Source organism: Ruegeria sp. C9 (assembly GCF_056537585.1).
The window spans coordinates 1-115343 of record NZ_JBQFRU010000004.1; the positions used below are offsets into that span (position 1 = coordinate 1).

Genomic DNA, 115343 nt, shown 5'->3' on the forward strand with positions numbered 1-115343 from the left:
CCTGAAGGTCGCAGGTTCAAATCCTGCTCCCGCAACCAACTCTAGAAAATCCCAGAGCAGCCCGTGCAGACTACAAACAGTCCACCGGATCAATTGCTTAACGTCTTCAGCTCGTCAGGCTCATAACCTGAAACTCAGAGGTTCAATTCCTACTCCCGCAAACAAAAACACCGTGCAACATCAGATGTTTACGCACCGCCCTAGGGCGGTTTTGTTCATTCTGGGACGCCCCCAAAGTAAGCAAATCCGCAAGTTCCCCAACAAGTTTAATCGCATACTTCCGTTCTTCGGGGACCTACTGGGTCTCCGACAGAAGTCTGCGGATGATCGCCATCACCTCGGCTTTTGTGGATAGATCATTCAACGCTTCTTTTCAAAGTTAACTTGATGATTGGCGATGACTGGAGGCAGCTGTTGGGACGAAAGCGGTTAAGTGTCATTCATTAAACGCTATAGGTCAAAACCAGCCAATCCGGTGCGATGTCCGCTGCAGATACTGACGTTTACTGGAACTCCAGTCTGAGAATGGCAACCTTTCAAACTGCCTATTCGAAGCGGTCTAAGTACGCTTTCGATTTGTCAAATTTTGTGTTGAAGGAACCCTTATCAAAGGTCTGAGACGGTATTGGCGCAGGTGGTAAGCCGGCAGAGACTACACTTCACACGACCAAGTTACTCGCAGCGAGTCAATGCGTTACGGAAAAATCAAGAAAACGTAGTTGAAGTAACATAATGCTTGCTGCGAATCGATGAGAGGCTTATTAACCGACCTATCGGTCACTTAATGATGTGAATTCAAATTCGGAGTAATCGACCTATGGACGCCTTTATCTGCGACGCCCAGCGCACCCCGATCGGACGATATGGTGGTGGACTAAGCCAGGTGCGCACAGATGATCTTGCCGCCCTGCCAATCGCTTCGCTTGTAGCGCGTAACCCACAGGTGGATTGGTCCAGTCTGGACGACGTGATTTATGGCGATGCGAACCAAGCCGGTGAAAGCAACCGCAATGTGGCGCGGATGGCGGCGTTGCTGGCAGGGCTGCCTGTGGATGTACCGGGAACGACAATCAATCGGCTCTGCGCGTCTGGCATGGATGCGGTGGGCATGGCTGCGCGCGCCATCAAGGCTGGGGATTATGACATGGCGATCGCGGGTGGGGTCGAAAGCATGTCGCGTGCGCCATTTGTGATGCCCAAGGCAACATCCGCCTTTACTCGTGCCAATGCCGTTTACGACACCACGATCGGCTGGCGCTTTGTGAACCCGAAAATGGAAAAGGAATTTGGTATCGACTCGATGCCCGAAACAGCGGATAACGTAGCGGAAGCTTATGGTATCAGTCGCTCCGATCAGGACGCGTTTGCCGAACGCAGCCAGGCCCGCTGGGCCGCGGCGCACCAGACCGGGGTGTTTCAGGAGGAGATCACCCCGGTCACAATCCCCCAGCGCAAAGGTGACCCGGTGGTGGTCGATACGGACGAGCATCCGCGACCGGGGACTACAGCAGAGAAACTGTCTGGCCTAAAGGGCATCAACGGTCTGGACAAGACTGTGACCGCTGGAAACGCCTCGGGTGTTAACGACGGCGCGGCGGCGATCCTGATGGCAAATGAAACTGCTGCGGCAAAGAACGACCTGACCCCGATTGCCCGTGTGGTTGGCATGTCCGTTGCTGGAGTGGAGCCGCGCGTGATGGGCATCGGCCCGGTTCCAGCCAGCCGTAAGGTGCTTGCACGGGCTGGGCTCAGCATCGATCAGATGGATGTGATAGAATTGAACGAGGCGTTTGCCTCGCAGGGCCTAGCCACGCTGCGCGAACTCGGGGTGCCTGATGATGCGCCGCATGTGAACCCAAATGGCGGGGCAATCGCCATTGGCCACCCGCTTGGAATGAGCGGTGCGCGGCTAGTGATGACTGCTGCCTATCAACTGCGCCGCACCGGAGGCCGCTACGCGCTCTGTACCATGTGTGTCGGGGTAGGGCAGGGTGCCGCACTTATTCTTGAACGTGTGTAAGGGAGGAGACCTCACATGTACGCTCAGATGATCAAAACAGCCGGAACAGGCGTGAAATCCCGCGAGGAGATGACCGAGCAGGAGCGCGCGTTTCAGGACAAGATCGACGCCGATATCAAGATCGAGCCCAAGGATTGGATGCCCGACGACTATCGCGCGACACTGATCCGTCAAATTGGCCAGCACGCACATTCTGAAATCGTAGGCCAGCTGCCCGAAGGAAACTGGATCACCCGAGCGCCAACGCTGGAGCGCAAGGCGATCCTGCTGGCCAAGGTGCAGGATGAGGCCGGGCATGGGCTGTATCTCTATTGCGCGGCAGAAACGCTGGGTGTCAGCCGGGATGAGATCACCGAGATGCTGCTGGACGGGCGCATGAAATACTCGTCGATCTTTAACTATCCGACCCTGAACTGGGCTGATATCGGCGCGGTCGGATGGCTGGTCGATGGCGCTGCGATCATGAACCAGGTTCCGCTGCAGCGGACGTCTTTCGGGCCGTATTCGCGCGCGATGATCCGCATCTGCAAGGAAGAAAGCTTTCACCAGCGCCAGGGCTATGATGCGATCCGCAAGATGGCAGAGGGTACGCCAGAACAGCGTAAGATGGCGCAGGATGCAATAAATCGACTGTGGTACCCGTCGCTGATGATGTTCGGGCCGTCGGACAAGGAAAGCGTGCATTCGGCCCAATCCATGGCGTGGAAGATCAAGATCAACACCAATGACGAGCTGCGCCAGAAATTCGTGGATCAGACCGTGCCTCAGGCCGAATATCTGGGTCTGAGCATCCCTGACCCGGACCTGAAATGGAACGAAGAACGGGGCCATTATGATTACACCGACCCGGACTGGTCCGAGTTTTTCGATGTGATCAAGGGCAACGGCCCCTGCAATGTCGACCGGCTGGCCGCGCGTAACAAGGCGTGGGACGACGGTAAATGGGTTCGCGACGGGCTGCTGGCTCATGCCCGCAAGAAACGCGCCGCAAATCTGGCTGCAGAATAAGACTGCCCTGAGGAGGATACCAAATGAACAACGAATGGCCCCTGTGGGAAATCTTCATCCGCGGACAACATGGCATTAGCCACCGCCATGTTGGGTCGTTACACGCCCCGGACGCGGAAATGGCGATCAAGAACGCGCGCGATGTCTACACGCGCCGCAACGAAGGCGTTTCGATCTGGGTGGTTGAGGCCAACAACATCTCGGCCTCATCGCCCAGCGACAAAGGTCCGCTGTACGAGCCCAGCGAAAGCAAAGTGTACCGCCATCCAACCTTCTTCGATATTCCCGAAGAAGTGGGGGCGATGTAATGAGTGTTCCGGTTTCCAATGACGCTTTGCTGCAGTTTCTGCTTCGGATGGGGGACAATACCCTGATCCTCGGCCATCGCGTCAGCGAATGGTGCGGTCATGCGCCTGTGCTGGAGGAAGACATCGCGCTGGCCAATACCGCGCTGGACCTGATCGGTCAGACTCAGATGTGGCTAGGTCTTGCGGGTGAGATCGACGGCGGAAAATCCGCCGATGATCTGGCCTTTCTGCGAGATGCCTGGGATTTCCGCAATGCGCTGCTGGTCGAAGTGCCGAACGGCGACTTCGGCCGCACGCTGATGCGTCAGTTCCTGTTCGATGCGTGGCATTCGATCATGCTGGGGCGTCTGATGACATCCTCTGACGACCGGGTCGCTGCGATTGCCGCCAAGGCCAGCAAAGAGGTCACCTACCACCTCGAACGCTCGGGCGACACGGTTGTGGGCCTCGGCGACGGGACCGAGGAAAGTCATGCCCGCATGCAAGAGGCGCTGGACTATCTCTGGCCATATGTCGGCGAGATGTTTGCCAGTGACGATGTTGATGCAGAAATGGTTGCGGCGAGGATTGCCCCGAACCCGGCAGATCTGCGCGCAGAATATGACGCTCTGATCGAGCGTGTGCTGTCCGAGGCGACACTAACCATTCCCGAAAGCCGCTTTGCCCATAAGGGCGGGCGCGATGGTCGCATGCATACCGAGCATCTAGGACATCTTCTGACACAGATGCAGTGGCTGCAGCGCGCCTATCCCGGCGCGAAGTGGTAAGGATCAATGCGGGCTTCAACGGATCAGGTTTGGGAATGGCTGGACGCTGTACCAGACCCTGAGATTCCGGTGATCTCGGTCGTCGATCTGGGCATTGTACGCGATGTGCGATGGGATGAAGACACTCTGACGGTTACCGTCACGCCGACCTATTCGGGCTGCCCGGCGACCTCGGTCATCAGCATGGATATCGAAACTGCGCTGCGTGATCATGGAATCGACGATCTGCGGATCGAGACAAGTATCGCACCGGCTTGGACCACCGATTGGCTCAGCGACAAGGGCCGTGCTCGGCTCGAGGATTACGGCATCGCCCCGCCGCAGCCTGCAGGTGGACCTGAACGCTGCCCACATTGCGGTAGCAAGGCGGTTGAAAAGGTCAGCCAGTTTGGCTCGACCCCTTGCAAGGCCCATTGGCGCTGCACCGACTGCCTGGAACCTTTTGACTATTTCAAGTGCATCTGAGGGAGGATCACCGGATGGCACGCTTTCATGATCTGGAAGTTACCGATGTTCACAAAACCATCCGCGATGCGGTGGTCGTGACGTTGAAACCTGTAAACGGTTCAGCCGAAGAATTCGACTTTACCCAAGGCCAGTACCTGACCTTCCGCCGCGATTTCGACGGGGAAGAACTGCGCCGGTCCTATTCGATCTGCGCGGGCAAGGATGAGGGCATTCTGCAGGTGGGGATCAAGCGCGTGGATGGCGGCGCATTCTCGACCTGGGCCAACTCCGATCTAAAGGTGGGCGATACGGTGCAGGCGATGCCGCCGATGGGCAGCTTTTACACCGCAATCGATCCCTCCGCCGAAAAACATTATCTGGGCTTTGCGGGTGGGTCGGGCATCACGCCGGTTCTCTCGATCCTGAAGACGACGCTCGCCCGAGAACCACATTCGCGGTTCACATTGGTTTATGCCAACAAGGGCGTGAACACGATCATGTTCCGAGAGGAGCTTGAGGACCTCAAGAACCTCTATATGGGGCGTCTGAACGTGATCCATATTCTGGAAACAGACGCGCAGGAAATCGAGCTTTTTACAGGTCTGGTCACGCAAGACAAATGTGCCGAACTTTTTGAACACTGGATCGATATTCAGAACGTCGACACGGCTTTTATCTGCGGCCCCGAGCCGATGATGCTGGGCATTGCCTCAGCCCTGCGGGCGCATGGGCTGAACGACGGGCAGATCAAGTTTGAACTCTTCGCCAGCGCTCAACCCGGTCGGGTCAAGCGCAAAGTGAGCGGGGCGGACACGGCGTCTCAGGACAACCAGACCAAAACATCAATCACCATGGACGGGGCAACGCAAACGATCACCATGCCGAAGGATCAATCGATTCTCGATGCCGCGTTGGAGAATGCGATGGACGCGCCTTACGCCTGTAAGGCCGGGGTCTGTTCAACCTGCCGCTGCCGGGTGCTTGAGGGCGAGGTCGAGATGGTCGCCAATCACGCATTGGAAGACTACGAAGTCGAGAAAGGATACGTCCTGAGCTGTCAGGCCTATCCGATGACCGACACCGTTGTCGTGGACTACGATCAGTAGACGGAGGGAATGATGGCTGAAGACATGACAATCGAGAGCTATTTGGCAGCGGGTGGTGTCCTGAGTAATCCAACCAACGTGCCTCCGCGCTATCGTGCAGAGCTCATGAAACTGATGGCGACCTTCGTGGACAGCGAACTGGCCGGCGCAGCGGGCTTTGCCGACATCATAAATCTGGGCCCGGGCATCAAGGAACGCATCGCGGCGGCCAAGATTGTGCTGGAAAAGACCGACAACGCGGATCGTGTCCTGAAAATCATGGGCGAGTTCGGAGCCAACACTGACCGCTATGCAAATCACCATCCCTGGACCACACGTCTGGATCGTGATGCGGATATCGGGGCTACGCGGTCCGAACACGACATGCGCCTTGCTGTATTCAACTATCCGATCGAAGGATGGGAAGATGCCGTGGTTATGAACCTGCTGATGAGCCTGGCGGTTGACGTCCAACTGGCTCAGTTTTCGCAGATATCCTATCAGCCTCTGGCCGAGGCCTTCCGCGAGATTTCCCCGATCGAGGCGCGCCATGGGGAGCTTGCGCTAGAGGGTGCGGGCAAGCTGATCGAACAGGGGAAGGCTGCAGAAATGCAAGCGTCGGTCGACTATTGGTGGCCCCGGGTCGCGGCAAGTTTTGGGGCGGGCACAGCCGAGAAAACCGAAACGCTCCGCAAGCTGGGGCTGCGGCAATTAAACGGGATTGAGATGAAAGATCAGTGGACAGTAAAAGCGACCGAACAGATCGAAAAGCTGGGACTTAAAGTACCCTAGCTTTCAAAGTTGGCGTTTACGGCTCAGCAACCCATACTTCACGGCCAATCCGCGAAGCGTGCGACGCTTTCGCCGATCTTTCTTCAATGACTGCTGGGCTTTAGCACCACATTTCCGATTGAACTCAAAAACGTCAATCACCCGCTCGGCGCAGCCACAGGCTTCGCCCAGACCTACTTTGGCGAAATAGAATTTATCGAAACGATCAGGGCGTTGCATGGGTGACCTCCGCCCATATTGAACCTCATCCTGACCGCAGAGCCAAATCAACTCTGTGCCAACAAGGGTTCAAAGGCCATCAACACCTGATAATGTCAGATTGCTTACCAACGCGGCGTAATCGCTGCGCGCGTCGGCATCCGCCCCGGCATTCCACATGTAGAACCAGTTCAACATTCCGAAAACGGACATGGTCGTGGCCCGAAGCTTGGCCGCATCATCCTTGAAAGTTGCAGGCGAGATGCTGGCGATGATGTCACTGACGAACACCACCAGATCCCGCTGATAGCTACGCAGCAGATTCTGCTGCTCTTCGGGCAATGCGGACATGCCGCTGGTTTGCACGCGATGCTCATCATCCACGCCTTGATAGGCCAGTAGGATTTCCCGCACCACCCGTTTCAAGCGATCCGCGGGTTCCATCCCATCAAGGTCCAAGCCGCAAACCTGGTCACGCAATTGCAGCAGGTAACTGTCGAGAATATCGAACAGAATGGCGTCCTTGCTGTCGTAGTAGTGATAGATATTGGCCTTGGATATCCCGCACTCCCGCGCCAGCTGAGACATTGACGCCCGATCAAATCCTTCCTGCGCGAAGACGCGGGCGGCGCATTTTAGGATGCGAGTTCGTTTATGGTCGTGGTCTTTTGCTATCGTGCGCGCCAAATCCTGACCCTCCGTCTGTCGCTTAACTGTCCCGATTGTCAATCACACGCCGGGCCTTGCCCTGTGAGCGTTCGACCTCGCCCGGCTCGCCTATATCGATCTCGGTCGAGATGCCAACCACCTCTTTAATCCGGCGAGATAGCATCCGAGCAGCGGCGGTTTTGCTCAGCTCATCGGCTGCATCTGGCGTTGCTTCGACATGCACGCGCATCGCGTCCATCCGGCCAGCTTTATAAAGTTCGATCTGGTAGTAGGGCGCCAGACCGCCGGTTGCCAGAACCTGCTCCTCGATCTGACTGGGGAAGACGTTGACACCTCGCAGAATGATCATGTCATCCGAGCGGCCCGTGATCTTTTCCATCCGACGCATCGACCGCGCCGTGCCGGGCAAAAGCCGCGTCAGGTCACGGGTGCGATAGCGGATCATCGGAAGACCTTCTTTGGTCAGCGTGGTAAAGACCAGTTCACCAATCTCACCATCAGGCATGACCTCGCCGGTCTGCGGGTCGATGATTTCGGGGTAGAAGTGGTCTTCCCAGATCACGGGCCCGTCTTTGGTTTCGACGCACTCATTGGCGACGCCCGGTCCCATGATCTCGGACAGGCCGTAGATATCGACGGCATGCATATCGAATGCTTGTTCAACCTCGGAGCGCATCGAATCCGTCCATGGTTCAGCGCCAAAGACGCCGACAGCCAAGGAACTTTCGCGCGGATCGAGTCCAATCTTGTGATACTGCTCAAGAATGTTCAGCATATATGATGGTGTTACCATAATCCCGTCTGGTTTGAAGTCAGTGATCAGGTCGACCTGCTTGCCGGTCTGCCCACCGCTCATCGGGACGACCGTGGCCCCCAGACGTTCGATTCCATAATGCGCGCCCAGACCGCCGGTGAACAGGCCATAGCCATAGGCGTTGTGCACCATGTCGCCCCGGCGCAAACCGCTGGCACGCAATGACCGCGCCACCAGATCCGCCCAGTTGTCTATGTCGCCTTGCGTATACCCCACGACGGTTGGCTTACCCGTGGTTCCCGACGAGGCATGAACACGAATGATCTGCTCACGCGGGACTGCAAACAGACCAAAGGGATAGTTTTCCCTCAGATCGTTTTTGTAGGTAAACGGAAACCGTGCCAGATCACTGAGGGACTGAAGGTCGTCAGGATGCACACCGACCTCATCAAACCGCTGCCGGTACATAGGCACGTTGTCATAAGCATGGCGCAGCGACCATTTCAGCCGATCCAACTGTAGGTTGCGGATTTCATCAATCGAGGCGATCTCGATCGGATCAAGATCCGCCTTGTTCGGAGTAAGATCCTTCATGCCATCCCCCTCATCTCAGGTCTCGTCAAACACCGGGCCTTTGACCGCGCGGGAAAAGCCCCGAAATTCTGCGATCTTTTGTCCGGCTTGGTTGGTTATGGATACGTCATAGATGCCGCTGCGCCCTGTCAGGCTCAGTTCCGTTGCGCGGGCCGTCAGCAGATCACCGGATCGCGCGGGCGCGACGTAGCTGATCACATTGTGCTGGGCGACTGTGGACTGGTTGCGACTATTGCAGGCAAAGGCAAAGGCGCTGTCGGCCAACATGAATGTCACGCCGCCATGGCAGATCCCGTGCCCGTTGCAGTGATGGTCAGCCACCTGCAACGCCAGCGTCGCAGCGCCTTCATCCATCTCCACCAGTTCCATGCCTGCCCATTTCGAGGCATTGTCCCGCCCCCACATGGCAGCAGCGGCTTTCTGTGCGCGTTCCTTCGGCGTCATCTCATTCTCCCCGAAATACTGGCGCGCGCTTTTCCAGAAACGCAGTAACGCCCTCGGCATAGTCGACGCTTTCGCCGCAGGTTTTCATTGCGTCCGCCTCAATCTCGAGATGATCGGTCAGGGTATTCGTGGCAGCCGCCTGTATCGTCTGTTTCGTCATGCCAAGTCCCAGCGTCGGACCATTGGCGAACTGTTCCGTTAGTGCGCGCGCCTCGGTCAATAGTTCAGCGTCTGGAATTGCTTTCCAGATCAGCCCCCAATCCGCAGCCTGCTTTGCTGGCAGGGGTTGCCCAGTCAGGGCCAGCCCTTTGGCTCGGGCTTCACCCAGCAAACGTGGCAGATGCCAACTGCCGCCGGTATCAGGTATCAGGCCCACTTTGGAAAATGATTGGATAAACTTGGCGGAGTCAGCGGCAAGTACCACATCACAAGCCAGGGCTAGATTCGCACCCGCCCCGGCGGCAACGCCATTGACGGCGCAGACAACAGGTAATTCCAAGGACCTGATCAGGCGGACCAAAGGCGCGTAGAAGGTGCGAACCGTATAGCCCAAATCCGGCGGACCCTCCATCGTGGCAGGGTTTCGATCGCCCAAATCCTGCCCTGCGCAGAACCCGCGCCCCGCGCCGGTTAACAGCACCGCTCGTGCACCACCGTCACGCGCGGCCTCAAGTGCAGCGCGCAGGGCATAGTGCATCTCATCCGTGAAACTGTTCAGGCGATCAGGGCGATTGAGTGTAATTTCAACCCATTGACCCATATTCTGCGAAATAATCGTGTCGGACATGCCCGGTTCGCTTTTCATAAGTTACAACAAACTTCTTGCATAAACCGAACGGTTGGTCAATAAATTCTATAGCCGTTTGTGACTCGGCGATCGGAAATGCACTTTGGCCAGCGGGCGGAACAGCATTTCTCGTCGTTGATAGTTACAAAACGTACCATTAACACATTCACGACTTGCGATTTTGAGGAGGAGACCCGGTCATGAAATTCACCAAGCTCACCACATTGTTGGCGTCTGCAACCTTGGCGGTGTCCGGCACCATCGCTTTTGCGGCTGACTACACCCTGACAATTTCCAGCTGGGCCCCACCCACCCACGGCATCAACGCAAAGATGTGGCCCAAATTCGTCGAAATGGTAGAGGAGGCGACTGATGGGCAGGTCACCGCAGAGCTTAAGCTGGGTATCGCTCCACCGCCTGCGCAGATGGACCTGATTATGGATGGCGCGGCCGATGCCTCGATTATCTTTCACGGCTATCAACCGGGACGCTTCGTCACCACCAAGCTGATCGAACTGCCTGGTTATGAAGGCTCGGCCGAGGACGCTTCGGTTGCTTACTGGCGCGCCTACGACAAGTACTTGAAAGCTGCTGACGAGCATCGTGGTGTCAAAGTCATCGCCTTGCACACGCATGGACCCGCGCAGCTGCATTCCAGCGCGCCAGTAACCACTCTGGATGAGGTTTCGGGCCTGAAAGTACGTATCCCGGGTGGCGTTGGCGGAGACGTTGGTGCGGCGCTTGGCGCGACCGGCATTCAGGTGCCCGCTCCGAAAGTCTATGAAACACTGGCATCGAAAGCCGCCGACGGCGTGGTCATGCCACTGGAATCGCGCAAGGGTTTCAAGCTGACCGAGGTTGCGCAGAACGTCTATGAGATGCCCGGTGGCCTCTATCGTGGTTCGTTTGCATTCATCATGAACGAAGACACCTTCGCAGATCTGCCACCCGAGCTGCAGACGGCGCTGGAAGAAAACGTATTCGGTGAACCGCTGAGCCGTGAGATCGGTAAAATCTGGGATGAGATCGACGCCACTGGACGTGAGGCAACCGAGGCGGCAGAAGGCAATGCCATCAACGCTGCCACAGATGCGGATATGGAGAAGTTCTCGGCCATCGCCGAAGACATCCGCGGTAAGGTCATCGCCGAGGTTGACGCAACAGGAGTCGACGCACAGGCCGCATATGACATGATCAAATCGGAAATGTCCTCGAACTGATCCGACTGCAGGGCGGCTCTTGCGCCGCCCTGACTTACCCTGCGCGAGTTTCCCATGACCCCTATTATTCAGCTTGTGCGCCGTGCCAGCGCCCTTCCCGTGATCGTGGCCTGCATTGCACTGTTTATCCTGATGGTAATGACCTTTTGCGACGTGATCCTGCGTTCGGTCTTCAATGCGCCCATTGAGGCCGCCACCGAGCTGACGCGCATTCTGATGGCAATTCTGGTGTTTTCTGTCCTCCCGATCGTCTCCACCACCAATGGCCATATCGCGGTCGATCTGACAGACGGGTTCTTCCACCGTCTGCATCTGTCGCGTGCGCGGGACGTTGTGATCTATGTGGTCAGCGGCATCATGCTGTTCTGGCCGGTCCAGCGCGTTTGGGTCCTGGCCGAGCGAGCGCGGGATTATGGGGATGTAACCGAATATCTTTCAATCCCCACCTACCTGATCGGCTGGTTCATTACCCTGTCTGTTGCCATCACTGCACTGGTGATGATCGCCACTGGGCTGCTAAAGGCCTTCGCCCCAAATACACTGTCGGAGCCTATGTAATGACCGCAGCGCTAATCGGATTTGCGATTGTATTGATCTTGGTGCTGGTGCGCCTTCCTATCGTCTTTGCCATGGGTCTGGTCGGCACATTGGGCTTTGCCTATGAGCGTGGCGGCTCAATCTTTGATGAGCGCGGGATGAAGGCTGCCATGTCCATGGTGGGCCGACAGATCACCGACACTGCGCAGGACTATGGTCTGTCGGTTGTGCCGCTGTTCATCCTGATGGGCCTGTTCGTGAATAAGGGCGGCATGGCGCGCGAGCTTTATGCGGTGTCCAACGCCTTTCTTGGCCACATGCGCGGTGGTATTGCCATGGCAACGGTTGCGGCCTGTGGCGGATTTTCGGCTATCTGCGGATCGTCGCTGGCGACCGCCGCCACGATGTCAAAGGTCGCGATGCCGCAGATGCGGCGTTACGGCTATTCCGATGAACTCTCGACCGCCTCGATTGCCGCCGGTGGTACATTGGGCATTCTGATCCCACCATCGGTCATTCTGGTCATCTACGGGTTGCTGACCGAGACCTCGATCGGGAAACTGTTCATGGCGGGCATCATCCCTGGCATCCTCGGCATTCTGTTCTACCTCTTCGCCGTGCGCTGGACCGTCTGGCGCAACCCCGAGGCCGGCCCAGCCGGAGAGCGTGCCACATGGTCCGAACGCATCCGTGCGCTGGGTTCGGTTTGGGCGGTGCTGTTGTTGTTCTTCCTAGTGATTGGCGGGCTTTATGGAGCCTTCGATTTTGAGCCCCTAAACCTGACATTCTCACCCACCGAGGCCGCAGGTATGGGGGCCGCTGGGGCCTTTCTGATTGCACTCTTTCGTGGGGGTCTCACGGTTGGCTCGACATTCGAGGTGCTGAAAGAGACCTGCTTTACCGCGTCTGCCTTGTTCGCGGTGTTGATTGGTGCGCAGATATTCTCAAATTTCATCAATCTGGCCGGTTTGCCCGAAGCCCTGATCGCGATGGTGACCGCCTATGATGTGGCTCCGTTTGTCGTGATCCTGATGATCCTTGGTATCTACATCATTCTGGGTTGCGTCTTCGAATCTCTCTCGATGCTGTTGCTGACGGTTCCGATCTTCTTCCCGTTGGTCACGTCTCTGGGCTATGACCCAATCTGGTTTGGCATCGTCGTCGTGGTTGTCACCGAAATCTCGCTGATCACTCCACCCGTAGGCCTGAACGTCTTCATTCTGAAAGGCGTGGTGGGTGACGTCTCGACCGGCACCATATTTCGTGGCGTCACTCCGTTCTGGATCGCCGATATCTTCCGCCTCGCGCTGATCGTGCTGGTGCCCATCGTGGTGCTGTATCTGCCGCAGCAAATGGGCGCTTTGGGACACTAGTCCCACCGCATCAAACAGGAGAACACCATGTCCCTGCATCAGATTTCCAGCTTCGCCGCTGGTACTTGGGTCGCGCCTGGAGAAGGCGCACGCACCATCGCATCCGCCATCACCGGCGCACCATTTGCCAGCGCTGGCAATGCCGCGCTCGACGTACAGGCGATGCTTGACTATGCGCGCAATACCGGTGGCCCCGCGCTGCGCAAGTTAACGTTCCACGATCGTGCCCGGATGCTCAAGGCGCTGGCGCAAGAGCTTTCGGCGCATAAACAAACCCTTTACGACCTGAGTTTCGAAACCGGAGCCACGCAGAAGGACCACCTGATCGATATCGATGGTGGCATCGGCACGATGTTTGTCTTTGCCTCAAAAGGCCGGCGCGAGATGCCGGATGCGCAGGTTTATCTGGACGGCGAAATCGAGCAGTTGTCACGCAATGGCACCTTTTTGGGGCAGCATATCTGCACGCCCTTGCAAGGGGTCGCGGTTCATATCAACGCCTTCAACTTCCCGGTCTGGGGGATGCTGGAAAAGCTGGCCCCGACGCTGCTGGCTGGCGTGCCTGCAATCGTCAAGCCGGCTACCAACAGTTGCTACGTCACCGAACTGGCAGTGCGGATCATGCTGGATAGCGGCATCCTGCCTGCCGGTGCGCTACAGCTGGTCTCGGGCGGGTTGGGCGACATGCTCGATCACTTGGATTGTCAGGATGTGGTCAGCTTCACAGGCTCGGCGAACACCGCGTTGAAGCTGCGGCAGACGCCTGCGATCTTGCAGAACTCGGTCCGGTTTGTGGCCGAGCAGGACAGCTTGAACGCTTCCATCCTCGGGCCCGATGCCACGCCCGGCACGCCCGAATTTGACCTGTTCGTCAAGGAAGTCTCGCGCGAGATGACCACAAAGGCGGGCCAGAAATGCACTGCCATCCGACGCATCATCGCGCCCCAGCCGCAGGTCGACGCCATAATTGCCGCGCTGTCTGACCGATTGGCAAGGATCACCATCGGCGACCCCCGTTCCGACACCACTCGCATGGGCGCGCTGGTGTCGAACGGGCAGAAAGCCGACGTTCTGGAAAAGGCAGCTCTGATCGGGCAAGAGGCTGAACGGGTTTATGGCAACCCCGACGCGTTCGACCTGCACGGCCCTGAAACCGGCGCATTCGTTCCCCCGATGCTGTTTTACTGTGCTAACCCCGACAAAGCGCAGCGCGTGCACGATACCGAGGCCTTCGGCCCAGTTTCGACCCTCATGGGCTACCGCGATCTGGATCATGCGGTGGCACTTGCCAATCGCGGGCAGGGATCTCTGGTCACGTCGCTGATCACTCACGACACAAACGTCGCGCACAACGTAGTGATGGGGACCGCAGCCTATAACGGGCGGATTTACATCAACGACCGCGACTCGATGGCTGAATCGACCGGCCACGGATCTCCGCTGCCCCATATGGTGCATGGTGGGCCGGGCCGTGCGGGCGGCGGTGAGGAAATGGGCGGCGTGCGCGGAGTGAAACACTATATGCAGCGCACGGCCATTCAGGGCTCCCCGCGCATGCTTAGTGGTATCAGCACCAAATGGGTGCCAGGAGCGCCCGAAATCCAAGGTCCGGCACATCCGTTCACCCGTAAATTTGGTGAGTTGCAGGTCGGAGAGACGCTGCACACAGCCTCGCGAACCATCACGCTGGAGGATATCGAACACTTCGCCAATTTCACCGGCGATACCTTTTATGCGCATATGGACGAGGACGCGGCGGCGCGGAACCCGTTCTTCCCCGGTCGTGTGGCGCATGGTTATTTGTTGCTCAGCTTTGCGGCGGGCCTGTTTGTCGAGCCGAACGAGGGGCCGGTGCTGGCCAATACCGGGCTGGACGGGCTGCGGTTCATGAAGCCCGTTGTTGCTGGCGACAGCATCAAGGTGCGCCTGACGGTAAAGCAGAAAACCCCACGCAATGACGATTATGGCGAGGTTCGCTGGCACGTGTCCCTGACCAATCAAGATGACGAACCGGTCGCAGAATACGAGCTTCTGACCATGAACGCCCGCTGACCCGCTGTACTACCTGTTTTTCTTATTGGGCCTAATGGGTTAAACTGGGTCCATGACCGAAAAGACCTCGTGGTTCGAAACGGCTGTGGCCGAACTGGCGGACCCGCAAGACCAGCGGGTCTGGTCGATTATCGTCTCGCTGTTTGGTGACATGGCACAAGAGCCCGGCGCGCAAATCTCGGGCGGTGTTCTGACCCGGATAATTGAGCCGATGGGCATCAAACCCGAAGCGATCCGCGTCGCTCTGCACCGGCTGCGCAAGGACGGCTGGATTGAAAGTGACCGGATTGGACGCGTTTCGCGCCATGTCCTCTCGGAATTCGGCCGGACGCAATCCGCCGCCGTCACGCCGCGCATATATGCGCGCGGTCCTTCGCCCATTGAAAATTGGCATCTTCTGATCGCCGAGGATGGATCGGGCACACAAGTGCTTGAAGACGTGATGCTCAGCGACGACTATATCCCTATTGGGCGCAACGTAGCGATGGGTGCGGGGCCTGTGTCCGATCAGTCGGACGGTTTGCTGGCCTTGGACATCTCTCCGCACGCAGCTCCCAAATGGGTGCAGGATCGGTTGTGTCCACCCGAATTGCGCGCCTCTTGCAAGGCTCTTCTGGGCGCGGTCGAACGCGCCGCGAAGTCCCGTCCCGAAGGCTGGGCGCCAACCCCCTTGCAGAGCGCAACACTGCGCACCCTGCTGGTGCATCGGTGGCGGCGCGTCGTGCTACGCCAGCCGGACTTACCTTTGGCTTTTTATCCTGTTGATTGGGCTGGCCCTGCTTGTCGCGATAGCGTGTTCGGGCTGCTTGATTTGCTGCCACGACCGTCAGCCGATGTGTTGAGCGGAAGTGGTTGAACGCTGAGCGGTCTGTTCAACCATATTATCAGTGCGGCGCACATACCGGGTGCTGGGAGCTTTTCTGACCAAGTCATACCAATTTACACACCAATAATTAGGTTGCGGTTATCTGCCTGCCAATTCAGCCGTTCAGAAAACGCATGGTGCAATCGGGCCCCGGGCAATACCATCGCCTGAGCAAACCTACCGGAGATCCGTGATGTCGATTTTGCTAACGATTGTCTTGTTGCTGATGTCCCTTTTGCTGGGGATGCACATCTGGACTCGTCGCCTAACGCGGCAGGGCACCGAAATGGTGCCGCAACTGGGGCGGATCGTGCCCGTTCACGGTGGCAGCATTCACTATGTCGAAAAAGGCGACCCTTCCAACCCGACAATTGTCATGATCCATGGCCTATCAGGCCAATTGCAGCATTTTACGTATGCATTGGTGGATGATCTTGCTCAGGATTATCACGTTCTCGCGGTTGACCGTCCGGGCTGTGGCTATTCCACGCGCGATGCTGCCCAGTTGGCGGAATTGCCCGAACAAGCCCGCATGATCCACGAGTTTCTGGAAATAAAGAACGTCGATCAAGCCACACTGGTCGGTCATTCTCTAGGTGGCGCCGTGTCTCTTGCGATGGCACTGGATTATCCCGACAACACGGCGGCGTTGGCGCTTCTGGCCCCCTTGACGCAACAAATGCCGGAACCGCCCGCCGTTTTCAAACCACTTGAAATCCGTACCGAGTGGCTGCGCAACCTTATTGGCAATACAATCGCCGTCCCGATGGCCCGAAAAACCGCACCCCTCGTGCTGAAAGACGTCTTCGCACCCGAGCCCGCGCCCTCAGACTTCCTGAACCGTGCTGGGGGTGCCCTTGGTCTTCGCCCCTCGGCCTTTATCACCGCCTCACAGGATGTTGTTGGGGTAGAGGCCAGCATGGGTGCCCTGACTTCACGCTATAACGATCTGCGCGTGCCCGGAGGCATTCTGTTCGGGACAGAGGACCCGATCCTGTCCGCCGAGCTACACGGTGCCACAATGACGAAATTCGGCCTGACCTTTGAGGTCATGGAACACCGGGGTCACATGATACTCATCACAGAACCCGAAGTCTGCGCGCGTTTCATCCGCCAGATCGCCGAGAATTCCCGCACCCGGCTGGCAGAGCAGGACGCGCATTGAATAACGCAATAAAGAATCTCGGCAGGCACGCTTTTCCCTCTTGACCCTCCCCGGCCCCTCGCTTAAATCGCCTCTCACTCGTGGCGGAGTAGCTCAGTTGGTTAGAGCAGCGGAATCATAATCCGCGTGTCGGGGGTTCAAGTCCCTCCTCCGCTACCAAAATCCAGCATGAAATGCCTTAAAACTAAGGGGCTTTCATAAGCGACCGGGGCCAGAGCCCCATATAGACCCCCACATATTCCGCGTATGAATGGTATTCAAGGTTCCTCATAGCCGCTGTTGGTGATCTGACTTGCTTCCGAATTCGTTATCTCGTTGAGGAAGCGAGAGTTACGATGCAAATCGAACTGCGCACGTCCAAATTTGAGAAACAAGAATTGAGACTTGAGTGGGAGCATCCAAGGTGTATTGCATGTCTTGCAACTAAGGAATTGAGCGTTGCGCATCTGATACCAGATGGTCTTGGAGGAGTCCTCACGTCACGATTTCTTTGCGGGAATGTAACAGCCGATTTGATTTCTCGCTCGAAGCAGCGGCACGCCTCGCTCCAGAACTCCGTTACCTACGGGTAAAATCCCGAGACAGATGACAATAACGCAAAGTTAAGTTATTATGTCAGTATTATTGACGTAAAAATGACGGTAATCACGGTTCAATGACTCACGACGAGCCAAAGCCCAAACGCGGTCCAGACGGGAAGTTCCTGCCAGGGCACAAACCGCCAAAGTCGCCCGGTCGACCACGAGGGTCGAAGGGCATTCAGGCGCGGGCATCTAAATTGGCAGGCGAACGTCTTGAACAAATGCTTGGACGCGCCACCGAAGTTATTTCCGACGAACTGGAAGATGGTAATCCCACCATCGCGCAATGGCTCATCGACAGGGTTCGACCGCCAGGACGATCCGACTATGTGCAACTGACTGAAGACATCAGCTTTGCAACCATCGAAGACATCGTCGTTAGTTCAGAACGCATCGCCATGGCCGTTTCTCGAGGTGAAATCAGCTTGCAGGATTCCAAATGGTTGCAGGAAGCTCTGGGACGACACGTGCAGTTGAAAAGCATAGAGGAACTTTCTGTGCTTCGTGCTCAGGTTGAGAAGCTGCAACGAACCCGCAGCGGACCACAGGCTGTGAACAAAACTCTAGTGCCGAAATGGGGCCGCTTGCGTGAGACTGACAAGCATGACTAACCGAATTTGGATATGGTGTCAGATGAGTGTTCTGTCTCGCAAGCTTGAATACCAGGCGAACGAATGGAACGGAAAAATCCATGTCTGACTTTGCGGCAGTTATGGCCTCGCTGAAAGCCGCTCGAGATGCTGAAGCGAGACTGGCAGTCGCCATTCGGCATTCAGAGCAGATTGGTGCGCTTCCCCCCAAAATAATGTCCGCACTGCGAGAACTCTATGAAGCACGCCGATTGCTGTCTTCAGCCATAGCAAACTTTAAAGAACATGGCTATTAACAACGGCGACCAAAATTACTGCAGCCGACGACCATTAAGTTTATCAGTGGCTGCTTAACGCGACAAAGTCGCCATCTTTGAAGAATGCTCGAATGCCCGCTTCGAGCCCAATGCGGACTTTCGAAATGTCATCTTGCTTATGTCGAGAAGAAGGCAAAAGCAGTTTATAGGGCTACTTCTCGAACGAGCGTGCAATAGCGGCCCAGCCGAGTGCGATGTTTTCTTTTTCCGTGCACAGTATCAACGGCTGCTATCCAGCGGATTGAAGTGCTGGTTCGTCTCGTCCGCAGGGCAGTTGACCACTCAACCAGAGATCGCTTCTCATTATACCCATACAGCGACGTTCGCGGTTCGTTACCGTGCTATCAATCATCCAACGGCTGCGATATCTGGCGCTCGTTTTGTCGCTCTCCGTCGAATGCAAAGCGGACAACGCTGACCTGTTCAGCGCTTACTTCGATGCGAGGTTTCTGAAAATGATTGCACAACGCAATAACAGTGCCCGGACCTTGTACTTTACCAATCTGGAAAACGTGTCGTGACGTAGCTGGGGAGTCGGTCTGTAAACAGCCGTTTCAGCGTGGATCTTAAGACAATGCCCACTGTTGTTTTCGCGGGGCTTCCGTTCTTTGGAGAGTAGCCAATCGCTTGCCGCGTTTCGGTGATATCCCAGCGCATACCTGGGTTATCTGACATTAGGTTCAGGGCTGCGAAGGAAATATCCTTGGCATCTATTGCGGCGCGCATTCCGCCTAGAAAGTCCCGATCACTCAACCACATTTCCTGACCCCACCGGCCCATCGCCATGTGTGTGCCGGGTTGGTTGTCGTGAGTCCATTGCGTCCAGCCGATGCGCAAGCAGATGACCGAAAGTCCGTGATGCTCGGCGAAATAGGCCCCTGTCCGTTCACAGAATAACTTTGACATGCCGTAGGCGTTTACTGGCCCTGGTGGTGTCGCGCTGTTGAGCACCTCATGCGTGAACCTTTTGTCGCCGTGAACCCAGTTGGAGCTGGCAAGAACCACGCGGCTGACGCCCATGGCTGCCGCATGGTGATAGAGAGAAAGCGTTGCATCCATATTGTGTTTGATCGCGGAGGCCCAAGTGGCGGAGGGCTCTCGGTCACCAGCTAGATGCACGATAACGTCCACTCCCTTTAGCAAACTGACCCAACTGCTGTGGTCGGACAGGTCTGCGGTGTGAATGTCGGGATGATCAACGGGGCGAATGTCGATGCCAGAAACGGTGTAGTCGGGGTCGCTTTCTAGCGCGTCAAAAAGTTTGCGGCCGAGATGCCCACCAGCGCCTGTAATCAGGACATGCATGACAGGAACTCCTTGTTGTTTGTGAGCCCCAATGGCATTTGGGTTGCATCTTCATCCGTCAAGACGCGGAACGTCTGCCGAAAACTCAGCGTTTCATTTGGTGCAAGCTTGCGTGCCGGGGAGTGCCACTCCGCTTCGCAATAGGCGTAATCGGCTGAATTAAAGACCTCAAACGGATAGTCGTGTGCAAATTGATCGCCCTTTTGAGGTTCTGGTACCGAGCACATTAGCAACGGGGCATCAGCGCCGCACCGTATCAATGTACGACCGTTGGGGTTCGGTAGCCCGACCTTGAATTCCTGCTGTCTGTTGCAATCCACGACAATGCTATTGCCGTGCGTAGCTATCATCCCTTCGGAAGAGCCAAAAACAGGATAAAACGCGGGGTCTTCCAACTCGACACCGATCTTGGCAGTGGTGTTAAGCATCATGACTGACCAAATGCCGGTGAGGCGAGAGGAGGTCCCATGGTTGACCACGATGTGTTCTATTTCCCAGCTTTCCGCCGAGGTCAGCGTGATGCGGCGCGACACTGACAAGTGCGAGGTCGGGCATACTGCGCTGGTCATGTCGATACGAGTGCTGCTTCTTGAAGTGATCTGGTAAGAGCCGTTGTCCAACACGGGAAACGGAGCGCCGTTTACCCAGGATGCATCTGGGGCGATCCACGTCTTCTCTCCGCCCCAGAGCGGAAAACCAAATTGTGGAGAGCGTGTGGGCAGATCAGTAAGCCGTGTGTCATCGACATCCAAACCGTCGAGATCTGCGTTCTGAAATAGGAGGGAGCGACCTTGGAAGTTTATATCCCATAGGCGGCCCCCGATGCCGGGCAGGAGTGTCAGTTGCAGATCGTTTTGCTGCAGGTGAAGAACGCTCCATCTGTCCGACATGTACCCCCTCCTATCGGGTTCCCGGCGCGATCGAATGCGCCGGGACAATCGCTTAGGTGTGTTTGAACTGGACGACGTTTTCGGCCGTAATCGGCATAACCCCGGTCTCAACGCGCTCCGGCAAAGGGTTGATGCCAGCCGCCTTCCAATCGGGCAAGACCTTCAGCGCGTCTGTGTTCTGCCAATGCATCATGTGGAAGGCTAGAAAGATCTCAAGATAGGATTTCTGTGCCACAGCGCCGTGAATTGTGCCGTCTTCGATATAGGGAAGCATATCATCATTTCGGTCCATCGCGACGATCTTGATGTCCTTGCGTCCCGCCTCATTGACGGCAATTGCAGCGCCTTTGCCGCTGTCGCCGTCCGTGCCGCCAATTCCAACAATATCCGGGTTCGCCTGAATTGCCTGAAGGTAGGCTGTCGGCGCATAGGAAGGGTCGGCCTTATCGTTGACGACGTCGACCACTTCGATATCCGGGTATTTCTCAGCAAAGATTTGTTTGTACCCCTCGACCCGCTCCAATGTGGAGGGGGCAGGGAAAGTGCCGAGGATAACCTTGCCTTTCCCGCCAATCGCTTGCGCGAGCATTTCGCCGCCGACACGTCCTGCCTGAACGCCATTGATACCAAGGAATGTGGACCGGGGGCTGTCGGGAATATCGCCAATACAACATGTGACCGGAATGCCCGCCTCGACCGCACGTTCGACGCCGGGGGCCAGAGTGGCCGGATCACCGGGGAAGATAAGGATGCCTGCGGGACGTCTTGCGATCAGTTCATCCAATTGGCGTGCTTGTGCGGCCGTGTCGAAATCCAAGGGGCCCGTGAATGTGGCCTTGATGCCCATCAGTTCCTCAAGGTCTTCCATTGCATTTCGATAGTCCACCCAGAACGGCACCTGCGTGACGATGGACAGGAACACATACTCCTTGCCGGCCGCTTGCGCCATGGCTTCTTTGGACAGCATGGGCAGTCCGAACGCTGCGGCCAATCCAGCGGTGGTGCCCGCTGTCAGCAGCCTGCGCCGATTCACGTTCAATTCAGTCATCGTAGTCTCCCTGTTTTGGATCTTTGGTTGTTGTTGAGTTTTGGAAAGCTTCGGGATTAGCCCCGTTTGCTTCGGATCAGCATGTCCAAGGCGACCGCTGTAACGAGTACACCACCGATGACGATCATCTGCCAGTAGATCGATACAGCCAGCATCGTCATAGTGTTGTTGATCAACGCAACGAAAACGACGCCGAGGAAAGCACCAAGAATAGTACCTTCGCCGCCGCGTAGAGATGCGCCACCGATGACAGCCGCTGCCAGAACCTGAAGTTCGATACCGTTTCCTGCCGTGGGCGTGCCGCTCATCAGGCGGGAGGCCAGCAATACACCCGCCAAAGCAGCCAGAATACCGGTCAGTGCGTACAGAATGATACGTACGCGTGTGACATGGATGCCTGACAACATCGCGGCCTTTTCATTGGCGCCGATGAAATAGACCTGACGGAAAAAGCGCGTATGGCGGACGGCCAGGTCAAACAGAACGACGAGCAGAATGGTGAACAAGACGATTACCGGAAAGCCGCCTATGTCAGCTTTGCCGATCCAGGCAAATGATGCCGGCAGGCTTGAGACAGAAAAACCTTCGGTCAGGACAAGAGCGATGCCTCGCGCGATCGACATCGTGCCGAGGGTCGCGATAAGCGGATTGATCCCGAGGCCGGTCACGAGCAAACCGTTCACTACCCCGACAATTCCACCCAACACAAATCCGCATACCACAGCGAGCGGAATTGGCATGCCAGTCAAAAGCAGCATGGCTACGACGGTAGAAGACAAAGCCATAACCGATCCAACGGAAAGATCGAACCCGCCGGATGCAAGTAGGATCGCCATACCGATCACGATGATCGCGGTGGGGGCCATGCCCACGGCCACGGCTCGAAAGTTCGAGAAGCTGAGGAAATAGGGATTAACGTTGGACATCACGATGATGATGGCGGCGATCAGAACGATCAGCGTCAGTTCACGAATATCGACAAAAGCTTGTAGAACACGGCGCAGCAGCGGACGCTTCATGGGCAAGTTGGCTTGAGCGGTCATGGTCACGTCGCGACTCCTGATTGATTGGTTTGGGGTGCGTCCACAATTGGAACGGAATTTCCAGCGGCCATTTGAAGAAGCGTGGTTTCGGTTGCCTCAGCGGCTGCGATGTCTCCCATGAGGCGACCGTCGTGGACGACAAGGATGCGGGTCGAGAGAGAGACCAGTTCGGGAAAATCGGATGACACGACGAGGATGGCCATTCCCTCGGCTGCTCGACGCAAAAGTTCCGTGTGGATTTGGAATTTGGCTCCGACATCGACCCCTTTTGTGGGCTCCTCAATGATCAGAAGAGCTGGCGCGCGTTTGAGCCACTTGGCCAACATAATCTTTTGCTGATTGCCCCCTGAGAGATCACCAACAAGTTCGTTAATCCCGCTGGTTTTGACACTGAATGCGTCAATGGCTGTTTGGCTGGCTGCTTTGATCGAGCCCGAACGCATGAACCCAGCAGACGCATGATCGGAAAGACTGGCCGCGATCAGGTTGTCGCTGAGTGATTGTTCCAGAAAGAGGCCTTCAGTCTTGCGTTCCTCGGGAACAAACCCGACCCCAGCACGCATCGCCTGCCGCAAGGACGCAAAGTTAACAGGCTTGCCGTGCAGTCTGATCTCCCCGGTCGCGCCATGCATCAACCCGACAATCGATCGAACAATCTCGCTGCGGCGAGCGCCCATCAACCCTGCCATCCCTACAATCTCTCCGGTTTTAATGGAGAAAGAAATGTCTTCGAATTCATCTGGATGGGTTAATTCTTGGACATGCAAAACCTCTTCGCCGTTAACCTTACCTGACCGCGTGACATCACCGGGGTGAGCGCCGCCGATCATCTCGGCGACGACTTGTTCCTGAGAAGTTTCCGAAACCGGTAAAGTGCTGATGTGGCGCCCATCTCGCAAAACGGTAATGCGATCCGAGATCTGGAAAATCTCGGCCATATGGTGGCTGACATAGACGATGCCAATCCCTTTCTTTGTCAGGGACTTTAGGACTTCGAATAGTGCGTCTACTTCGTCGGGTGCCAATGCCGATGTCGGTTCATCCAGCAAAAGGACGCGGGAATTCAACGACAGAGCCTTGGCGATTTCAACAATCTGGCGGGAGCTGATCGGCAAGTTTTCCACGGGTGTTGAGACGTCGATATCCAGACCGAATTCCGCCAGCAACGCCTCCGCTCGGCGGCGCAGTTCGGGCCAGTCAACTACGCCGAACCGGGTGGGTACGCGGCCCGCGTAGATGTTTTCTGCAACAGAGAGCGCGCCAGCGAGGCTGAGCTCTTGGAAAACACAGCCGATGCCCAGGGATTGCGCATGCGACGGGCTTTCGACCCGCTGTTCCTTGCCGTCGCACAGGATACGCCCAGCAGAAGGTTGGTGAAGTCCATAAAACAGGCCGAGACAGGTGGATTTTCCGGCGCCGTTTTCCCCGCATAGCGCGTGAACTTCGCCGGGTCTCAATTCAAAGTCGACGCCATCCAAAACAATGTTCGTGCCGAAGCTTTTGCCAACCCGATCCAGCTGGATCAGTGGCTGTAGCCCCGGTGAGTCAGGTTTCATTGCTGGCGTCATACAAGCTTCCTCCCGCCTTTTGATTGGCATCTGATATCTCAGATGTCAACTGAAAAAGAAAAGACCGTGAGGTGCCCAAAAGAAAGGGGCGGCGCCGTTCTGGCCCGCCCCCGTCACAACGAAGCTACGTTTTTGCTAGGATGCGGTCGCTCCTTCGAGGACGATGGCGGCGCTTTTGTAGGCTTGTCTGGTGCGGTCAATATGCGCTGTGAGAAGAGATTTGATTTTGGCCATGTCACCTTCGCGAACGGCAATAGCGATTTTCGAATGCTCGTCGAAGGAGAGCTCAGTATGCTGTGGCAGCTTCGCCAAATGGGTTCGCAATGCGGCAATCTTACCGATGTAGCGTGTATAGCTGGCCGTCAGATAATCGTTACCGGCATGTTCAAAAATCAACTGATGAAATGTGGTATCCAGTGAAAGGTAGCCCTTTTCATTACCTCGCCTGCGTTCCTTTTCCATGTCCTTCACGACACGCTGCATGTCGCTGGCAAGACCTTCCGGGTTCCGCAACAACGCAAGTTCAAAGGCGGCAGTTTCGATAGCCTGTCTGAAATCGCAGATCTGAGTCACTTCCGGCTCAGACAGCGAAAAAACGCGTGCGCCTTTTTGAGGCTCGATACTGACCAACCCTTCGTCACGTAATTGAGCGAGTGCTTCGCGTACTGGCGATTTTGATACGCCCAGCTCTTCGGAGATTTTTCGCTCCGACAAAACCTGACCCATTTTCAGGGAGCCATCGATAATACTATTCCGCAAATGTTCCAGTGCGAGTTCACGCAAAGACTTGGGTCTCTCAAGCGCCATCTGAGGATATCTCCAAAAAAAGGTGTTGCCAGATGCAAGATATCTGATACACCAGATTAGGCAAGCTGGTATATCAGATATCAGAATGTATTTGGGAGATCAAAAAGTGCGCGCAGAGTTGGTCGTCGATTGTAAGAACCAGCACGGGGAAGGGATTTTCTGGAATCCCGCCGATGGTCTTGTCTGGTGGACCGATATTGAAGGCTGTGCGCTTTGGTCATTTGATCCTGCAACGTCAGACACCGCCTCTCATGAGATGCCGGAGCGCGTGTGTTGCTTCGCGCCGCGCGCGTCTGGCGGTCTGATTGTTGCTTATGCGGATCGAGTTGTCTTGTTCGATTCGCCGAATAGCGAGCAAACCCTCGTAGCACGATTCGAGCCGAACAACCCAGAAACACGGCTGAACGACGGGCGAACCGATCGCCAGGGGCGATTGATTGTCGGAGGCATGAATGAAGTTTCTGGTAACGCCGACTCGTCGGTCATCTGCGTGGATAAGGATTTGAGTGTACGGACGATTATCGAAGGAGTGTCTTGCGCCAATTCGACTTGCTTTACGTCCGACGGTGAGACGATGTTCTTCGCCGATACCCCGGATCGGGAAATCGTCGCATTTGATTACGACACCCGCAGTGGAACCGTTTCGAACCCTCGGCAGCACGCTTCTTTTAATGATGAACCTGGCTTGCCTGATGGGTCCTGTGTTGATGCCGAAGGGGGTGTCTGGAACGCCGAATGGGAAGGCCATCGCATTGTTCGAGTCGCACCTGACGGCACGATAGATCGCGTGATCGAGGTGCCTGTCTGGAAGCCCACCTGTTGCGCTTTTGGTGGCCCTGATCTCGACACGCTGTTCATCACGACCTCAAGGCTGATGAGTGACGAAGCAACTTTAACAAAAGAACCGGAATCCGGCGGCCTCTTTGCTGTGAAACCCGGCGTTCGTGGCGTGATCGACGCGCCATTCAAAGGATAACCAACGAAATTCTGGAGGAGAAAACTATGTTGAAAACGCTAATGACCACTACGCTTGCCGCAGGGTTCGCCACGCTGGCAACGGTCGCTCTGGCGGAAAATTATCCAGCGCCGGTTCCACTTGAGGACGGGGCACAAGCGCCGATCGATGCGATAGAACCCAAGAACGAAACGTTCCGGATCGCGTATATGCCGCCGGCGACCGAGTTCAACTACTACATCGCCATCGGTGAAGGCATCAAAGCGGTTGCTGCTGAGGCCGGGGTCGAAGTGTTCATGCTTGCGCCCCAGTCCGGTGCGGACATCAACGGCCAAATGGGCATGATCCAGGATGTGCTGACGCAGGACGTGGATGCGATAATCTTTGGAACACACGATGAATTTGCTGCGGCACCACTGCTGAAGCAGGCCGTCGACAAGGGCATGGCAGTTCTGATGATCAACTCGGACATTCCGAACTTCCCGACACCCATTCATGGCGTTGTCGGGTACTCTCAGCGCAACGGCACGCATGCTATCGCTGACTGGGCCATTGAGACTTATGGCGATAAACCGTTGAAGGTCGGCATTATCGAAGGGCAGCCTGGCTATCACTCAACCGAGCGTGTGGGTGGCTTCCTCGATGGTATCGAGGGCAACGAAAACTTCGACGTTGTGGTGTCTATCGACGGTAAATGGAACGTTGAGGGCGGCAACACTGCTGGTATGGACATCCTGCAGTCGAACCCCGATCTCGACATGATCTTCGCGGCGAACGACTACATGATCATCGGGGCGTCCTTTGCTGCGAAGGCACTTGGCCGCAATGACATCGTTCTTTTGGGTAACGATGGCGACACGTCCGGCCTTGAAGAAATTGCGGCTGGCAACATCACGGCAACCGTCAACACCTCACCGTTTTTGATGGGTAAGGCGGCTATGCACGCAACCATTGATGCGCTCAACGGGTCCTATCCCGGCGGCTGGATCGAAACGCCCACATCAATTGAAGACAAAGACGGTGCGATCAACGTGCTGCAAGAGCCAGAAAAGCTCTTCCCGCAGCCGTCCAAAGAGTACTGAGCTTTCTCCCCGCTTCCCGGTGGCGCGTGCGCGTGCTGCCGGGTCGCAAACCGACCGAGTTTCACTTTTGTCGAGGCAATCGCAATGACACCCGCAACGCCACTTTGGGAGTTTGTCGATATCACCAAGGCCTATCCTGGGGTACTGGCGAATGACAAGGTCAGTATCCGGCTTATGCCCGGTTCCATTCATGGGCTGCTGGGTGAAAACGGCTGTGGCAAGTCGACTATGATCAAGACACTGTCCGGCGTGCAGCAACCCGATAGCGGTCAAATCCTGCACAATGGCAAGCCGGTCACGATCAGCGACCCGCAGGCGGCACGTGAACTGGGCGTCGCAACAGTTTTTCAGGAATTCTCTATCGTGCCCACCTTGTCGGTTGGCGAAAACATCTTCCTTGGCAATATGCCTCGGTCCCGCTTTGGCGTGATCGACTGGGCCAAGGTCCACAACGAAGCCGCGCGCGTTTTGGCGGAAATGGATGTCGATGTTTCTCCCGAAACGATCACCGGCTCGCTTTCGGTAGGCGAGCAACAACTGGTCGAGATCGCGAAAGCCGTCGCGATGGACGCCCGCATGATCATCCTGGATGAGCCAACGGCGGCATTGGGTGAAGATGAAATTGAACGCCTGCACCAGTTACTGCGCAATATGCGTGAACGCGGAACCGCTATTCTCTATGTGTCGCACAGGCTGGATGAGGTTGAACGGATCGTTGATGAAGTGACGATCCTGCGCAACGGCTGTGTTGTGCGTGCAAGTGGCGAGACCAAGATCAACGTCTCTGAAATTGTCAGCGCAATGGTCGGTGAGGACATCGGTGAGCACTATCCCAAGGAGCAGAACGCGACCAAGGATGTTGTGCTGGAAGCGGCAGGTCTGGGCACCAATTCGGGCGTGAAAGATGTATCGTTCTCGTTGCACCGGGGTGAAGTTCTGGGCTTGGGTGGTGTATTGGGCAGTGGCCGCACAGAGATTGCCCGCGCCCTATTCGGGACAGATGAGCTAACCGCCGGGCAGATATCACTGAACGGCAAACCGGTTCGCTTTCGCCGGGAAATTGATGCGATCCGTGCGGGTTTGGCTCTTGTTCCAGAGAACCGAAAGTTTGACGGGTTGTTCTTCAATTTCCGCGCAAGCGGGAACGTAACCGCAGCCTCCCTCGGCGGGCTTAGTCGGTTCGGCGTGTTGAATCTCAAGGCGGAAGAGCAAGCCACCCATGACCTGATCCGCGATTTGGAAATCTCGACCCAGGCTGAGGAAAAGACGGTCAACTTCTTGTCTGGTGGTAATCAGCAGAAGATCGTGATTGCACGTTGGCTGTTCTCAGCTTCTGACATCCTGATCCTTGATGAACCGACACAAGGGATCGATATAGGCGCTAAGATCGCTGTTTACAAGCTGATTAACAGGCTCACGCGGGCGGGAAAATCGATCATTCTGATCAGTTCAGACCATGATGAGTTGCTTGCGATGAGCGATCGAATTGCCGTCGTGCAGCACGGAACGATAGTGCGCACGGTCGATGCATCCGACCTTACTCATGACGACCTTGTGCGCGCATCCGCCGACACTCCTCAATCCAAGCCTAAGGAGGCTTTCGCATGAAGCGGATCTTTGACACCCAGTTGATCGGACCATTTGCAGCAATGGTGATCGTCGCACTGATCGTGGCACTTACGACGGAACGCTTCCTGAACCCGGGTAACCTTTCAAACCTGTCCCTACAGGTAAGCATCGTGGCCTTGATCGCAATCGGGTCTACTATCGTGATCTTCGCTGCGGGCATCGATCTGAGTTCCGGGTCTATGGTGGCGTTGCTGACCATGATCCTTGCGCAGATGTTGAAATTTGTTGGCATTCCATTGGTACTGGCATTGCCACTCATTCTTCTCATGGGCGGATTGCTTGGTCTGTTCATTGGGCTGATAACAGCCTACGGGCGTATCCCGTCTTTCATCACAACATTGGCAGCGTTGATTGCCTTCAGGGGCCTTGCGCTGACCTTCAACAATGGATCGCCGATCTTTTCGCTGGATCCGGCGCTGGAGCCAATATTTTACGGCAAGCTGTTCGGCGTTCCGATGCCTTTCTTCTACCTCGTGTTCTTCTACGTCCTTGCCGCGTTCACTATGAACTTCACGAAACTCGGCCGTGAGATCTATGCCGTGGGTGGCAACCCAGCCGCTGCCGTTCTGACGGGCATCAACGTACGTAAAGTTCAGACGACGACATTTGTCATCGCAGGTTTCATGACTGCGGTTGGTGCGATCCTGATGTCAGCGCGCCTCAACTCTGGTTCACCCAACTATGGCCAGACGCTGGAACTGCAGGCCATTGCCGCTGCTGTAGTTGGCGGAGCCAGCCTTGCAGGCGGCCGCGGCAACATCCTCGCCACGCTGATGGGGGCGATGACAATCGTTATCGTCCAGAATGGTTTGAACCTGAACGCTGCGCCATCTTCGGTTCAGAACATCGTGCTGGGCCTGATCATTCTGTTGGCCGTCGGCATAGACATGTGGCGCGCGGAAATTTCGGGCTTGATGGGTCGAATGTACGGTCGCCCTTCATCGCAGCAGTCATCTAACGTTAAGAAGGAGGCCTGAGATGGATCTGGGGCTCAAAAATAAGCTGGTTCTGGTGACTGGCTCAGGTTCCGGCATCGGCAAAGCCACTGCCCGGGTCTACCTGGAAGAGGGCGCGCGGGTCATCGTGCATGGCCTGACCGAGGCGGAAGTGTCCGACTGCGTCGACGACCTATCATCTCTGGGCGACGTTGAGGGCATTGCGGCCGACCTAACCAAGACCTCAGATGCAGAATCACTAGCGGATTTTGCGCGAGCTCGCGGTGCCGTAGACGTTCTGGTGAATAATGTCGGCATCTTTTCGGTTAAGCCGTTTGAGGATCTCACGGATGACGACTGGATGCATTACTTCAACATCAATGTCCTGTCCGCCGTTCGGATGAGCCGAATTTTCCTGACTGACATGCTTGGCCGGGATAAGGGATCTATCATCAACATGGCCAGCGAAGCGGCAGTGAAACCACTACCTCAGATGGTGCACTATTCTGTCACTAAAACTGCCATGCTAGGTCTAACACGTGGCATGGCAGAATTGACAAAGGGGACAAAAGTCCGGGTTAACTCGATCCTGCCTGGTCCAACCTGGACCGAAGGTGTCGAAGCCTATTTTGACGGCCTCGCCGATCAAAAGGGTGAGCCGCTCGACGCGATCGTAGACAATTACTTCAAATCAGATGAGCCCACATCGCTCATACAACGCTTTGTCCAACCAGACGAAGTCGCCCGCATGATCGTCACGATCTCTGCAAGCACAGCCTCCAATGGTTCTGCGCATCGGATCGAAGGCGGCATCGTTCGCAATATTCTTTAACTGCTAACTGGAGGAGCCTGCTATGGCCGCTCTTACTTTCTCTCACATTGGCATCACAGTTCCCGACCTGGAAAAAGCCGTGGAGTTTTATTCCAAAGCATTCGGCCTGTACGTGCTGATGGAACCAACTGAAATCCTGCATGACGAAAGCGCCATCGGTCAGATGTGCGACGATGTGTTTGGGGAAGGTTGGGGAAGCTTCCGTATCGCGCACTTGTCAATGGGCGACGGTGTTGGCATCGAATTGTTTGAGTTCCCGAAGACCGTCGAAGAAGAACGCCCGTTTGAATATTGGCGGCGTGGCTTGTTTCATTTCTGCGTACAGGACGAGGATCTGGAAGGTCGCATCAAGGTTATCGAAGACCTGGGCGGACGCCAGCGCATGAGCCAAGTGCGCAAGTATTACCCAGGTGAAAAGCCTTATCGCATGGTCTATATGGAAGACCCGTTTGGCAACATCTTCGAGCTCTACAGCCACTCGTACGAATTGACCTATTCGGCGGGTGCTTATGACTGATCGCGCCGACTTTCCCCCCAGAACGGACAAACCCAAGGTTGTGATAACCGATTACGACTTTGGTGATGTTGCCGTTGAGACGGAAATCCTGGAAGCCGCAGGAGCCGAGGTGATCGCGCTTCAGGCCAAGCGCCAGGAAGACCTGTTTGATCTCGCGCCGCATTGCGTAGCGATGATGAACCAATATGCCCGGATCGGGAAGGAAACGATTACGCGGATGCGGAACTGCGAGGTCATCGCGCGTTATGGCGTAGGCGTAGATATCGTGGATGTCGGCACAGCAACGGAAAAAGGCATCCTCGTTACCAACGTGCAAAACTATTGCACCGAGGAAGTTGCCGATCACGCGATTGCCCTTTGGCTGACCTTGGCGCGCAAGTTGCCCGACTATGATCGGGCCACTCATGCAGGGGTCTGGCAGTGGCAAAGCGGGCAGCCGGTCTATCGGTTGCGTGGGCGGACGATGGGTGTCGTCTCGCTGGGAAAAATAGGGCAAGCCATCGTAGCGCGGGCGCAATCTTTCGGAGTTACGGTCATCGCCTACGATCCGTATTTGCCAAGAGAAGTCGCGGCAAAGATTGGGGTCGAGCTGGTGAGCAAGCCTGAATTGCTGGCAAGGTCCGACTATATCCTGATGCAGGCGCCGATGACTCCGAACACGCATCACTTTTTGTCTGATGCCGAATTCTCGGTCATGAAACCCGGTGCGATACTCGTGAACACTGGACGCGGACCAACGGTCGACAACAAAGCCCTGTTCCGGGCGCTGACCGAAGGCCATCTGGCTGCTGCAGGGCTCGACGACCCCGAAGAAGAGCCAGCCAAGCGCGCCAACTGGACGCCTGATGACAACCCGTTGTTCACACTGCCCAACGTCCTCGTAACACCACATGCCGCCTACTATTCCGAGGAATCAATACACGCAGCGCGGGTTACCGCGGCTACGCAAGTGGCCAAGGTCCTGACAGGACAAAAACCCGACTACACAGTCAATGCCGACGCATTGGCCGTATCTACCGCATAACAGGAGACAAGAATGCCAGACGTCAGCACGGACCTCAGGGTTTTCAATGATTTTGAAAGAAACCCGGAACTTCTCAAAGAATTCGACAAGGTGTTGGAGGCGTACTCTGCCGCTGCCATTTTTGCGGATGTGCAGTACCGAACAGGCGTGATGGACAGCGCCATCAAACCCGCCTTCCGCGCCAAGGTGACAGGCCAGGCCGTGACGGTTCAGCTTTCAAAAGGCGACCTGGTCGACCCATTGCGAGCGCTTGAAATGGGACAACCCGGGGACGTGATCGTTGTGGACGCGGGTGGAGATCGTCAAACGTCGGTCTGCGGCGGTTTGATGGGTGGTCTGGCCAAGAACCGTGGCATTCGCGGTATGATCGTCGATGGCACTGGGCGCGACACAGATGAGTTGGAAGACATCAACTGGCCAATCTGGACGCGCGCGATCACGCCGCGCGGAACGCACACGATGTTCTCGGAACGTAAAGAAGAACTTTCGATTAATGTGCCCATTGCCTGTGGGGGCGTCGTCGTAAACCCCGGAGATTTCATCGTAGCTGATCTTATGGGCGTCGTTGTGGTTCCACAGGAAATTGCCGAAGAAACCGTGCGCCTTGCTCAAGAGCAGGCTGACCGTGAAGAGGAAACCCGTAAATGGGTGGCCCAAGGCAAAACCGTTGAGGATCTGCTGAATGAATTCGGTCGCATCTGAGCCAGCGCTGATCGGCGTAGATTGGGGCACGTCATCGTTCCGTGCATTTCTAATCGGTGCGGAGGGCGAGGTGATCGATGGGGTCTCGTCGCCTGAAGGCATCATGCAGGTTGCGGGGCAAACCTTTGACGCGGTCCTTGATCGTCTCATCGGCCCTTGGGTCTCCAACACTAACCTGCCGATCCTGGCATCCGGCATGATAACCAGCCGCAATGGCTGGGTCGAAACGCAATATGCCGAAATGCCGCTGGGTGCTGGCGGTCTGGCGCGGGCGTTGGTCCCCCACGAAGCGGCCAACGGAGCGCGCATTCACTTTGTGACTGGTGCGTCGACAGAACATGCCGGAGGACCCGACGTAATGCGCGGCGAGGAGACCCAGATTATCGGGGCATCTTCGCTCGGTTTAAGCGAAGGTATGTTCGTGATGCCGGGAACGCACAGCAAATGGGTTCAAGTTGCGGATGGGAAGATCGTGGATTTCTCGACCTACATGACAGGTGAGATCTTTTCGGCGCTGAAAGAACACACGATCCTTGGCACCTTGATGAAAGAGGACGCCTTCAGCGAAGACGCCTTCGTGATGGGCGTCAAGGCGGGCCTCAGTGGTGAGTCGAACCTGCTGCACAGCCTGTTTCACGTTCGGACGCTTCCTCTCATGGGTAAAATCCCAAAGGTTGCCACGGCCGACTACTTGTCGGGCTTGTTGATCGGGACCGAGGTTGCTGCCGCGACCGGCGCATTAGAAGACGTCGGCACGATCACTGTTGTTGGACGAAGTGATTTGTCTGACCGATACGAAATAGCGCTTCGAACTGCTGGTTTCGACAGCCGTCGCGCGCCTGACGATATCGTTGCGAAAGGGCATTTTCTGATTGCTCGCGCTGCGGGGTTGGTTGGATGATTGACCTCACCGCAGCTCTTGCCGAGAACCCGCTAATTGCGATTTTGCGGGGGCTGGCACCAGAAAATGCGCGCCCGGTGTCTGATGTACTCTTCGATGCCGGGTTTCGGATAATCGAAGTGCCGCTCAACTCACCGGACCCGCTGGAATCGATAGGGCAGATCGCCGTGAAACATGGCGCTCAGACCATCGTCGGCGCTGGCACAGTGTTGACTGTGGATCAGGTCGCGGCGGTTGCTGATGCAGGCGGGCGTATCATCGTGTCGCCCAATATGAACCCGGACGTCGGGCGCGCGGCTGTCGCTCGGGATCTTTATTGGTGTCCAGGAGTCATGACCCCCTCCGAGGCCTTTACGGCGTTGGATATCGGAGCATCGGTCCTCAAATTCTTTCCGGCGGAAATGGTGTCGCCAGCTGCCATTTCTGCCATGCGCGCCGTATTGCCTGCAGACGCAGTCGTCGCTGCGGTAGGGGGCATAACGCCGGATACGATGGCGCCGTATCATGCCGCGGGTGTAGATGGATATGGGCTGGGATCCGCACTGTTCAAACCGAGCTATACATTGGATGATATCGGCAGGCGCGCGCGCGCCTTCAACAGTGTATTGGAGGAACTTGGATGAAACAGGCCTTTGTAACGGGCGGTACGCGAGGGATTGGTGCGGGTGTTGCACGGTCGTTGGCAGACGCAGGTTGGTCCGTCATTGCCGCATCCGCCTCCCAATCCGAATTGGATGCATTCGAGCCTCGGGACGGGTTAAAGGTGCAGCTCTTGGATGTCACCGACCAGACGTCCATCAATGATGTATTCGGCGAACTCACGGGTCTCGATGCCTTGGTGAACTGCGCAGGTATTCTTTTGCGTGGCGAAGAATATGACATCGACGTCTTCGCCAAGGTGCTCGATGTGAATCTGACTGGCACCATGCGCTGCTGTCTTGCCGCGCATCCATTGTTGGCTGAAGCGAGTGGGGCCATCGTCAACACCGCCTCTATGCTCAGTACCTTTGGTGGGCCTTTGGTTCCGGCGTATTCCGCTTCTAAGGGCGGCGTGGCACAGTTGACCAAGGCGCTCGCAGGTCGCTGGGCCGAAGACGGTATCCGGGTCAACGCCATCGCGCCGGGTTGGATTGAGACAGAGATGACCCAGGGCCTCCGGGAAGACCCTGAACGTACAGCGGGGATCATGGCGCGCACGCCAATGAAGCGCTGGGGGAAACCCGAAGAAGTCGGTGCGCTTGTGCAATGGCTTTTGAGTGAAAACGCCAGTTTTGTGACCGGATCGATCTATCCGGTCGACGGCGGCTATCTCGCTATGTGAGGAAAATCTATGAATGACGATGACACCGCCCGAATGCCATATCAATTGCCATTCCCCAAGGATGCGCAAGACGAGATCGTGATCCCGAATGCCATGAGTGAGGACGACAGACTGTGGGTTCCGCAGGCAGAGAACGTCTGGTTCCGACCGCTCTGCCTGAACCGCTCGCAAGGTTATTGGATGAACCTTCTCAAAGTACGCAAAGCTGGTGTTCTTTCGCGGCACCGCCATCCACAGCCAGTCCACGGCTTCGTCCTGAAAGGGCGCTGGCATTATCTGGAACATGATTGGGTTGCGGAAGAAGGGGGATATGTCTTTGAGCCGCCGGGTGAGACTCATACCTTGGTCGTTCCCGACGATGTCGAAGAGATGGTAACCTATTTCCAGGTCAATGGCGTGATGTGCTATGTTGATCCGTGGGGCGAGGTTACTGGCTACGAAGATGTCTTTACCAAGATTGATCTGTGCCGAAAACACTTCGCGGAAGTCGGTCTTGGAGAAGATTACGTTGAACAGTTCATCCGGTGATGCGCCGCGTTTCGCCCTCGTAGCCCATGATGCGCGAAAGGACGAAATCGTTGAATGGGTGGGTCTGCAATTGGCCCGCCTGTCCAGAGTACAAATCTTTTCGACAGGGACCACCGGCAGCCGCATTAAGCAAGCCTATCCACAACTGGATGTGTCCTGCCTGAAAAGCGGACCACTCGGAGGCGACCAACAGATCGGCGCTATGATCTGCGAAGAGAAACTGGATGCATTGATTTTCTTTGTCGACCCTCTCTCACCCATGCCACATGACGTCGACGTTAAGGCTCTGACCCGTCTCGCAACGGTATATGATCTGCCAATGGCATGTTCGCGCTCAACTGCGGATCTGATCGTCAAGGGGCTGATTGACGAGGATGAAAACGCGCCTGCGTGATACGCCACGCGCCGCAAGCGCCGATCAGCTGTTTCTCAGAAGGTGCTCTGCCAGACTGCCGAGGTTTTCGCTACCAAGCTGGCTCATGTTGGCCTCAATGTCAGCTTTCAGGATGTGAACGAGATGGTCGATCCCTCGTGCTCCGAACGCTGCAACAGCATATTGAAAGGCGCGCCCGACCATGACGAAATCTGCACCTTTCGCCAGGGCACGCATGATGTCCAATCCCCAGGCAACGCCAGAGTCGTAGATCAGTGGCACATCTATACCGACCGCCTCGCGGATGTTGGGGAGTTGGTCAATCACGGCGGGCCCGGCTTCGAATTGACGCCCGGAGTGGTTTGAGACCCAGATGCAATCCACGCCTTCGGCCACCATTTTTTGCGCGTCCTCCGGCCGCAGGACACCCTTGACGATCAGGTGGCCCTCCCATTCCTGCCGCAGTTCGCGCAGGTAGTCCCAATCTGGAATCCCACGGATCAGAGCGCCTGCATGAGTAAAGCTTTCTCGCCCACGCGCGGGGACGTAATCGTCAAAGAACCGCATACGTGGCATGATGCCCTCGCGCAGATGCGCAAGACACCAGGCGGGTCGTGACGCCATTTCTGTCAGCGTGCGCAGGTCAGCTTTTGGAGGCACGGTCAAGTTGGCGCGGCGTTGTCGTTCGCGCCGGCTTTCTTCTGGTACGTCCACCGTGATGATCAGCGTATGAAATCCCGCTGCCTTAATCCTCGGCAGCATGGCGCGACGCAGATCGCCGGAGTTCACCGGGTAATGCTGAAACCATCCGTTTTTTCCAATGTAAGGTGCCACATCCTCCGGTGAAGCAACCGCCACGCTGGACAACGAAAACGGAATATTGTGAGCAACCGCAGCCTTTGCAAGCATCCGCTCTGCTCCTGCCCACATCAGGCCGGACATACCTACCGGTGCTATCCCGAATGGCAGATCGTAAGTTCTACCCATCAATGTAGTCTGTAGGTCGGCCTTTGTTCGGCCGCATAGTACACGCGGCATAAATCCGATGGCGTCAAGTGCGTCCCGGTTGACCTTCAACCCCAGCTCCCGGCCGGTCGCGCTGTCGAGGTATTCGAAGGCAAACTTCGGAATGCGCTTTTGTGCGGTTTTCCGAAGGTCTTCTATCGACGGGTGGGAAAGGTCCAGATCCATCCGGGTCCTCTGTTCTTTGTCTAACGTTTGAAGCTCCTCAGTCGGTCACCAAAGGGATGGCAGGGCCAAGGAAATTGCGGGCACATAGGTGATGAACATCAACAAGATCAGCATGCCGACAAAGAATGGCAGGATCGCCCGGCTGAGGCTTTCGATGGAAACCTTCGAAATGGTACTGGCCACGAACAGGTTCACACCCAATGGCGGTGTGCAGAACCCAATGGCCAGGTTGACCGTCAAGATGACACCAAAAACGATCGGATCGACACCCAGCGCGGTTGCAACCGGCAGCAGGATCGGCGTCATGATGATGATCGACGAAATCGTCTCCATGAACATGCCGATCACCAACAACAGCAGATTGATCAGCAACAGGATGATGATTGGGTTGTCGGACAGGCTGGTGATCGTTGTTGCGAGCTCTGTCGGGATTCTTGCGAGCGTGATCAACCTGCCAAAGGCGGTCGCCATGATCACCAATATCAGAATGGTCCCGCTGGTCTTTGCACTGCCCGCCAAAACCTCTGGCAGGTCCTTGAGGGTGATGTCGCCATAGACGAATATGCCGATGAAAGCGGCATAGACTACGGCCACGGCACCGGCTTCGGTTGGGGTGAAGATACCGCTGTAGATGCCCCCAAGGATAATTACCGGCACCAATAGCGCCCAGATGGAAGACCGGAAGCTCTGCCAGACGCCCGGGCCAGAGAACGTAGTCGTCGATTGTTGAACAACCTCGTCCTTTCGCAGCAGAACACGAGCGACCAACATGAACATGAGGGCAAAAAGGATGCCAGGAACAACGCCTGCAAGAAACAGTTTGCCGATCGAAACCTCGGCAGTAACACCATAGATGATGAAGGGAATACTTGGCGGGATCATTACACCGATCATTCCTGAGGATGCTGTCAATGCGCCGCTGAATTTGCGCGTATAGCCGACCTTTTCCATCTCTGGGATCATGTTCGACCCGATGGCGGCTACGGTCGCAGGAGATGAGCCGGATATGGCTGCAAAAAACACACAGGCGAGCACGTTCACATAAGCCAGCCCACCCCGGATATGACCGATCAGCGCATTGGCAAATCCAACCAGTCGGCGAGACATTCCGCCGTGTTGCATCAGGTCGCCTGCCAATATGAACAGAGGGACAGCAATTAGAGGAAAGGAGTCCGCGCCTGTTACCACCGACCGTGCCAGAAGAACCATGGGTGGTGTGCCATCTACAAAGACCATCACGATCATAGTGGCCAAGCCCAGACAGATGCCAATAGGCACGCTGAAGAGCAACAGGGCAAAGAGCGTCAAGAAAAGCGTTGTTGCAAGCATGCAGGGTTCCTCACGCTTTGGTTCCTGCGATCAGACGCAGGGTTCGGAACAGATGTTGAGTGACGCGGATCGCGGACAGGCCCGCGCCAATCGGCGCCGAAGCATAAAGGATCGGAATCGGTAGCCCCAAAACGACCGAAGTCTGGCTGGCGACAAAAGGCTGTCGGATAAGCTTGATGCATTCAATTGTCAGGACGATCAGAAATCCAAGGACAAGAAGCGCGATCACAACATCCGCGTAAAGCCTTGCGCGCTCGCTTAGGACATCACGCAGGACCGTGATACGCACATGATCGCCTGTGTGGAATGCATAGCTGACACCAAGCCAGACAAACCATACAAACAGCCAAAGCGTTAGCTCTTCGCCCCATGAAAGAGAGGCATTCAGAATGTAGCGCATGAACACATTGCCAAAGATCAACAAGACAATCGCGGCCAAAAGTGCACTGGCTAAGACCTTTTCGGCATTCATATCGACCCATTTGATAACCGACACCGTTCACCTCCCCTTGAACGAAAGGGGCACCCGAACCTTAATGGCACGGGTGCCCGTATTGGCTGAGTAGTCCGAGGGTCAGCTTCCGCTCGCTGCGGAAACCGCTGCTACCCAGTCGTCATAGGCTTCGGCGCCAACCTCGTCGCGATACTGCAGACGGACGCTTTCGGTTTTGTCTGCAAAGGCTTGTCGCTGCTCGGCAGTCAGTTCCAGAATCTCGACACCAGCAGCACGGATCTGTTCCAGCTGTTCCGCATCTTCGCTTGCGACCAGTTCCGCCTGATAGTCACGTGCGGCGGCCATCGAGTCCCGCACCAGTTGCTGATGCTCCGCGGACAGCGAGTCAAAGAACGGTTTGGAGATGACGGGCATATAGACCGCAAAGACATGGCCCGTGGTCGAAAGGTATTTCTGCACCTCGTAGAAACGCTGTGATGTAATGATCGCCAGGGGGTTCTCCTGGCCGTCGATCACGCCTTGCTGGAGAGCAGAATAGACCTCACCAAAGTTCATTGGCGTCGGGTTGGCCCCGAGCGTCTCGAAAGTCGCCACATGCGCCGGAACCTTCATAGTACGCAGCTTAACACCCTCAAGATCTGCGGGGGTTGCAACCGGACGGACATTGTTGGTCACATTGCGTACACCCAATTCAAGCCAGCCAAGACCTACCAATCCCTGGTTTTCGACCCGTGCAAGCATGCCATCACCAGCATCACCATCAAGAACATCAAAGGCGATGTCCTTGGAGGAATACATGTAGGGCAGTTCAATTACTGCAAAAGCCGGATCCCAGCCCGCGAAGAAAGAGGAAGGAGGAATGGCCATTTCCAGAACGCCGGTTTGAACACCTTCGATCATTTCGCGATCAGGGCCCATCTGCGACGAAGGGAATATCTGTACGTCGATCTCACCATTCGAGCCAGCTTCGACCAGTTCTTCAAATTTCAGTAGCGCGCGATGCATATGAAACGCTTCTGCTGCGCCATGCCCAACCTTAATGACTGTTTCAGCGGATGCTGCAAAAGCAAGCCCGGCTGACATGACGACACCAAGCGCCAATGTTGATTTCTTGAACAAGGTTTCCTCCCATGGATTTATTTTTTCGATCTATTATCTGAGATATCAGATATAATATAGAAATCAAGCTTACTTGTGCTATTGTATTAGAGAGACGAAATAGGACGAAGTGAAAATGACCGAGATTTTGCAGATTAAGCGACCGGATTCTTTGAGTAAAACTGCTGAAGAGCATATACGAAAAGGCATTATCAATGGCACGTTTCAATTGGGTGAATCGTTGCCGGAAGTGAAGCTGTCAAATGCCATGGGCATCAGCAAAACTCCGATTCGCGAAGCGCTATCGGCTTTGAATCTTCAGGGGCTCGTTCAGATCTTTCCTCATCGAGGAGCGTTTGTATTCTCTCTTTCTCAAGAGGACGTGGTGCAGCTTTGCCAGTATCGGCTCATCCTAGAATCTGCAGCTTTGGAGCAGGCGCTTGAAAAGAACCCGTCGGTTCTGATCAATGAGCTGGCTACAATTGTTTCTAAGATGTCAGAAGCGCAGGAAGCGGATGAATTCGAGCAGTATTTGGAACTTGACGCCGAGTTTCACGACGCGTTTTTCAGGTCCTGCGGAAACAGTTATCTGCGGGATGGATATCAAAAAGTCAGTGATATCGTCCAAACTATGCGGACACATCTGTCCAAGCGTTCCAATCGAACGAAGAAATCTTACAAGGAACATCAAGCGATCACATCGCTATTGGGCGAGGGTAAAGTAAAAGCAGCAACGAACACCCTCAAACGTCAAATCACTCGCGGTGAGCGTTCTTATTCCGATTTGGTTGGTCTGAAGCAAGTATAGTTGTTCTGCCATCTGGGTCTTGTCAGAAGAACTTTGCTTGAGCGGGGCAGGGCGGTTGCGTAGCTTTTGCCCATGATCAGGCCTGCCTCTTTTAAGTACTTCAAAACCAGTCCCGAGATCATCCGCCTTGCGGTGATGCTGAACATCCGGTTCCCGCTCTCGCTTCGGAATGTGAATGCTCTAAAAGATGACTAGGTGGATGCCCTTGCCCAGTTCGCTGAATATATGCGTGGAAGCCAAGGAACATATCTCGATTCAGATCCTTACTCCGACCGCCGCCAAGGCAATTATCGACCCGAACGACCAAGAAGGGAAAATCGCATGCGGTTCTGACGCCGCGCGAGGGCGCTTTTGACCGAGCTGTGCGTGGGCATGAAATCTTCGACCTCAAACGTCTGCGATGAAGCGCAAAGCTGCCATTTTCGCTAATTGCAGCGAAGGTCTGCGCCGAGCCCAACCTGTACCCTGGATTTTATTGCTGCATGCGCTTGCAGCAGTAACGACACTGCAACTGCCGAATACCTTGTGCGGCCAAGCAGCAAAAAAACTGTCATTCATGCAAATAGCAGCGATGCTCGCGGCGGCGGCTCACAGTTCGCTCAACAAAACCGTCCTTCACTTCATCCGCAACAGCTATCGCCTAGCTGAATTGGTGGACACGGGACCGTGGCATATGAACAGTAAACACAACAGTCGCCTTCCAACGGCTTCAAAACTGTTTTGCACGACTTGCATTCATAGAACCACTGGCAAGCATCCGTTGGCATTTGCTCGGTTTCACTGTGGCCGCACTTCGGGCAAATCAGGGTGCTTTCTAGGACTACAGTTTGTTTTGTCATAGTCTCACATCTGCATGATCAGGTAATCGTTAATCCATGCCTCGTTGAACACAACGACCCAACCCACGCCGGTGATTAGAGTCGTTCCTGCAAGCCACCATTTCAACGTCGGCAAGGAACCGCGCCGATAAGATACCATCCATGATATCACGACGAGCGCCGTTGACATCGTCAGCACATAGTAACTCGCTGCGGCAACCTTCCCAAAGATTGCCAACCAACTGCCACCCAGCCCCAGTAACATCATCGTCATGGGCAAAACGCAGCAAGTCGCGACGCCAAGCGCTGATAGCGATCCCAAATAGCTGAGGCTAAGGTACTTCTGCATTCTGTTTCCCTGATGGACTACGTCGCGCGGAGTTGTAGAGACAACAACCTCTCGTTTAACTTCTGTAGCCACTACAGGATCAAGACAGGAAATCTCACATGTTTGCGATTGGGGAGGCATCCCGGCAAAGCGGTGTCGGAATTGATACTATCCGCTACTACGAACGCGAAGGGATCGTGCCGAAACCAGAAAGGGCATGGAATAATCGACGCATGTACTCCGCGCACGATGTTGGACGGCTTCGTTTTCTAAGGAAGTGCCGAGACATGGGTTTTTCGCTTGCCGATGCAAAGGTGCTTCTCAACCTATCCGAAGGTGATAGCGAGGATTGCCAATCCGTTAAGGAACTGGCCGAGCTTCATATCTCCAATGTGCGTATGAAGATAATCGAACTTAAGCGATTGGAGGCCGCCCTGAATGAACTTACGGCCAACTGTAACATCGGGAACGTTTCTTGCCCGATGCTTGCGCAGATACGGACCTACTAATGGCACTTTGAGGCTCGCAGTCGCCCTATGCCAACGCAGCATGACCCAAGATTCGGGCCGCGCAGAATCTACCGTTCGTTAGAGAGGTCAACTCGTTGATTTAGCAATGTTTCAATCACTCAATGAACATTTGTGCCTTGCCGCGGTGTTCTTGAAGCACGCGGCGATTTCGGACAGTGAGCCCTACCTGTCGTGCCTGAGCAATCAATTTGCTGCATACGCATTCGGCAGGTTTTATCGGAAGCCGACCTCTGATTTCCGAACCACAGAGCAATGGTTCTGCTTATCTTTGTCCCAAATTGGGCTGGGCAGACTTAGATCTTCTGTTGCTTTCCGTTGTATCAAGGCTTGTATCGTGTGTACTCGAAGTCCATGTACACAGGGCTTACGTTTTTCTTTTTCGACCTGCTGTCTCCCAAACTCGGCGTTCAGTCTTTCGATTCAGACCGACCACGCCGAGTCGCCGCAATAATGCGGGCGGCAAGTATTAGGAGACTTCCACCATGGCAAATGGCACAGTAAAATGGTTCAACTCGACCAAAGGTTTTGGCTTTATCGAACCTGAAGATGGCAAGCGCGATGTGTTCGTGCACATCTCAGCACTTGAGCGTTCCGGCATCAGCGAATTGAAGGACGGCCAGAAGGTCACTTTTGACGTCGAAGCTGGCCGTGACGGGCGCGACAGCGCCGCCAATCTGGCACTGGCCTGACCTTTTACGGGCACCCTTATGGGGTGCCCGTTTGCACAATGGGCTGCTAAAAGCCCTTGGAGAACAAGTCAGTTGCAACAGCAGGAATTGACCCGGGCGCTCGCGCAATACCGTGTGCCCGATACGAAGCGTAGCGTTATTGAACTGACAATCACTGTCATCCCCTTTTTCGCGCTATGGGGCGCAGCGTGGTTTGCGCTATCCCTTAGTATCTGGGTCACTGTTCTATTGGCCATCCTGAACGCCGCATTTCTGGTGCGTATCTTCATCATCATGCATGATTGTGGTCACGGATCTTTCTTTAGAAGCCGCACCGTTTGCAATTGGACCGGCCGGGTTCTGGGTGTTCTCGCCCTGACACCCTATGACGTCTGGCGGCAAAGCCATGCGATTCACCATGCCTCAACCGGTAACCTTGATCGGCGTGGTATGGGTGACATTCCTACATTGACCATTGAGGAATACCTGAAACGGAATTGGTTCGGGCGTGCCGCTTACAGGTTAATCCGGAACCCCTTCTTCCTGTTCTGTATAGTACCGGTCTACACGTTCTTTTTTCAAAATCGCTTGCCCTTTGGTTTCATGCGGTCAGGCTGGCTGAATTGGGCAAGTGCTATGGGAACAAACGCCGCGATTGCAGTGGTCCTGGCTCTGATTTTTTGGACCAGAGGCCTGGATGTACTGGTTTTTGTATTCCTTCCAACCATGATCGTCGCCGCATCGATTGGTATTTGGCTATTCTATATTCAACACCAGTTTGAACACACGACTTGGGAGCGGGAAGAAGTGTGGAATCTTCAGAACGCCGCATTCTATGGAAGTTCTCACTACGCCCTGCCAGGCATCCTGCGGTGGTTCTCTGCCAATATCGGTGTGCACCATGTTCACCACCTTGCCAGCCGCATACCGTTTTATCGGCTAAACGAGGTTTTGCGTGACCATTCCGAGTTGGAAAATTGCCAGCGTATTACTCTATATGAGAGCCTTCATTGCGCACGATTGCATCTTTGGGATGAAGAAAGTCAGCGCCTGCTGACGTTTTCTCAGGCTTTGTCGAACGCCAATCCCAACAAGAGTTTAGTGTAATCTGGCGCGCACCAAAAAGGCGTCGACAGTATCACCGCCGAGGGCGCGAATGGCCTCTAGTCGGTGAAGGCCTTCAATCAGCACGAACCTCTTGTTGTCCGCGCGTATCTGAATCGGGGTCTTCTGGCCGTTCTTCAGGATATCTTCGGCCAGCGTCAGGACTTTTTGCTGATCAAGTGTTTTTGCACGCTTCACAGGTACATAGATCAGGTCGAGCGGGTATGGTTTCTTCTCCAGCATAAGCTACGTGTGCAACCTTTCGTGCATTTGTTCCGGTTCAGAGTTCTCTACAAAAGCGGGGGCTGGAACGTACGTCATAGAACCGAACGAACAGCGTCGCGCAGTTCCTGATGCATAATCCAAGTTGCTGGCTCATCGTCACTTTCGATGTGAGAAAATGCCAGGACCTGAGCGGCGCCATCATTCTGTACCGATCCGGCTTCGGGTAGGTCCAGTTCCAGATATTCTGCGATCAATAGTCCGATTTTCTTGAAAACCTTGATGGAGGCCTCGCGCGATTTGTAACCGGCTGCCTGAGACAAGTGACCAATAGTCAGACCGTCCTTGCCCGCGATAGTAAGTGCTTTGAGCATTGTGACCTGCGCAGGGGTGAGCCTGATCTGGCGCAATGCCTCTGCATATTCTCTTTCACTGGGAACGAGCGTGCCGGAGTTTCCTTCCAAACGTCGTTGACCGCTACGTTTCCTGTCTCGTTCTTCGAGAATTCCTTTTAAGGCTTCAATGGCCAACTCTGGTGTTTCACCAACTGCATCGGCAATCATTGCCTGCGTTTTAGCTGGTGGCTTGGGGAATGCGCGCGCAACGCTGTTACCGCTCAGAATGCCGGCCTTAATCAAGTACTTGCCAAACTGTTCCTCAATCACACCGGCTACGTCAGCGTTCCGCGACTTACGAACACTGCGTTCCTGAAATGCTCTTTGTTCTAGGTCGCGAATTGCCGATTTTGGGTGTCGGAGGCTAACCTGAGGGGTGCTTTTACGCATCAGAGAAACACCACCACAATTATGGCCGCAACAATCATCGCCAATGCGACAAACATCTTTATGCTGTAGGACCAGCGTTGCGCCTTTTCGGCTTTGAGTATTTTACCCAGGTTTTCGTCAATCGAGTTATGGTTCACGGATTCGTCCTTCCGGATATGTCAGGAGGTATTGGTTCCCACCAACCTATTGTCGCGGCACATTTTCGGTGCACTTATCGTTCTGTCGTGTAAACGGCCGATTGCATTCCCAACCGTCACCTCTCCGATTCAAGTGAGCATTTGAAGGGACAAGGATCGCAATGCATCTGTCCCGGTTTGCGCGATAACCTCGTTTGCATTTCCATCCAGAAAAGGTTTCAGGCGCAAGATATGCATGCTGTGGAATTGCCACCGGTTCGCAACCGCTCTCCGTTTCTCTGAGACCTCTGAGGCACACCCAACCATCCGCGCTGTTTTTGTCAGTCAGGTGGCCGTTGCTGGGGACACTAATCGCAACACAATCCAGGTCTTCCTTACGAAATCCCCAGTCACAGTGTACTTCCTGTGCGCCAAACCGGGTTTCGACGTACCCATTTTGAGGTGAAATCACCTCTTCACATTCGTCCTCGACGCGCTGGAACAGCCGGTTGCACTCCCATCGGTCTCCGGTTGATGCAAGATAGGCGTTTTCAGGAACTCTTATCTCCTCGCAGAGTTCTCCGACAATCTGAAAACCATGATTGCATTCCCAGCCGCTGCCAAAGAAGCTACCCGTCAAATATGCGTTTTCCGGTAAGTCTATTCTTTGGCACGATCCGTTCTTGTTTTCGAAACCTTCGTCACAAATCGATCCATCGGCATTGCCTGCGACTTGGGCAGGAAGCTGCGTCCCTGAGAACAACACCAAGATTGTCGGGATCAAACAAAGAATGCAGCGCGCAAACAGGATGAATGACTGATTGAAACGGAGCCTGAGACCTGATCTATCGGGCATCAAGCACGCAATTTATGAGCCATGTGTTGTTCATACGGCGCCTTCTTTCATGGTTCACGCGATGACGGGGGCTTGTCAGGTGACAGTTGCGAATGCTTGCGAGGAACGAGCTCATAGCGAAGACCCCAGCGAAACCCGTTCCTATGCTGGGGCACATGCTACAGTTATTCTGAAGGCCATTGGATCATCGAAGCCGGCAGCATCGCGGCGACGAGTAACTTTCACCAATGCACTTTTGTGGTCCTTAGCCAGAATAGAGTCAAGGAAGTTTCCCTTGTCGCAATGCAAGTACCGCCAGGGCAGGTAGTTTTTGAAACTGCCGGTGACCAAGATCCTTGGTGAACTACCGAAAGAAATTGTCTGGCCTGAGTGCGGCGAAAGAGGAGTATGTGATCAAGGCTTCCCCGTGACTATGAATGACTGGCCTGATAACATTGGCTGCAACGCAGCGATTTTCGCGCCGCTTCTGCACAAGTACTCGCGGCGTGATCAAATGGCCGCTCGGTCCCGCACCCTGTAAATTGCGCCTGAGCCGAGAAAACTGTGCTGCGAGCGTACGCAACAAGATTTTGACACTTCCGCTCAGGGCACGCTACGTCCCACTCCTGCGTAAAAGAACTAGAACCACTATGGATTGGCGACCGACAGCGCCGCTCGCCAAACTGTCTCAGATGTCTATGCGCTCTGCATTGCTTAGCGCGTCTTCCAATTCAACGCCCAGGTATCGCACGGTGCTATCGACCTTTGTGTGCCCAAGCAGAAGTTGGACCGCGCGGAGATTTCCTGTCTTGCGGTAGATCTCAGCTACTTTGGTTCGGCGAAGCGAATGCGTGCCATATCCGCTCGGTTCCAATCCGATTGCGGTCACCCAGTCTCGAACCAGCCTGCCATACTGGCGCGTCGAGATGTGTGGTCGATCATGGAATCGGCTTGGAAACATGAACCGGCTAGCAAACATTTCCGGTGATTTTACCCATACCAATACAGTTTCTCGCGTGTTTTCCGTCAGTTCGAATTGAACAGATCGCTTGGTTTTGCTCTGGATCACCGAAACACGCTCACGGACGCGATCGTCTTTGACAAGATCGGTCACAGCGAGTTTGACCAGATCGCAGCCGCGTAGCTTGCTATCAATCGCGACGTTGAACATTGTGAGATCACGCAGATTTCCAGAAAGTTCGAGCCGGGCACGGATCGCCCAGACCTGTTTTGGGAGTAGCGGTCGTTTCTGACCGATGATCCGCCCCTTGTTCCAAGCTCTGGGTTTTGGGGTGACTGCAGGTAGTTGGACTCTTGGCATATTTTGCACTCCGATCCACCCTCCGCACCCAAGCAACAGCACCGCGCTGACCACCGAATAGTACAAGCGGCGTGAATGCCTGCTGTCCGATTATGAATACTGGCATGGTTTAAGTGTGTGCATTAGGCGGCTTGAGCCCATATCACTACGCATAAGAACGGTTCGAGTCCAAACCGCGCGTACGCTTCGTCTTCAGCACCGATTAACGATCGGGTTCCACGTTAAAAGGCCCGGGTCAGCACCAATAAGATAAAATGAGATATGATCAGAAAAGCTGGTAAGACCGGCGTCAGGTTATCAGCGACGCCGAGCTAACCCGGGGCTTACTGATACGCCATTTCGCCACGCGCTCAACCCCTTGCAGCATCGACAAATCCGCTCTCCGAACCCTTCGCTCCAGAATGGCGTTCTGCAACGAAGACACGGGCGTTCTTGCGGCACGTCATTGTGGGCGCGAGCCATGATCGTATCTGCGTCGTTGTCGAAGTCTTCCATCAGTTCTTAGCCTCGATTTCTGTTTTGGTTTATACAGCGTCTGGAAAAGAAAGTTCCGAGCCCTAAGCCTTGAGATTGAAGGAGCTGCCTGGTTCAGACTGTCCGATGGGACGGCCTGTAATCCGAGGGGTTTTAATAGGACGAACTGGCATTCCTTCGTTCTCAGCAGCTTGGACAGCGAAAGCATACCGAGAACCGCTTGCGCATCCTCGCGGTATGGCTCGTTGATCTGATGATCCGTCGTCTGCCTCAGAAATGAGCGACTCAGAGTAGAGGTGCCGAAGTTGAGTCTCAGACACACCATCCGCTTCCATAATCAATTGCACCATGGGATCGGCCAAAAGCTGGTCGAGCAAGAACTGCGACAACTGCTTTGAAGACAGTTTATCCTTCGCGCGGGCTCTCTCCAAATCAGTAAGAGAAACGGTCAAGGTACGCGCCAGACCGGGGTGAGATTTCCGTGGATGCAGACAGATTAACACCGATGCTTTCCAGGCTTCTGGATCCAAATAATCTGGTGGTGCGGAAAGCTCAGTTTCTATGTCGTATTCGCCCGCCGGGAGTAATTCGTCAAAGCCAGGGAAAGTAAACGGCCTGGAAAAGACTGCGATTGTCTTGCTGATTAGTTGGTTCATTTGTGTAGTTCTCCTTTGCTGATACCGCTCGCTCGGAGATGTAAACAAGAACAAGCCACCCGCTCCCGGCAGGGTATTATCAGTTTTGAGGTTTAGGCTTTGATTTTTCGGGGACGGCGTCCTGCCCTTTCGACGTCACTTCTTTTTTTGACGCGTCCGCATCGTTTTCCTTCAGTGCGGCAGCCGCTCTGGTCGTAAGGTCTTTGAAAGACATCATTTTGATCCTTTGATTGTCCGCAACACTCACGAGCCCAGATAGGGTGTGAAAAGTGAATGCGGGTACCACCAATATAGGTATTGGTGGCCCAATTTACTACGTAAAGCCGTAGAATAAGACGGGTGGATGAAGCAGAACCGAGGCGGCGGCAACCCTGGCGCGCTACTTTCGCTTCGAATATGGGCGATCAGTGTTCGCTGCGGTGCAGTCAACCAATGCGCCATCACCATGGAAGACTTTTGCTACATCGGGTGCAGCCATGCCGCGCGAGAGCGCGCTATAGTTCAATTTCAGCTTCACCTCGCCACCAGGGCGAAGCAGACAATTGGTGTTTTCAACAACGATATGATCACTGGTGGCTCCGACGAACGTGACGCCAGCAGGGAAAATTAGACCCGCCGCATCGGTGTCCTGGAGTCCAATGGCAAGGATCGACCGAGTGTTCGAAGGACTGTCTAAAGTCACACACTGCATTGAAGGTATGGGATAATTCAATTGCAAGGGATTTGGATTTGATTTGGTCTTCGTTTCGATCACTTCCGCCCAAAGCGTAAAAACATCTGTGTAAAGCCCGTCGATCGCGTATCCCGAAACGGGATCGGTACCTAACAGGATGGCCTCACCCAGACGCAGGTTGTTGATCTTTCCGGTCGCCCCCTTGCCAAGCGCCCATGGCAAACTGGCAGAACCGCCGCCTGACACTGTTTCCGGAGCGGGTCCACTTGCAAGTTCGGTATCGACGGCAAGCGACGAAAGCAATGCCATTGCTCCTGCAGAGGGTGCCACATGACCCAGACAGGCAAAATTTGCACCAATCCCCTTCAGAGAAATCCCTTCCATTCTAAGAATTTGAGACACAGTGCGCTCAAGGTGTTCAGGCAAGATGCCTTCTCGCATATCCCCCATTTCCATCATCAGGATAATATTGTGAGTAATGTTCTTTCCCAGCGCATTCATGGCCAGGCTTGCGATAATGTCCATCTCTGTGTTGAAGCTGACATTGCAGTTATCAACAACTTGCGCGACCTGGCTCAGCATGGGTGTTCGGATCAAGGATATGGAGCACGAGATTCCAGCATTGCGCATACGCATGACATTGCTGATCCGTGCGTCCGCCAGCCCTGTCGCACCACCTTCAAGCATAGCATTCGCAATCTCAGGATGACCGCACACGGCTTTTGTCACGCCTGTCACCGTAATTCCGCGGGGTCTAAGGTGGTCGACCAGGAACCGTGTGTTGTACCGAATTTTGTCCAGATCAACGTCAATACGCAGCTTGCTCATTCAATCGTCGTAGCACGTACGGTTTGCAAGCGCGGAAAGGCAGATAGAACAATATTCACCAAGTTTTTTGGAGGACGGTTCAATGCGTCAGTGACCGGGAGATACAATTTGCGGTTATAGTCTGTGATGGCCTTTGAAATCTCAATATCATTCATTCCTTCATGGTTGATCGTCATGCCAATTACCTCTGTGTTTGCAAAAGCCTCGATCAGGGTGATTTCATCGCAAGGGTCGGGCATAGTCATGTTGGGGAAATCACATCGACGTTTTCGTTTAGGCGCGTGTTGAAGAATAACTGCATGTGGTTGACTGCCTCGCAGAATGAAGGCTGATGTGCAAAAGGCCGGATGGCTTAGCGCGCCCTGGCCCTCGATCACTATGACATCGGGGCGCTCACCTTCAGATGCTGCAACAACAGCACGCTCAAGTTCGCCACAACAAAATTGCGGCGGCACCGAATCCATCGCAACGCCATACTTGGCGCCCTGCATCAAACCTGTCTGGCCGGTGCCAACTAAAACTGTTTTGATCCCATGCGTGTTAAGTGCGTTTGTCAGGATTGTCGCGGTCGTACGCTTTCCAATTGCACAATCGGTGCCGAACACCGCGATGCGGATCGCCTGGACGTCTCCAACACTGCCATCTAACAGGCGCAGGTCGCGATTAGGCCGCGGCTTGCGAATGTCGCGTATCGTGACATCGTGAATTTTGGCAAATCCGGCGAGCTCTTTGTCGTCGCAAAGAAATTCATGCAGCCCACTGACGATGTTCATTCCGAGCGTTATCGCATCCACAACAGCTTCGCGATCTTCAAGGGACATTCTGCCGCTGGCCGGCGCCATTCCGTAAATAAACGTGTCGGGGATCGTAGCTTCATTAGCGACGGCGGCATCAAGATCATCGAAGATGGGAACCTGATTTGCGACATTATCAAGCACTTTGCCACTGTCACAACCGCCATACGTGCTGTCGATCACCGAAAGAACGCGATAGGCCTGTGAATGTCGAACGAGACCATTAGCCGTCTTGCCATCGATCTTTGCGAAGTTTCCTTCGCAATACACAATTGCAGTCGGTGTATCTGTCACAAGTGTCTTGCGGTGAAGCTCTGGAAAAACTGCTTGTTCAGGCGGCAGCTTTTGCGCATTGCTGGCAATGAACTTCCTGTCATCCGACGCAATGGGTAGGGGTTTCATATCTGTTCCTTTTGGGAGTGTGAAACGCGCCGTCCTTGGTAAGAACGGGCACAAATTGTGAAGTTTGGAAAAATGGGCTCTCTGCCTGAAACCTCAATTGTTCAGAACACACTGACCTTCTGACTGATGATAGTTTCTGTGGCATTCCCACCTATTACCGGATCGGTCGATATGGGCATTTGCCGGTAGCTCGATTGCATTGCAGCGATCACCGGACGCCTCGTAACCACGTTCGCATTTCCATCCAACTCCATGGATCGCGTCATCGTAGAAAGCATTTTCAGGCACAAACACGGCATCGCACCGTCCGTCGCGCTCAAAATACCCACGCTCGCACGTCCAGGGACGCCCGCTGGTTGATGCGTTCAGAAAAGCGTTTTCCGGCACCGCTACTGCCACGCATGCTTCTCCGTCTTTTTCGTAGCCACGGTTGCAACGCCATGCAGATCCATAAGTGCTATTCGTCAGGTAAGCATTATCCGGCACCACGATTTTCTGGCAGCTATCGTCTACTCTTGTGTATCCACGCAGGCACCGCCACCTCTCACCTGATGGATCGAGATATCCACCCTCAGGCACAATCACTTCAGTGCATGAGGTGCCGCCAACTTCAACAAAGCCATGCATACATGCCCACCCTGAGCCATAGGTTCTGTTTGTGGGGTAGGCATTTCCCGGCACGACAATGGCCACGCATTCTTCGCCTTTCAACCGATAGGACAAATCGCATTCCCAACCGTCGCCATACTTTTTGGGATGCGCGTTATCCGGGATCGAATTTGTTTCGGCCGATGCGGGACTTGATGAGATAAAGGAGCCCGCCAAACTGCTGAAGACGCCAACAAACAACGCAGCCATTAAGTGAGCGCAAAACCGGTACTGATTTTTTCGATTTGCCCTGATGCAAACGGCGTTGTCCGAATGTTGAGTGATTGAGTTACGATCCATCCAGGTTCAGCCCCTCGATACAGGCCTGCGCCAGGTCTTTGTTAGGAGTTTGGGATCCCGGCACCGTTGCCCAGCCAGCCGCCATGACGGCATCCTTCTGCTTGAAAGAAGAAGCCTCTTTGATCGTCGTTATTTTTTCGGCGCGTTGGGCGTCAGTTCTCGCCATGTCGACGCAGACCGGAACCAACGCAGCGATTACATTATCGCGGGACATGGCGTTGGCCATCTTGTCCGCGCTACCGCCGGTCATCCATCCACCCCATGAAAATCCAACGACGCCTACGAAAACCCCGCCGATCAGAGCACCGTAGATTCCGGGTTTAAGCCATTCGGGCGTGTTCATAATCTATTCCTCCTGCGGGGAAAGCGCCGCATCGCTGTCATTGTTAGATGTGGCCAAGGTCTGGTCGTGCTTAAGCGCCAGTTCAAAATCTTCTGGGTCAATTGGGCGCATTTCCGTGCGGCCTGGCTTGCTGCCTTTGCCCTGAACTGTCAGGTAGGTTCCGGTTCTGCGATATGCTTCGAAACTCAGGCCCTGTAGTAGTTCTTCTTCAACAACTACTTCATACTCGCCTGCAGGAAGTTCATCCGGGTAGCCGGACAAAGAGAACGGATTTGAAAACGTCACCAAAGAACTGGACGATCTCGTGCTCACCTTGGTCCTCCATATAGTTTGTTGGATCTTCCCCGCGCAGTCTGCCGCGGTACACGCTCGTAAGCGCTGCGGTAGTACTGGCGTTGTAATTTAGAATAATGTGCAAATGGCAGACGCGCGCTGATCGATGTTAGTCTGCGGCCAATGACCTGAGATTTTATTGGAATTTCAAATGCATTTGGTGCCCGAGGATCAGGTACTGTAAAAAATTGACTAACCTGCGTCAGTGCAACGATGTTTGGATTCCGGCAACGTGATGTGTGTTGGCGGGATATTTGCTGGCGTGTTCTTAACGAGTAATTGAGAAGCGCAGGAAATCCAGTACCGCAATCGGACTGTATTTATCTTGCGCTTCTTTTTCAGTGAAATCCCAAATCTGCCGAAGCGAATTCCGTCTCTAACAGGCAACGATCATCAAAATCCCGGCATCGCTGTAGGGGTGAACTTATTGCTTCAACAGTGGCCCGGCCTGATCCAGATAAGTGGGGTCAAAACCGGCCAACGTCACCAGTCCGTCATAATCATCAAATACCACTTGCCCGGATTGAAAAGTAACCAGCCCCTTTTCCCGCAGTTGCCGTAGGACACGATTAACATGCACGGCACTCAGTCCCAGCGTATCGGCAAGATGGTATTGTGTCAGTGGGCAGGTATATCCCATCTTGGTTGCCATCCCGACCTGAGTCAGCCTCACACCAAGTTCCAAAAGAAAATGCGCCATGCGCTCACCCGCATCTCGCCGTCCTATGTTGACCAGGTGCTCAACCACCATCGCTTCATCTCTAGAGACCGCCCAAAGGATTGCTGTCGCCAGCCGGGGCGTTTGCGCAAATGCTTCCAGGAGATCATCCACTACTACTTCAATGGCTTGGATTTCCATGATTGGTTCTATGCTGTGATCCGAGGTGTGCAATAGAACGCTTCGCAAGCCCAGAAAGTCACCCGGTATTTGGAAATCGACGATCTGACGCGACCCGTCAGTCTGGGTTTTGTAGGAACAAACCCAGCCCGAGGCCAGAATGTAGGCCGCCTGCTCTGATTGCCCTTGATGCACAAGGTCACGTCCGGCTTCAAAGGTTCTGCGACGCTTGTGCAGGCGTGCCAATACCGCAAGTTCAACCTCAGTCAGAGCGACGAAGTTTGAAAGCTTTCGGGTGAGTGGACTATTTTTGATAGTGCGCAAGTGTTCTTCCTTCATCGATGAGCAGCCCGCGAAACTATCCGACGCCAAGACTGCTTTCGATCAGTTAAGTATACAGCAATCTATGCCAGTATGGTGCAATTCATCGTGGCGCTTCCATGCTTGGACGCCTGTTAGAAAAGGACGTCTACCATGGCTGACCGGCAAGACCATTCAGGAATGGCCGCACTCTCAATTTGTGAAGCGCTTTTGCTTGCAATTAAAGATCGTGAGCTTCTGCCCGAACATGAAATTGTGGGAGTTCTGCATGACGCAGCTGCTGTCCACGAAACAGCGGTCGGCAATAACGATGAAAAGGACATGCACCAGGCCGCCGCTGTTCTGATAAACAAGATCATTGCTTCCGGCTATCGCGTTCGGCAGTAACGTTAATTTCCTGTCAGAAAAACAAGATTACGCTCGTCAAAAAAGCATAACAACAAATAGAAGCACTATTGGTGCTTCGTTCCCGATCAATTCAAACACGAAGCAAGAACCAAAGATCCAATCTCTGCAATATCTCAACTTAATGAAAAATTCCACGACCGCGAATTACTCCCTCTTCCCCGCCACCTGCATGAGCCACAACGAGAATTTGCTTACTGGCTGAAGGCCCGCATGGCCTGTCCTGCTGCACTGCCTGCGACAACGCAAACGTTGGCTTTGTTCGGCGTCTAAGTTGCTGATCCTATGTGCAGCGAAACTACAGTTTGATAGTATCGCATCATCATAGCTTTGAATGACCGGTCTGGCGACAACAGCTGCAACGCAGCGATGAATGTGCTGCTACAGCAAATCAATGCTGCGTCAGCAATTGCCGCAATCGCACAAGTCCGGTTTGTCCGCTTTGCGGCCGCTCGCCAATTTTCGGTGGAGGTCCGATTCGAGCCCAAAGCGGACTACCAGATATCCGATCTCAGTAGTTGGCTGAAGAACCAAACTGTCGTTGATGAACTATGAGATGCAGATTTCAGATCGACAGCAAGTTCACCGTAAAAACATGAAAGTCTTCACCTGAAAATCTCTACCATTCGTTCTCTAGAGTGGTAATTGAACCAACCCAAAAAAATAACGTCTGACACTACGCTGGTATCGCAACAATCCTAGCGGCGTATCAGCTGCCCAGACATACTGATTTGACCTCTCGCAAATGCAATCCGAGCATCAGTAAGGTCGGCCAGAGGAGATAGGTTTGGATTTCGACGTTCTCTCCAAAAGTCAACAGGAGAACAGTGAGCAACAGCCCGAGCGGCAGCCTCCCGCGTTCCGACTTTATGGCGTCCAAGGTGACGATTGCGAAATGAACGAGGAAAGGGATGAGAAACGCGGCAAATCCGGTCAACCCTTTGACGAACAGCAACCCGTACCAGGTGTGATGGCTGCCGATCGGCATGTATTCAACAAGATGCGCTCCGGGTCTGACCGTGCCATGCCCGAAAACCATCGCATCCGATTGCCAGCGCTCATACGCAATGCGCTGCAGCGTTTCGCGTACGCGGGTACTATCGGCGCGTGCGGATTTGAAGCTGTATAGGGCTCGGTTGCCGAACTCGACAAAGGCGGCGCCCCAAACGGCCACGGCTGTGGTGGCAGTAGACAATAACACCCATCCCAAGCTTCGGGCGACAAGTGGCAAGAGGCGGGGTGACAGCGAGCAGACCACCAATCCGACCAAGCCCATGCGGGACTTCGACATCAGGATCATCAGAACTCCGGCAGTCAAACCGATGACCTTCCAGCTGCGGTGCTTTTCTTCGAGGGCAAACAAAACCATGCTGACGCCAAGCAAGGCCGCGAATGGCGACCATGGTGCAAAGAACTGCCAACGGGGTGTGCCGCTGGCAGGGTCGATTGTGTACAGGTAGACCGAGAAATACTCGGGCCCCGGGCCGCCAACTGCTTTCAAAGGGGACGTAAACAGCAGATGCGGCAGACCGGCATAGGGGGCGACCACTAGCAACGGCAGAAGGCACAAGGTCCAAAGGCCCAGTAAGCATTGTCCTCTGACCAGAATCTCGCGCCGAATGGGCAAGACCGCCCCGGCAAGGATGAGCAACGGGATCAGTGCCCAACCTTTGGCCCATCCGATGCTCGATTTGATTGTTTTAGTGGCGCCAAGTTTCCAATCCGCGTGGCCTGCCCAAAGTGAGACTAGCATCACAAGCATGCCAACGCTCCAGACCCAGACCACGGTGGGTACAGGGCCCGTTGCACGCATATCCAAGCGGATCGCCGGGCCGAGATAAAGCGACAACCCAGCCATCGCAGCCAACATCCAACCCAGCACCGGACCGACAACATAGAGCGCTCCAAGTGCGTAGAACGGCCATGTCCAGATCAGCGTGTACCAGACGATTTTTTCGGCCGGGGTTTGAGGCGCCATATGCATCAAACAACGGCCTCTTTCTGGTCTTTTAGTAGCTTTGAAATCAGCGGGTTTCGGATCCATGCCAGTACCAAACCCATCAATAGCATGAGGCTTGCAGCGATCCCGGCAGCGATCGAGATCTTCTTGTTCGGTGAAGAAGGGTGGGTCGGCAGAGACGGGTTTTCCAGCACTTGGATCAAAGGATAAGAGGCGTAGACATCGGTCTTTTTTGACTCGGATCGTGCGATGGCAGAGGCGAACACGGCTTCTGCCACAGCGAAATCTCTCTGCCGGTCCTCCAATTCAGCGGCGATGGGTGCGAGCTCTGACAAGTGCAGAGTTTCCAGTTGGACTTGCGCGCGCAGTGTCGCGACATGTTCTTCCAGTCCGGCACGCAAGGCATCTTCGCGTACCAACTCACTGAGCAACTGCGCCCGTTGTCCTTCCGGCGCACGATCCAGTCCACCGAGCTGCTCGACCGCGAGACCAGTCACCTGCGACGCGCGTTGTAACGCAACCGAACGCGCCGCTTCGTAGTCGATTTGGGCATTCACATAGATCGGGTGGCGCGATCCGTAGGTCGCGTCGGCTTGCGCCAGCTTTGCAGCCCCCACCGACACGTCCTCAAGCAACGATAGGTATTGCGCATCAGCATAGAGTTTCAGCGTTGCCGCCGCTGCGTCAGGGGGCAGATTCAACGCGACTTGAAGCGCGGCGACACGTTCCGATTGGCGTGCCAGCTCGCTCTCCTGCTTTCGCAGTTCCTGCTTTGCGCGGTCATTAGCGGCGACCTGTTCTTGGTATTGCGCAACTGATATCAGACCGCTTTGCGACTGCAGCTGTTTGATCTCGGCCCGCGTGGCCTGAATTGCGCGCGTGTAGTCTTCGATCGCGCCCGTATTGCTGGCCTCGCGGGTGGCAATTTCATCGGCGCGCAGGGCGTCAATTTCGGCGAAAAAAGCCGCCACTAGGGCGTCACCATATTGCTGAGCGTCAGCCGGAGAGGCCGCCTGAAGCTCGATATGTATAAGGCTGGTTTGATCGACCAGTTGTACCCGCGGCTTGCCAAACGCATCACGGTTAGTCTCTACCGCCTTGGCTGCCGCATCAAGGATGCGATCGGCCGACAACAAACGTTTATACGTCTCGGTCGGGCTTATCGACCCGTTGGCAAAGGCAGAATTCGCATATGAGGATGCCTGACCGATATTGGCCAGATTGACCGATGCGGAAGCGCCAGATCCTGGCAGGATCAATGATGCGTTAGAAGTGTATTTGACAGGCGCGGTCGCCAAATAGCCGCTGATGGGGGCCCAGATGCAACTCGCCCCAAGAAGGTATAATGCCATGTAACGGGGCAGGCGGCCTAGATCGCTAAGGCGCCCACCCTTTAAGATGCGCCGCCACCCCAGCGTTCTAAAATTGGATCGGGAAATGCGCACCCAATGCAGAAATTGCATGTCGCGCGTGGATTCAGTGGAGTTTGAAATCTGTTGCGGCATGGAATAACCCTTTCGTACAAGGGTGATACACCGCGTCTGACTTCTGATCATTCGCTCAGCAGGCTAGGAGTCGAGGGGATTGGGAGCGCCTCCTATCCGTTCGGATAAAGACGCCTAGAACAACCCAGCCTCGCGCGCGGCCAAGGCGGCCTGCGTTCGATTGCTGACACCAACTTTGCGGTACAAAGTCTTCATATGCAGTTTGATCGTCGGCTCTGATAGGTCCAGATCACGGGCGATTTCCTTGTTGGATTTGCCTTCAGTCAGTCCCTTGAGCACTTGCCGCTCTCGCTCTGTGAGTTTCTTAGCCATGGGATGGGAGTCTTCGGGCTGCTCTGCGTTCATGAAACCAGCAGGAAGGTATTGTTCTCCCATCGCCATAAAACGGATCGCGTTCACCAGGGATTTGGCCGGAAGAGTTTTGGGGACGAAACCGGCCGCGCCAAGTTCCAGCGCGCGTTGCGCCAGATCGCGCGAGGTGTCGCCGGTAAACAAGGCCACATGCTGGGCACCGTCCAAAGCGATGCAGGTTTCAAGTCCGGCCAACCCGTTCATGCCGGGCATGTTCAGGTCCAGAAGGACCAGATCAAAGGCTCCGTCGTTCTCAATCAGAGTTTTCGCGGCTGGGAAATCCGGCGCGGTCTCAACCTCGATCCCGCCTGCGGCATCTATAAAGGCAACGAGCGTGTCCAAAATAAGCTCGTGGTCGTCAGCAATAAGAACTTTCATCTCAAATCTCCGTCTGCCCCCAACCACACCCAAATGCGTTAATAAATCATTGAACCCATGGCATGAAGCCTTCCTGACGGACAGGTGAATATCCAATCGGATAGTTCAGCGAACCGTTTTCACCACGCTATGTGCTGCGGGGTCGTTTGAATAGACCTATTCTCCGATTGCTCTCCGGATGCTCGCCTATCGGTTGCAGGATCACATTGGCAGTCTGAAGCCACAGATTGTCATCGTTGATCGGAGAGTTCCATGCAGTTCCTTTCAGTCCAAGATATGTGCATAGGCGCGCAGCCAACACCCATACCACCTCTGAAAAAGACCGAGATTTTGGGCTTGCCAATTGTGAATGCCCAATCCGGACAGGTGATCTCAAAACTGCTAGATGGGACGCGCCGGACGGTATTTTTCCTGAACGCACATTGCGCAAACATACGGGCCCGTAACCATACCTATCGAGCAGCATTGGCCCGGGCAGATATGATCCTTCCGGACGGAATTGGGGTAGAGGTCGCGGCAAAGTTGCAAGGCGTCCAGTTGGCCGAGAACCTGAACGGTACGGACTTTGTGCCCAAACTGCTGAAACGCGCGGCGCGTCTTGGCCAGTCAGTCTACCTGTTGGGGGGACGTCCCGGAACAGCTCAGGCAGCGGCGGCCCGGTTGCAGCATATGATCCCCGATTTGGCCGTGGCTGGTACGCGCGATGGTTATGAAGGTGCCGCGCGGGTTGATGAGGTGATCGACGATATCAACCAGTCCGGCGCCGACATCCTGTTGGTCGCGATGGGTGTTCCGCTGCAGGAGTTGTGGATTACCCAGAACCGCCACCGGCTAGACCCTCGCATCGCGCTGGGCGTGGGTGCTTTGTTTGATTTCCTGGCTGGCAACGTGCGCCGGGCCCCGCGCATCGTTCGGCGCGCCCGGATGGAATGGGCATGGCGGCTGGCGATGGAGCCGCGTCGCATGGCCCGCAGATACCTATTGGGCAATTTCGAATTCCTCGGGCGTGCCGTGCACAATTCTGTTCCCAAGGTCTCAGCATGTCGCCTGCTGGACCTCACTTTGGCGGTGGTCGCGCTGTCTCTTCTGGCCCTGCCCATGGCCGCAATCGCCGCATTGGTGCGATTGGACAGTCGCGGCCCCGCCTTTTTTCGGCAGACACGTATCGGTCGAAACGGTGTGCCCTTCACGATGTACAAGTTCCGCTCGATGACGCAGTACGCCGAAGCCCAGCGTGCGGACCTGCTCGCCCATTCGGATCGTGAAGGCGTGTGCTTCAAAGCCAAAAATGACCCGCGTATCACCTGTGTCGGGAAAGTTCTGCGCCGGTGCTCGCTGGATGAACTGCCGCAAATCTTCAACGTGCTGAAAGGGGATATGTCGCTGGTCGGACCGCGCCCGGCTTTGCCCGAAGAGGTTGCCGCATATCCTGACCAAGCGCTGGAGCGCCTGCAGGTTCGTCCCGGTATCACTGGCCTGTGGCAGGTTTCTGGCCGCGCGGGCATCGGCTTCGACCGCATGATCGAACTGGATACGGCCTATGTCCGCTCCCGCTCGCCCTTTCTGAACCTCTTCCTCATCGCATTGACCGCACGTGCCGTCGTGTCGGGCAGAGGCGCTTACTGATCAATCCTAGGAGCATTGAAATGACACGTATTCGCAAAGCTGTTTTCCCGGTCGCAGGTCTGGGCACAAGGTTTCTGCCGGCCACCAAATCGGTGACCAAGGAAATGCTGCCGTTGATCGACCGCCCCTTGATCCAATATGCAGTGGACGAGGCCCGCGCCGCCGGGATTGTTGAATTCATCTTTATCACGTCAACCGGCCAATCCGCGCTGGAGACGTATTTTGGGCGGAACCCGGGGCTGGAGCGCAAACTGAAGGATGGCGGCAAAACCACCCTGCTGAACCGTTTGCGCCGCACGAATCTTGAGGATGAGGCATACAGTTTTATCCAACAAGACAGCCCACGCGGACTGGGCCACGCAGTCTCTCTGGCACGTGACATTGTCGGTGATGAACCCTTCGCGGTGATCCTGCCGGATGATGTGATCCACGCGCAGCGCCCGGTCCTGGCGCAAATGGTCCAGAACTTTGAAGGCAGACACATGATCGCGACCGAAGAGGTTCCATCCGACCGGATCAGTGCCTATGGCGTGGTCGATATCGAGCACAGGACAGGGCAGGTACAGTATCTGAAAGGGTTGGTCGAAAAACCCTCCGCCGATGAGGCGCCGTCCGAGTTTGGCATCGTCGGGCGATATCTGCTGCAACCTTCGATATTCGATCAACTGAACGGATTGGCACCCGGCGCGGGAAACGAAACCCAACTGACCGATGCGATCGCGGCGGATATCGAAAGGACTGGTTGCCACGGCTTCGCCTTTCAAGGAGAGCGCTTCGATTGCGGATCGGTCGCCGGATATCTTGAGGCAACCACGGTCTTTGCGTTGGAACGTGCCGAACTGCGTGACGGTTTCAAATCCATGTTGCGTCAGCGCATGAACCTGCTGACTGCAGCCGCATGAGACCTGCGCACCTATCCGTTCGGATAGGCGCGTATCCCCATGCCCATCTGTCGCTGTGGACCACTTTCTGGTTTCTTAAGGCCAAAGAAATGGAGACTAAGATGCGTCTGGTTTTTGCGATCCTCACAGCGGTGTTCACTTTTTGCCTGACGTCTGTGAAAGCCGAAGATTTGGCGACCCCGACAGGAGAGGTCGTGCTGACCATTTCGGGCAATAACGCACAGACCGGGCCCGACGGGGCGGCGCAGTTCGATATGGAAATGTTGAAGGCGATGCCGCAGCGAAGTTTTGAAACATCGACGATCTGGACTGAAGGCGAGACCAGCTTTCTTGGCGTGCCCTTGTATGCCTTGCTGGAACAGATCGGAGCAGAGGGCGCGACGATCCGGGCAACGGCGATCAATGACTACGCGGTTGAGATTCCAGTGGCGTCAATCTCGGCGCAGGACCCGATTGTCGCCTATGAGATGGACGGTGTGGCGATGTCCCGGCGACAGAAGGGTCCGCTTTGGATCGTATATCCCTATGACAGTGATACCAAGTACCAGACAGAGGTGATTTACTCTCGCAGTATTTGGCAACTCGACAGGTTGGAAATCGTTAAATAGCGTGGGGTTACAATTCGGTATGAAGTGGGCGATACGGGCCAGACATTGACAAGAAATTTCCAAAACCACTCGAGGCGCCGGTGGGCTTTCGGGCTCATCGGCATCGCCGTTCTGGGTGCCCTTGCTTTGGTCGTGTTGCTGTCCGTCAAGGTGATATCCGATCTGCGCGACCGGCAGTCAGCCCGGACAGACAACGTGCAATGGACGCTGACGCAGGTCGAGGTCGAGTTCCTGTTCTACCTCAACGCGCTAGAGGCGGGTGTATCGGATGCAGAGACAAGCACCGAAAACCTGGACCTTATCCGCCGCCGTTTCGATCTTTTTTACAGCCGTATCGACATTCTGGGCACCTCGCGTCTGTTTGAAACGCTGAGAAGTGACGCGAAATTCGCTGAACCTCTGAACGAAGTCGCCGCTTATCTGGAGGGCTCGGTGCCTTCAATCGACGCTGGGGATCCTGGGCTCATTGCGGGGCTGCCGGATCTCTATGACGGCGCGCAGGGGATCGCTCCAAAGGTGCGAGAGCTTTCGGTCTCGGCGATCTCGTACTTTGCAAGTCAGTCGGATCAGCGCCGTGAAGAAACCGCGCTCAGTCTGTTTCAACTTGCCGTTTTGTCCGGTGGCTTGTTTCTGACGCTGACTGCGGTCAGCGCGTATCTCTTGGTGGTGAACCGCAAAGCTGATCGGCGGGGGCAGGCGATTCAGCAGGCAAACCAACGCATGAATACGATCCTGTCGACCTCATTGGATGCCGTGATCGTGGTAAACGCCGCCGGCACAGTGCTGGAGTTCAACGCGGCTGCACAAGCGATTTTCGGGTATTCCGAGGCAGAGGCCAAAGGGCATTCGATCGGAGAATTGATTGTGCCTTCGCATCTACGCGCGGCGCACAATGAAGGCATGGAGCGGATGCAGAGCGGAGGCGACCGCCACGTCGTCGGCAAGGGCCGCGTCCAGCTTGAGGCGATGCGCAAGAATGGTGAGGTTTTTCCTGTCGAACTTGCGTTGCAATCCGCCCAAGCCGGGGACGAGGAAATCGTCATCGGTTTCGTCCGTGATATCTCACAAAGCGTTGCGGATCAGAAAGAGCTTGTCTCGGCCCGCGACCGTGCCCTTGCCGGGGAAAAGGCCAAGTCGGATTTTCTGACGGTTATGAGTCATGAGATCAGAACCCCGTTGAACGGGTTGCTGGGCAACCTCACCCTTCTCAAGAATACACGCACGACCAAACAGCAGTCTCAGTTTGTCCGCAACATGGAGATCTCGGGCCAGGTTCTGCAAAACCATGTGGATGCGGTGCTGGATATTGCTCGGTTCGAGGCCGGCAAGCTGTCAGTCGCGCACGAGCCAACCGACCTGAACGCGATGCTGCAGGACCTAGTGGATGGTCAAAGCGGCAATGCGGCCTCGCGCGGCAACTCAATCTCTTGGCAATGGGTGGGCGGAGCCTATCCGCATGTCGCGACTGATGCGCAAAGGTTGCGGCAAATTCTGCTGAACCTTGTGGGCAATGCGATCAAGTTTACCGAAAATGGCCGTGTGTCGATTGAGGTCGAAAGATGTGAACCGGCAGATCAGAGTAAGGCACATGTCTACGAAGTGCGTGTTATCGACACCGGGGTTGGCATCGCCGCGGATGAGATCGACGCCATTTTTGATGACTTCTACACCAGCGACCCCTCTATCGGCCGCACGGTCGGAGGGACGGGGCTTGGCCTGGGGATTGCCCGCCGGTTCGCACAGGCTATGGGGGGCGAGGTCGGGGCGGACAGCACATTGGGCGACGGCAGTGTTTTCTGGCTGAGGGTGCCGTTGCAGCCGTCAGCACGCGACGAACTGTTGGAAGCTGCCAAGATCAATACCGAGACCGTTCGCCCTCTGAACTTGTTGGTGGTCGAAGACAACGAGATCAACCTCGAGGTCATATGCAACATGTTGGCGCTGGACGGACATCGCGTCACGACAGCGGAAAATGGGCAGGTCGGCGTCGACAAGGCCAATAGTCAGAGGTTCGACGCGATCCTGATGGATATCAGCATGCCGGTGATGGATGGACCAACCGCTGCACGCCACATTCGCAATGGCCAGGGGCAGTCGACAGATGTGCCGATTATCGCGGTGTCGGCCAATGTCCTGTCAGACGCGGTCGAAACCTTTCGTGCCGCTGGCATGACAGCTTTCATTGGCAAACCAATCTCGATTGATGCCTTGCGCAAGGCGCTTTCGGTGGTCACCCGAGCCGAGGGACAGATTTCGGAGAATGCGCAGCCTGATCCGTTGGCTGAGTTAAGAGACAGCCTCGGGCCCGAAGTCTTTGGCCGTCTGCATGCCAAGTTCATTGTCGAAGGGGATGAGTTCATTGAACAGCTCGAAACCGGAGCCATTGACCAGACAGATTTGAACCGAATCGCTCAGGCCTGTCACAAACTGGCTGGGAGTGCAGCGACCTTCAGCGCGGATGAGTTTCGAGAGGCGTTAGTTGCGGTAGAGACTGCGGCCAAGGAACACAAAGACATCACTGACAAACTCGCTGCAGTCTCCGCCGCTTGGGAACGGGCGAAAGTATCGCCCGCTCGGGATTGATTCACGGGGCGAGCAGTGCCGCTGCGCCGACGATGCCAACCGCGCGCGCGACTTCGGTCAAGCCGGTTACCTTGCTGTCGTAGCAGGCGATCGCATCACCCGGCAAAACATAGGGGTCATAGTCATCCCGATCCCCACGACGCAGCAGCTTTTCTATATTGCGTTCAATGACGATCGAGTTCCCGGTCATCGGGTTGCGGGTGAACAGGACAGCGCTCCGATTGGCGTTGGTCGTCTTGGCCCCACCAACGCAATTGGTATCGACTACGGCCTGCAAGTAGCGCGTGCCATAAGGAACCTCACGCACGTCGCGTCCGATGGCCGACTCTGCGTTACCTGTGGCAGGTTGCGTAAGGTTGGACATATAAAGCGTCACGCCGGGCGGGCTGATCGGGCTGGGGCGCATCAGATCGTCTTGAAAACACCCTCGGCTGTTGACCACGATCTGATCCCCGGTCAGCAGCATGATGTCGGTCGGGTCCGAGCCTTCGAACACGCCGCGTAGGTCCATCCGGTAGATCGTGCCTTGCCGGTGCAGTTCGACCGCTGACAGATCCGCATCCGGGCGCACACCTCCGGCGGCGCGAATGGCGACTGACAGGTTGCGCGCCTCCGTCGAGGCACCCAGCACGCCTTGACGCCCTCGATCCAGCGCGTCGCCGGGGATGCCTCCGATCTCGACCGAATGGGGTTCAAACACTGCGCCTTTCACGCCGACAGTGACCGAGGCGAAATCGCTGATGCGCGCCGTGACGCGCGGGGTGTTGTCGTAGAACTGCGCTGCCACCAGAACGCGCGCGACATCCCGCTCCACCTGCTCGGTTGTTCTGCCCTGCGCGCGCACGGGCGGCAGGTAGGGCAGCTTCAGGTCGCCATCGCGGGACACAACATAGGTGTCGCTAAGAAGCTCATCCCCGTCGATGGTGATCTGCACCATGTCATTGCGCGAAAGCTTCTCGCCCAGCAATGGGCTAAGCGCGGGCTGTGACCATTTGGCAGAGGCGTTTGCGCCCTGATCCCCAGTTTGAGGCATGCAGGCGCGCCCATTCATATGCTCCGCTTGCAGCAAGGGCGCATTTGCCCGGCGCCGCGAGGGGGCACGGTACTGCGCCTGATAACTGTCGCCCTTTGCGACGGGTTCGATGTTGCGCGGGGTCTTCATGCTGCTGCAACCCGACAGGGCAATCGCACTGACGGCCCCTAATACCAAAACTTTGAAATGTCGTGTCATTTTGTACTCTCCTGAACTGCATCCACAGCTACAGCAGTGTCTTGATGTGCGTCAGACCGGCATCGGGATTGGCGTTCATCCCATTCGGATAGGTCGCTCGCCGGATGGTTCGTCTGGCTGTCCTCCCGCGTCTGGGACAGGGATGTCGCGGCCAATTAGAACTGATCCCAACACTGTTTTTGGACATTTGGCGACATGACCCAACGATTGGCACATTCCGGTTTCTTGCGGCACTTGCTGGCTTATGCGGCGTCCGAAGTGGCGGCCAAAGCCTCGCGTCTTGTGGTCGTCGTCGTCGTGGCCCGCAGCCTCAGCCCCGAGGCAATCGGTCTGGCTGCTGCTGCCCTAGCGGCGGGGGATATCCTCAAGGCGCTGACCGAAAACGGTGTGGGGCAGAGGATCATCCAAGCTCCGCAGGCCGAGTTGGAACAACGCTGCAACACCGCGCATCGTATTTTCTGGGTCTGGTGCGGGGCGCTGTTTGTGCTGCAACTGGCTATCGCTGCGTTTCTCTACTCGATGGGGCACGAGTCGTTGGCGCTGTTGCTGGCCATACTGGCAGGAGAGTACCTGTTCATGCCCGCTGGCCTGGTGCAGGCCGCGCTTGCGATGCGTGAGGGCAAGCTGCAACAGACCGCCGCCATTGCCGGAGGGCAGGTGGTTGGTGCGAATATCATGGCGGGGTTATTGGCGTTGCTCTGGGCCTCGCCGCTGGCTTTGGTGTTGCCCCGATTGCTGGCTGCTCCGATCTGGTTGGTCCTGATGCGCCACCTGCGTCCCTGGACATCTGACACCAAACAAGGGTTTACCGCCCTTCGCCCCTTTGTTGGGTTCGGCTGGGCCGTTCTGGGGGTCGAGATCGTCAAAGTTCTGCGTATGCAGGCCGACAAGCTTGTCGTCGGCGCGATGCTGGGGGCTGAGAGCCTTGGCATCTACTTCATGGCTTTCAACGCTGGGCTCGGCTTGGCGACATCGTTTACGCAGGCCTTTTCAGTCGTTCTTTTCCCACATCTCTGCGCAGCCCCGGACAAAACCAAGGCGTTGCGTCACGGGCTCGGCACGTCCCTCCTGGTGCTGAGCCCGCTGGTTTTGCTGCAAGCCGCCCTTGCACCGGTCTATGTGCCGCTGCTGCTGGGGGCCGAGTGGCAACAGATTTCACCGGTGGTTTCGGTCTTGTGCCTTGCCGCATTGCCCAGCGTCATCTGGTCCGCAGTGGCCGGCTGGCTGCGGTCCGAAAACCGCGCGATCACCGAACTGCGGGTCAGCGCGGTCTTGGCTTTCGCACTGATCCTCAACACCGCGATCATGGCCCCATTCGGGCTGATGCCAGTGGCGATCGGATACCTTCTGACCAGTGCTGCGCTGATGCTGACGGCCTCTTGGGTGCTGTTGCCTCGGGATCATAAAACAACAGAAAGGCTCGGCTTCCAATGACCCGCTTTACCATCATCGTACCGTTTCACACCGATGCGGATACAATTGCCGACACGCTGACCAGCATTCGCGCGCAAAGCTTCAAGGATTGGGAGGCGATCTGCGTTGGCGACCGTCCCTCAAGCGCCTGCTTGTCCATCGTACTAGATCACATCGCGCAAGACCCCCGTATCCGGGTCGCTAGCAGCCCCTTCGATGGCCCAAGTGCCGCCCGCAACTATGGGGCCGAGCTGGCCAAGGGAGACATACTAGCGTTCTGCGACGCGGATGATCTGTGGCACAAGGACAAGCTGGCGCAGCTAGACGAAGCCTTCCAACCCGCCTCGACGGATGCAGTTTTTGGGCAAATTCGGTTCTTCGCCGATCAGCCCGGAGATTCTCAGACACTCTCGACCGTTCCTGACGCACTCCTGACCATTCCGGACCTGTTGGCTGAGAACCCGGTCTGCACCATGTCCAACCTTTCGATCCGCCGTGAGGTCTTCAACGCGGTCGGCGGGTTGGACACGAGAACGGTACACAACGAAGACCTAGAACTGCTGATCCGCCTCGCAGGCGAAGGGTTCACCATCAAAGGGGTTGATCAGTTTCAGGTCTGGTATCGCACCAGCGCCGGGGGCTTGTCCGCGGACTTGAACGCAATGCGCGCTGGGCGGGCCTACGCGGTCAAATCAGCCGCATCATATGGCGTGTCCCCGTCGCGGTCGTCCGAGGCCGTCTATCTGCGCTATCTCGCCCGCCGGGCGTTGCGGTTGGGGCATCAGGGTCAGGCGCTGTCTTACACACGCAACGGCCTGGGCCTGCATGCGCGCAGTTTCCTGCTGCCCCTGCGCCGAGGACTGCCTACCGCCGCAGGGGCCGCGCTGGCCCCGATCCTGCCGCAAGCGATCAAACGCGCGTTGTTTTCATGAGAATTCTGAAGGAGATCACCATGCCCACAGCATCCATCGTCGTACCCGCCTACAACGCCGAAGCAACCTTGGCCGAAACGCTCGCCTCACTGCTGGCGCAAACCTATGAAGATTTCGAAATCATCATCGTCGACGATGGATCGCAAAACGCGACCGCCGAGATTGCCCGCGCGCACCAAGGCGACCCGCGCGTCCAACTTGTCCAGCAAGCCAACCGTGGGCTGGCGGGGGCCAGAAATACCGGCATCGCTGCCGCGCGTGGTGCATTCGTCGGCTTTTGCGACGCCGACGATCTGTGGATGCCCGAAAAGCTGGCGGCTCATATTCACCATCTCAAGGCCGAACCGGATGTGGGGGTTAGCTACTCCGGCAGTGCCTTGATCGACGAGGCGGGGTGCATGATGGGGATCAAACAAGTACCCCGCCTGAAGAATGTGACCGCAGCACATGTTCTGAACCGCAACCCGATCGGCAACGGATCGGCGGCCGTTATTCGAAAGACGGTGCTGGAGGCTTTGGCATACCGCCCGAGTTTTGAGACCGAGCGGGATTGGGTCTTTGATGAGACCTTCAGGCAGTCCGAAGATATCGAATGCTGGATGCGGCTGATGTTGAAGACCGATTGGCAGATCGAAGGTGTTCCGGGGCTGCTGACCCACTACCGGATCAATGCAGGCGGGCTTTCGGCGGCTTTGGATCGCCAGTTAGAGGCTTGGGAGCGGATGGTTGCGAAGCTGCGCCCGCTGAACCCTGAATTCTTCGCCCGGCACGAACCCTCGGCTCGCGCCTATCAGCTGCGCTATCTGGCGCGCCGAGCGATCACCAACCTCGACCGGGACACAGCTTGGGAGTTGTTTACGCGAAGCGTCCAGGAAAGCCTCCGCCCGGTGTTGGAGGAACCTATGAAATCGTTCAGCACTTACGCCGCAGCCCTTGCGTTGAAAACGTTTGGACCCGGCCCGATCACCCGGGTGGCACAAATGAAATCCAAACTGCAATCGATCTGAAAGAGGCGTCATCATGGAACAGAAAAAGATCCTCCACTTGGTAGACGACACCACAGCGGGCGGCGTGATGCGGATGCTCGACCATCTCTTGGCGCAATCAGATCTGTCCGGCGCGGTCGAGCAAAAAGTGTTGAAGGTCAAACGGACCGCGTTTTCTTGGGGCAAACTGAATGCGGATGTCATCATGTCCCACGTCGTACCAAGCTGGAGAAGCCTGCCCGCGTTCTCGGCCCTTCGCGCAATGCATCTGGACACTCGACTGGTCCATGTCGAACACAGCTACACCCGGGCATTCACCACTCTGAATGTCCCACAAAAACGTCGGTTTTTTGCGATGCTGCGAGTGATCTATTCCTTCTTTGATCAGGTGGTCGCGGTCAGCCACGCGCAGTCGGACTGGATGAAGGAACGACGCCTGGCTACTTCGGAAAAACTGGCTGTCATTCCTCCGACCGTTGATCTTGAGCAGTTGTCGCGCAACACTATGCCTCCCAAGTCAAAGACCACAATTGGTGCCATCGGGCGTTTGGAACAGCAGAAAGGGTTCGACATCCTGATCCAGGGTTTTCGGTCAACCCGAACGCCGGAGGCGCGCTTGTTGATCTTTGGCGAAGGCAGTCAGCGTTCATACCTTGAGGCGTTGGCAGAGGGTGACCCGCGCATTGAATTTAGGGGTCATGCCAAAGATCCAGCAGAGGCTTATCAAGCCGTCGATATCATTGCGATTCCCTCGCGTTGGGAAGCTTATGGACTTGTGCTGGACGAAGCGCTTGCCGCGAAGCGCAATGTGATCGCCAGTAAAGTTGATGGGTTACGTGACCGTGAAGGAGATACGAGAGTTTCATTCTGCAACCTTGACCCTTATGATTGGCGACTTGCGATCAATAATTTTCTGCTTTCCAACACTATTGAGAAAAGCAGCTGAATCAAAATTTGACACTGGATCTTTTGCGTTTTTGCCGAGCCATTCGCTGCAAAATCAATTGTGATTTCAAAGAAATTGCCTGAGTCCAGCTTCGCGTTTTGTGCGCGAGCCTACTTAGCGCAGTACATTTTGGTGCCCTCTTTGGACTGCGAGCGGTCATTGCCTTGTCCTAAGTGGATGGCAGCTATGTCCGCATTGCAGACATTGGGCGTTATTAACTGAATGTCCGCATCGAGCCCGTTTTGACCGATGCCGCGCGATGCTCCAAGGACAGCAATGCGCAGAAACCGGACTTTGCAAAGTTCGGCGGACAGGCCCAATGCGAGCAAGCGTGGTGTATAGATCCGAGACGTGAAAAATATCGTCGACGTAGCTGCCAGCTTCGTTTGCCGAAGGCCAGCGAATGAATGCGTCAATGCAATACTGCGACGCTATTTTGGTAGACCCGCTTTTAGCATTGCATCCGCCCAGAACTTACGCAGTTCTTCAGTCTGGTAGGCGGTATTGGCAGTGTAGTTTTGAACCGAAAATTGCGGATCGATTGAAAGAACCGAGTCTACTGCTTTTTTGGCATTTTCAGTGTCACCAAAATCCGCGTGAATAGCCGCCAAACGCACTTGGCACAACAAGCTGTCAGGCAGGCGGGTTTCCAGGTGCCGGTAAACTGTTCTTGCTTGCTCCAGCTGACCTAACCCGCGATAAGCATCCCCCAATTGGCTAAAATACCAGTCCGGGCTGTAGGGCGACAGCCGAATGGCTTTTCGCATGCTGTTCAGGCTTTCCTCAAATTCGCCACAACTATTATACGCAATTGCCAGCATAGCATGAGAAAGCGAGACACTGGGTTGCCGTTCGATAGCTTTTTTGCAGAAGGCTTTGGCTTCATCAAAACGAGATTGGTGTGTGAAAATATACCCTTTCAGCGCATAGACATCAGCCGGGGCATTTTTTATCGCTAACAATTCGTCGCAGATAGACTGGGCCTCGTCAGTTGACGCCTTCGGATCTTGATGAAACCCAAGGCGGGCACCGACTTGCAACGCCCAGCCGAGGCCAGTTCTGAAGGACGAATACCCAGGGTCAAGTTCGATTGCCTGCCGAAATAGTTGAATAGCGGCGAGGTTCCCTTCTCTTGTAAACTTGTATTGTTCACTGAGGCCTCGCATCATAACTTCCCACGCCTCAAGGTTGGGTGCTTGTTCTGCCCATAGTCTGAGTTCGTGCCCGTGCGTTAGACTAACTGCCAATGAGACGGATATTTCACGTGTGATTTCATCCTGAACTGCAAAAACATCTTCAATCTGACGGTCATAACGGTCGGCCCACAAATGTGAGCCGGTTTGGCATTCAATAAGTTGACCAGTGATGCGAACGCGCTGCCCGACCTTTCGAACACTACCTTCAAGGACGAAACGAACACCCAATTCCCTTCCGACCTGTCTTACGTCGACGGACATTCCTTTGTAGGTAAAGGACGAATTGCGCGCCATCACGATGAGGCCATTTACTTGCGATAAGGCGGTGATGATGTCTTCGGTAATCCCGTCCGCGAAGTATTCCTGTTCTGGATCGCCTGACATATTTTGAAATGGCAGGACAGCGATTGAAGGTTGGTCTGGCAACTCTAACCGCTCGCCTGTCAGAACTTCGTAAAACTCAGGTGATAGGCGCGCCGGATCGAGATCGATGCTGTAGGCGCCGGTCTTGTGTTCAATGTTTTTGAGGTCTTGCTCCCCCAGATCCTTGAAACTTCCGGAGACCTTTCCTTTGATTTGACGGTATACATCCTCGGAAACGCAGACGCCTCCAGGTTCCGCGATTGCTTCCAATCTTGCGGCCACGTTGACGCCTTCCCCAAAAATATCGGAGCCTTCGGAAATCACATCTCCCAAATGGATCCCGATCCGCAATTGAATGCGTTGTTCGTCTGGGACGTCCGATTCCCGTCCAATCATGGCGCGTTGAATGGCAACAGCACATTCTGCTGCATCGACCACACTGATGAATTCGGCCAACAGACCATCGCCCATTAGCTTGACTATTCGCCCCTTGAATTCGCGTATTTGGGGTTGAACCAAATCAGAAAGTAAAGTGTTTAGGCGTTGTAGCGTTTTTTCTTCATCGCGTCCCATTAGGCGTGAAAAGCCGACGACATCGGCTGCCAATATCGCCGCAAGTTTTCGCTTCACCGTCAGCCCTCCGCGAAAATCACGTTAGATGTAATACTCGTCGAGGTCTACATTCTTGCCCCATTGAGCGTTTGCTAACCAATCGCGAAGATCCTTGTCGAAATATCGCCACCAAGGCTTAGAGCTGCCTGAATTAAGCTGTCGTAACCTAAGATCAAAGTCTGCTTTGGGCTGACTGCGGTCGTTTGGAACAATTCTGCGGATGTCTGCAAAGTCCGCAAGGCAGACGTAGGTCCTGTTCAAACCAACGTCTGGTTCCAGCATAAGCAGTCAGTGGGACGTCAAACCAGACGTTCGAACGCTGAAGAATAGAGGTGCAGAAGTCGGCATAGAAACACTGCAGCCAATAAGTGGGCAATCTGTTATCAGCAATATCTCTGTGTAAGCAGATTGCATGGTTCACTGGCTGGAAACTCTTCATTTCCAATTCAATATCTTTTCGGCCAAAGCCTCATACGCCTCGGGATCGCCGTCCTCGCTTCGAGATAACTGGGCCATACGCAGGGACAACTGTTGTCGTCTTACGTGTCCTTCGGTCCCTCTTCCGCCTTGGCAAGCCCGGCGTGCGCAGTACACCTGATCAGCATCCTGCAACGCGGCAATCTCACTCGGTTTCACGGTCAAAACCCCTTGGTCCGGGATGTCCGCCTTGAACGTTTACCCTTATACATGCGCGTGTATTTATCCCCTTCACGCATTAGATTTTGGGACAACCCGGACAAGACGGACGAAATACCGCCTACGACTGCATCACCAGGCTGATTATCAACCCAAAGGCTAGTCATCGTCTCTATCCTCCTCGTCAGCGAACTCCCGATATTCGGCCAATTGGTCTTGCGTGGGGGCTTTCCCCTCCTTCCAAGAGATACCTGCGACGGCTCGTTCGCGCCGTTTATTGGTGCTTCCGTCTTTCATTTCACGTTCATGAACCGGCCTCGACTTGCGTGTGGCCCCCTCCAACATGTCGTGAACGGAGGAGATCATTCGGCTCTTTTCCCACTTCGAAATGCCTATGGCGTCGATCCAGTTCCGGAAGACATAGTAGAGATCGTCCACGGGGATATATCCGTTTGGATCCATCTCAATAAAGTCGTCCAGAAACGTCTTGATCGGTGCCATCTTGGCGCGTGACTTGCTTCGTAGGACGCGGTGCGTTTGGGTCAGTTTAAAGTGACCTCGGGCCTGCAGTTGCAGATATCCACGCGCGGCCCAAGCGAGCCATATGTCCGCCTCCAATTTCAGGTTCTTTTTCACGGATGGGTCTTCGCGCCCAAAGAACGAGCCGCTGGTCTTCAGGTAAATCATGCGATCCGCAAGGACGCCGTCATTATCCCGGAATCCCGCGAGCGAATTTGACAGGATGAAGAACCGGACCATCAGGTGCACGCCACGGAGAAATGTGCGCCCTTTCCTGTTGATGTCGCGCGGGTCTCCCCCGGAGATTGCCAGAAGGGTTTCTGCCAGTGCGCCAAAATTCGTGTGTCGGTCGATCCGCGCGTCGGTGAGAGTGGCCATGCGCATGTTGTTCAGGCCTTCCAGAGCAAAGTCACCTTCCAGCGACTTGGTGGAAGGCGCACACGCAGCTGAGCCGAGCAGGAACTTGAGCATGTTGTTAATGGAGCCTTTGCCACTGCGCTTAAGGCCAATGATCTGGAATATCTTTTCTTGCTCGTTGTCGCCGAACAGAATGTACCCGACAATTTCCTGCAGGAGGTCGGTTTGGTCAGGGTCTTCCTCGAACAATTGCGCAAAGAATGCGGCTGATTTGCTGTTGTTCCACGCTTCTTCCCAAACATCGTCATCATCCATCCAGTCCGGATTGAAGTTTGCGTTCAGTTGCCTGGTGTTGAAGAAGCGAGGCGTATTTTCGATGATCTCGTTGGTTTCGATGTTCACGAGGCCGTTGAGGCAGGCGTAGACGTCCTCTGGTCCGTCTTGGAATATCCACGCCATGTCGGTGCCGTGGTAGCGGACTAGCCCCGATAGGGCGCAGTAGATTTCATTGACCAGTGGTGTGTTGGGTTTGACGGATACGCGGGAAACAGACCCATCTCGGTTGCGGTTCACTCTTGTCGAGTTGCTGAGGAGCCGGTGGACCTCATGGAAGATTTCGTCCTTGCCTTTCTGCACCTCTTCAACTGCGGTCCATAGGCCGCTACGGTAGCGCCAGAACTCCCCCTGCCAGTGGCGCAAGATAGGGATGCCTCCCCGTTTATAGAACTCATCCAGTATGCGAATGGCGACCTCCCGGTACTCCTTGATGTCCTCGAACCGGAGACCGCGATTATCTTCTCGACCGCCATCGAGCGCGTGCAATTGTTGGTTCACTCCAACTCTCCTTTGATCCAGTCCCGTGCCTGTTCTTGCTCGGAGTTGGTGAGAGATATGAAGGAACGCTGGAACCGTGCCCATCGCTCATCGTCGGTCAGTGGCTTCTTTTCTGCCCGTTCATCCTGCCTTGCCTTGGCCCGATCCTGCTTGACCCGGATTGTGTCGATTTGGCCGAGAGCCCAGTTTGTAGTTTTGAGGATGTCCGGACCTTCCAACCCGGCATTGATCAGGAGGCGGATGATCTCTGCATCGCCCCAACCATCATCGCACAGCAGCCAGATGACCGAATTCAGATGCCCGGCCCGAACGTCTTTGCTGGTGGCCCCGCGCGCTGCCTTTACGTGCCGCATAAGGACCGGATCGGTCGCGCCTCTGGGGACGCCTTTGCGTGCGGCCTTGTTGGCCTCTTTACGCTCGCGTAGTGCCGCGTCATCCAGACACTCTACATCCGGCCCGCCGTTCTCTCTGACCCACTGCAGGAACACATTCGTGTTCCGCATGTACTCGACGCCTGAGCAGCGGTGGAAGCAATGGAACGAGCGGTAGGGGTCAGTGCTCATGGGTGGCCGGTAGCCAGTGCCCACGACAATCCCGTTCGTATGTTCGTGATGCCACGGGCAGATCATGTCGATCCAGCCGTCCTCGCCGCGGTCCCCCAGAATGAGCCCCTGATGGTCCAGCCATTCGAGGACAGGATCGTCGCCCATATTGAACGGGGCCGCATCGTCCTGTGTCAGTGGCGTATGACCTGTGTTTTTGGTCATCTCCTTCGCCGCCTTCAGGTCGAGCTTGAGGCCTATGATTAATTCATCGGGGGTGAAGTGCTTGCCGGTCCATTTGACCAGCATGGCATTGTGCTTCTTTCCAGGCGGGCAGGAGCCGGGGAGCCTGACAAGGCGGGCCGGGTTCTGACCGAAGGCGTCGTTGAATTTCACGAGCCGGGTGGCTGCCAATATCAATTGGGCTTTGCGGTAATCGCGCAAAGGTGCATCAAGGATATAGCCCCACTGCTGAGAACCAGGCTTGGTCTCGACAATGAAACTTGGCTCCAAATCGGGTACGCCGATCTTAATACCTTGCTTCTGCTCGCCAATATCGTCCAGGACCAGAGCCGCCATACCTTTCCATGTGTCCTTCGTCCGTTTGAATTTACTAAGGCCTGTTTTTTTGAACTCCTTAGGATCGCGCGGTTGGTGGAGGCCAACGCCGTAGTGAGTGTGGAAATCCTGCGCTGTGTACTTTGGCCACGCATAAGCCGGGAAGCTGATTGTTCCGTCAGCCTTGGTATGTACCGTTGCAATACACCCTGTTTCACCCTCTTGGGCGGCGTGGAAAATGGCGGATAGGAATCCGGCATGATTGGAAGGCCTACTCACTCCGCAGCCCCCCATTTTTTTGGCTCTGTGAAGTCGGCCCTGAGGAAGACCTGTTCCAAAAAACACAACGCTTCTCACAGTCTTGCGACAAGACGCCGTGCGATAAGACAATTGCGTTTCCAATGCCTTGCTGGCCCTCTTTCCGGGTCATGGTTCTGATCCGGTTGCGGCCATTGCCACCGCAGCTGCAATGGTTTTGGTGTCCGATTTCATAGGCGGCAGCCCCAAGTCCACTTCACGCCAATTCAGACCCGCAGCGACGGCACGAACATGCAGCGCGTGCCAGTGGTACTGGCGACCCAGCTTTACCGGCGGTGGCGCGGTTCCTTCATCCACCAGCTTCATCCACTTGTCCGGAGACATAGGAAAGAAGCCCTTCTGATCGTTGTGGCTGGATAGTTCGCGCAGCGACACCATGCCCGTATGTGGAAATTGATCTGGTGGGATGGGCATCACAGGGCGTTTGGTGCCATTGCGCAATGCCGCATCCTTAGTTGTCTTGGATTTGGTCTTCACGGACTGATCCCTCTCTTCCGGGGATCAAGGTCATAAAAAAACGGACCCCGACCCCTGATGGTCGAAGCCCGCTCCGCGCAGCGAACATGCTCTATAGCTTTGCCTTAAGCCGTATGCCCGTAGGCGGTCATAACAGACCCGTTCGATACAGCCCTAACCAGCGAGCGCGGTACATGATCAATACGCTAGACTGAGCCAGATTTCAGAGCAACAACATTTTCGTCTTGCATACGCAGACGATCAAGCCAGCCGCACCATGTCGCCATCATCTGGCGGCGCTCGTCCAACAGCTTGGTCCTGTCATAGCTCCTACCGTGTGCTTCCTTTGACCGATGGCTTAGTTGTGCTTCCACCCATTCGCTGCTGAATTTCAGGTCCTCAACACCCATCGTTCGGATGCAGGCCCGAAACCCATGGGCGCTCATAATGCCCTTATAGCCCAGCGTGTGGATCATCTTGGACGGCAACACGTTGGACATTGGCTTGTTGCCCTCGGAGGCAAACACGTAGTCGCGATTGCCGTTGATGATCCGCATCTCCTGCAGCAACATCGCCATCTGATCGGTGATCGGAACTGCTAGCACAGCACCGATCTTACTGACCGGGTTGAACCAGACACGCTTATCCATATCGAGATCAGACCAGCGCATGTGCCGCACCTCGATGGGTCGTTGCGCTGTCATAGACAACATCTTCAACAGAGGCACGGCCATACTGTCGTGCGGCCAAGCGTAGAGGTCACGCAGGAACTCGCCCATCCGGTGCGGATCGAGGATCGCATCGCGGTGTTTCGGAGCGGGCGTGTCCTCCATCACGCTGACCATTTTCTTAGTATCGATCAGATGGGGCGTCAGTTCATTAACAGCGGCAAAGGCCAAGACCTGACCGATCATGCCGACAACGCGCTTGGCCGTGTCGATACGGGCGCGATCATCCTCGGCGCTTTTGCGGTCCATTATGGCGTTGGCGACCTGCATAATGTCGAGGGGCTGGATATCCTTGGCCCGCATCGCACCCATCACCGGGTAGACGTCCTTTTCCATCCTATGAACGAACCGGTCGCGATGGCCGTCGCTCCACTTGGTGCGCTTGCTGATGAAAGCCTTTGCAATGGTCTCGAATAGATCATTGGCCACCAACTGCTCACGCACCTTTTCGCGAGCTTCCTCGCGGACCGGGTCCTTGCCGTCTTGAAGGATACTTCTCTGCTCCAAAGCGCGCTCACGTGCCTCTTTCAAGGTTGTCGCAGGGTACGTGCCCAGCGTCATTTCCTTGGCTTTGCCGTGTACGCGATAGCGCAGAACCCACGTCTTGCTTCCCTTCGGGTGGACGATCAGTGTCAGGCCGTTCCCGTCGGCCATCTTGATCTTCTTCGCGCCCGGTTTGGCTGCTTTTATCTTCGGGTCTGTCAATTTACTCATGTGCATACTCCATCATCACCGGCCCCACATTGACCCCCACAAATGGAGGTGATGCAGCACCCAAGTTTCCTTGGGGCTCCGGCAACCATGGATCAGAAAAACCCTGTAACAAAAAGCTGTTACGTATGCTTCAGGTCTTACACACGAGAAATCGGATAGGCTCCTCCGCTACCAGAACTTCCCAAACAAGTGCTAAGGCCCTGTTAGCTGCGTTTCCATTTGGATCGCGCCCTCGGGTTCCGTGCGAGTTCAGACCAAGCACTGCAGATCTTTACGCTTCGTTGGTCTGAGGTCGCGAAGCAAGTTCTACCGCAACGTAAAAGGTTGGTTCCGGGCATGAACCGCGTGATTATGGTACTAAATCCGAGAAAATCAAATAAACCGAACGATCGGTCGAAAATATAGTTGAATACGAACGCAGACCGGGCCAGTCTTTGATCGCGCCGTGTCCGGGGATTCCCCGATTTACTACTGGCATCGCATTTCGTCTGAGGAGGCACGATCATATGACCCAAGTCATCGGGTATGAGAAAGTGGGCGATATCGCCGTTTTGTCGGCTGAGAACCCACCCGTTAACGCGCTGGGCGTGGATGTGCGCCGGGGTTTGTTGTCGGCGATCGAACGCGCCGAAACAGAGGGCGCGCGCGCGGTTTTGATCTATGGTGAGGGGCGGACTTATTTCGCAGGCGCAGATATTCGCGAGTTTGGCAAGCCGCCACAGGATCCGTGGCTGCCCGCACTCTGTGATCGGATTGAGGCGTCGCCCTTGCTGGTGGTTTCTGCGTTGCATGGAACCGCGCTTGGTGGTGGGCTTGAGGTTGCTTTATCCTGTCATTATCGCGTTGCCGTGCCGTCTGCGAAGGTGGGGTTGCCCGAGGTTAATCTTGGTATCATTCCTGGCGCTGGCGGCACCCAGCGCTTGCCGCGTGTTGCCGGAGTCGAGGCTGCATTGGACATGATCACGACGGGGCGGCACGTCCGAGCTCCAGAAGCGCTTGAGATGGGTGTGCTGGACAGAGTTCAGGATGGTGATCCGCGCGAGATCGGCCTGGCCTATGTCAGAGAGCTGCTTGCAACTGATGCAGCTCGGCGCCCTGTTTGCGATATGGCCCGGCCCGCCCCAATCGATTTTGATGCGGCCTATAACGCGGTGCTGAAGAAGGCCCGGGGCCAATTGTCGCCTGCGATAGCAGTGCGGGCAATACAAGCCAGTTGCGAGGCCGAGGATTTTGCATCCGGTTTGGCTCGCGAACGGGAATTGTTCATGGACCTGATGGGCTCGGATCAGCGCAAAGGGTTAATCCACGCATTCTTTGCGGAACGTGCGGTTGCAAAATTGCCCGAGTTGAATGGGGTCGAGCCGCGGGACCTGCAACAGGTCGGCGTCATCGGCGGCGGCACGATGGGCGCTGGGATTGCCACCTCAGTTCTGCTGGCGGGGCTTCCTGTCGTGCTGCTTGAGATGTCACACGAGGCAGCGCGGTCCGCTAAAGATCGTATCGCGGCAAATCTGGCTGGCGCCGTGAGGCGTGGAAAGCTGAGCCAGGACAAACATGATGATATTCTGCAGAACCGGCTGACCCTGGCCACGGACTATGACGCACTGAGTGGCGTCGATCTGGTGATCGAAGCCGTGTTCGAGGACATGGCAGTGAAGAAAAAGGTTTTTGCGCAACTGGATGCGGTCTGCAAAAGCGGTGCGGTATTGGCGACCAATACCTCATACCTTGATATCAACGAAATTGCCGGATCGACCGAAAGGTCACGGGATGTCATCGGTCTGCATTTCTTCTCCCCAGCACATGTGATGAAACTGCTTGAGATCGTGGTGGCGGATCACACCGCGCCCGAAGTTGTGGCAACGGGTTTCGCGTTGGGCAAGAGGTTGGGCAAGGTGGCCGTTCGGGCAGGCGTGTGCGACGGGTTCATAGGTAATCGGATTTTGGGCACATATCGGAACTGTGCTGATCACATGGTGCTGGATGGGGCGAGCCCATTCCAGATCGATGCTGCGCTGACCGGGTTTGGATTTGCGATGGGCCCCTATGCAGTGTCAGACTTGGCCGGATTGGACATTAGCTGGGCGGCGCGCAAGCGGAAACGGGCGGCAGGCCAGGATCCACGCGTTCGCGACAGTTTCTATGCCGACAAGCTGTGCGAGGCCGGACATTTCGGCCAAAAAACCGGCAAGGGCTATTACATATATGAAAATGGCAAGCGGGGTGGAGAGCCGAACCCCGAGCTGACATCATTAATCGAAGCCGAGCGTGCGGCCCAGAACATAACTCCACGCGCGTTTACGGATGAGGAGATCATACGTCGCTATATGGTCGCGATGGTGAATGAGGCGGCGAAGGTGGTAGGCGACGGCATCGCGCGTAGACCGCTGGATGTGGACGTTACGCTGCTCTATGGCTACGGTTTTCCGCGCTACTGGGGTGGGCCGCTGAAATGGGCAGATTTGCAGGGTTTGCCGGGCGTATTCAACGATATTCGCAAGTGGGCTGAAGAAGATGCCTTTTTCTGGCAACCTGCACCCCTGCTTGAACAACTGGTGGCCGAGAACCGCTGCTTTGATGATCTCAACAAAGATGCCTGAAGTCTCGGGGCAAAGGCTCCCGCGCCTGCGCAACATTGGCTGCGCCAATATTGCTAGCCGCCTTGGGCCCGGCATCGCGCAAAGCGCGATGCCGGGCCCAACAGGAGGAGGCGTTTCGTAAGAAACGTCGACGACTGGCGGGAGGGTTTGTTGTTAACCCAGTGCACCTTCGGCAGCAGTCCGCACAGCGCGAATATTGTCGCCATAGACCGACAGGTTTGAAACTGACCCGCCTTTAAAAACTGCTGATCCGGCGACCAACACGTCAGCGCCTGCAGCGGCCACCAGAGGCGCTGTTTTAGGATCAACGCCGCCATCGATTTCGATATGCACAGGACGGTCACCGATCATCTCGCGCAGGCGCCTAACCTTTGCGGTCATGTCGATGAATTTTTGACCCCCGAAGCCGGGGTTGACGGTCATGACGCACACCAGATCAGTCAGGTCCAACAGATGTTCGACGGCCTCGGCAGGCGTCCCGGGATTCAACGCGATTCCTGCTTTCATTCCAGCAGCGCGTATCGCCTGCAGCGTGCGGTGCGAATGCGGCCCCGCCTCGACATGCGCGGTCAGCACATCAGCCCCGGCATCGGCATAGGCTTGAATATAAGGATCGACCGGAGTGATCATCAAATGCACATCCATGACGGTCTTAACATGTGGACGAAACGCTTTGACCGCTGGGGGACCAAAAGTGAGGTTTGGGACAAAGTGGCCGTCCATCACGTCTACATGAACCCAATCCGCCCCTTGCGCTTCGATGGCCTGAATCTCCTGTCCGAAATTTGCGAAATCGGCTGACAGGATCGAGGGAGCGATCTTGATGGAACGGTCAAAGCTCATGACTGGCCTCATGTGGGTGTGCTGTTGCGGTGGCGTATACCTTCGACTCGCGTCAATGCATAGGCCTGACTGCGGTGAATCTGATCGATAAATTCAACATATAAACCCGCCAGATCAAAGCCTGCTCAGGCGCGATAGAAAAGATATCGATCGGGCGCGATGGTCGTGGGGCCTTCAATCTGCGCAAAACCCGCCAACGGTTGCCCTGAAATCAACAACCCACCGGGTCGCATGACCTGTTTGATCAGAGGGCTGAGGCGTGCCGCTTCCGCAACATCTTCGGACTTGATCCCGCGGCCGAAATCGTAGTGCGCCAGCGCGATTGTTTGGCCTGCGTCCGCCAGTTTACGCAACATCGGCTCGGCCTCTCCCTGCAGGAAATCCTGTGCCGGTGGCGTGCAGTCGGGATGACACTGCAAGACGCGATCCATCACCCATATACGCCGAGAGGGCAGGATCTCACGCAGATGATCATAGGTACGTCCGTTACCTAGCCCCAGGTCCAGAACGTCCCCTTCCATGGTGCCGATCTGTGCGGCGGCCCAGTTCAGCCCATCGCGTTGCGCCGTCAGGCGGCGCAGCATGGAATCCAGTCGGCTCATTCGGGCTCTCCTTGCGGTTTAGTTGCGTGGTGCGGTCCAGGGTGTGCCCGGTCCATCAAGCAGCCTGTGCAACAGATCCTGTGTAAACGTCCAGATGTCCTGATCATGGACCAGATGATGCGTCAACACCCCAAATGCTTCGGCATTGTCTGCGCGACCGGTGCGTCGGTCATGCAGCAGCTCAACTGTCTGTGCGATCAGTCTGTCAGGGTCGATTAAACCGCGCGTCCCGCGCCAGTCGATTGGATCGAGATGTGTGTTTATCTGCGCGAGGCCAGGCGCCGCGAGCGGTATCTTCCGGGGGGTCGCCGTCGACAGTATCCGATAGCCCAGCCCGTGAAGCTGCATGGCGACTTTGGAGTCGATCCGATTCCACGGGGGCACAAACATCGGACGCAAGTTGTCACCGAACAAACCTCGCAGCCGGGACAATCCAGCCTCGGCATCTGCAACTACCGCTTCAAGGGGCCGGTGCAGGCGAAATTCGGCTTTCTTCTCGTCTGCAGGCGCGTGGTTCTGATGCGCCCAGCCATGCACAACCGGGATCAAAACAGACTGATCTGACACATACTCTGCAAGTACCGTCTGCGCCTCACGCGGGATTACCGCCAGATGGACTGGCAGGCCGAGCTCGTCTGACATGGCCGATAGCTTTTCTATCTGTGGTGTCACTGCAACTGCATCGTCATCACGCCACCACAAGGGCAGGGTCAATCCTGCATCCTGCCAGCGCCGCAACTCTGACTGCAAGGGGCGCCAATCAGGCCTCATCGGCTGGCCTCGTACAAGCTCACTGCAATATCCACTGACCGGCGCGCGCCATCAAACCCTTCGGTCATCGGGGGGCGTTCAACACTCGAAATGACATGCTCCAGCGCATTGGCCAGCGAGCCGGCGGTCAGGTCAGAACTGTTAAGCACCTCGATCCCGTTCAACTGAGACAGAGATCGCGCGCGCAAAGATTGCTCAACCTCTTTGCCATCATCGAAGGGGATCAGAACCGCCGGGGTACCGCTTTGCAGCAGGTCCATGGCGGTGTTGTAACCGCACATGCTGACCGAGGCGGCGGCAAGCGGCAGCATTTGGCGAAAATCAGGGCGGACGGTTTCAAGAAGAACCGATGAACCCTCGGCCATTTGCGAAAGCTCGGCGATCCGCGCATTGGCATCCTGCCCGCCCACCAACAGGCGCCAGTGCCTGTTGGGCATCTTTCGGGCGGCCTCGATGGCCGCTTGAAAGATCGGCTGGCCGACCGACCCGCCACCCGCGCTGACCAATATCTCGCCCTGGCCTATGCCATCCGGATGACTTGGCGCAGCACTTGGGGCCACGAAACCGGTGTAATGCAGGCGCGATGCCAGTTGATCCGAGACAGGCCAACTGACTTCAAGTTCGGTGATCTTGGGGTCGGAATGGACCAGAACGCCGTCGTAAAACTCTGCGATAACCTCATCCGTTTGGGTTACCTTTGCGGGCTTCGATGGCGGCGCAAGAATGTCACGGATCGAACCAAGGATGACGGGTGGCCGAGGTAGGTCTCGTGCGGCTTTCAATGCAGATTTGAACTCCGCGGCCAAAGAGCGCCGCCCGAACGGATAAAGCTCGGTGATCAGAACCTGCGGCCCGAAGCTGCTTACCGCCTGCGTCAGGGCGTTTGTGCGCGCAGCGAAGTAGACCAAGTCGGCCACAGCGCCATTCTGATCAAGCAGGCGGGTGAAATCGGTGCCATCAGACCGCAGCGGCGGTAAATTCAGTAATGATAATCCACGTATGCCAAGCTGAGGCGCAGGCATGCCACCCGAGACCACAAACACCTCGTGGTCCTGTTCGGCGAACGCGCGCCCCAATGTAAGGGCCCGGCTAAGGTGTCCGGTCCCTAACAGATGGGTAACAACGATCATCACCTTCATGGTCAAACCTCACGCGCAATCAATCGAACCGGTTCGGGTTCAGGCCGCATTTCGTCCAGGTTTACGATAAACAGTCTGTTGCGCTTGATCTTAAACGGCGCGGGGCCGGCAAAATTCCAGCCCCAGGCCTTGGCCAATATTACCCTCATGATTCCGATGTGGCAGACTGCAAGATTGTCTCCCTGCAACTCGGTCAACCATGGATTAAGCCTTGCCCATAATTCAGCCGGGCTTTCACCGCCCGGTGGTCGATAATCCCAGCCCCAGTCTTCGATGTGGCGATAACCGCTGTCGGGGATTTCGATCAGTTCGGCACCGCGCTGTCCCTCCCAATCGCCCCAATTCATCTCGGTCAGCGCCTGAGATGTTTTGGGCGCTTTATCCGATACCAACTGCGCTGTTTCAGACGCGCGGCTTAGCGGGCTGGACCAGATTGATGCTGCGTTCCACGGCGATGGCAGGCAATACCCCGCAAGTTCAGCCCGCGCGTCGGTATCCAACGGGATGTCGCTGCGCCCCTGAATGCGACCCGCGCGATTCCAATCCGTGTGTCCATGGCGCAGAAGGGCGAGACGGGTCATCAACTTTTCTCCAACAAGGGGCGCACAGTGGTCCAGAACCGCTCGGTGGCGGATGGCATCAGATGGCGGTGCGCGACATAGGCGCGGGCACGATTGCCCTCAGACTGGCTCAGGTCGGGATGGTCCAGAAACCTCTGTATACGCGCGGCCAACCCTTTGGCACCCGATCCGGTATCGGGATGATCGGAAGGTATCAGCACATCACGAACACCGGGGCGATCGTGTGCTGCGACGGGAACGCCGCAGGCCTGAGCCTCCAGATAGACCATTCCATAGGCTTCATTGACGCCGGGCCAAACGAACAAGGAGGCCTGGCGGTACCGGGCCTGCAACGCGTCCCGATCCAGCTGACCCAGAAACCGGACACGAGGTCCGAACCGCGCCATCAGCGCCTCGACTTCCAATCGGGCCGGGCCATCGCCTACCACGTCCAACGCCCAATCCCCTGTCAGATGTTCCAGCGTGTCGGCCAGAATGGTGTACGAGGCCAGCTTGTCCCCCGACCGCATCATTCCCACAGTCAGCATCGGCCCATCACGGGTCGAAACAGGGGGTAATTCCGTGATGGGAAGAAACGGAGGCAGCTCGACGAGCGCCTGCGTACCGAACCTTTCCCGTTCTAACGTAATCAGATCGTTGGCAGTGTGGTAAAAAATCACCTGCGCAGAATCGCACGCGTCGTGCGCCGCTTGCGCAAAATCAGCCCATGGGCCTGCAAGCCGGCTGGTAGCGCGGGTACTTTCCAGCTGCACATACGGGATGTCTCTTGCGCGGCTCACGGCCGGGCCGAGCAGGTCGGGGGCCTTGTAGTAGTTGTGATAAGTCACCCACAGGTTCGTGTCAGGTGGCAGTTCCTCAGCCAGTCGTGCAGCCTCGGCAGTTGCCTTGCGGTGTAATTCGTCCTGAAGCGCGCGGTCGCCTGCTTTGTCGTAAATCCGCAAATGCGAGGCCAAGTCGACAATGTCTCCCTCAGCGCCGAGGGCCTGCATCAGGTTGCGGGCCATTTCGCGATCACCCGAGGGCTTGGGACTGTCGGGGGACTTCATCGGTGCATAGAAAGCCACCCGCGCCATCAGGGTCCGTCCGCGCACAAGGCGCTGAGCCGCTCGGACAAGCGACGTATGCCCGGGTCCATCCGGAAGTCGGCGATCAACCGGTTATACGCGGCCTCAGCCATCTCGGCCGTTCTGGTCGGGTTCCTGGCGAGATCCGCAATAGCCGAGGCAAGAGAGGTCGGGTCATCTGCTGACAACTGACCGTGAACACCGGAATCAATGAACTCCGGGATGGCTGACACCGGCGTTGACAGGATCGGGAGGCGCTGGGACGCGGCTTCCATCAAAACATTGGGTAAACCATCGCGGTCGCCGTCGGCAGCAATTCTGCTGGGCAGGACAAACAGATCAGAGCGGCGCATCTCGGCAATGACTTCCGGTTGATCGCAAGCCCCCATCCACGTGATCTGATCGGAAATCCCTGCGGCATCGGCTTGTGCGCTCAACTCATCGCCCAGATTTCCGCCGCCGATATGGGTCCAATGCCAATTCAGCGATCTGGGGAGTAGCGCGAAAGCTTGGAGAAGCCGGTCAAAGCCCTTCTTTTCGACAAGACGCCCGACCGACAGCATGTGAAAGGGTGCATCCTCTGCACGCGAACACTGCTGGGGAGGTGCAGGAAACCGCGAAAGGTCCAGCCCATGATAAATCAGTTCTACCCGCGCAGGATCATCAGCCAGTTCGCGCAGATGTGCGGCACCAATGGCGGTACAGGTTGCCCCGAAGATGGCGCCGTGAGAGGCCAGTTGCAGCTTTTCCCGTTTTTCCCAGTCTGGTGAGGTCCAGATATCTTTGGCATGCGCCGAAAAACTCCAGGGCAGGCCGCGCATGATAGACGCATAGCGGGCGACCGAAGACGGAGTGTGCATGAAATGCGCATACAGCGCCTGCGTTTGATCGGGCAGCTCAGCGGCCAATACGCAGGCCTGACCAAACCGGCGAATTCGGTTGTGAGTCGGGTCTCGGCGAAGGTCTTGCCGCCAGACCTGGTAAGCTTGCGCGTATCCGGGCAGACGAGCTGCAATGTCTCGCGCAGTCGCCAGCCGCTCAGGCTCTTCATAAAGGTATTCCGGCAGGTAATGCACCTGCCCCTTGAAGCGATCGTGCAGAGGATGGCGCTTGGTATCGGTCGGGTGGCGCAACGACCAGATATCGAAGCTGTGCCCTGCCTCCTGCAAGGCCACCAATTCTTGCGCGATGAACGTCTCGGACAGGCGCGGCCAGCCTTTGACCAGCACCGCCAGCTTGGGGGGTTCGCGCGTCATCCGGTGGCGCGCTCTTGTTCCGCGCCTAGCAGCGCGTTTATGCGATGAGTGACGTAGCTTAGCCCGTCCAACAACCCTGCGCGAATGGCCTGCGAAGGCAGCGGCTGATGGGGCAAGGCGCGGATCGCGCGGATCATTGCATCCGCCGTCAGACCGTCACGGTTTTCATCCAGCATGCGTACCAGACCCAGATCCTCGGCGCGCGAGGCACGAATCCATTGCTCCAGCCGCGGCGTCGTGCGCGGAACAATGACGGCGCGTTTGTCGAAGGACAAAACCTCGCAGAAGGTATTGTACCCGCCCATGCAGACCACACCGGCAGCGCCCGCGAACAGCGTTTCGATCTGCGATTCAAAGCCAACGGCGGTCACACGGCCATTTAGGGCGGCGACACGGGTTTCAAAATCTTCGCGTAGTTCGCCTGACAGGAAGGGCCCATAGACCAGCACAGCGCGGGGTGACAGATCTGGGTCTTTTTCATATGCGGACAGCACCAAATTGACCATCGCCTTGCCATCCCCGCCACCACCAGGGGTGATCAGGATATACGGTTGTTCTGGTGGCTCACCAACCGGCCCAAGATCGCGACGTAGATACCCTGTCCAATGAATGCGCTGTTGCGTCGCCGGGCTGAGGGGAAGGCCTTGTGTAGGATCGTAGACCGATCGCAACCCATATACCCAGATCTCATCATAGAATCGTTCAGTCGCCGTGATCGCGTCCTTACGCTCCCATTCGGCGGCCAGTACTTCGGGCTCATCCAGAACGTCGCGCAGGCCCAGAACCAATTTGGTTGAGCAGGAGTTTTCAAGATACTCAAGCGTCGGCAGCAGCTCACCGCGAAAACCGGTAGGCTCTTTGTCGACGATCAGCACATCGGGGTCGAACTGTTCGACAGATGTCTGGATCAGGCTTGCGCGCAACTCGGTCACATCATCGATGCCCATGCCGATGGTCTGCGAAGCATACGAGCCGTCGGCGCGTTTGGTGACCCCGGGTAGACGGACATGGTCAACCCGACGCGGAAAAGTAAACCGTCCGGCAATGGGTGAACCGGTCAATATGAGGGCCGAAGCGCGTTGATCGGCTTGTGTTATGGCCGCAGCCAGCGCGCGTGACCGGCGCAGGTGACCCAGGCCGAACGTGTCGTGACTATATAGCAGGATGCGCGGTGCGCGGCCGTGATTTTCGTTTTTGATCCCTAGGCTCATGCCTTCGCCTGTTTCGGTTCCGGTGCAACTCCGCGCGTCTGCACCTGATTATCGTAATTCTGCCAGACCTTCTTGCCAAAGGCACAGATTCCGCCGTCCAAATGCGCCAAACATTGCGAATTGGCAACAGCATAATGCCACCGCCGGCAACAGGCGCACCTTGCGATATGCAGGCCGATGGTTCTTCATGCACAAGCCAATTCGGAGGCTGGACGCCTCAGGTGGTCATATTCAATTTTTGTTGTCTTGGAAACACTTTATCCCATCCATTGCGTCAGGAACACGGGCTCTCACGATGTTGACACCGCGTGTGCGGATGATTTGAACAGCCTTCTGAGGTTCTATAGTCTTGGACGCAGCTACGAATTGGATGCGATATACGATGAAAACGAATGTTCTGGCCGGGCTGATTTTGGTGATTTGGGCGGCAATGCTGGCCAGTGCAACCGACGCGGTTGCGCAAACTTCGCTTATTCCGGGATACCCAATAGGATCAAGCGAGGAAACCGGTTCTTCAAGCTCTGCCGCTGACAGCGATCTGGCGGCGGCCATTCGATCCGCTTCCGAGGCGGGCGCAAGCGTAATCGTAATCGACAGCGCCGGGCAGGTTGTATCGGCAGCGGGCAATAGCGCCGACGCGACGCCAGAGGCAGATAGCATTGATCACATGGCTGAGGGTTCTCAGCTGATGAAGGCGCAAGAGCGGTTCTCAAAGTTCCGGGATTCCGTACGCTCGCGGATGGAGGCGCTGCCCTATTCGGTCTTTGAGGTCCAATACATCCTCAGACAGACCAGTCCGGACGGGCGGATCCAGACCTATGTCGAGGTGTTGGTCCTGAACGTGTTGTTCCTTTTGCTGGGGCGATGGTTGTCGATCGAAATCTACGGCAAGCGCATCGCGAAGCGTTTGGTGGTTGCGCGCATCAAGGAAAACCCGGTTGGCTATCGTGAAAAGATGCCTTTCCTTGTGTATCGTTTCGTGATGGGCATTGGCGGAACGATCTTTGCCATGCTCATGGCGCTGATCGTTGGCTATCTGTTCTTTGGTGAAGCGGAAGACATATCAATCCAGTTTACCGTTACGGCAATCTTTACCGCATTTTTCCTTTCGCGCACTGTCTCGGACTTGTGGCGGATGGTTCTGTCGCCTTACCTCAGCCAGTATCGCTTGCCGCCTTTTTCAGACCGGGACGCCAAGCGCCTGTATGTTTGGGCGTCAGCACTGGCGACCTATGACATCTCGGTTGTTCTGTTCTCGACATGGGTCGCGGATTTTGGGCTGAACTATAACGTCTATGCCATGGTCTATGGTAGCCTGACGCTGATCGGGGCGCTGGGCAACATACTGATGATCCTGTTCAATGCACGCGCGATCTCGAACGCTATTCGTGGCGGGCGTGCTCCGGATCAGGTGTCTTGGATACTGAAGTTCATCTCTTTCGCCTGGGCGCCGGTTCTGGTGCTTTATATGGTGTTCAGCTGGTTCAAACTGGCCGTTGATCTGGTGCTCGAGGTTCAGGATTCGATCCCGATCGTGGCCAGCAGCTATGCCATCTTTATGTCCGTCGTAGTGGCCTACGGCGCGATGAACTATCTGCTTGAAAGGTATTTTGATCGCAATCGCAGAATTGAGGTGATGAATGCCGACGCAGAAGCGGCTGAGCAGATCGAGGATGAGCTGGTGGCTGATACGCCGCAGGCCGAAAAGCGCAAACACGCCATTCTGACGTACGAAGACCTTGCCCGTCGTGTGGCAGGCATTCTGGCCTTTGTGGTGGGTCTCTATGCGCTGGTAGTGATCTGGAACCCGCAGGCCAATTGGTCGGATGACTTGCCTATCGAGCGGGCGCTGGATGTGATGGTGATCCTGTTTATGGGTTACATTCTGTTTCACTTCTTCCGCGTCTGGATCGATAGCAAGATCGCGGAAGAGACGGATGACGGCGGTGCTGAAGCCGAGCTGGGCGACGAAGGAGGCGAAGGCGGGCAGAGCCGTCTTGCAACTTTGTTGCCTCTGTTCCGCGGGGCCATTCTGGCTGTGGTCGTTGTGACCATCGCGCTGATTGTATTGATGGAACTGGGGATCAATGTCAGCCCGCTGTTTGCCGGTGCAGGTGTTGTGGGTCTGGCCGTTGGTTTCGGGTCGCAAACCTTGGTCCGCGACATCTTCTCGGGTGCGTTCTTCCTGATGGATGATGCTTTCCGAAAGGGTGAATACATCGACATTGGTGATGTGAAAGGGACGGTCGAAAAGATATCGGTCCGGTCCTTCCAACTGCGCCACCACCTTGGCGCGCTCAACACGATCCCATTTGGAGAGATCAAGGTTCTGACAAACTATTCCCGCGACTGGGTAATCATGAAGCTGCCGTTGCGGGTGACCTATGACACCGATGTCGAAAAGGTGCGGAAGCTGATCAAGAAGCTGGGTCAGGAGCTGCTGAGCGATCCGGTGATTGGTGACAACTTCATCCAGCCGCTGAAATCGCAGGGTGTGATCGAAATGCAGGATTCTGCGATGATTATCCGGGTCAAGTTTATGACCAAGCCGGGCGATCAGTGGCTGGTGCGTAAGAAAGTCTATCAGGATATTCGTGAGCTGTTTGCCCGTGAAGGCATCCGGTTTGCGCATCGGGAAGTCACCGTGCGACTGGCGGATGACAAAGAGGCCGAGGACCTGACTCCCAAACAACGCGAGGCTGTCACAGGGGCCGTTCAGGCCGCGATTGACGAAGACTATCTGGACGATATCGGCCCCGGCGATGGTGATGATCGCTAGGAGGGCTCCCGCCCCTTTGGTTTGCGTCTCTGGCGAGACATCAACCAAAGCGTTGGGCCGGGCCGCGCGTCTCGCGCGGGGGCAGCTTTAAGCGGTAAGTGACGTCCAAGTGGGCTGCGAAGTTCCCAGTTTGGACGCAGGCAAAGCCCAGTGCATCTTTGCGGATCCAACGGTTAGCGCCGGCTTCAATCGATAGCCGGGCCCCCACCCGGAAGGTTCGAGCGCATCCGCATAATCGACAGGCAGCGCCTCGGTAATTTCGTCACCGGGCTCGCTCTTGGCGAGGGTGGCCAGCAATTCGGCGGTGCGCGCCAGCGAGAGCCTGGCATCCATAACAGCGTGTCCAGATGCGGCTTCGGCGAGCGCCGAGAGCAGGGCGGCTGCCATCAAGTAACCAGTTGCGTGATCCAGTGCCTGAACAGGCAACGGAGTTGGCTTGTCGGCCCCCGCCCAACCCATCCCTGCATGTGCGATTCCGGAACTCATCTGTACAAGGCTGTCAAAACCGCGGCGCGCTGCCCAAGGTCCTTGCCAGCCATAGGCGTCTAGCGTGACCTCAACCCTGTTGGGGGCGAGCTGATCCCGCGTGTTTTTACCCAGGCCGAGTGCGTCCAAAGCGCCGGGCCGATACCCGTGGACAAATATGTCCGCTTGGGCCAGCAGCTCTTGCAGTTTTCCTTTTCCATCGGGTGATTTTAGGTTCAGATAGGCGCAATGCTTGCCGAGAGAGATGTCAGGAATGACGCCAGGTTCATCCCAGCCGGGTGGATCGATCCTCAGGACCTCGGCGCCGAATCCCGCGAGTGTTCGTGTTGAGACGGGCCCGGCCAGAATGCGGGTCAGATCGAGCACACGCAGCCCAGCAAGAGGTCGCGCGGCAGTCGCCTGAGGCCGATCACGTAGCTGAATATTGCGTGGCCCCTGCCATCCGATCAACGGCTCGCGGGCCAATATGCGTCCTTGCGGATGGTCATGCCACTCAGAGCGGCTGCGCATTGCGGCAGCGACGCCGCCCTCGGCGACAATCGCGGCTTCCAGTTCAGAGATGCTCCAATCCCGAACCGCGCGCGATACCAGCGCACGGTCCGGCGCGACTTGCAAAACACTAAGGGCGGCGGCGCGATGACTGGGCAGGTTGGTGTGCAGCCTGATCCACCCATCAGAGGCCTGATAGTCATCAGCAATCGCGTCCCAAAGGCTGGGCATATCCCACCCTTCGGGTTTGAAGGAAAAGCCATACCACAAGGAGGCCAGTCGATGATCTACGGCCACCTCCAGAGGTGTAGGCGCCAGGTTCAAGGCTGTCACAAGGCGCGACAGCTCCTGCCCGACTGCCGCAAAACTGGCCGTCGCCAGTTCCGAGACCGCAAAGGCGCTGGGCCGCGCACCCGCCCCGTTGACTCTGTAGGTGTCAGTTGAGGGGAGGGCGGACAGCAAGCTCATTGCTGATAGGGGTCAAGACTGTCGCGCAACCCGTCGCCAAGGAAGTTGAAGGCCAGCACCACGACGATGATCGGTAGCATCGGGATCGCGGTCCATGGATAGATTTCGATTGAGGCGAGGTTCTGCGCGTCGTTCAACATCACGCCCCAACTGACCGCCGGGGCCCGCAGTCCAAGGCCAAGGAAGCTGAGGGCGGTTTCGCCCAGGATCATCGCAGGAATTGATAGCGTGGCCGAGGCAATCAAATGTGACATGAAATTGGGTAGCAGGTGCTTTCGGATCACACGACCGGAACTTGCGCCCATCATCTCGGCCGCACGTACGTATTCCTCTTCTCTGAGAGACAGGAATTTTGCGCGGACAGATCGGGCAAGGCCTGGCCAATCGAGAATACCGAGGATGATCGAGATGATGAAGAATACCGCAACCGGGCTCCAATTTGATGGCACCGCGGCGGATAAGGCCAGCCAAAGGGGAAGTTCCGGCAGCGAGCGCAGGATTTCGATCACACGGTTGATGGTCCAGTCGATGCGCCCTCCGAAATACCCGGCCATTGATCCGAACAGGATTCCAAGGAAGAAGGATACCGAAATGCCGATCAGGCCCACTGTCAGCGACAGTTGCGCGCCATATAGGATGCGGCTGAATACATCGCGGCCCAGACGGTCCGAGCCCCACAGAAACAGCGTGGCCCCTTCGGGCGCGCAAAACAGGTGCGTATCGGATTTTATCAGGCCTGCGAGTTTGTATTCTGAACCTTCGCAGAAGAACCGGATTGGGCGCGGGTCTTCCGTGTCAGCGACGAATTTCCACTGGAAAGTTTCAAGGTCCGCCTCTGCAACTATTGGATAAACGTAGGGGCCGATGAACTTCCCCTCATGAAACCAGTTGACCGACTGGGGTGGAGCATACAGGTGCTCTCCGTTCCGGTCATTGGGGCCGTAGGGGGCGATAAAGCCCGCAAAAGGCAGCATCAAGTAACAGAGCAGCAAGAAGAGGCCAGAAATCAGACCCAGCTTGTGGGTCCTGAACTTGCGCCAGACCAGCACCCAATTAGGGGCATCGAGATCTGCGCGCTCAAGCTGCTGAATAGAGGCCTGCGGGTCAAATGGTGCGTCGTCGACATAGCGACCATCGGGTTTGTCGGTCATGCTTCGCGCCCCTCGTAACGAATGCGCGGATCAAGCATGACCAGCAGGATATCGGAAATCATGGTGCCGATCAGCGTCAGCAGAGCCACGAACATAAGAATGAAGGCCGACAGGAACTGGTCCTGCGTTTTCAAGGCAGTCAGCAGGGTCGGGCCGATTGTTTGCAGACCCAGAACCACCGAGACCAAAACCGACCCGGAAACCATCGAGGGCAGCAGGTTTCCAATGTCGGCGACAAACGGGTTGAAGGCCACGCGCAATGGGTATTTCGTCAGCATCCGCGATGGGGACATGCCCTTGGCGATTGCTGTTTCGACATAAGGTTTCCCTAGTTCATCCAGCATATTGGCGCGCAGGCGCTGCATCATGGCCGAAGCACCCGAGGTTCCGATGACGAAGGTCGGAACGATCAGGTGGACAAGGATGGATTTCAACTTGTCCCAGCTCATCGGTTGTCCCTCAAAGGAAGGGTCCATTAGTCCGCCGATGGGCAGGTTGAAATAGCGATGGCCATAGTAGAACAGGATCAGCGCCAACAGGAAGTTCGGGGTCGCAAGACCCAGATAGCCTACAAAGGCCGAGGTATAGTCGATCCACGTCCGTGATCTGGCCGCAGCGATGACCCCCAATGGTAGAGCAACGGCATAGACGAATAGAATGGCAGCCAGATTGACCACAACCGTCAACCACAGCGTATCGCCCACGATCTCGCGCACGGGGCGGTCAAATTCGAAGGACCAGCCATAATTGCCCTGTAACAAGCCTTCGAACCCATGCGGTCCGGGCCAGAAGCCCATCCAGATCAGGTACTGCTCGGGCAACGACCGGTCCAATGAGTATTCCTTGCGCAGAAACTCGGCCTTGGCGACACCGGCGGACTGTCCCGAAGCCTGCAGTTCGGCGATCTGGTTGCTGAGATAATCGCCGGGGGGCAGGTTGATGATCACGAAAATCAGAACCGACACCACCAGCAATGTCAGCAGCATCGTGAAAAAGCGATACACCGCGTAGCGCAGCATGACCATTTAGCTGCTCCTGAATTAGTCGGCGAAGAAGAACTCGTCGGGACGGTGAATGCCGAAGTGTGCGCCGGGTTCCCATGCCCACATGGCCTGCTCAGGCACATTGCGCAGGCGGTTCGACACGACAATAGGCTGCGGTGCGCCGTTCAGGATGCCGATCGCATAAAGCTGGTCGGCGTGAATTTTCAGCATCTCAGACCAGACTGCGCCGCGTTCTTCATCCGTGGAGGCGATTTCCCAATCGTGGGCAAGCTTCATGAGAAGTTCGGCCTCGGGCATGTCTGGTGGTTCGCCCGACCCTCCATTTGTCTGATAGTATTGGCCCCATTTAGGCCATGCCAGAAAGACCTGATCGGTCGGGGCGAGATAAGCCGGCGATGTGTGGCTTTGCGGAATGCCGTCATCCCAGCCGAACCAGACCGACGCCATTGTATTGCCCGAGAAGACCCGGTTGCGCAGAATGTCTCGATCCAATGGTCGCATGACCAGTTCGACACCTATCTCACGCCAGGTATCCGTGACGATCTGCAGGGCGTTTTCAACCTCTTGCCGCTCACCGGCGGTTTCGATGATCAGCTCCATCGGACGCCCGTCGGGCAACAGTCGGATACCATCTTTGTCACGCTCGGTCAGCCCAGCCTCATCAAGCAGAGCATTCGCCTTGTCGACGTCATACTGTGCCCAAGCCTGCGCATTCGCTTCGTCGTAGAAGGGCGATGCGGGCAGAACCGACATAGCGCCGGGTTGGGCCAGCTTGAAATAGAGCGCCTGATTGATCGTCTTGCGATCAATGGCGAGCGACAGTGCCCTGCGTACACGTACATCGCGCAGAACCTCGCGCCACGCATCGTCAGTGTAATTCAAATTGGGATAAATCGCGATCTGCGACGCGACGCCTGTTTTCCACAAAAGCGTCTTGTATCCACCTTCAGCCTCGCCCTTTTTCAAGATCGAGGCATCGCGGAATGCCAATCCGCGACCTTGCAAGTCGGTTTCACCCGCATTTGCTTTGGCCGCGACCAAACCCGGTGCGACGATTTCCATTTCGACTACGTCGATATAGGGCAGCTGAACCCCATTTGAATCCACCCGATGGTAATAAGGGTTACGGACAAAGTTGTGCCGGATTTTCTTGCCCGAACTTGCGTTGAGCCATGGCTGCAACGTCGGCAGTTCATGATTGTCGTACTTATACAGATTGTCCAACTTGTTATGCAGCGCCGCCCAGCTTTTTACCCGCGCATCTTCGACCTTGAATGCCAGTTCTTCGGGGTCTGCAAACTTCTCGTGATACTGCTTAAGGAACTCAGACGGTCGATAGATAAAGGGCGGCCGCGCCTGAGCAAGTGATTGCAGGAAATTCGGGTTGGGGTCATCCCATTCGAATACAACTGTTGTTTCGTCGGGGAAGGTGACGGTGGGTGTTTTGCCTTCAACCAGCAGGAAATCTGGTGGGCCTGAAGGGCTGAGCAATTCGTTGTTGGCCACATCCTCCCACCAATACCGGAAGTCTTCGGATGTGAACGCGGATCCGTTTGACCATTTGTGGCCGGGTCGCAGGTTCAAAGTAAATTTGCGATTGTCTTCGTTTTCGAAAGAAGCCAGCAAATCCGGGACGATGTTGTAATCCTGATCGAAGCCCACAAGCCTTGCGTAGCCATAGACCACCATTTGCCGAATATCTTTGGACCGGGTGACCATCGTGCGCAGTGTACCGCCGGGTACGCCGAATTCGCGACCTTTGGCGGCTAAGTCTACGATCAGTGGATCTTGCGGAATACGTTCAGCAACCGGTGGCAGGTCACCGCTTTCAACCTCGGTTTGCCAGAACGCGTTTTCCTGAAGATTAGACGGAATTTCTGCCACAGCGGGCAGCATTCCTGCGATGGCCAGCGACGCGGCCAGAATCAATCGGTGAGTGGTCTTAAACATGGCAACGTACCTTATGGCCGGGCTCCAACTCTACCAAAGAAGGTATCACGGAGTCGGAAAATCGAAAGGCGTCATCCCAACTGTCGGGAGAACCGGCACCTAACGCAACCAGTTTCAGATCAATCGGGCGATTGATATCTGGTTCCGGCTGGGCGGCAATCAGTGCCTTGGTATAGGGATGACGTGGATTGTAGAACAGAGTTTCGGGTGGGGCTTGTTCCACCACAAGACCCCGGCGCATGACGGCGACCTCGTCGGCAATGCGTGCGACGACGGCCAGATCATGCGAGATGAAGAGATAAGACAGGTTCAGACTGTCCTGCAGTTCTTCGAGCAGGGTCAAAATTTGCTCTTGAACGGATACATCCAGCGCCGAGGTTGGCTCGTCACAAACAATCAACGCCGGGTCCAGCATCATCGCGCGGGCGATAGATAGGCGCTGTCGTTGTCCACCAGAAAACGCATGCGGATAGCGTTTGAGCATATCGGCATTCAGCCCGACCCGCTGCAACATCGCGGCCGCTTTGTCGCGCTGCTCTGCCACGGTGCCGAGGCGGTGTATCTCCAACGGCTCGGTCATGGCATCCTGAATGCGCATACGGGGGCTAAGAGAGCTATAGGGATCCTGAAACACCATTTGCGCCTTGCGCTGAAACGCGGTGCGTTCGGTCCGTGTCATACTGTGAACCGTTATCGGTTCGGAATCCCTTGTTGTTCTGAACAGAACTTCGCCGCCCGGGTCGGGCAGTTCAGCGCCCAGAGCGATTCTGGCGGCGGTTGTTTTGCCAGACCCGCTTTCGCCAACGATTGCAAGCGTCTTGCCGCGCGCCAGCTTCATATCTACGCCCCGGCAGGCATGGATCAGTTTGTCGGCTTTCCAACCTTTGCTCGATCGCATCGTGTAGGTCTTTGAGACCCCGGTCATCTGCAGAATTAGGTCCTCGTCGGGCATCGGTATGCCGACGGCATCCTGATCGGGTATCTCAGGCGCAGCGTCGAACAGCTGCTGCGTATAGGGGTGCGCCGGATCGTTCAGAATTGGTGCTGCCGGGCCAGCTTCCATCACGCGGCCTTTGTGCATGACGACCACCCGCTCGGCCATGTTAGCAACTACACCCAGGTCATGGGTGACAAGGATCAGCGCCATACCGGTCTCGCGCTGCAGCTCTTTGATCAGCCCAAGAACCTGCGCTTGGGTGGTAACATCCAGCGCTGTGGTTGGCTCGTCCGCGATGAGCAATTCAGGCTTGGACACCATCGCCATGGCAATCATGGCGCGCTGGCGCATGCCGCCGGACAGCTCGAACGGATAGCTGTCGTAGGCGCGGGCAGGGTCGGGGAAACCAACCCTCTCAAACTGGGTCAGAACTTCTTTGCGGGCCTGTGCATCGGATGCGCCGCGATGCAACCAAAGAACTTCGCTGACCTGATTTCCGATTTTATGAAGCGGTGACAGAGATCGCATCGGTTCCTGAAAAATCATAGAAACCCGATTGCCGCGAATACCACGCATCTGTCTTTCACTCAGTTCGATCAGATTAGCGGTGCCTTTGGAATCGTTCAGCGTGATCGTTCCGCTACGGATCTGGGCGGTACGCGGCAGAATACGCAGTGCAGCGCGACAGGAAATCGTTTTGCCCGAACCGGATTCTCCAACCAATGCAAGTGTCTGCCCGGGTTCGACCTCGAAGCTGACATCTTGGACAACGGATGGACCCGTGCCAAAGCCGATGCTGAGATCCCGAACGGACAACAACGCACTCATGCGGGTTTTCCACCCGTCTGGCCGCTAGAAAACATCGGCTTTGTGAACTCCCTGTCTTTTTTGAGCAGTTTCGCGCGGTTGGGGCGGCGTAGTCAAACACCTTCTTCACCCGAATTGTCGCGGAATCGTGAAACTCGGGCCGTATGGCTACACAAAGTCTTGAGTTTTTGCCATCAAAGGCGCAATCGCCCCCCGACTGGTGTCGAATGATTTTGAAAGAGGTGCCCCGTGTCCGAGCAACAAAGCCGATTGGATCTGTTCATTGACCGAATGGTCTCGCAACGTGCTTGTCTGGACTTTGCCATCGCGCAGACCACGGGGCAGCCTGGTCCGGTTTTTGAGCTGGGATTGGGAAATGGGCGCACATATCACCACATGATTAAGCACATTCTGGACCGTCCTGTTTATGTTTTTGAACGGGCCGTTGCGTCTCATCCCGATTCGACACCGCCCGATGATCTGGTGATTCTCGGTGATGTGCGCGAAACATTGCCTGCTTCGGTCACGCGATTTGGCGCGTCAGCCAGTCTGATCCATGCCGATCTTGGGGGACACAACCGGCAAAAGAATGATGCTTTTGCCCGCCTCGTCTCACCTTTGATCGAACCGCTTCTGGCGCGGGACGGACTGATGGTTTCCAGCGATCGTATGTATTTCGAAACACTGACCGAGGTGCCGCTGCCAGAAGGGGCGGTCGACGGGCGCTGTTTCATCTATCGGCGTTGATCTGCCGTAGGGTCACTGTGTGATCCGACTCGCGCTGTAGTACCGGGCCGGTCTAACGTCTGAGGCGTGAAGCTTTGGAGGGGACCGTCAAAAATGCTTTTCTACGATTGCTCGACCGCGCCAAGCCCGCGCCGTGCCCGGATGTTTATCGCGGAAAAGGGGCTGAAGATTGACACCCGCGATATCTCAATCGCCAAGGGTGAACAGCTTAGCGATGCTTTCCGGGCTGTGAACCCTGGTGCAACGATCCCTGTTCTTGTCACGGATGAAGGCACCACGCTGACCGAAAATCTTGGCATCGCCGCCTATCTCGAAGCGCGCTTTCCGGAACCTGCCTTGATGGGGCATACGCCGGATGAAAAAGGCGAAATTCTGATGTGGAATGCCATCGCCGAACAGCAATGTGGCGCACCAATCGCGGAAACTTTGCGCAACACCCATCCTTCGTTCAGAGACCGCGCGATTACCGGGCCTGCAAACCACGCCCAAATCCCTGAACTAGCGCAGCGGGGGGCTGAGCGGGTGCGCGCCTTCTTCGATTTGCTAGAAGCCCGTCTGCAAGTCAGCGGTTTCGTTGCGGGTGATATGTTCTCTCTGGCCGACATCACCACATTTGTGTTTGTCGATTTCGCACGTGTCATCAAGATGCGTATCCCAGAAGAGAACACGGCCACACGCGCCTGGTTTGATGCCGTTCAGACACGCCCGAGCGCCCGGCTTTAAGCTGATCCGGGTGCTGTCCCTCGAACTGTACAGAAATGTCTAGACAGAAGTGAACAGTGCCTCTAGCGTCCTCTGCGAGTCATGCAGGGGAGCGCAGGATGAAATCTCAGTATCGTGTCGTAGTCATCGGTGGCGGCGTTGTCGGCGCCTCGGTTCTGTACCATCTCGCCAAGTTTGGCTGGTCAGATGTGGTCATGCTGGAAAGGCGGCGTTTGGCCTCGGGGTCTTCGTGGCACGCGGCGGGCGGTATCCATGCGTTGAACGCCGATCCGAACATGGCATCACTTCAGGCCTACACGATCGATCTGCTGAGCGAGATCGAAAAAGAATCGGGCCAAAATATCGGCCTGCACATGACCGGTGGACTGACGCTGGCAGGCACACCCGAACGGTGGGAGTGGCTGCAGGCCAACTACCGCATTTTCCAGTCAATCGGCATCGACGACTGTGAGCTGTTGTCGCCAGAGGAGGCGCAGAAACGCTGCCCGATCATGTCCACCGACCGCGTGCTGGGCGCAATGTGGGCGGATCGCGAAGGTTACGTCGACACCACCGGTACGGTTCAGGCTTATGCAACAGCGGCCAAGAAACGCGGCGCGGAATACTACGAAGAAACCAAGGTCGAAAGCCTGACGCAGACTGCGGATGGTTGGGAAGTTGTGACCGACAAAGGCACTATCACTTGTGAACATGTGGTCAACGCCGCTGGCCTCTGGGCCAAACAGGTGGGGCGCATGGCCGGCGTGGAGCTGCCGGTTTCGCCGCTGAAACACCACTATCTGATCACCGATACGGTGCCTGAGGTGGCCGAGGCGGATTTCGAGATGCCGATGACGGTTGATCTTGAAGGCTTCACCTATATGCGACAGGACCAGAAGGGCGTTCTGGTGGGCATCTACGAGGTCGATCACGAGCACTGGGCTATGGACGGTGCGCCGTGGAATTACGGTGAAGAATTGTTCCAGGAGCAGCTCGACCGGATCGAGAACGAGCTGACGCTGGGCTTTGAACGGTACCCGTCGATCCAGAATGTTGGCATCAAAACATGGGTGAACGGAGCGTTTACCTTCTCGCCCGATGGCAACCCGCTGGTCGGTCCGGTCCCAGGCAAGCGCGGTTATTGGTCAGCTTGTGCGGTGATGGCCGGATTCCTTCAGGGTGGCGGCGTTGGTAAGACGCTGGCCGAATGGATGATCCATGGCGAGCCTGAGGCCGACGCATGGCCTATGGACGTGGCGCGCTATGGCGATTTCGCTCAGAACAAACGCTACATCCGCGAAACAACCGGTCAGTTCTATTCTCGTCGTTTCGTGATGACTTACCCGAACGAGCAACTGCCCGCAGGTCGCCCGCTGAAGATGGCCCCAGCCCATGATGCAATGACCGAGGCGGGGTGCAAATGGGGCGTCAGTTGGGATCTGGAAGTACCGCTTTACTTTGCGCCCAAGGGCTTTGAAGAGACGCCGACGCTGAAACGCTCGAATGCGCACGACATCGTGTCTGAGGAGTGCAAAACCATCCGCGAAGGCGTGGGACTACTGGATATCTCGGGCTTTTCGCGCTTCGAGGTCACTGGTCCAAATGCCGAGGCTTGGCTGGACAGGATCATGGCGTCGAAACTGCCTGCACCGGGGCTTGCCAAACTGGCTCCGATGCTGGGTGAAAACGGTCGCCTCAAGGGTGATCTGACCGTGCTGAACTGGGGCGACGGGACCTGGTGGATCATGGGCAGCTACTATCTGCGCGCATGGCATATGCGCTGGTTCGATGATCACATGATGGACGGTGTGAACATCCGCGATCTGGGCGAGGAATATTGCGGCTTTGCCGTGGTTGGGCCGAAATCGCAGGCTGTGGTCGAGAAACTGGCAGAACAAGATATCTCGGGCCTGAAATTCATGGGCTGCGGCGACTTTGATATCGGTCTGGTGCGTGCCCGTGTGGCGCGTATGTCTGTGACGGGCGAAAAAGGGTATGAGATAAACTGCCGCTATGGCGACCACATCAAACTGCGCCTGATGCTGCTTGAGGCCGGGGCCGGGGACGGTATCCGCGAATGCGGATTCAACGCGATGCTGTCGACGCGGCTTGAGAAGAGCTTTGGTATCTGGTCTGCAGAATTCACTCAGCTTTACACGCCAGGCATGACCGGAATGGACCGCTGGATCGACTGGAACAAGGATTTCGTTGGCAAAGAGGCTGCGCTGGCTGAACGCGATGGCAACGGTCCGGCGCAAGTTCAAGTGACGCTTGAGGTTGATGCGCTGGACGCAGATGCCAGTGGGTATGAACCGATCTGGGCTGGGGATGAGCGCGTTGGATTTGTGACTTCGGGTGGCTATGGCCACTACACGGGCAAGTCGCTGGCCATGGCTTTGGTCAACCGCGACAAGGCTGAACCGGGCACCGAGTTGTCGGTGCATGTGGTCGGTGTCGAACGCCCGGCCCGCGTGATTGCGCCGTCGCCCCATGATCCGCTGGGCAAAGCGATGCGAGGTTGAGCATGTCGGACTTGGGTCAAAGACGCCGACGGCGCGGGCGCGGGACCGATGCCGCCCCGCAATCTAGTCGCGAGGTGAATTATCGCCAGTTGCGCAATCCGTTTCCACAGATGGAAGTGTTCCCGACGGATCAGATTGCAGATATGCACGACACCGCATTGCGCACCCTGGAAGAGTTGGGCGTGAAAGTTCTGTTGCCCGAAGCGCGGCGGATCTACGCGCAGGGTGGTGCCCGCGTGGATGAAGACAACGAAATGGTCTTCATCGGGCGGGATATGGTTGAGGCTGCGGTGGCCTCAGCTCCGAAATCCATCGGCTGCCGGGCGGGCGCGCGGCACCGGGATTTCACTTTGGAGCTGGGCTCTTTGGTGTTCCAACCCGGCGCTGGCGCTCCAAACGCGACCGATCTGGAACGCGGTCGGCGGCCAGCGAGTGGGCAGGATTATCTGGAGTTCCTAAAGCTCACTCATCACTTTGATGTCTTCCAGATGATCTCGCCGCAGGTCGAACCGCAGGACGTGCCAACCAATGTGCGGCACTATTTCACCACACAAGCGCAGATGGAATTGACGGATAAGTTCCCGTTCTTCTTCTCGCGGGGCACGCCGCAAGTGATGGACTGCTTCGAGATGCTCTCGACGGCGCGAGGTCTGTCTGACAAGGAGTTCCGCGCTAACGCCCATTGTTACACGATTATCAACACCAACAGTCCGCGGACGCTGGATATTCCGATGGCGCAGGGGCTGATCGATTTTGCGCGCCATGGGCAGATGTCGATCATCACACCCTTTACCCTGATGGGCGCAATGGCTCCGATCACGGTGGCTGGGGCCATCACGCTGTCCCATGCCGAGGCACTTGCGGCCTTGACGCTGACCCAGCTTACCAACCCCGGTGCGCCGGTGTGCTATGGGACCTTTACCAGCAATGTCGACATGAAATCAGGGGCGCCTGCATTCGGGACACCCTCGCATTTTCAGGCGTCTTTGGCGGCGGGCCAGTTGGCCCGGTATCTGGGCCTGCCCTGGCGGTCTGCGGCGGGGTCTGCGGCAAATATCAACGACGTTCAGGCCGCCAATGAAAACCAGTTCGGCCTGTGGGGCTGCCTGATGGCCGGGGCTACGGTGATCATTCATTCGGCCGGATGGCTCGAAGGTGGCCTGACCGTATCTTTCGAGAAGATGATCTGCGATGCCGAAGTGTTGAACATGGTGGCCGAGCTTTGTGCAGGGGCACAGGCCAATGGTGCAGAGATCGGGTTTGATACTGCGCTGAGCGAGGTTGAACCCAGCGGACATTTCTTCGCCACGAGCCAGACAATGGAGCGCTATAATACCGCATTTTATGAGCCGCACCTGCATGATTACGCAAATTTTGGCACCTGGACCGAGCGTGGCGCGATCGACGCCAACCATCGCGCGACCGGTGTATGGAAGGAAATCCTGGCAAATTTCAAAGCACCGGCATCAGATACGGATCGCCTTGGTGCGTTGAAGGATTTCATAGCGCGCCGTACAGAAGAGGGCGGCGCACCGCCGGAGAGTTGAATGAGCACCAAACCCATCCTGCACAGGGACGATCCCGAAGCTGAGCCACTGATTGGTAACGTCAAGGTCACGCGCGATGATTGGCTGAACGTGGCCATGGACGTCCTGATTTCGGACGGGGTCGAGCAGGTGAAAGTCATGAACCTTGCCGAGCGGATGGCGGTTTCGCGCTCATCATTCTACTGGTACTTCAAGTCGCGGCAGGAATTACTAGATGCGCTGCTGGCGCGGTGGCAGGCGACAAATACCGCGGCCTTGATCGCTCAATCCGAATTGCCTGCTGAAACGATCACGGCTGCGGTGTGCAATGTTCAGCGCTGCGTTGTGAATACCGAACTATTTGATACGGCGCTTGATTTTGCTGTGCGGGATTGGGCACGAAGATCGGGAAAGGTGCGGCGTATGCTGGACCAGTCCGATGCCCGTCGCCTGGCCGCGCTGCGCGCGATGTTCATCCGGTTCAACTATGATGAGACCGAGGCAGAGACGCGGGCGCGGGTGCTATATTATATGCAGATCGGATATGATCTGGCGCAGTTAAACGAACCATTGGCGATCAGGCTGTCGATGGTTCCACACTACCTTTATGTTTTTACAGGGGTCGAACCGCGACCCGAGGAAATCACCGAATTCAGCGCATATGCGAAACGTTTCTGGGAAGGGGCAGGACATGAACCAACCTGACGCAATCATCATTGGCACCGGTGTGATCGGAGCCGCCATCGCGTTCGAGATGTCCAAGGCCGGTTGGAAAACTCTGTCGTTGGATCGCAATGCGCAGGTTGGGCATGGCTCGACCGCAGGCTCTTGCGCGATAATTCGGATGCATTATTCGACCCTCGATGGAACCGCGTTCGCTTGGGAAGGCTATCACTATTGGCGTGATTGGGCGAACTATCTGGGCTTGCCCGACACAGCCGATTTGGCGCAGTTTCGTGAGACCGGTTGTTTGGTCGTCAAGAGCGAGGCCAATGGGTTTCTTGAGAAACATAAGAAGTACAGCGCCGAACTGGATTGTCCGTTTGAAGAATGGACACCTGAGCGGATTACCGAACGTCTGCCGATCTATTTTCTGGACAGCTTTGCCCCGGCGCGGCGCATGGATGATCCGGAGTTCGGCCAACCGAACGGAGATCGGATTCAGGGCGCAGTGTTCTGGCCGAAAGCAGGTTATGTGACCGATCCGGCGTTGTCGGCGCAAAACCTGATGGATGCCGCCAAGCTGCATGGTGCCGAAGTGCGAACGGGCGCAGACGTGGGCGAAATCCTGTCGCAGCAGGGGCGCGTCGCAGGTGTCAGACTTGCCTCTGGTGAAGAAATCCACGCCAAAGTGGTGGTGAATGTTGCCGGTCCCGGGTCAGCGCTTGTCAACGAAATGGCCGGGGTTCTGGGCGACATGACAATTCGGACCCGCCCGCTGCGGCAGGAGGTGGTGCATGTACCCGCGCCCGAAGGATTTGATTTCGAAACGCAAGGAACAATTGTCTCGGATAGTGATATCGCGCTGTATTGCCGTCCAGAACATGGCAATCATATTCTGATCGGTTCCGAGGATCCGGCATGTGATCCGCATCAATGGTGCGAAGATGATGTAAGCTATAACCACGATTTTACGGATCAATGGACCACGCAGGCCATGCGTTATGCCCAGCGGGTCCCGAGCTTGGGGATACCCTCCAGAACCCGTGGGGTGGTGGATTTGTATGATGCCTCGACTGACTGGATTCCGATCTATGACAAGTCCAGCCTGCCGGGGTTTTACATGGCCTGCGGCACCAGCGGTAACCAATACAAGAACGCGCCGATTGCGGGCAAAATGATGGCTGCGCTGATCGACTACGTCGAAGGCGGTGCGGATCATGACGACAAGCCGATGCAGTTTGAACTGCCTTACATTGGACGCACAATCGACACCGGTTTTTATTCCCGCAAGCGACCGGTCAATACCGATAGCAGTTTCTCGGTGCTTGGTTAACGCGCCATCGCGCGCGCGTTCTCATAGCTTTCTTCCCGTACTGGACCGAAACCGCGTATCTGGTCCGCAGCTGACAGCACGTCCAGCCACTCGGCCTCGGAATGGGCGGAGGGGTTTGTCAGATACATGTCCAACAGCGATTGGTACCAGTTTAGGATATCTCGATGCAGTCGCGCTTCGGAGTGATAGCCGAAGGGGTTCAGGACCGAGCCGCGCAAACCACGTAGATGGGACAGTCCCCGCAGAACCGGGCGCATCCATGGGCCCAGTGCAAACTTGATGGGGCGGCCCCGTTCGTCCTTGCGCCAGCTCAGCATTGGCGGGGCGAAATGGTAACTGGTTTTGAAATCTCCCTCGAATTGTTGCTTCAGTTCGTTGTCGAAGTTTTGGGACGTTTGCAGCCGGGCTACTTCGAACTCGTCCTTATAGGCCATGAAGCGGAACAGGTTACGGGCTACGGATTCTAGAATATCGTCGGATATTTTCGGGTTCGACGCGCGGATTGCTTCAATCTGTTGCGCATAGCGATCCGCATATGCGGCATCCTGATAATCTGTCAAAAACGCCACCCGACGCGCAATCACCTGATCCAAGGTGCCGTTTGCCTCTTCGGGTAGTGCCAGCCCGTGAATGCGGTCGGGGTCAGCCGCCAGACAACGCCCAAGAGCAAAGGCCAGCCGGTTTTTTTCGACGGCAACACCGTTCAGCAAGATGGCCAGAGCCAATGCAAGATGCGACACCGGAACCAGCTCGTTTTGCCATGCATAACCCAGCAAAATGACGTTGGCGAAGACGGAATCCCCCAGTAGCGCCTCAGCTATTGCATTTGCGTCAAGGCTGGCGAGATTGTCCACCCCAACCACATCTGCGATCGCCTGTTCCCGCTTATCGACCCGCAATTGGGCATCGCGACGCAGGACAAGATCGCCGGTGGGCATCTCAGCCCTGTTCAGCACAACGCGTGTCCCGCGGGCATAATGAGCTGAGGCTTTGGGGGCCGAACTCACCACCACATCACAGCCAATCACCGCATCCGCAGCGCCTTGATCTATGCGTACTTGGTTAAGCGCATCCGGAGCTGCGCCAAGGCGGATGTAACTGAGTACCGTGCCGAATTTCTGCGCAAATCCGGTGAAATCCAGGACCGAGGCACCTTTGCCTTCCAGGTGCGCGGCCATAGTGATCAGGGCCCCAACCGTGACAACCCCAGTGCCACCCACGCCTGTCACAAGCAGATCAAACGGTGTGTCCAAAGACGGAAGCTTTGGGTCTGGCAGGTCTGCCTCAAGCGCGTCGAGGTCCAGATCTATGGCCCGCTTTCGCCGGGTTGCGCCTGCAACGGTCACGAAACTTGGGCAGAATCCGTTCAGGCACGAAAAATCCTTGTTGCACGAACTTAAGTTGATCTTGCGCTTGCGCCCCAGCGGGGTTTCTCGCGGCTCAACGCTCAGGCAATTCGATGCGACCGAACAATCGCCGCAACCTTCGCAGACAAGATCATTGATCCAGACGAACGTTGAGGGGTCCTCCATTGTCCCACGCTTGCGGCGGCGGCGTTTCTCGGTGGCGCAGGTCTGTTCATAGATCAGGACCGTAACACCGGGAATGTCGCGCAGTTCGCGTTGCAGGCTGTCCATCTTTGCCCGGTCGTGGAATGTGGTGCCAGCCGGGAAATCGGATCGGTGAAACTTGGCAATGTTGTCCGAGACCAGCGCGATCCGCGCAACGCCTTCAGCCCGGCAGGTTTGGGCAATGCCTGCAACGCTGACAGGTCCATCCACTGGTTGCCCTCCGGTCATTGCGACCGCATCATTGTAGAGTATTTTATACGTGATATTTGTCCCGGCCGCGACCGCCTGACGGATTGCGAGCGAACCCGAATGGTACCACGTTCCTTCGCCAAGGTTCTGGAAGATATGCTTGCCGCCATTGAATTGTGAGGCCACCACATGGGGTACGCCTTCGCCTCCCATCTGTGCATAGCCGACCGTCTCGCGATCCATCCAAGATGCCATTACATGACAACCAATGCCGCTGGCAGCGGTAGAGCCTTCTGGAACTTTGGTTGATGTATTGTGCGGGCAGCCCGAGCAGAAATAGGGTGTCCGTGTTGCGCCCGGGACGTTGATCACGGGCGGTTCTGTCTCAGTCAGTGCACGCGCTTTGGCAGGCAGGTTTTCTTCAGGGAAGAACGTGTTAAGTCGGGCGGCAACAATAGGGGCCAGCATCAAAGGGCTGAGTTCCCCGGTCCATGGGATCAGCGGTTCGCCATGGCTGTCATATTTACCTACCATCTTATGGGGTTTGTCGCCGGGCCAGTCATAGAAGTATTCTTTGAACTGGCTTTCGATGATGCCGCGCTTTTCCTCGACGACCAGAACCTCGGCCTTGCCTTTCACAAAGCGCAACGCGTTGCGACGGGCCAGCGGCCAGACCATGCCAACCTTGTAGATGTCGATCCCCAAGCGGCGGCAAGCGGCTTCATCAAGGTCCAGCAAACGCAGCGCCTCCATCAGATCGAGGTGCCCCTTGCCGGTGGTCACGAAGCCGAACTTCGCGTTGTCGATGTCATAAATACGCTGGTCGATGGGGTTTTCTTCGGCAAAGGCCCGAACGGCGCGCAACTTGTGTTGGATGCGGGTCTCGATCTCGGGCGAGGGCAAATCGGCGGTGCGGACGTGCAAGCCGCGTTCGGGCAAGTCGATCTGCGGCAGGGAAAAGCTGCGATCCGGGTGCAGATCGACGGACCGTGCGCTTTCGACCGTTTCCGAGACCGCCTTGAACCCGACCCAGGTGCCTGAGAAACGGGACAGAGCGAACCCGTACTCGCCGAATTCCAAATATTCCTCGACCGAGGCTGGGTTCAATGTCGGCATGAACCACGACATGAAGGCCACATCCGACTGATGCGGCATCGAAGAACTGACGCAACCATGATCATCGCCTGCCACGACTAGCACGCCACCTTTTGGCGCAGACCCATATGCGTTTCCATGTTTCAATGCATCGCCTGATCGGTCGACACCGGGGCCTTTACCGTACCACATCGAAAAGATGCCCTCGACCTCGCAATGCGGGTCCAAAATGGCCTGTTGCGCTCCAAGAACCGCCGTTGCGCCGAGGTCTTCGTTCACGGCGGGCATGAACGTGATGCGATCCGTCTTCAGCCGGTCCTTTGCGCGCCATAGCTCAAGATCCAGCCCGCCCAGTGGCGATCCGCGATAGCCCGAGACAAACCCCGCCGTGTTCAGCCCGGCCTGACGGTCGCGTCGGGCCTGGTCCATCATAATCCGCGCCAAGGCTTGCGTGCCTGTTAGAAAAACCCGGCCCTGCGTCAGGGTATAGCGGTCTTCAAGCCGATAGGTGCGGGGGGAGGGTTCGTGGTGGCTCATTGCTGCGCGTCCATGGGTTTTTGTCTTTGGTGTTCGGTTATTTTAACCCCCCGCAGGTGAATTTCTGTTTCAGAGTTTGTGCGAGTTCTGCAAATTATGATAGAATTCACCAGATTTAGTTAAAATTACGGATTAATCTTCCTAAGATGGCCATACTTGATGATCGGGACCGCCGCATTCTGACGCTGCTTCAATATGACAGCCGGGTTTCAAACGCCGAATTGGCAGATGCTGTCGGCATGTCAGCCTCAGCCCTGTGGCGCAGGGTGCGCGCGCTGGAAGAGGCTGGGGTGATCGAACGGTACGGCGCTTTGGTGAACCCTGCCGAGATGGGGTTGACGTTCGAAGCAATCGTGCATGTTCACCTGACTCGGCATGACCCGGACAAGATTGTCGACTTCATCCGGGCCGTCGAGATCAGCCCCGAAGTGCAGGAATGCTACGCCACGACTGGTCAGGCCGATTATCATCTGCGTGTCTTGTGCAGGAATCTGTCTGCTTACAACACGTTTCTGGAAGATTTCTTGTTTCGATTGCCCGCCGTCGCCAGCGCGCAAACGAATGTCGTGCTGCGGACGATCAAGCGGAACCGACCGGTGGTACCCTGAAGCTTAAGCCGCGAAAGCCACCCAAGCCCAGGCCATGCCAATATAAGTAAGGTTGTGAAACAACTGATCCAGACCAGCGGCACGCCAAAAAGCGGCCTGATTGGGTTGCAACTGTTTGCGGTCAGAATAGTTGGCTTTGGCAAAGTCGATGTGAAAATGCACGATCCATTCCAACGCAGCGATGATCAGTATGAATTCAATCGGGGCGCGAAAGAGCGCGAAAATCACGACCGAACCCACAACATGCACAGCAGCATGTTGCGCGCGCCCCATGTGGAAATACGTGCCTCGCCCGGAAAGCATCTTGGGCGTCTGTAAATAATAGTCGGCGAACATGTGTTTGATCTGAAGCAGGCACAGCAACAGAAACACAGCGCCAAAGCTGGCAGGCAAATGAATCCTCCCGATATCGTCCTGAATCAGGAGATTAGGGGGTAAACGCGAAACGCGCAAATGAACTTGTTCACACAACGCAAATTAGGCGCAAATCGGAAATTCATTTGCTTCCGAGGATACGATTGCGGTAAATTCGGCCCGTTGTATTCACGCCAAAATCAGTGATTTGAGCGGCGGATCGTTAGTAGGGGCGGGTTCAATAGAACGATCGATCTTTCAGTTCATCTGGAAATACTCGAAGCGCGACCAGTTGATTTTGCTGGCCGTGACGTCGACCTTGTTTCCTTTGCTTTACCTGACGTTGGAGCTGCCCAAGCGCATCATCAATGACGCAATCGGCGCGACAAGTCAGATTGTCGATGTCTGGGGTTATAGCCTGACGCAGACCACTTTTCTGATGATCCTGTGCTTTGCCTTTCTGGCTGCGGTGCTGGCGCACGGGCTCATGAAGATGCGTATCAACACCATGAAGGGTGTACTGAGCGAGCGTATGCTGCGTCGCTTTCGCTATCAGTTGATCAACCGCGCGCTTCGCTTCCCACAACCATATTTTGAGCGGGTCAGTCAGGGCGAAATGGTCTCGATGATAACCGCTGAAAGCGAACCGATGGGTGGGCTGATGGGGGATGCGATCAGTCAGCCCGTGCTGCAAGCCGGACAAATGATCACGATCCTGTCCTTTCTGTTCCTCCAAAGCGTTTGGTTCGGACTGGCTGCGGTGGCGTTGATCCCGCTGCAGGCCTGGCTGATCCCGCGATTGCAACGCCAGATCAATCTTCTGAACAAGAAGCGCATTCAAGAGGTCCGCGTTTTGGCTGCCCAGATCGGCGAGAACGCCGCTGGGGCCTCGACCCTGCGGGCCAATGGCGGTTGGCGATATCGAAGGGCGATGATCTCGGACCAACTGGGACGGCTGTTCGCCATCCGCTTTGAGATCTATCAGAAGAAATTCTTTATGAAGTTCATCAACAACTTCATATCGCAGCTGACGCCATTCATGTTCTACCTTGTCGGTGGCCTGCTGGTATTGCAGGGATCTGTTTCGCTGGGTGCTCTGGTGGCTGCGCTGGCGGCTTACAAAGACTTGAGCTCACCCTGGAAAGAACTGCTGACCTATTATAATCAAACGCAGGACATGTCGCTGCGATGGGATGTTGTGATTGATCGTTTCGCACCGGATGGAATGATTGATGAGGCCCTGTTTGACGGAGAGCCAGCGGATCGTCCGCATCTGAATGGCGATATAGTACTGAATCAGGTCTCGGTTCGTGATATCGACGGCAATCAGGTTTTGGATGATCTGGACCTGACGTTCCCAGCAGGTAGAACGGTCGGCATTTCGGCCACTAGCGAGGAAGATCGCCATGCGCTGACCGAGTTGCTGACCCGCGAGATACTGCCAACCTCTGGCCGTATTGAAATCGGTGGCATCAATATGGCTGGCCTGCATCAAAGCGTTGTTGCCCAACGAATAGGTCTAGCAACCTCGCGCCCCATAATGTTTCAGGGCACGTTGGGTGAAAATGTGATGATGCCGATGCGGTCACATCCATTGTCCAAGTCCACCGAGGATCCGGATTTCCCCGAGACGCTGAGGGCAGGTAACAGTGCTGATCCATTCCATGTCGAATGGCTAGACCCAGGATCGGCAGGCTTTGACGATACAGCACGGCTGCGCGATTGGTGGCTGAAACTAATCGATGGCATGGGCTCGGGCGCGGCGTTGTTTCAGCGCGGTGCCGAGCAGGTGTTTGATGCAAATGAGCGCCCGGAACTGGCAGCAAAGCTGGTCGAATTGCGCCCTCGGGTTCAGAAGGCGGTGCGCGAGGCCGGGCTTGACCAGCAGGCGCTGATTTTCGATCGGTGCGCTTATAACTCTGCGCTGCCCGTTGCTGAAAACCTGTTGTTTGCCACCCCCTGCGTTCCAGTGACGCGACAATTGCTGGCACAGCAGACCGTGTTTCTGGGCCAGTTGCGCGAGTTGGGGTTGGATGAAACCCTGATCAGCCTGACACGCGACGTAATTGAGATGCTGCGTCAGATCTTTGGGCTGGATGGAACCGATCATCCTTTGTTTCGCAAGCTGGGGCTTGAGGCCCAGACCTACGAGGCCGCGGTTGAATTGGTCGAGCAAACCCGGAAGGAAGGCGCAAACGGGCTGGATGACGAACAATTGGCTAGCTTGCTTTCGGTGCCATTTGTGATCTCGGCCGAGCAGATTGGCCCGGCGTTTTCGGATGAGCTGAAGAACCGCATTCTTGAGCTTCGCCACAGCCACTCGGCCAAATTGCTGGAACCGTTGCACGATGTATTCGTCCCGTTGGATGAGGATGCCTTTGCACCCGGTTTGACGGTCATGGAAAACGCACTGTTTGGCAAGGTCAGCCAGATCGGCGGTGCGCGGACCGACGAGGCGCGCAAACTGATCGTCGATGTTCTGGCCGAGAACGGGGCGCGACCGATGGTGGTGGAACTGATCTATGATGTTCCGGTCTCGATTGGCGGCCAGAACTTGCCTGCGGTATTTGCCGAACCGCTGGCCTTTACCCGCGCTGCGATCAAAAAGCCAGATATTCTGATCTTGGAAACCGCGCTTGCCAGCTATGATATGGAGACACAGGTCGCAGTTTATAAAAATCTGCGTGAATTGCTGCCCGAAACTACTGTAATCTATCTAAATGATGCGTTCGAAAATCCAGATGTTTTCGACATGTATGTTGAAATCCGTCAGGGCCGGGCCGTGACGGGTGAAGGCCCAACCGACGTCGACGGCGACGGTGCGGCTTCTGCCGATCTGGTACGCAAATTGCGTGCGCTTGAGCAGACCCCGTTGTTCTCTGGGCTCGACCGTCGCCAGCTTCGACTGCTGGCCTTTGGTGCGCGCTGGTTCGAAGCGAAACCTGGCCAGGTGGTGTTTCTGAAGGATGATCAGCCAACCGATGGCGCCTATGTCATCCTTGAGGGCGAGGCAGGATTGTACCTGCCGCGTTCGGGCGAGGCCGATCAACTGATCACAACGGTTGGTGCGGGCGCGTTGGTGGGAGAGCTGGGGTTGATCCGAAAAGAGCCTCGGGCGTTGAGCATGGTGGCTGAAACGGAACTGTCCTGCCTACGGATCGGTGAGGAGGAATTTCTGGCGGTCGTCGAGAACGATGCAGCCACAGCCTTTAAACTGTTGCAGGTCATCGCGGGGTATGTCTCGAACTGATCGGCTTGCTCGCCTGTCGATTTTTACCCTTCGGTTGCGGGTGCACCGCCTTGAAACGCATTCCCATTTGCATAGTCACATGGGGTTTCCTGCATCTGTAGGTGCAGCCCGTCACCTTTGTAGGGATGGGCTCGGGCAAGGCCTTCATCGACCTCGATACCAAGGCCGGGCTCGGTCGGAGGAGTGACGAACCCCTTCTCGACGCGGATGCTTCCCTTTATCAGTTGATCGTGGAATGGGGTCTCGATGCTTTCAAGCAGCAGCAGGTTCGGGATCGACGCCGCCAGATGAATATTCGCCGCCCACTCGATCGGTCCCGCATACAGATGGGGTGCCATCTGGGCGTTGAAAACCTCGGCCATCGCGGCGACTTTCTTCATCTCCCAGATACCACCAGCGCGTCCCAACGCAGGCTGAAGGATTTCGGCGGCCTCGGCGCGCAGGACCGCGCCAAATTCCGCTTTGGTTGTCATCCGTTCACCGGTCGCGACAGGGATACGGACAGTGCGCGCCACACGGGCCATATCCTCGATCATGTCGGGGGGTGTGGGTTCTTCGAACCACAGTGGCGAAAAGGGTTCCAGCGCTTGGCCCAGACGTATAGCTCCGGCTGTGTTGAACTGACCATGAGTGCCGAACAGCAGATCGGCCTTGTCTCCAACTGCCTCACGGATCGCTTTGCAAAACGCTATCGACATTGAGATATCGGACATAGCGGGCATGTGCCCACCGCGGATCGTATAAGGCCCGGCGGGATCAAACTTGACGGCGGTATAGCCGCGCCGGACCATTTCAGCAGCACTTTCTCCGGCCTGCTCAGGTGAAGTCCAGAAGTCCGTCAGGTTATGCTGAGGAAGTGGGTAGAGATAGGTGTACGCCCGGATACGGTCGTTCATCCGCCCACCCAGTAGCGCATAGACTGGACGATCACGATCCTTGCCCAAAATGTCCCAGCAGGCAATTTCGAGCCCTGAGAACGCACCCATGACGGTCAGGTCTGGTCGCTGAGTGAAGCCGCTGGAATAGGCGCGGCGGAACATCAACTCGATATTCTCGGGGTTTTCGCCCTGCATGTGCCGTTCGAATACATCGCGAATGACATGGGTCATGGCTTCGGGACCAACCGAGGACGCGTAGCATTCCCCCCAACCGATCACGCCCGTATCCGTGGTGACCTTGACCAAAATCCAATAGCGCCCACCCCAACCCGGTGCCGGAGGCGCGGTGACAATGACATCGAGATCTTGCAGTTTCATCGGGTGTTCCTTTTGCGGGGTTCAGTCGCGATCAAACAAGATTACATTGCGTTTGGCCGCACCGGACTTGGTGTCTTCGATGGCCTCATTGATCTGTGACAGTGTCCAGCGACCCGAGATCAACTCGTCCAGTTTCAGCCGCCCCTGTTCATACAGATCGATCATCCAGGGGATGTCTCGCTGGATCACTACATCGCCCATTTTTGAGCCCACCATGCCCTGGCCAAGCGCGGCCAGCACGACGGGTTCGTAACTGGACATGTCACCAGAATGGGGCATCCCGATCATGATCGCCTTACCGCCCCGACCAAGATAACGCGGGGCCTGATCATAGGCGGGGATTGCACCAACAGTAATCAAGACGGCGTCTGCGCCACGTCCGCCCAGCGCCTTGTAGGCGGCTTTCCACGGCTCTTTCTGGCTGGCCAAAACACCATGGGTCGCGCCGAACTCCATTGCGATATCCAGCTTATCCTGTGTCATATCGACCGCAACGATACGGCGAGCTCCGGCAATACGTGCGCCTTGGATTGCGTTCAAGCCGACGCCCCCGGCGCCGATGACAACCACGTCCTGCCCGGGGCGAAGCTGGGCGGCGTTGACTGCTGCACCAACACCGGTGATCACCCCGCAGGACAGCAGGCTGGCAAGGTCCTTGGGCAGCGTTTCGGGAATGCGGACGATTTGTCGGTGGCTGACAACTACCTTTTCGGCAAAGGCCCCGCATGCCATGGCCTGTTCCAGCGCATCACCGTCGGCAGTCTGCAGCGGACCTTTCACCGTGTCATAAGGTGTTTCACAAATGGTGGGCATGCCACCGGCACAGGACGGGCAGGACCCGCAGGCGCGGATCAAGGTTACCACAACGGGATCACCAAGTTTGAAATCCCCTGCGCCTTCGCCAACAGCAGAAACGATGCCAGCCGCTTCGTGCCCGTAAACC

Annotated in this window: 107 protein-coding genes, 1 tRNA gene and 1 pseudogene (1 of these 109 running past the window's edge); 53 read left to right on the forward strand and 56 right to left on the reverse strand. The window is 56.1% G+C overall.

Annotated features, from left to right (window positions below; translation table 11 throughout):
• The first annotated feature begins 817 nt into the window (after nucleotides 1-817).
• From pcaF to ACR0NE_RS11180, 7 genes are read left to right on the forward strand one after another with little or no spacing between them, the layout of a single operon-like run.
• The gene (pcaF, locus tag ACR0NE_RS11150) at nucleotides 818-2020 is read left to right on the forward strand and encodes a 3-oxoadipyl-CoA thiolase (protein ID WP_170596866.1); all 1203 of its coding nucleotides are present in this window, start codon (nucleotides 818-820) and stop codon (nucleotides 2018-2020) included.
• A 15-nt stretch (nucleotides 2021-2035) separates the two neighbouring features.
• Nucleotides 2036-3028: a 1,2-phenylacetyl-CoA epoxidase subunit PaaA gene (gene paaA, locus ACR0NE_RS11155; protein WP_170404695.1), complete on the forward strand. Its 993-nt coding sequence runs from the start codon at nucleotides 2036-2038 to the stop codon at nucleotides 3026-3028.
• A gap of 23 nt (nucleotides 3029-3051) precedes the next feature.
• Nucleotides 3052-3336, forward strand: a complete 285-nt coding sequence (gene paaB, locus ACR0NE_RS11160; RefSeq protein ID WP_170596867.1) for a 1,2-phenylacetyl-CoA epoxidase subunit PaaB — start codon at nucleotides 3052-3054, stop codon at nucleotides 3334-3336.
• Complete coding sequence (gene paaC, locus ACR0NE_RS11165) at nucleotides 3336-4103, forward strand: 1,2-phenylacetyl-CoA epoxidase subunit PaaC (protein ID WP_170596868.1); 768 nt, start codon at nucleotides 3336-3338, stop codon at nucleotides 4101-4103. Before paaB ends, paaC begins: the two co-directional genes overlap by 1 nt.
• 6 nt (nucleotides 4104-4109) lie before the next feature.
• The gene (paaD, locus tag ACR0NE_RS11170; RefSeq protein ID WP_170404686.1) at nucleotides 4110-4568 is read left to right on the forward strand and encodes a 1,2-phenylacetyl-CoA epoxidase subunit PaaD; all 459 of its coding nucleotides are present in this window, start codon (nucleotides 4110-4112) and stop codon (nucleotides 4566-4568) included.
• 14 nt (nucleotides 4569-4582) lie between these two features.
• Complete coding sequence (locus ACR0NE_RS11175) at nucleotides 4583-5656, forward strand: 2Fe-2S iron-sulfur cluster-binding protein (RefSeq protein ID WP_170596869.1); 1074 nt, start codon at nucleotides 4583-4585, stop codon at nucleotides 5654-5656.
• A gap of 12 nt (nucleotides 5657-5668) precedes the next feature.
• Nucleotides 5669-6427 (forward strand): Phenylacetic acid catabolic protein, encoded by a 759-nt coding sequence (locus ACR0NE_RS11180; RefSeq protein ID WP_170596870.1) that lies wholly within the window; start codon nucleotides 5669-5671, stop codon nucleotides 6425-6427.
• Between the two features lie 3 nt (nucleotides 6428-6430).
• On the opposite strand, the gene ACR0NE_RS11185 is transcribed toward ACR0NE_RS11180, so the two are convergent.
• The 5 genes from ACR0NE_RS11185 to paaG form a co-directional block, all read right to left on the reverse strand.
• The gene (locus tag ACR0NE_RS11185) at nucleotides 6431-6646 is read right to left on the reverse strand and encodes a hypothetical protein (RefSeq protein WP_170596871.1); all 216 of its coding nucleotides are present in this window, start codon (nucleotides 6644-6646) and stop codon (nucleotides 6431-6433) included.
• Nucleotides 6647-6715: 69 nt separating this feature from the next.
• Nucleotides 6716-7312, reverse strand: coding sequence for a TetR/AcrR family transcriptional regulator (locus ACR0NE_RS11190; RefSeq protein ID WP_170596872.1), 597 nt, complete (start codon nucleotides 7310-7312; stop codon nucleotides 6716-6718).
• Between the two features lie 22 nt (nucleotides 7313-7334).
• Nucleotides 7335-8642: a phenylacetate--CoA ligase PaaK gene (gene paaK / locus ACR0NE_RS11195; protein ID WP_170596873.1), complete on the reverse strand. Its 1308-nt coding sequence runs from the start codon at nucleotides 8640-8642 to the stop codon at nucleotides 7335-7337.
• A 15-nt stretch (nucleotides 8643-8657) separates the two neighbouring features.
• Nucleotides 8658-9086: a hydroxyphenylacetyl-CoA thioesterase PaaI gene (gene paaI, locus ACR0NE_RS11200; RefSeq protein WP_170397710.1), complete on the reverse strand. Its 429-nt coding sequence runs from the start codon at nucleotides 9084-9086 to the stop codon at nucleotides 8658-8660.
• A 1-nt stretch (nucleotide 9087) separates the two neighbouring features.
• A complete protein-coding gene (gene paaG, locus ACR0NE_RS11205) occupies nucleotides 9088-9873 on the reverse strand; it encodes a 2-(1,2-epoxy-1,2-dihydrophenyl)acetyl-CoA isomerase PaaG (protein ID WP_170597112.1) in 786 nt (261 codons plus the stop codon).
• 200 nt (nucleotides 9874-10073) lie between these two features.
• Here paaG and ACR0NE_RS11210 point away from each other — a divergent pair, with 200 nt between their 5' ends.
• The 9 genes from ACR0NE_RS11210 to ACR0NE_RS11250 all read left to right on the forward strand — a co-directional run bounded on the left by ACR0NE_RS11210 (nucleotide 10074) and on the right by ACR0NE_RS11250 (nucleotide 18552).
• Nucleotides 10074-11093 (forward strand): TRAP transporter substrate-binding protein, encoded by a 1020-nt coding sequence (locus ACR0NE_RS11210; protein WP_170397704.1) that lies wholly within the window; start codon nucleotides 10074-10076, stop codon nucleotides 11091-11093.
• A 54-nt stretch (nucleotides 11094-11147) separates the two neighbouring features.
• Nucleotides 11148-11651: a TRAP transporter small permease gene (locus ACR0NE_RS11215; RefSeq protein ID WP_170397701.1), complete on the forward strand. Its 504-nt coding sequence runs from the start codon at nucleotides 11148-11150 to the stop codon at nucleotides 11649-11651.
• Nucleotides 11651-13003, forward strand: coding sequence for a TRAP transporter large permease (locus ACR0NE_RS11220; protein ID WP_170397698.1), 1353 nt, complete (start codon nucleotides 11651-11653; stop codon nucleotides 13001-13003). The genes ACR0NE_RS11215 and ACR0NE_RS11220 overlap by 1 nt, the downstream gene beginning before the upstream one ends.
• 27 nt (nucleotides 13004-13030) lie before the next feature.
• A complete protein-coding gene (paaZ, locus tag ACR0NE_RS11225) occupies nucleotides 13031-15055 on the forward strand; it encodes a phenylacetic acid degradation bifunctional protein PaaZ (protein WP_170511532.1) in 2025 nt (674 codons plus the stop codon).
• Between the two features lie 52 nt (nucleotides 15056-15107).
• A complete protein-coding gene (locus ACR0NE_RS11230; protein ID WP_170511240.1) occupies nucleotides 15108-15911 on the forward strand; it encodes a PaaX family transcriptional regulator C-terminal domain-containing protein in 804 nt (267 codons plus the stop codon).
• Between the two features lie 202 nt (nucleotides 15912-16113).
• Nucleotides 16114-17085, forward strand: coding sequence for an alpha/beta fold hydrolase (locus ACR0NE_RS11235; protein ID WP_170596874.1), 972 nt, complete (start codon nucleotides 16114-16116; stop codon nucleotides 17083-17085).
• An 82-nt stretch (nucleotides 17086-17167) separates the two neighbouring features.
• Nucleotides 17168-17244 (forward strand) — tRNA-Met (locus ACR0NE_RS11240).
• A 619-nt stretch (nucleotides 17245-17863) separates the two neighbouring features.
• Nucleotides 17864-18277, forward strand: coding sequence for a hypothetical protein (locus ACR0NE_RS11245; protein ID WP_170596875.1), 414 nt, complete (start codon nucleotides 17864-17866; stop codon nucleotides 18275-18277).
• An 80-nt stretch (nucleotides 18278-18357) separates the two neighbouring features.
• Nucleotides 18358-18552 carry a hypothetical protein gene (locus ACR0NE_RS11250; RefSeq protein WP_170596876.1) on the forward strand — a complete coding sequence of 65 codons (195 nt, stop codon included), beginning with the start codon at nucleotides 18358-18360 and terminating at the stop codon, nucleotides 18550-18552.
• Nucleotides 18553-19068: 516 nt separating this feature from the next.
• Here the strand turns inward: ACR0NE_RS11250 and ACR0NE_RS11255 are convergent.
• The 6 genes from ACR0NE_RS11255 to ACR0NE_RS11280 all read right to left on the reverse strand — a co-directional run bounded on the left by ACR0NE_RS11255 (nucleotide 19069) and on the right by ACR0NE_RS11280 (nucleotide 25210).
• Entirely contained in the window at nucleotides 19069-19878 is an 810-nt protein-coding gene (locus ACR0NE_RS11255) for an NAD-dependent epimerase/dehydratase family protein (protein ID WP_170596877.1), read from the reverse strand.
• A complete protein-coding gene (locus tag ACR0NE_RS11260) occupies nucleotides 19866-20768 on the reverse strand; it encodes a hypothetical protein (RefSeq protein WP_170596878.1) in 903 nt (300 codons plus the stop codon). The genes ACR0NE_RS11255 and ACR0NE_RS11260 overlap by 13 nt, the downstream gene beginning before the upstream one ends.
• A 52-nt stretch (nucleotides 20769-20820) precedes the next feature.
• A complete protein-coding gene (locus ACR0NE_RS11265; protein WP_010437236.1) occupies nucleotides 20821-21816 on the reverse strand; it encodes a substrate-binding domain-containing protein in 996 nt (331 codons plus the stop codon).
• A 56-nt stretch (nucleotides 21817-21872) separates the two neighbouring features.
• On the reverse strand, nucleotides 21873-22859 hold the full coding sequence (locus ACR0NE_RS11270; protein WP_480459716.1) for an ABC transporter permease: 987 nt from the start codon (nucleotides 22857-22859) through the stop codon (nucleotides 21873-21875).
• Nucleotides 22860-22861: 2 nt separating this feature from the next.
• Nucleotides 22862-24415 carry a sugar ABC transporter ATP-binding protein gene (locus ACR0NE_RS11275; protein WP_480459660.1) on the reverse strand — a complete coding sequence of 518 codons (1554 nt, stop codon included), beginning with the start codon at nucleotides 24413-24415 and terminating at the stop codon, nucleotides 22862-22864.
• A gap of 147 nt (nucleotides 24416-24562) precedes the next feature.
• Nucleotides 24563-25210, reverse strand: a complete 648-nt coding sequence (locus ACR0NE_RS11280; protein ID WP_480459661.1) for a GntR family transcriptional regulator — start codon at nucleotides 25208-25210, stop codon at nucleotides 24563-24565.
• Nucleotides 25211-25340: 130 nt separating this feature from the next.
• Between ACR0NE_RS11280 and ACR0NE_RS11285 the strand changes: the two genes are divergently transcribed.
• The 13 genes from ACR0NE_RS11285 to ACR0NE_RS11345 all read left to right on the forward strand — a co-directional run bounded on the left by ACR0NE_RS11285 (nucleotide 25341) and on the right by ACR0NE_RS11345 (nucleotide 36054).
• A complete protein-coding gene (locus ACR0NE_RS11285) occupies nucleotides 25341-26210 on the forward strand; it encodes an SMP-30/gluconolactonase/LRE family protein (protein WP_170596881.1) in 870 nt (289 codons plus the stop codon).
• 26 nt (nucleotides 26211-26236) lie between these two features.
• Nucleotides 26237-27271: a sugar ABC transporter substrate-binding protein gene (locus tag ACR0NE_RS11290; protein WP_117868122.1), complete on the forward strand. Its 1035-nt coding sequence runs from the start codon at nucleotides 26237-26239 to the stop codon at nucleotides 27269-27271.
• An 84-nt stretch (nucleotides 27272-27355) separates the two neighbouring features.
• Entirely contained in the window at nucleotides 27356-28879 is a 1524-nt protein-coding gene (locus ACR0NE_RS11295) for a sugar ABC transporter ATP-binding protein (RefSeq protein ID WP_117868124.1), read from the forward strand.
• The gene (locus ACR0NE_RS11300) at nucleotides 28876-29877 is read left to right on the forward strand and encodes an ABC transporter permease (RefSeq protein WP_170596882.1); all 1002 of its coding nucleotides are present in this window, start codon (nucleotides 28876-28878) and stop codon (nucleotides 29875-29877) included. The genes ACR0NE_RS11295 and ACR0NE_RS11300 overlap by 4 nt, the downstream gene beginning before the upstream one ends.
• Before the next feature lies 1 nt (nucleotide 29878).
• Complete coding sequence (locus tag ACR0NE_RS11305) at nucleotides 29879-30667, forward strand: SDR family oxidoreductase (RefSeq protein ID WP_170596883.1); 789 nt, start codon at nucleotides 29879-29881, stop codon at nucleotides 30665-30667.
• Between the two features lie 22 nt (nucleotides 30668-30689).
• A complete protein-coding gene (locus ACR0NE_RS11310) occupies nucleotides 30690-31184 on the forward strand; it encodes a lactoylglutathione lyase family protein (protein WP_108861949.1) in 495 nt (164 codons plus the stop codon).
• Complete coding sequence (locus ACR0NE_RS11315; RefSeq protein WP_170596884.1) at nucleotides 31177-32208, forward strand: C-terminal binding protein; 1032 nt, start codon at nucleotides 31177-31179, stop codon at nucleotides 32206-32208. Before ACR0NE_RS11310 ends, ACR0NE_RS11315 begins: the two co-directional genes overlap by 8 nt.
• Before the next feature lie 12 nt (nucleotides 32209-32220).
• Nucleotides 32221-32910, forward strand: coding sequence for an RraA family protein (locus ACR0NE_RS11320; RefSeq protein WP_170596885.1), 690 nt, complete (start codon nucleotides 32221-32223; stop codon nucleotides 32908-32910).
• Nucleotides 32891-33811, forward strand: a complete 921-nt coding sequence (locus tag ACR0NE_RS11325; RefSeq protein ID WP_170596886.1) for a 2-dehydro-3-deoxygalactonokinase — start codon at nucleotides 32891-32893, stop codon at nucleotides 33809-33811. The genes ACR0NE_RS11320 and ACR0NE_RS11325 overlap by 20 nt, the downstream gene beginning before the upstream one ends.
• Nucleotides 33808-34434: a 2-dehydro-3-deoxy-6-phosphogalactonate aldolase gene (locus ACR0NE_RS11330; protein ID WP_170596887.1), complete on the forward strand. Its 627-nt coding sequence runs from the start codon at nucleotides 33808-33810 to the stop codon at nucleotides 34432-34434. Before ACR0NE_RS11325 ends, ACR0NE_RS11330 begins: the two co-directional genes overlap by 4 nt.
• The gene (locus tag ACR0NE_RS11335; RefSeq protein WP_117868134.1) at nucleotides 34431-35132 is read left to right on the forward strand and encodes an SDR family NAD(P)-dependent oxidoreductase; all 702 of its coding nucleotides are present in this window, start codon (nucleotides 34431-34433) and stop codon (nucleotides 35130-35132) included. Before ACR0NE_RS11330 ends, ACR0NE_RS11335 begins: the two co-directional genes overlap by 4 nt.
• A gap of 9 nt (nucleotides 35133-35141) precedes the next feature.
• On the forward strand, nucleotides 35142-35660 hold the full coding sequence (locus tag ACR0NE_RS11340; RefSeq protein ID WP_170596888.1) for a 2,4'-dihydroxyacetophenone dioxygenase family protein: 519 nt from the start codon (nucleotides 35142-35144) through the stop codon (nucleotides 35658-35660).
• Complete coding sequence (locus ACR0NE_RS11345) at nucleotides 35641-36054, forward strand: methylglyoxal synthase (RefSeq protein ID WP_170596889.1); 414 nt, start codon at nucleotides 35641-35643, stop codon at nucleotides 36052-36054. The genes ACR0NE_RS11340 and ACR0NE_RS11345 overlap by 20 nt, the downstream gene beginning before the upstream one ends.
• A gap of 24 nt (nucleotides 36055-36078) precedes the next feature.
• Here the strand turns inward: ACR0NE_RS11345 and ACR0NE_RS11350 are convergent, their stop codons facing one another.
• The 4 genes from ACR0NE_RS11350 to ACR0NE_RS11365 all read right to left on the reverse strand — a co-directional run bounded on the left by ACR0NE_RS11350 (nucleotide 36079) and on the right by ACR0NE_RS11365 (nucleotide 40126).
• On the reverse strand, nucleotides 36079-37224 hold the full coding sequence (locus ACR0NE_RS11350; RefSeq protein WP_170596890.1) for an alpha-hydroxy acid oxidase: 1146 nt from the start codon (nucleotides 37222-37224) through the stop codon (nucleotides 36079-36081).
• Nucleotides 37225-37269: 45 nt separating this feature from the next.
• Nucleotides 37270-38532, reverse strand: coding sequence for a TRAP transporter large permease (locus tag ACR0NE_RS11355; protein ID WP_480459664.1), 1263 nt, complete (start codon nucleotides 38530-38532; stop codon nucleotides 37270-37272).
• A 31-nt stretch (nucleotides 38533-38563) separates the two neighbouring features.
• Nucleotides 38564-39049: a TRAP transporter small permease gene (locus ACR0NE_RS11360; RefSeq protein ID WP_170596892.1), complete on the reverse strand. Its 486-nt coding sequence runs from the start codon at nucleotides 39047-39049 to the stop codon at nucleotides 38564-38566.
• A 78-nt stretch (nucleotides 39050-39127) separates the two neighbouring features.
• Complete coding sequence (locus tag ACR0NE_RS11365) at nucleotides 39128-40126, reverse strand: TRAP transporter substrate-binding protein (RefSeq protein ID WP_170546565.1); 999 nt, start codon at nucleotides 40124-40126, stop codon at nucleotides 39128-39130.
• 115 nt (nucleotides 40127-40241) lie between these two features.
• Here ACR0NE_RS11365 and ACR0NE_RS11370 point away from each other — a divergent pair, with 115 nt between their 5' ends.
• Both ACR0NE_RS11370 and ACR0NE_RS11375 read left to right on the forward strand, forming a co-directional pair.
• Complete coding sequence (locus ACR0NE_RS11370; protein WP_170596893.1) at nucleotides 40242-40913, forward strand: GntR family transcriptional regulator; 672 nt, start codon at nucleotides 40242-40244, stop codon at nucleotides 40911-40913.
• Nucleotides 40914-40985: 72 nt separating this feature from the next.
• Nucleotides 40986-41096: pseudogene (locus ACR0NE_RS11375) on the forward strand (IS6 family transposase); the annotation flags it as partial.
• A 437-nt stretch (nucleotides 41097-41533) separates the two neighbouring features.
• Here ACR0NE_RS11375 and ACR0NE_RS11380 read toward each other — a convergent pair.
• The gene (locus ACR0NE_RS11380) at nucleotides 41534-41752 is read right to left on the reverse strand and encodes a GDCCVxC domain-containing (seleno)protein (protein WP_237217120.1); all 219 of its coding nucleotides are present in this window, start codon (nucleotides 41750-41752) and stop codon (nucleotides 41534-41536) included.
• A 4-nt stretch (nucleotides 41753-41756) separates the two neighbouring features.
• Complete coding sequence (locus ACR0NE_RS11385) at nucleotides 41757-42080, reverse strand: hypothetical protein (protein ID WP_170447553.1); 324 nt, start codon at nucleotides 42078-42080, stop codon at nucleotides 41757-41759.
• 98 nt (nucleotides 42081-42178) lie between these two features.
• Between ACR0NE_RS11385 and ACR0NE_RS11390 the strand changes: the two genes are divergently transcribed.
• The 3 genes from ACR0NE_RS11390 (at nucleotide 42179) to ACR0NE_RS11400 (ending at nucleotide 44364) form a co-directional block, all read left to right on the forward strand.
• Nucleotides 42179-42568, forward strand: coding sequence for a MerR family transcriptional regulator (locus tag ACR0NE_RS11390; RefSeq protein ID WP_170596895.1), 390 nt, complete (start codon nucleotides 42179-42181; stop codon nucleotides 42566-42568).
• Nucleotides 42569-43071: 503 nt separating this feature from the next.
• On the forward strand, nucleotides 43072-43278 hold the full coding sequence (locus ACR0NE_RS11395; protein ID WP_170430361.1) for a cold-shock protein: 207 nt from the start codon (nucleotides 43072-43074) through the stop codon (nucleotides 43276-43278).
• An 87-nt stretch (nucleotides 43279-43365) separates the two neighbouring features.
• Nucleotides 43366-44364, forward strand: coding sequence for a fatty acid desaturase (locus ACR0NE_RS11400; protein ID WP_480459667.1), 999 nt, complete (start codon nucleotides 43366-43368; stop codon nucleotides 44362-44364).
• Here the strand turns inward: ACR0NE_RS11400 and ACR0NE_RS11405 are convergent.
• The 13 genes from ACR0NE_RS11405 to ACR0NE_RS11465 form a co-directional block, all read right to left on the reverse strand.
• The gene (locus ACR0NE_RS11405) at nucleotides 44356-44604 is read right to left on the reverse strand and encodes a ParB N-terminal domain-containing protein (protein ID WP_170447556.1); all 249 of its coding nucleotides are present in this window, start codon (nucleotides 44602-44604) and stop codon (nucleotides 44356-44358) included. The two genes, ACR0NE_RS11400 and ACR0NE_RS11405, sit on opposite strands and share 9 nt — an antisense overlap.
• A gap of 74 nt (nucleotides 44605-44678) precedes the next feature.
• Nucleotides 44679-45368 carry a hypothetical protein gene (locus ACR0NE_RS11410; protein ID WP_170596897.1) on the reverse strand — a complete coding sequence of 230 codons (690 nt, stop codon included), beginning with the start codon at nucleotides 45366-45368 and terminating at the stop codon, nucleotides 44679-44681.
• On the reverse strand, nucleotides 45368-45505 hold the full coding sequence (locus tag ACR0NE_RS11415) for a hypothetical protein (RefSeq protein ID WP_170447558.1): 138 nt from the start codon (nucleotides 45503-45505) through the stop codon (nucleotides 45368-45370). Before ACR0NE_RS11415 ends, ACR0NE_RS11410 begins: the two co-directional genes overlap by 1 nt.
• A gap of 46 nt (nucleotides 45506-45551) precedes the next feature.
• Nucleotides 45552-46340, reverse strand: a complete 789-nt coding sequence (locus ACR0NE_RS11420) for a hypothetical protein (protein ID WP_170660565.1) — start codon at nucleotides 46338-46340, stop codon at nucleotides 45552-45554.
• Nucleotides 46341-47007: 667 nt separating this feature from the next.
• Nucleotides 47008-47640: a tyrosine-type recombinase/integrase gene (locus ACR0NE_RS11425; RefSeq protein WP_170596898.1), complete on the reverse strand. Its 633-nt coding sequence runs from the start codon at nucleotides 47638-47640 to the stop codon at nucleotides 47008-47010.
• Nucleotides 47641-48197: 557 nt separating this feature from the next.
• Nucleotides 48198-48770 (reverse strand): hypothetical protein, encoded by a 573-nt coding sequence (locus ACR0NE_RS11430; protein WP_170596899.1) that lies wholly within the window; start codon nucleotides 48768-48770, stop codon nucleotides 48198-48200.
• A 79-nt stretch (nucleotides 48771-48849) separates the two neighbouring features.
• Nucleotides 48850-48984 (reverse strand): hypothetical protein, encoded by a 135-nt coding sequence (locus tag ACR0NE_RS11435; protein WP_269149748.1) that lies wholly within the window; start codon nucleotides 48982-48984, stop codon nucleotides 48850-48852.
• 165 nt (nucleotides 48985-49149) lie between these two features.
• Complete coding sequence (locus ACR0NE_RS11440) at nucleotides 49150-50271, reverse strand: alanine/ornithine racemase family PLP-dependent enzyme (RefSeq protein WP_170596900.1); 1122 nt, start codon at nucleotides 50269-50271, stop codon at nucleotides 49150-49152.
• A complete protein-coding gene (locus ACR0NE_RS11445; protein WP_170596901.1) occupies nucleotides 50268-51467 on the reverse strand; it encodes a DUF1611 domain-containing protein in 1200 nt (399 codons plus the stop codon). The genes ACR0NE_RS11440 and ACR0NE_RS11445 overlap by 4 nt, the downstream gene beginning before the upstream one ends.
• Before the next feature lie 93 nt (nucleotides 51468-51560).
• Nucleotides 51561-52415, reverse strand: coding sequence for a hypothetical protein (locus ACR0NE_RS11450; RefSeq protein WP_170596902.1), 855 nt, complete (start codon nucleotides 52413-52415; stop codon nucleotides 51561-51563).
• Nucleotides 52405-52758 carry a hypothetical protein gene (locus ACR0NE_RS11455; RefSeq protein WP_170329075.1) on the reverse strand — a complete coding sequence of 118 codons (354 nt, stop codon included), beginning with the start codon at nucleotides 52756-52758 and terminating at the stop codon, nucleotides 52405-52407. Before ACR0NE_RS11455 ends, ACR0NE_RS11450 begins: the two co-directional genes overlap by 11 nt.
• A gap of 3 nt (nucleotides 52759-52761) precedes the next feature.
• Complete coding sequence (locus ACR0NE_RS11460; protein WP_170336653.1) at nucleotides 52762-53070, reverse strand: hypothetical protein; 309 nt, start codon at nucleotides 53068-53070, stop codon at nucleotides 52762-52764.
• 445 nt (nucleotides 53071-53515) lie between these two features.
• Nucleotides 53516-54268 (reverse strand): Crp/Fnr family transcriptional regulator, encoded by a 753-nt coding sequence (locus tag ACR0NE_RS11465; protein ID WP_170596903.1) that lies wholly within the window; start codon nucleotides 54266-54268, stop codon nucleotides 53516-53518.
• Between the two features lie 135 nt (nucleotides 54269-54403).
• Here ACR0NE_RS11465 and ACR0NE_RS11470 point away from each other — a divergent pair, with 135 nt between their 5' ends.
• Nucleotides 54404-54637, forward strand: a complete 234-nt coding sequence (locus ACR0NE_RS11470) for a hypothetical protein (protein WP_010442296.1) — start codon at nucleotides 54404-54406, stop codon at nucleotides 54635-54637.
• Between the two features lie 727 nt (nucleotides 54638-55364).
• On the opposite strand, the gene ACR0NE_RS11475 is transcribed toward ACR0NE_RS11470, so the two are convergent.
• The 3 genes from ACR0NE_RS11475 to ACR0NE_RS11485 all read right to left on the reverse strand — a co-directional run bounded on the left by ACR0NE_RS11475 (nucleotide 55365) and on the right by ACR0NE_RS11485 (nucleotide 58849).
• Entirely contained in the window at nucleotides 55365-56633 is a 1269-nt protein-coding gene (locus ACR0NE_RS11475; RefSeq protein ID WP_170596904.1) for an O-antigen ligase domain-containing protein, read from the reverse strand.
• Nucleotides 56634-56638: 5 nt separating this feature from the next.
• Nucleotides 56639-57967 carry a GumC domain-containing protein gene (locus ACR0NE_RS11480; protein WP_480459670.1) on the reverse strand — a complete coding sequence of 443 codons (1329 nt, stop codon included), beginning with the start codon at nucleotides 57965-57967 and terminating at the stop codon, nucleotides 56639-56641.
• Nucleotides 57968-58234: 267 nt separating this feature from the next.
• Complete coding sequence (locus ACR0NE_RS11485; RefSeq protein ID WP_170596906.1) at nucleotides 58235-58849, reverse strand: response regulator transcription factor; 615 nt, start codon at nucleotides 58847-58849, stop codon at nucleotides 58235-58237.
• A gap of 252 nt (nucleotides 58850-59101) precedes the next feature.
• On the opposite strand from ACR0NE_RS11485, the gene ACR0NE_RS11490 reads away from it, so the two are divergent.
• The 4 genes from ACR0NE_RS11490 to ACR0NE_RS11505 all read left to right on the forward strand — a co-directional run bounded on the left by ACR0NE_RS11490 (nucleotide 59102) and on the right by ACR0NE_RS11505 (nucleotide 64568).
• Complete coding sequence (locus ACR0NE_RS11490; RefSeq protein ID WP_480459671.1) at nucleotides 59102-60475, forward strand: WecB/TagA/CpsF family glycosyltransferase; 1374 nt, start codon at nucleotides 59102-59104, stop codon at nucleotides 60473-60475.
• A gap of 20 nt (nucleotides 60476-60495) precedes the next feature.
• Complete coding sequence (locus ACR0NE_RS11495; RefSeq protein WP_170596907.1) at nucleotides 60496-61377, forward strand: UTP--glucose-1-phosphate uridylyltransferase; 882 nt, start codon at nucleotides 60496-60498, stop codon at nucleotides 61375-61377.
• Entirely contained in the window at nucleotides 61374-61985 is a 612-nt protein-coding gene (locus ACR0NE_RS11500) for a putative pterin-binding protein (RefSeq protein ID WP_480459673.1), read from the forward strand. The genes ACR0NE_RS11495 and ACR0NE_RS11500 overlap by 4 nt, the downstream gene beginning before the upstream one ends.
• Nucleotides 61986-62117: 132 nt before the next feature.
• Nucleotides 62118-64568, forward strand: a complete 2451-nt coding sequence (locus ACR0NE_RS11505) for an ATP-binding protein (RefSeq protein WP_170596908.1) — start codon at nucleotides 62118-62120, stop codon at nucleotides 64566-64568.
• A 1-nt stretch (nucleotide 64569) separates the two neighbouring features.
• On the opposite strand, the gene ACR0NE_RS11510 is transcribed toward ACR0NE_RS11505, so the two are convergent.
• Nucleotides 64570-65799: a polysaccharide biosynthesis/export family protein gene (locus tag ACR0NE_RS11510; protein ID WP_170596909.1), complete on the reverse strand. Its 1230-nt coding sequence runs from the start codon at nucleotides 65797-65799 to the stop codon at nucleotides 64570-64572.
• A gap of 195 nt (nucleotides 65800-65994) precedes the next feature.
• Here ACR0NE_RS11510 and ACR0NE_RS11515 point away from each other — a divergent pair, with 195 nt between their 5' ends.
• From ACR0NE_RS11515 to ACR0NE_RS11530, 4 genes are read left to right on the forward strand one after another with little or no spacing between them, the layout of a single operon-like run.
• On the forward strand, nucleotides 65995-67233 hold the full coding sequence (locus ACR0NE_RS11515; protein ID WP_170596910.1) for an oligosaccharide flippase family protein: 1239 nt from the start codon (nucleotides 65995-65997) through the stop codon (nucleotides 67231-67233).
• Complete coding sequence (locus tag ACR0NE_RS11520) at nucleotides 67230-68144, forward strand: glycosyltransferase (protein ID WP_170596911.1); 915 nt, start codon at nucleotides 67230-67232, stop codon at nucleotides 68142-68144. Before ACR0NE_RS11515 ends, ACR0NE_RS11520 begins: the two co-directional genes overlap by 4 nt.
• Nucleotides 68145-68164: 20 nt before the next feature.
• On the forward strand, nucleotides 68165-69151 hold the full coding sequence (locus tag ACR0NE_RS11525) for a glycosyltransferase family 2 protein (protein WP_170596912.1): 987 nt from the start codon (nucleotides 68165-68167) through the stop codon (nucleotides 69149-69151).
• A gap of 13 nt (nucleotides 69152-69164) precedes the next feature.
• The gene (locus ACR0NE_RS11530; RefSeq protein ID WP_170596913.1) at nucleotides 69165-70076 is read left to right on the forward strand and encodes a glycosyltransferase family 4 protein; all 912 of its coding nucleotides are present in this window, start codon (nucleotides 69165-69167) and stop codon (nucleotides 70074-70076) included.
• Nucleotides 70077-70507: 431 nt separating this feature from the next.
• On the opposite strand, the gene ACR0NE_RS11535 is transcribed toward ACR0NE_RS11530, so the two are convergent.
• From ACR0NE_RS11535 to ACR0NE_RS11555, 5 genes are all read right to left on the reverse strand, one after another.
• Entirely contained in the window at nucleotides 70508-72265 is a 1758-nt protein-coding gene (locus ACR0NE_RS11535) for an adenylate/guanylate cyclase domain-containing protein (RefSeq protein ID WP_170596914.1), read from the reverse strand.
• A gap of 777 nt (nucleotides 72266-73042) precedes the next feature.
• Nucleotides 73043-74593 (reverse strand): DUF5906 domain-containing protein, encoded by a 1551-nt coding sequence (locus tag ACR0NE_RS11540; RefSeq protein ID WP_170596915.1) that lies wholly within the window; start codon nucleotides 74591-74593, stop codon nucleotides 73043-73045.
• The gene (locus ACR0NE_RS11545; RefSeq protein ID WP_170596916.1) at nucleotides 74590-75972 is read right to left on the reverse strand and encodes a hypothetical protein; all 1383 of its coding nucleotides are present in this window, start codon (nucleotides 75970-75972) and stop codon (nucleotides 74590-74592) included. Before ACR0NE_RS11545 ends, ACR0NE_RS11540 begins: the two co-directional genes overlap by 4 nt.
• 147 nt (nucleotides 75973-76119) lie before the next feature.
• Nucleotides 76120-76488, reverse strand: a complete 369-nt coding sequence (locus tag ACR0NE_RS11550) for a hypothetical protein (RefSeq protein WP_170596917.1) — start codon at nucleotides 76486-76488, stop codon at nucleotides 76120-76122.
• A gap of 185 nt (nucleotides 76489-76673) precedes the next feature.
• Nucleotides 76674-77909, reverse strand: a complete 1236-nt coding sequence (locus tag ACR0NE_RS11555) for an integrase arm-type DNA-binding domain-containing protein (protein ID WP_170596918.1) — start codon at nucleotides 77907-77909, stop codon at nucleotides 76674-76676.
• A gap of 506 nt (nucleotides 77910-78415) precedes the next feature.
• Between ACR0NE_RS11555 and ACR0NE_RS11560 the strand changes: the two genes are divergently transcribed.
• Entirely contained in the window at nucleotides 78416-80509 is a 2094-nt protein-coding gene (locus tag ACR0NE_RS11560; RefSeq protein WP_170596919.1) for a 3-hydroxyacyl-CoA dehydrogenase NAD-binding domain-containing protein, read from the forward strand.
• A 153-nt stretch (nucleotides 80510-80662) separates the two neighbouring features.
• Here ACR0NE_RS11560 and rpe read toward each other — a convergent pair whose 3' ends face one another.
• The 8 genes from rpe to ACR0NE_RS11600 form a co-directional block, all read right to left on the reverse strand.
• A complete protein-coding gene (gene rpe, locus ACR0NE_RS11565) occupies nucleotides 80663-81352 on the reverse strand; it encodes a ribulose-phosphate 3-epimerase (RefSeq protein WP_170404649.1) in 690 nt (229 codons plus the stop codon).
• A gap of 125 nt (nucleotides 81353-81477) precedes the next feature.
• Nucleotides 81478-81954, reverse strand: coding sequence for a class I SAM-dependent methyltransferase (locus ACR0NE_RS11570; protein WP_170596920.1), 477 nt, complete (start codon nucleotides 81952-81954; stop codon nucleotides 81478-81480).
• Nucleotides 81955-81972: 18 nt separating this feature from the next.
• Nucleotides 81973-82725 (reverse strand): polysaccharide deacetylase family protein, encoded by a 753-nt coding sequence (locus tag ACR0NE_RS11575; RefSeq protein WP_170596921.1) that lies wholly within the window; start codon nucleotides 82723-82725, stop codon nucleotides 81973-81975.
• On the reverse strand, nucleotides 82722-83864 hold the full coding sequence (locus ACR0NE_RS11580) for a glycosyltransferase (protein WP_170511250.1): 1143 nt from the start codon (nucleotides 83862-83864) through the stop codon (nucleotides 82722-82724). The genes ACR0NE_RS11575 and ACR0NE_RS11580 overlap by 4 nt, the downstream gene beginning before the upstream one ends.
• Nucleotides 83865-83866: 2 nt before the next feature.
• Nucleotides 83867-84445 carry a histidine phosphatase family protein gene (locus ACR0NE_RS11585; protein ID WP_170511252.1) on the reverse strand — a complete coding sequence of 193 codons (579 nt, stop codon included), beginning with the start codon at nucleotides 84443-84445 and terminating at the stop codon, nucleotides 83867-83869.
• On the reverse strand, nucleotides 84445-85518 hold the full coding sequence (locus ACR0NE_RS11590) for a glycosyltransferase (RefSeq protein ID WP_170596922.1): 1074 nt from the start codon (nucleotides 85516-85518) through the stop codon (nucleotides 84445-84447). The genes ACR0NE_RS11585 and ACR0NE_RS11590 overlap by 1 nt, the downstream gene beginning before the upstream one ends.
• Entirely contained in the window at nucleotides 85518-86765 is a 1248-nt protein-coding gene (locus ACR0NE_RS11595) for a glycosyltransferase family 4 protein (RefSeq protein WP_170596923.1), read from the reverse strand. Before ACR0NE_RS11595 ends, ACR0NE_RS11590 begins: the two co-directional genes overlap by 1 nt.
• Nucleotides 86762-87976 carry a glycosyltransferase family protein gene (locus ACR0NE_RS11600; protein ID WP_170596924.1) on the reverse strand — a complete coding sequence of 405 codons (1215 nt, stop codon included), beginning with the start codon at nucleotides 87974-87976 and terminating at the stop codon, nucleotides 86762-86764. Before ACR0NE_RS11600 ends, ACR0NE_RS11595 begins: the two co-directional genes overlap by 4 nt.
• A 382-nt stretch (nucleotides 87977-88358) precedes the next feature.
• On the opposite strand from ACR0NE_RS11600, the gene ACR0NE_RS11605 reads away from it, so the two are divergent.
• A complete protein-coding gene (locus ACR0NE_RS11605) occupies nucleotides 88359-90755 on the forward strand; it encodes a mechanosensitive ion channel family protein (RefSeq protein WP_170596925.1) in 2397 nt (798 codons plus the stop codon).
• A gap of 87 nt (nucleotides 90756-90842) precedes the next feature.
• Here the strand turns inward: ACR0NE_RS11605 and ACR0NE_RS11610 are convergent, their stop codons facing one another.
• Genes ACR0NE_RS11610 through ACR0NE_RS11630 form a run of 5 tightly spaced genes read right to left on the reverse strand, consistent with a single transcriptional unit; the run spans nucleotide 90843 to nucleotide 98068 of the window.
• Complete coding sequence (locus tag ACR0NE_RS11610) at nucleotides 90843-92198, reverse strand: CoA transferase (RefSeq protein WP_170596926.1); 1356 nt, start codon at nucleotides 92196-92198, stop codon at nucleotides 90843-90845.
• A complete protein-coding gene (locus ACR0NE_RS11615) occupies nucleotides 92195-93349 on the reverse strand; it encodes an ABC transporter permease (RefSeq protein WP_170397657.1) in 1155 nt (384 codons plus the stop codon). The genes ACR0NE_RS11610 and ACR0NE_RS11615 overlap by 4 nt, the downstream gene beginning before the upstream one ends.
• Nucleotides 93346-94374 (reverse strand): ABC transporter permease, encoded by a 1029-nt coding sequence (locus ACR0NE_RS11620; protein WP_170397654.1) that lies wholly within the window; start codon nucleotides 94372-94374, stop codon nucleotides 93346-93348. The genes ACR0NE_RS11615 and ACR0NE_RS11620 overlap by 4 nt, the downstream gene beginning before the upstream one ends.
• Nucleotides 94375-94389: 15 nt before the next feature.
• Nucleotides 94390-96303, reverse strand: a complete 1914-nt coding sequence (locus ACR0NE_RS11625; protein ID WP_170596927.1) for an ABC transporter substrate-binding protein — start codon at nucleotides 96301-96303, stop codon at nucleotides 94390-94392.
• Nucleotides 96296-98068 (reverse strand): ABC transporter ATP-binding protein, encoded by a 1773-nt coding sequence (locus tag ACR0NE_RS11630; RefSeq protein WP_170397648.1) that lies wholly within the window; start codon nucleotides 98066-98068, stop codon nucleotides 96296-96298. The genes ACR0NE_RS11625 and ACR0NE_RS11630 overlap by 8 nt, the downstream gene beginning before the upstream one ends.
• A gap of 228 nt (nucleotides 98069-98296) precedes the next feature.
• Here ACR0NE_RS11630 and ACR0NE_RS11635 point away from each other — a divergent pair, with 228 nt between their 5' ends.
• From ACR0NE_RS11635 to ACR0NE_RS11660, 6 genes are all read left to right on the forward strand, one after another.
• Nucleotides 98297-98794 (forward strand): class I SAM-dependent methyltransferase, encoded by a 498-nt coding sequence (locus tag ACR0NE_RS11635; RefSeq protein WP_170596928.1) that lies wholly within the window; start codon nucleotides 98297-98299, stop codon nucleotides 98792-98794.
• A 93-nt stretch (nucleotides 98795-98887) separates the two neighbouring features.
• On the forward strand, nucleotides 98888-99517 hold the full coding sequence (locus ACR0NE_RS11640) for a glutathione S-transferase (RefSeq protein ID WP_170596929.1): 630 nt from the start codon (nucleotides 98888-98890) through the stop codon (nucleotides 99515-99517).
• 98 nt (nucleotides 99518-99615) lie between these two features.
• On the forward strand, nucleotides 99616-102018 hold the full coding sequence (locus tag ACR0NE_RS11645; protein WP_170596930.1) for a GcvT family protein: 2403 nt from the start codon (nucleotides 99616-99618) through the stop codon (nucleotides 102016-102018).
• Between the two features lie 2 nt (nucleotides 102019-102020).
• Nucleotides 102021-103565, forward strand: a complete 1545-nt coding sequence (locus tag ACR0NE_RS11650) for a trimethylamine methyltransferase family protein (protein WP_170596931.1) — start codon at nucleotides 102021-102023, stop codon at nucleotides 103563-103565.
• Entirely contained in the window at nucleotides 103566-104249 is a 684-nt protein-coding gene (locus ACR0NE_RS11655; protein WP_170404600.1) for a TetR/AcrR family transcriptional regulator, read from the forward strand.
• Complete coding sequence (locus ACR0NE_RS11660) at nucleotides 104236-105540, forward strand: FAD-dependent oxidoreductase (RefSeq protein ID WP_170596932.1); 1305 nt, start codon at nucleotides 104236-104238, stop codon at nucleotides 105538-105540. Before ACR0NE_RS11655 ends, ACR0NE_RS11660 begins: the two co-directional genes overlap by 14 nt.
• Here ACR0NE_RS11660 and ACR0NE_RS11665 read toward each other — a convergent pair.
• Nucleotides 105537-108932, reverse strand: a complete 3396-nt coding sequence (locus ACR0NE_RS11665; protein ID WP_170596933.1) for an indolepyruvate ferredoxin oxidoreductase family protein — start codon at nucleotides 108930-108932, stop codon at nucleotides 105537-105539. The genes ACR0NE_RS11660 and ACR0NE_RS11665 overlap by 4 nt on opposite strands.
• Before the next feature lie 146 nt (nucleotides 108933-109078).
• On the opposite strand from ACR0NE_RS11665, the gene ACR0NE_RS11670 reads away from it, so the two are divergent.
• Nucleotides 109079-109540 carry an Lrp/AsnC family transcriptional regulator gene (locus ACR0NE_RS11670; RefSeq protein WP_170596934.1) on the forward strand — a complete coding sequence of 154 codons (462 nt, stop codon included), beginning with the start codon at nucleotides 109079-109081 and terminating at the stop codon, nucleotides 109538-109540.
• 3 nt (nucleotides 109541-109543) lie between these two features.
• Here ACR0NE_RS11670 and ACR0NE_RS11675 read toward each other — a convergent pair whose 3' ends face one another.
• Nucleotides 109544-109933 carry a DUF3307 domain-containing protein gene (locus tag ACR0NE_RS11675; RefSeq protein ID WP_170397621.1) on the reverse strand — a complete coding sequence of 130 codons (390 nt, stop codon included), beginning with the start codon at nucleotides 109931-109933 and terminating at the stop codon, nucleotides 109544-109546.
• A 169-nt stretch (nucleotides 109934-110102) separates the two neighbouring features.
• Between ACR0NE_RS11675 and ACR0NE_RS11680 the strand changes: the two genes are divergently transcribed.
• Nucleotides 110103-113144: an ABC transporter transmembrane domain-containing protein gene (locus tag ACR0NE_RS11680; protein WP_170596935.1), complete on the forward strand. Its 3042-nt coding sequence runs from the start codon at nucleotides 110103-110105 to the stop codon at nucleotides 113142-113144.
• A gap of 23 nt (nucleotides 113145-113167) precedes the next feature.
• Here the strand turns inward: ACR0NE_RS11680 and ACR0NE_RS11685 are convergent, their stop codons facing one another.
• Complete coding sequence (locus ACR0NE_RS11685; RefSeq protein WP_170596936.1) at nucleotides 113168-114400, reverse strand: mandelate racemase/muconate lactonizing enzyme family protein; 1233 nt, start codon at nucleotides 114398-114400, stop codon at nucleotides 113168-113170.
• Between the two features lie 21 nt (nucleotides 114401-114421).
• A protein-coding gene (locus ACR0NE_RS11690; RefSeq protein ID WP_170397613.1) for a Zn-dependent alcohol dehydrogenase crosses the window boundary here: on the reverse strand, nucleotides 114422-115343 show its 3' portion. The gene runs 173 nt beyond the window's last position; the window shows 922 of its 1095 coding nt (coding positions 174-1095); its start codon lies off the right edge, out of view — the gene reads right to left on this strand; its stop codon occupies nucleotides 114422-114424.

Coding starts and splice junctions, on each gene's coding strand:
- ACR0NE_RS11615 (WP_170397657.1), bottom strand. CDS start 93,349: ATGACCGACAAACCCGATGGTCGCTATGTCGACGACGCACCATTTGAC.
- ACR0NE_RS11230 (WP_170511240.1), top strand. CDS start 15,108: ATGACCGAAAAGACCTCGTGGTTCGAAACGGCTGTGGCCGAACTGGCG.
- ACR0NE_RS11685 (WP_170596936.1), bottom strand. CDS start 114,400: ATGAAACTGCAAGATCTCGATGTCATTGTCACCGCGCCTCCGGCACCG.
- pcaF (WP_170596866.1), top strand. CDS start 818: ATGGACGCCTTTATCTGCGACGCCCAGCGCACCCCGATCGGACGATAT.
- ACR0NE_RS11480 (WP_480459670.1), bottom strand. CDS start 57,967: ATGGCATTATACCTTCTTGGGGCGAGTTGCATCTGGGCCCCCATCAGC.
- ACR0NE_RS11660 (WP_170596932.1), top strand. CDS start 104,236: ATGAACCAACCTGACGCAATCATCATTGGCACCGGTGTGATCGGAGCC.
- ACR0NE_RS11255 (WP_170596877.1), bottom strand. CDS start 19,878: ATGCATGTCCTGATTACAGGCGCTGGTGGGCATCTCGGCCGCAAACTT.
- ACR0NE_RS11525 (WP_170596912.1), top strand. CDS start 68,165: ATGCCCACAGCATCCATCGTCGTACCCGCCTACAACGCCGAAGCAACC.
- ACR0NE_RS11420 (WP_170660565.1), bottom strand. CDS start 46,340: ATGCCCGATAGATCAGGTCTCAGGCTCCGTTTCAATCAGTCATTCATC.
- ACR0NE_RS11650 (WP_170596931.1), top strand. CDS start 102,021: ATGTCGGACTTGGGTCAAAGACGCCGACGGCGCGGGCGCGGGACCGAT.
- ACR0NE_RS11440 (WP_170596900.1), bottom strand. CDS start 50,271: ATGAGCAAGCTGCGTATTGACGTTGATCTGGACAAAATTCGGTACAAC.
- ACR0NE_RS11295 (WP_117868124.1), top strand. CDS start 27,356: ATGACACCCGCAACGCCACTTTGGGAGTTTGTCGATATCACCAAGGCC.
- ACR0NE_RS11515 (WP_170596910.1), top strand. CDS start 65,995: ATGACCCAACGATTGGCACATTCCGGTTTCTTGCGGCACTTGCTGGCT.
- ACR0NE_RS11270 (WP_480459716.1), bottom strand. CDS start 22,859: ATGACCGCTCAAGCCAACTTGCCCATGAAGCGTCCGCTGCTGCGCCGT.
- rpe (WP_170404649.1), bottom strand. CDS start 81,352: ATGAGCTTTGACCGTTCCATCAAGATCGCTCCCTCGATCCTGTCAGCC.
- paaD (WP_170404686.1), top strand. CDS start 4,110: ATGCGGGCTTCAACGGATCAGGTTTGGGAATGGCTGGACGCTGTACCA.
- ACR0NE_RS11250 (WP_170596876.1), top strand. CDS start 18,358: ATGTCTGACTTTGCGGCAGTTATGGCCTCGCTGAAAGCCGCTCGAGAT.
- ACR0NE_RS11495 (WP_170596907.1), top strand. CDS start 60,496: ATGACACGTATTCGCAAAGCTGTTTTCCCGGTCGCAGGTCTGGGCACA.
- ACR0NE_RS11390 (WP_170596895.1), top strand. CDS start 42,179: ATGTTTGCGATTGGGGAGGCATCCCGGCAAAGCGGTGTCGGAATTGAT.
- ACR0NE_RS11405 (WP_170447556.1), bottom strand. CDS start 44,604: ATGCTGGAGAAGAAACCATACCCGCTCGACCTGATCTATGTACCTGTG.
- ACR0NE_RS11570 (WP_170596920.1), bottom strand. CDS start 81,954: ATGAGCCGACTGGATTCCATGCTGCGCCGCCTGACGGCGCAACGCGAT.
- ACR0NE_RS11590 (WP_170596922.1), bottom strand. CDS start 85,518: ATGGCGCGGGTGGCTTTCTATGCACCGATGAAGTCCCCCGACAGTCCC.
- ACR0NE_RS11330 (WP_170596887.1), top strand. CDS start 33,808: ATGATTGACCTCACCGCAGCTCTTGCCGAGAACCCGCTAATTGCGATT.
- ACR0NE_RS11395 (WP_170430361.1), top strand. CDS start 43,072: ATGGCAAATGGCACAGTAAAATGGTTCAACTCGACCAAAGGTTTTGGC.
- ACR0NE_RS11300 (WP_170596882.1), top strand. CDS start 28,876: ATGAAGCGGATCTTTGACACCCAGTTGATCGGACCATTTGCAGCAATG.
- ACR0NE_RS11500 (WP_480459673.1), top strand. CDS start 61,374: ATGAGACCTGCGCACCTATCCGTTCGGATAGGCGCGTATCCCCATGCC.
- ACR0NE_RS11575 (WP_170596921.1), bottom strand. CDS start 82,725: ATGAGGCCTGATTGGCGCCCCTTGCAGTCAGAGTTGCGGCGCTGGCAG.
- ACR0NE_RS11335 (WP_117868134.1), top strand. CDS start 34,431: ATGAAACAGGCCTTTGTAACGGGCGGTACGCGAGGGATTGGTGCGGGT.
- ACR0NE_RS11220 (WP_170397698.1), top strand. CDS start 11,651: ATGACCGCAGCGCTAATCGGATTTGCGATTGTATTGATCTTGGTGCTG.
- ACR0NE_RS11600 (WP_170596924.1), bottom strand. CDS start 87,976: ATGAGCCTAGGGATCAAAAACGAAAATCACGGCCGCGCACCGCGCATC.
- ACR0NE_RS11260 (WP_170596878.1), bottom strand. CDS start 20,768: ATGTCGGACAGATGGAGCGTTCTTCACCTGCAGCAAAACGATCTGCAA.
- paaG (WP_170597112.1), bottom strand. CDS start 9,873: ATGTCCGACACGATTATTTCGCAGAATATGGGTCAATGGGTTGAAATT.
- ACR0NE_RS11350 (WP_170596890.1), bottom strand. CDS start 37,224: ATGGATCTGGACCTTTCCCACCCGTCGATAGAAGACCTTCGGAAAACC.
- ACR0NE_RS11310 (WP_108861949.1), top strand. CDS start 30,690: ATGGCCGCTCTTACTTTCTCTCACATTGGCATCACAGTTCCCGACCTG.
- ACR0NE_RS11490 (WP_480459671.1), top strand. CDS start 59,102: ATGCAGTTCCTTTCAGTCCAAGATATGTGCATAGGCGCGCAGCCAACA.
- ACR0NE_RS11410 (WP_170596897.1), bottom strand. CDS start 45,368: ATGCGTAAAAGCACCCCTCAGGTTAGCCTCCGACACCCAAAATCGGCA.
- ACR0NE_RS11385 (WP_170447553.1), bottom strand. CDS start 42,080: ATGCAGAAGTACCTTAGCCTCAGCTATTTGGGATCGCTATCAGCGCTT.
- ACR0NE_RS11180 (WP_170596870.1), top strand. CDS start 5,669: ATGGCTGAAGACATGACAATCGAGAGCTATTTGGCAGCGGGTGGTGTC.
- paaZ (WP_170511532.1), top strand. CDS start 13,031: ATGTCCCTGCATCAGATTTCCAGCTTCGCCGCTGGTACTTGGGTCGCG.
- ACR0NE_RS11510 (WP_170596909.1), bottom strand. CDS start 65,799: ATGACACGACATTTCAAAGTTTTGGTATTAGGGGCCGTCAGTGCGATT.
- ACR0NE_RS11475 (WP_170596904.1), bottom strand. CDS start 56,633: ATGGCGCCTCAAACCCCGGCCGAAAAAATCGTCTGGTACACGCTGATC.
- ACR0NE_RS11325 (WP_170596886.1), top strand. CDS start 32,891: ATGAATTCGGTCGCATCTGAGCCAGCGCTGATCGGCGTAGATTGGGGC.
- ACR0NE_RS11520 (WP_170596911.1), top strand. CDS start 67,230: ATGACCCGCTTTACCATCATCGTACCGTTTCACACCGATGCGGATACA.
- ACR0NE_RS11595 (WP_170596923.1), bottom strand. CDS start 86,765: ATGACGCGCGAACCCCCCAAGCTGGCGGTGCTGGTCAAAGGCTGGCCG.
- ACR0NE_RS11340 (WP_170596888.1), top strand. CDS start 35,142: ATGAATGACGATGACACCGCCCGAATGCCATATCAATTGCCATTCCCC.
- ACR0NE_RS11450 (WP_170596902.1), bottom strand. CDS start 52,415: ATGGATCGTAACTCAATCACTCAACATTCGGACAACGCCGTTTGCATC.
- ACR0NE_RS11210 (WP_170397704.1), top strand. CDS start 10,074: ATGAAATTCACCAAGCTCACCACATTGTTGGCGTCTGCAACCTTGGCG.
- ACR0NE_RS11470 (WP_010442296.1), top strand. CDS start 54,404: ATGGCTGACCGGCAAGACCATTCAGGAATGGCCGCACTCTCAATTTGT.
- ACR0NE_RS11305 (WP_170596883.1), top strand. CDS start 29,879: ATGGATCTGGGGCTCAAAAATAAGCTGGTTCTGGTGACTGGCTCAGGT.
- ACR0NE_RS11215 (WP_170397701.1), top strand. CDS start 11,148: ATGACCCCTATTATTCAGCTTGTGCGCCGTGCCAGCGCCCTTCCCGTG.
- ACR0NE_RS11670 (WP_170596934.1), top strand. CDS start 109,079: ATGGCCATACTTGATGATCGGGACCGCCGCATTCTGACGCTGCTTCAA.
- ACR0NE_RS11530 (WP_170596913.1), top strand. CDS start 69,165: ATGGAACAGAAAAAGATCCTCCACTTGGTAGACGACACCACAGCGGGC.
- paaC (WP_170596868.1), top strand. CDS start 3,336: ATGAGTGTTCCGGTTTCCAATGACGCTTTGCTGCAGTTTCTGCTTCGG.
- paaA (WP_170404695.1), top strand. CDS start 2,036: ATGTACGCTCAGATGATCAAAACAGCCGGAACAGGCGTGAAATCCCGC.
- ACR0NE_RS11655 (WP_170404600.1), top strand. CDS start 103,566: ATGAGCACCAAACCCATCCTGCACAGGGACGATCCCGAAGCTGAGCCA.
- paaB (WP_170596867.1), top strand. CDS start 3,052: ATGAACAACGAATGGCCCCTGTGGGAAATCTTCATCCGCGGACAACAT.
- ACR0NE_RS11425 (WP_170596898.1), bottom strand. CDS start 47,640: ATGCCAAGAGTCCAACTACCTGCAGTCACCCCAAAACCCAGAGCTTGG.
- ACR0NE_RS11445 (WP_170596901.1), bottom strand. CDS start 51,467: ATGAAACCCCTACCCATTGCGTCGGATGACAGGAAGTTCATTGCCAGC.
- ACR0NE_RS11430 (WP_170596899.1), bottom strand. CDS start 48,770: ATGAACCAACTAATCAGCAAGACAATCGCAGTCTTTTCCAGGCCGTTT.
- paaI (WP_170397710.1), bottom strand. CDS start 9,086: ATGACGCCGAAGGAACGCGCACAGAAAGCCGCTGCTGCCATGTGGGGG.
- ACR0NE_RS11290 (WP_117868122.1), top strand. CDS start 26,237: ATGTTGAAAACGCTAATGACCACTACGCTTGCCGCAGGGTTCGCCACG.
- ACR0NE_RS11465 (WP_170596903.1), bottom strand. CDS start 54,268: ATGAAGGAAGAACACTTGCGCACTATCAAAAATAGTCCACTCACCCGA.
- ACR0NE_RS11275 (WP_480459660.1), bottom strand. CDS start 24,415: ATGAAACCTGACTCACCGGGGCTACAGCCACTGATCCAGCTGGATCGG.
- ACR0NE_RS11640 (WP_170596929.1), top strand. CDS start 98,888: ATGCTTTTCTACGATTGCTCGACCGCGCCAAGCCCGCGCCGTGCCCGG.
- ACR0NE_RS11370 (WP_170596893.1), top strand. CDS start 40,242: ATGACCGAGATTTTGCAGATTAAGCGACCGGATTCTTTGAGTAAAACT.
- ACR0NE_RS11585 (WP_170511252.1), bottom strand. CDS start 84,445: ATGACCCGTCTCGCCCTTCTGCGCCATGGACACACGGATTGGAATCGC.
- ACR0NE_RS11175 (WP_170596869.1), top strand. CDS start 4,583: ATGGCACGCTTTCATGATCTGGAAGTTACCGATGTTCACAAAACCATC.
- ACR0NE_RS11665 (WP_170596933.1), bottom strand. CDS start 108,932: ATGAGCCACCACGAACCCTCCCCCCGCACCTATCGGCTTGAAGACCGC.
- ACR0NE_RS11625 (WP_170596927.1), bottom strand. CDS start 96,303: ATGTTTAAGACCACTCACCGATTGATTCTGGCCGCGTCGCTGGCCATC.
- ACR0NE_RS11555 (WP_170596918.1), bottom strand. CDS start 77,909: ATGAGTAAATTGACAGACCCGAAGATAAAAGCAGCCAAACCGGGCGCG.
- ACR0NE_RS11580 (WP_170511250.1), bottom strand. CDS start 83,864: ATGAAGGTGATGATCGTTGTTACCCATCTGTTAGGGACCGGACACCTT.
- ACR0NE_RS11560 (WP_170596919.1), top strand. CDS start 78,416: ATGACCCAAGTCATCGGGTATGAGAAAGTGGGCGATATCGCCGTTTTG.
- ACR0NE_RS11265 (WP_010437236.1), bottom strand. CDS start 21,816: ATGACTGAATTGAACGTGAATCGGCGCAGGCTGCTGACAGCGGGCACC.
- ACR0NE_RS11435 (WP_269149748.1), bottom strand. CDS start 48,984: ATGTCTTTCAAAGACCTTACGACCAGAGCGGCTGCCGCACTGAAGGAA.
- ACR0NE_RS11620 (WP_170397654.1), bottom strand. CDS start 94,374: ATGGTCATGCTGCGCTACGCGGTGTATCGCTTTTTCACGATGCTGCTG.
- ACR0NE_RS11185 (WP_170596871.1), bottom strand. CDS start 6,646: ATGCAACGCCCTGATCGTTTCGATAAATTCTATTTCGCCAAAGTAGGT.
- ACR0NE_RS11630 (WP_170397648.1), bottom strand. CDS start 98,068: ATGAGTGCGTTGTTGTCCGTTCGGGATCTCAGCATCGGCTTTGGCACG.
- paaK (WP_170596873.1), bottom strand. CDS start 8,642: ATGAAGGATCTTACTCCGAACAAGGCGGATCTTGATCCGATCGAGATC.
- ACR0NE_RS11380 (WP_237217120.1), bottom strand. CDS start 41,752: ATGACAAAACAAACTGTAGTCCTAGAAAGCACCCTGATTTGCCCGAAG.
- ACR0NE_RS11235 (WP_170596874.1), top strand. CDS start 16,114: ATGTCGATTTTGCTAACGATTGTCTTGTTGCTGATGTCCCTTTTGCTG.
- ACR0NE_RS11485 (WP_170596906.1), bottom strand. CDS start 58,849: ATGAAAGTTCTTATTGCTGACGACCACGAGCTTATTTTGGACACGCTC.
- ACR0NE_RS11645 (WP_170596930.1), top strand. CDS start 99,616: ATGAAATCTCAGTATCGTGTCGTAGTCATCGGTGGCGGCGTTGTCGGC.
- ACR0NE_RS11315 (WP_170596884.1), top strand. CDS start 31,177: ATGACTGATCGCGCCGACTTTCCCCCCAGAACGGACAAACCCAAGGTT.
- ACR0NE_RS11320 (WP_170596885.1), top strand. CDS start 32,221: ATGCCAGACGTCAGCACGGACCTCAGGGTTTTCAATGATTTTGAAAGA.
- ACR0NE_RS11455 (WP_170329075.1), bottom strand. CDS start 52,758: ATGAACACGCCCGAATGGCTTAAACCCGGAATCTACGGTGCTCTGATC.
- ACR0NE_RS11605 (WP_170596925.1), top strand. CDS start 88,359: ATGAAAACGAATGTTCTGGCCGGGCTGATTTTGGTGATTTGGGCGGCA.
- ACR0NE_RS11610 (WP_170596926.1), bottom strand. CDS start 92,198: ATGAGCTTGCTGTCCGCCCTCCCCTCAACTGACACCTACAGAGTCAAC.